This is a genomic window from Corallococcus exiguus (genome assembly GCF_009909105.1).
Taxonomy (GTDB): domain Bacteria; phylum Myxococcota; class Myxococcia; order Myxococcales; family Myxococcaceae; genus Corallococcus; species Corallococcus exiguus.
Genome location: NZ_JAAAPK010000003.1, coordinates 226370 through 339631, shown reverse-complemented (window position 1 = coordinate 339631; position 113262 = coordinate 226370). Strand labels below are relative to the sequence as shown.

Genomic DNA, 113262 nt, shown 5'->3' with positions numbered 1-113262 from the left:
TGTTGCGGCCCAGGCCCTTGAGGCCCTCCATGAACGGCAGCTTCACCGCCGCGTCCGGCCCGTCCATGGCGCCGCGCTGGGGCTCCGGCATGAAGAACGCCATGGTGCCCAGCACGAGCCCCGGCACGCCGCCCGCGAAGAACGCCGCGTGCCACGAATACGTCTGCGTCAGCCACCCGCCCAGGCCGTAGCCCATGGCGGAGCCCACCGGGATGGCGATGTAGAAGTACGACAGCATCCGCGTGCGCTGCTCGCGCGGATACAGGTCGGAGATGATGGACGGCGCCACCGCGCCATAGCCCGCCTCGCCAATGCCAATCACCGCGCGAGCCAGCAGCAGCGCCGTGAAGCTGGACGCCAGGCCACTGGCCCCCGTGGCCAGGCTCCACAGGATGACGCCGCCCGCCACCAGCAGCCGGCGGGGGATGCGGTCTCCCAGGAAGCCGCCCAGGGGCGACGCCAGCATGAAGACGATGATGAAGACGGTGCCCAGCAGGCCGGACTGCGCGTCGTTGATGCCGAAGTCCTTCTGAATCTCCGGCAGCGCGACGGCGATGATGTACCGGTCGAGGTAGTTGACCAGGTTGATCAGCGTGAGGATGAACAGCGCGTAGCCCGCGCGCACGGACTGCGTGGCGTGCGAGCTGGACGGAGCGACGGGGGAGGAGGCGTTCATGAGCGAGAGGAGCCGGAGCCGAAGCGGTGTGCCAGCAGGCCCCAGCGCAGGCCGCGGTCGCTCACGCGGCACGCATCCAGGCCCAGCGCCTTCACCGCTTCACGCAGGATGAGGGCACCCGCGGGGATGACGTCCGCGCGCTTGGGCTGGAGGCCGGGCAGAGTCCGCCGCGCGTCCAGGGGCATGGCGCACAGCTGGTCCGTGAGCGCGTCCAGCTCGCCCCGGGACAGCGTGCCGCCATGGACCGCTTCCGCGTCGTAGGTCGCCATCTGGTGCTGCACGGCGTAGAGCGTCGTCACCGTGCCGGCCACGCCCACCAGCATCGCGCCGGGGGGAGGCGGGGGCAGGGCGGAGAAGGTGTCGCGCAGGTGCGCCTCGATGGCGCCGCGCTCTTCGGGGGACAGCGGGTCGGTGCGCACGTAGCGCTCCGTGAGCCGCACGGCGCCCACGTCGAAGCTGTGGCGGAAGGCCACCGTGTCGGCGTCGCTGCCGTAGATGAACTCCGTGGACCCGCCGCCGATGTCCACCACCAGCAGCGGCCCCGCGGCCTCGCTCGCGAAGTCCTGGGCCACCGCGGCGAAGGACAGCTGCGCCTCCATCTCCCCGGGGATGATCTCCACCGTCACGTCCGCGCGGGCCTTGGCGGCGGCGATGAAGTCCGCGCCGTTCTTCGCGTCGCGCGCGGCGCTGGTGGCGGACACGGCGATGGCCTCCGCACCCAACTCCCGGGCCTCGTTGGCGAAGGACACCAGCACGGCCAGCGTGGCCTCCATGCCTTCGGAGGACAGCACGCGGCTGGTGTCCACGCCCCGGCCCAGGCGGGTGATTTCCGCGCGCTCCACCACGGCCTGGAAGCGGCCGTCCGGCTGGCGGTCCGCCACCAGCAGCAGCACGGAGTTGGTCCCGATATCGATGGATGCGAAGCGCGGCATGCCGCGCACACTACTCAACGCAGCAGCGCTTCCAAAGCGCGCACGAGGGCCTCGTAGTCCGCCACGGAGTTGTAGAGCTGCGCGGACAGTCGCAGGTGTCGCCGGGGCGCCCGGGGCCAGGCGGTGACGGGGACCTCGATGTGGTGCTCCTCGAACAGGCGCACATGGAGGGGATCCACGTAGAGCGGCGGTTCAGGGCGCTCCGGGAAGCCGTCCGGCAGGGCCACGCACGCCATGCTGCCCACCATGGACTCCGGGCACAGCGGCGTCGCGTTGCCCAGCTTCGCGTCCAGCAGTCGCCGGGCGGCCAGCACCTTCCGCCGGTTGGAGTCCATCACCTCCGGCCACCCGCCCGGAACGAGTCCCTCCATGAAGCGGATCACGGTGGGGATGCACAGGAAGGGCGTGGGGTCGACCGTGCCCACCCAGTCGAACTCCAGCCGGAAGCGCGAGCGGTCCTTGCGCGGCGAGTTGTGACCATGGCTCACCACCATGGGCTTGAAGTCCGGCTGCAGGTCGCGGCGCACGTACAGGAACGCGGCGCCCTTGGGCGCGCACAGCCACTTGTGGCAGTTGCCCGTGTAGTACGCCGCGCCCAACTCCTGGAGCGCCAGCGGCACCATGCCCGGCCCGTGCGCGCCGTCCACCAGCGTCTCCACACCCCGCTCGCGCAGTCTGCGCACCAGCTCCGCCAGCGGCATGATCAGCGCCGTCTGGCTGGTGATGTGGTCCACGAGGAGCAGGCGCGTGCGAGGCGTCACCTGCGCCATCACCGCGTCCACCACCGACTCCGGCGAGCTCACCGGCCAGGGCAGCTTCGCCACCACCACCTTCACGCCCTTCTCCGCGGCGGCCACGTCCAGCGCGTTCTTGGACGCGTTGTATTCGTTGTCGGTGGTGAGCAGCTCGTCGCCGGGCTGGAAGCGCAGGTTGCGCAGCACGGTGTTCACGCCCGTGGTGGCGTTGGGTACGAACGCCAGGTCATCCGCGCTGGCGCCCACGAAGGCCGCGAGCACCGCGCGCGCTTCGTCCAGCAGCGGCTCCGCCTCGCGGGCGAGGAAGCGCACGGGCTCCGCTTCCAGCCGGGCCCGCAGCTCCGACTGGTGCTGGAGCACCGGCTTGGGGCAGGCGCCGAACGAGCCGTGGTTGAGGAAGACGACCTGGGGGTCCAACCCCCAGTGGGTCTTGTGGGCGGGGAGGGGAGCGCTCATGGGGTGCGCAATGCACCCCGGCGCGTCCCCCCTGTCAACGTCACCCGCCGTGACGGACTACTTCGCCGCCGGAGCGGTGCCCCAGTCCGGGGTCAGCCAGTTGCCCTTCTCCATGGGCAGCGGCACCTGGTTGTTGCCTTCGGAGGTCATCACCCACAGGTGCGCGCCGCCGTTGCGGTTGGTGCTGAAGATGATCAGCCGGCCGTTGGGGGAGAAGGTGGGCTCCTCGTTGTTGCCCTGGTCCTGCGTGAGGCGCGTCACCTTGCCCGTGTCCACGTTGACGGTGAAGAGGTCGAACGCGTTGCGCTCGTCGCGAGCGGTGAAGGCGATGAGGTCCCCGCGCGGCGACCAGTCCGGCGTCTGGTTGTAGTTGCCCTGGAAGGTGAGCCGCTTCACGCCGGAGCCGTCCGCGCCCATCACGTACACCTGCGGGCTGCCGCCCCGGTTGGACACGAACGCGATGCGCTTGCCGTCCGGCGACCAGGTGGGGCTGGTGTTGAGGCCGTAGGGCGTGTCCGTGATGGCCTTGGCGCCGGAGCCGTCCGCCGCGGCGACGTAGATTTGCGCGCTCTCACCCTCCGCCAGCGCGTAGGCGATGCGCTTGCCGTCCGGCGAGTACGCGATGCCCGTGGCCATCTGGCCGTCGGTCACCAGCGGCTTCGCCTCGCCGCCGGGGGACTGCACGTAGATGTCCGGCCGGTTCTTCCGGTAGGACGTGTAGGCCACCTGGCCGGACGGGCTGAGCGTGGGGAGGATGTGCGTGCCGCCCTTGGTGAGCGCCTGCGCGTTCATGCCGTCCCAGTCCGCCACGTACACGTCGCGGTTGGCGGCCGCCTTGCGCACGTAGGTGATGCGCGACAGGAAGGGGCTCGCCTCGCGGGTGAAGTGCCGGTAGAGCGCGTCCGCCAGCGTGTGCGCCAGCTGCCGGGGCTCACCGGCGGGCGCGTCCTTGGACACCTTCAGCTCCTCCTTGCCCGTGGCCACGCTGAACAGGCGCAGCTCGCCGCGCAGCGCGCCGCCGTCCTGCGCCAGCGACACCTTCACCAGCGACTCCGCGCCCACGTCCGCCCAGCGGCTGAAGTTGATGCTGCCCGCCGTCATGCCTTCCTTGGCGTCCGCGGTGAAGCCCGCGCGGTCCAGCACCTGGAAGATGCCAGAGGCGGTGAGGTCGTACGTGAAGGCGGTGTCGAAGGACTGCGCGGCCTTCTTGTCCGCGCCCTCCTGCACCACGGGCGCGGGGGCCGCGAGCGGCAGCGGGCGGAAGTTCGCGCCGGAGATTTCGATGACGGGCGCCTGCGCCAGCACCAGCGCGGGGACCAGGAGGAGCGACAGCAGGAGGGCTTTCATGGGCTGAACACCAGGACGACGCCGTTCTTCTGGAGCGCGTCGCGAAGCGCATCGGGGGGAGGAGAGAAGGGTGATGCCTTGCGCACGGCGGCCACCACCGCCGCGTCGAACAGCTCGTTGCCGCTGGCCTTGGCCAGGCTCACGTCCAGCACTTCGCCCGCGCGGCCCAGCTTCATGGCCACCTGCGCCTTCAGGTACAGGCGCTCCGCGTCGGGGATGGTGTCCGCCACGTTGTAGTGACGGCGCACCTGGGACTTCAAAAGGCCGTAGTACCGCTCGCCCTCCGCCACCGCGGAGTCACCGTCCGGGTCGCCGTCCTCGGCGCCTTCCAGCTCCTCCGGCTCCGTGGGCTTCGCGGACTTGTCGAACGCGCCGAAGAGCTTCTTGCGCCGGTCCTCCGCGGTCGCTTCCCCCTTCTGGGGCGCGGGGGCCGGGGCGGGCTTCACGCCGGGCACCGCCACGGCGGCGGGGGAGGGCGCGGGCGTTTCCGCGGGCGGCGTGGGCGTGGGCTTCGCGACGACCTCCTTGGGCGGCGGCTGCGCCACTTCCTTGCGCGGCAGGAGCTTGGGGTCGCGCGGCTTGCCCAGCCGCACCAGCGACGCGTTGATGGGCTTCTGGTCCAGGTTCACCTTCGGCGCGGACGAGAAGCTCGCGTAGAGCAGCGCCGCGGCGACCACCGCCACGTGCCCGACCACGGAGACGACGAGGAAGCGAGACAGCCGCGTGGGCCGTGAAACCAGCAGGCTGTGGGTCACCGCGGAACTCATGGGCTAGCGCTTCGCCTCCTTGGGCTTGCCCTTGGCGCCGGACGGGGCGGGGGCGGCCTTGCCGGAGTTGGACGCCTTGGAGCCCGTGGCCGGTTCCGTGATCATCCCCACGTTGGCGATGCCCGCGCGCTGGGCCGCGGCCATCACCTCCACCACCACGCCGTACGGCACGTCGCGGTCCGCGTGGAGATACACTTCCTTGTCCGCCTGCGCCTTGGCGTTGGCGGCGAGCTTCGTCTCCAGCTCCTCCAGCGGAACTTCCGCATCCCCGATGTAGACCTTGCGCCCCGCGTCGATGGAGAGGACGACCTTCTTCTCCGTCGCCTCCACCGGGGCCGCCTTGGTCTCCGGGAGGTTCACCTTCACGCCCTGCTGGATGAGGGGCGCCGTCACCATGAAGATGATGAGCAGCACCAGCATCACGTCCACCATGGGCGTGACGTTGATCTCGCTCATCGTGGTGCGGCCACCACCGCCCTTGCCTCCGCCCATGCCCATGTGACGGGTCCCCTAGCGGAAGAAGTGCCGCTTGATGATGTTGAGGAAGTCCGCGGAGAAGTTGGACATCTCCGTGTCGAACACCTTGATGCGGCTGACGAATGAGTTGTACGCGACCACCGCCGGGATGGCCGCGAACAGCCCCGCCGCCGTGGCGAACAGCGCGTTGCCCACTGGCGCCGCCACCGTGGCCAGCGTCGCGTTGCCCTGCTCCGCGATGTTGTTGAACGCGCCCAGGATGCCAATCACCGTGCCGAACAGCCCCACGAACGGAGACGCTGCGCCCACCGTGCCCAGGAAGGACACGCGGTTCTCCAGCTCCGTGATCTGCGCCGTGGCCGCGCGGTTGAGCGCGCGCTCCACGTTTTCAATGCCGCCCAGCTTGGCGCTCATCGCGTCCTCGGTGCCGCCACCCTCCTTGTTGCCCGTCTGAGCCAGCTTGCTCAGCTCCTCGTAGCCCGCGCAGAACACCTTCGACAGCGGCGAGCCCTCCAGCTTCTGGGCGGACTGGTAGATGGCCTCCAGCCGGGACGCCTTCCAGAACGTGTCAAGAAAGGTAAGCGACTGAGCGCGGGCACGCGACAGCTGGGTGGCCTTCATGGCGATGAGGGCCCAGGAGGCGACCGAGACGCCCATCAGGAGGAGAAGCACCGCGAGTTCGATGAACGACGCGTCGCGGATGATCTCCACGTAGTTCATGGCGCCAAAGGCCAGTGGCAGGTGGGGTATCATGGGGTCCAGCGCGTAACATTCCGTCCTCGGGTGGGTCAAACCCGCTCTCAACGCCCGGTTGCTTTGGACGGCACTGAATAATTCCCGGGGCTGGTCGTCTGGAGGGTTGTTACGGGCCGACGACCTCAACTTCCCGAAACCGAACCACGGATGCCCACCATGAACGCGAGAACGCTCGCCGCATTCCTCTGCCTCTCCTCAGGACTCTCTGGCTGCATCATCGAAGACAACCGCTACCCCGGCGACGTCCGGATGTCGTGGAGCTTCGATGGCGCCACCTGCGGCCAGATGCGGAACATCGATGGCGTGGACATCTACATCGACGGCGAGATCCTCGAGGGTGACGGCAAGTATCCCTGCTCGGCGAACGGCTTCGACGGCATCATCCTGCACGACTTCGCGCCCGGCACTTACTCGTTCACGGCGGAGGCGGTCGACTATGACGGCGTGGCGGTCTACTCGTACCGCGGCACGTTCTCCGTGGACGGCAACACGGCGGTGCCCATCAACTTCAACACGGGCCGCACGGGCGCCACGTCCTACGCCTATGTGAACTGGCTGTTCCCCACAGAGGCGGGCTCGTACTACCCCTCCTGTCAGCAGGCGGGCGTCGCCTACGTGGACGCCCGGGTGGATGACGGCGCGTGGGCGCGCTTCAACTGCAACCAGGGCAGCCAGGGCCGTTCGGTGGAGACGCCGGAGATTGCTCCCGGGCAGCACTACCTGGAGATCGTGGGCGTCGACGCGTACGAGCGGCCCCTCTACTACTACGGCGGTGGCTTCACGTCGCAGGCGGGCATCCCGGCCTCCATCACGGCGAACACCTGGGCCATTGGCGGCGCCGCGGTGGGCTGGCAGCTCTATGAAGGCGCCACGCGGCTCAACTGCAACCAGGCCGGCGTGAGCGAGGTGGGCATCAACTTCCAGGACATCCACACCAACGAGTGGGTCTACGGCGAAGCGGGGCAGTGGTTCGCCTGCAACGAGTCCCCGGCCGTCTTCGAGTTCCTGCGCCCCGGTGAGTACTTCGTGTCGCTGCAGGCGAACGGCACGAACGGCCGGCGCTACATCTCGCCCCGGGGAGCGGACATGCTGAGCCTGCGTGTCTACGCCCACGACTTCCCGAGCGCGGCGGAGGCCGCCATCGCTCCGCTCGACCGCGTGCAGTAGTCGCTAAGGCCCACCCGGGCCGGGCGGCATGAAAGGGTCGGAGGCCTTCCAGGCTTCCGGCCCTTCGTGCGTTCTGGGGGACACGCGGGCGGTGCGGGGGGCGTTGGCATCAAACGTGATAGGGACTCACCCCATGCGGCAAGACAGCCACGGTCCCATCGGCGTGTTCGACTCCGGCATCGGAGGGCTCACGGTCCTCAAGGCGCTCATGGCGCGGCTCCCCCACGAGCGCACGCTCTACCTGGGAGACACCGCGCGGGTGCCCTACGGCACCAAGTCCGGCGAGGTGGTGACGCGCTACTCGCTGAAGAACGCGGAGTTCCTGCTGGAGCGCGGCATCAAGCTGCTGGTGGTGGCGTGCAACACGGCCTCCGCCGCGGCGCTGCCCGCCCTCCAGGCCGCGCTGCCCGTGCCGGTGCTGGGCGTGATTGAGCCCGGGGCCCGCACGGCGCTCCAGCGCACCCGGGGCGGCGGGGTGGGCGTCATCGGGACGCCGGGCACCATCCGTTCCGGCGCGTACCAGCGGGCGCTGGAGGCGGGCAACCCGAAGATCGCGGTGAAGGCGACGGCGTGCCCGCTCTTCGTTCCCCTGGCGGAAGAGGGGTGGACGAACGGCGACGTGCCGCTGCTCGTGGCCCGCGAGTACCTGGCCGGCTTCGCGCGCGACGGGGTGGACACGCTGGTGCTGGGCTGCACCCACTACCCGCTGCTCAAGGGCGTCATCGCCGAGGTCGTGGGGCCGCACGTGTCGCTGGTGGACTCGGCGGAGGCCACGGCGGAGGCGGTGGCCCAACTGCTGGAGGAGAAGGGGCTGCTGGCGCCAGCGTCCGTGGGCGCGCCGGAGCACGCCTTCTTCGTCACTGACGTGCCGGAGCGCTTCGTGGAGGTGGGGGCCCGCTTCCTGGGGCGCCCCATTCCTTCCGCGGAGCAGGTGGACCTGCGCTTCTAGGCGGCCTTGCCGCCTGGGCCCTGCTTCTCAGCGCACGGGGGGCGTGGAGACGCTCGCCGTGGGCTCCTCGGCGGAGGACTTGAGCAGCTCCTTGGCCGCCTGGATGACCGGCACCTCCTGGGCGCCGTCCACGGCGACGAGCGCCTGGGCGGCCTCCGTGCCGATGTCGTCCTGGCGCGGCAGCTGACCGGTGACCCAGGTGATGAGCCGCTCCATCAGCGGGAAGAAGTGGATCATCTTCAGCGGCCGGTTCATCCAGCCCACGGTGATGCAGTAGTACTGGTTGAAGGGCGCGGTGTGGTGGATGCGGTGGTGGTCCGGCGGCAGGATGAGGTGCACGCGCTGCAGGAAGTTGATGATCGCGGGCGGCTCATCCAGGTGCGACCACTTGTGGAACTGGTTGGTCGCCATCACCCAGAAGATCATCGCGCCCAGGAACGCGGCCAGGAACACCCAGCCCGGGCCAGCGAGCGGCACGGCGACCGCGAGCGCCGCCACCGGCAGCGACACGAGGCAGTTGTTGCCGTTGGTCTCCACGAAGTCGTGGCGGGTGATGGCCTTCTCGTCCACGTGGTGCTCGCGGAAGGGGCGGATGAACGCCTTGCCCAGGACGGGCATCTCCGTGGAGCCCCACGTGTCGCCCATCCAGTGGACGAAGCCGGACACGAAGTCCGCGGCCAGGTAGCCCAGCACCACCGCCAGGATCAGCATCCACGGGCCGGTGTGGTGGGTGCTCCAGAGCTTGTAGACGAGCACGCTCTCCAGGCCCACGAACGCGATGATGGAGGCAATCTCCATGGCGCGGATGGCGGGCGAGTAGCCCTGCGCGAGCGCCTGGGCATCCTGCAGGCGGACCTTTTCCGCGATGGTGTCCGGCTTTTTCATCGGTGGTGTTCCGGCCGCGGCAGGGAGGGAGGGACTGACGGCGCGATCGTCAGAGGGGTTTACGTACCCCAGGGCGTTTCAGCTTTTCAACAGAGCCGCCCGTGCCCGCCAGGCTGGTGTCCACGTGTGGATCCGTACACGGAGGGTGACAGAAGGTGGCGGACGCACACCGGCGGGAAGCGGGCAGGCACGCACAAAAAAGAGGTGCGGAGCGCGTGACGCTTACCTTGTGAAGCCTGGACCCCGCTGCTACGGTGCCCGACCTCGGCAATGGCGAAAACCTTCGAAAAAGCCGTCACTGGCTTCAATCACAACATCAAGCACAAGGGGAAGGTCTACCACGTCCAGACCGAGGACTCGGGCGTCAACAACCCCCACATCATCACCCACCTGTTCGTGGGCGGGAACATCCTCGCGTCCAAGAAGACGTCCTACGCGGACATCCTCAACGCGGAGAACCTGGCGGAGGTTGTGCGCGAGTTGATGGAGGAGCAGCACAAGGAGATGCTGCGCAACCTCATCAACGGCGTGTACGACAACTACGAGTCCACGGTCCGTTCGTATCAGCCCGGCCAGCTCGCGACGGATGCGGAGATGGCCGCGCAGCCGAAGCTGCCGCCGCAAGCGCCCGCGCAGCCGCGCCCCCCCACGCCGCCGCCTCCTCCCGTCGTGGCCCCCGCCTCACATCTGCCTCCGGAAGTGGCCGCCGCGCGCGCCCTCAAGGAGAAGCCGCGGATCAACGAGGTAGGCGTGGAGACGCTCTTCGGCGAGGACCTCATCTCCGAGAAGAGCCTGGACGAGGTCATCCTCAGCTACCTGGCGAGCGAGGGCGAGCCCTCCTAAGGCCGCTCGCGCGGTGCTGCCCTCCGGCGACGCCCGGCCCGTTCCTGGGCGGGCTCCGGGGGCGTGGTACGCTGCCCGGAGGGCCTCGCGCTTCTCCGGACATGATCCAGTTCTTCCACGTCTACAAGGCGTATCCCGGCGATCCGCCGGTGTTGCAGGACATCAACCTGAACGTGGAGAAGGGCGAGTTCGTCTTCCTCACCGGCCCGTCCGGCGCCGGGAAGACGACGCTGCTCAAGCTCATCTTCTGCGGGGAGAAGGCCACCAAGGGTCAAATCCTGGTGGGCGGGAAGAACATCGCGCGCATCCGCGAGTCGGCGGTGCCGTACCTGCGGCGCAACATCGGCGTGGTGTTCCAGGACTTCAAGCTGCTGCCCCACCGCAGCGTCGCGGACAACGTGGGCTTCACGCTGGACGTGCTGGGCGTGCCCCGCTCGGAGGCGCGCGAGAAGGTGCACCGGATGCTCAAGCTGGTGGGGCTGGAGCACAAGGCGAACTCGCTGCCCCTGCGGCTGTCGGGTGGAGAGCAGCAGCGCGTGGTGATTGCGCGCGCGCTGGTGAACGACCCCACCATCCTCCTGGCGGACGAGCCCACGGGCAACCTGGACCCGGCGCTCACCGTTGAAATCATGGACCTGCTCACGGACATCAACATCCGGGGCACCACGGTGATGGTGGCCACGCACGACGCCACGCTCCTGTCGCGCTACCAGAAGCGCACGGTGCGCCTGGAGCGCGGGCTCATCGTCTCCGACGAGGACGGCGTCAAGGCGGCGCGGCGGATGCTGGTATGAGCGTGCTGTCGAAGGTGGCCTACTTCTGGCGCTCGGCGGCCGGGGGGCTGAAGCACGCGCCCTTCGTGCACTTCATCGCCGTGTCCACCATCGCCATCGCGCTGTTCGCGGCGGGGCTGGCGCGGGGCGCGTCGCACGTGGTGGACAACCTGCTCGCTTCGCTGGGCGGCGAGGTGGAGGTGACGCTCTACCTGGCGCCGCAGCTGGGTGAAGACGAGGTGCACGGCGTCCACACGCGCGTGGTGGAGCTGAGCCACGGCGAGGTGACGGTGGTGCCGCCGGAAGCGGCGCTGAAGCGGCTCAAGCAGGAGCTGGGCGACCTGGGCGAGGCGCTGTCGGAGCTGCCGGAGAACCCGCTGCCCGCGACGCTGGAGCTGCGCGTGCCGGAGGCGCGTCGTTCCCCCGCGGCGCTGTCGGCCCTGGCCAAGGAGCTGCGCGCGCTGCCCGGCGTCACCGGCGTGGACTACGGGGAGGCCGCGGTGGAGCGGCTGTCCGCCATCGCCCGCGCGCTGAGCTTCGGGGCGCTGGTGGCGCTGGTGGTGGTGCTGGGGACGACCATCGTCATCGTCGCGGCCACGCTCCAGCTGGCCATCTATTCGCGGCGCGAGGAGATTGAAATCCAGAAGCTGGTGGGCGCCACCGACCGCTTCGTGAAGGCGCCGTTCCTCCTGGAGGGACTGCTTCAGGGGCTGTTGGGCGCGCTGGTGGCGGTGGGCGGGCTGTGGCTGTTCGGCCGGCTCCTGGGGCCCACGCTGGGCTCGCTCTTCGCGTTCCTCCTGGGGCCGGGCGTGGCCGCGCCGTGGGTGGAGACGCGCACCGCGCTGGAGTTGCTCGCGGCCGGCTGCGCGCTGGGCCTGGGCGGCAGCTTCGTCGCGGTGGGGCGCTTCCTGCGCGTATGAGACGGCTCGTCTGGCTCATGGCGCTGTTGGGCGCGAGCGCCGCGTTCGCCCAGCCGGACGAGGAGTCGGAGCGCGCGGCCATCCGCGAGAAGCTGACCGCGCAGCGCGCCACGCTGGCCCTGGTGGAGGCGAAGAAGCTCTCCGTGCTGGAGGGCATGGAGCTGATGGAGGACATGGCCGCCTTCTCCCGCCGCCGCGTGCGCGCGCTGGAGGGCGACCTGAACCTCTTCCGCCGCCGCGTCGCGCTGGCCGAGCGTGAGGAGGCCGTGCTGCGCGAAGCCCTGCGCGCCCAGCTGCGCCGGCTGTCCCCGCGTCTGCGCACCCTGTACCGGCTCCAGCGCCGCCGCCCGCTGGAGGTGCTCCTGTCCGCGGACGACTTCGCCGCGCTCATGTGGCGCGCCCGCGCGCTGGAGGCCAGCATGGCGGGCGACCTGGAGCTGCTGCGCACCGTGCAGCACGTGGCGACCCTCCAGCGGCAGGCGACGCTGGAGCTGAAGCGGCTGCACACCTCGCTGTCGCAGCGCGTGGCCTTCCTCCAGCAACAGTCGAAGCAGGCCCAGGCGCAGCAGGAGGCGCTGGAGGAGGTGGTGGGGAAGCTGGCCGGCGAAGCGGAGCTGGCGAAGCGCGCCGTGCGCGAGTTGGAAGGCGCGGACGCGGAGCTCACCCGCATGCTGGTGGACCTGCACGAGGCCCCCGCGACGAGCGGCTTCGGCGCCCTGAAGGGCAAGCTGCCCCGGCCCGTGACGGGCATCGTGGAGGTGGGCTTTGGCCGCGTGGTGAACCCGCGCTTCAACACCGTCACCGTGCAGAAGGGCGTGGACATCCGCGCCGCGGCGGGCACCCCCGTGCACGCGGTGGCCGAGGGCACCGTCGTCTACGCGGGCTGGCTGCGCGGCTACGGCAACCTGCTCATCGTCGACCACGGCGACGACTTCCACACCCTGGTCGCCCACCTCTCCACCATCGCCGTCGCCGTGGGCGCGCGGGTGACCCCGGGCGACGTGGTGGGGGAGGTGGGAGACACCGGCTCCCTCAAGGGCGCCTACCTGTACTTCGAGGTCCGCCGCGCCGGGCAGGCCGTCGACCCCGCCCCCTGGCTCGCCCCCGCGACCGCCGCCGCCGGGACGCCCTGACATTGTCTGTTTGATGCGCTGCGTCCAAGACGCGGAGGCGTTAGAAGGTGCGGGGCAGCGGCCGTTGGTGAGGAAGGAGGCCTTCGCGTGGACCTGATGGGTGGGATGCAGGAAGCGATGCGCCGCGTGCTGGTGGCGCGGGGTGTGGAGTCGGAGACGGTGAACGTGGGTGGGCAGGCGGTGCACCACTACGCGCTGGAGGGGCAGGGCAAGGGTCCGCCGGTGGTGCTGGTGCACGGGCTGGGCGGGTCCGCCAACGGCTTCGGGCGCACGTTCTTCGGGCTGGCGAAGCGCTTCTCCCGCGTGCTCGCGCCGGACCTGCCGGGCCACGGCTTCTCTGGCGAGTACTGCGGCGGCCCCACCTGCGTGCAGGGCCAGTTCGACGTGCTGCGCGCCTACTTCGAACAGGTGGTGAAGGCGCCCGCCCTCGTGGTGGGCAACTCGCTGGGCGGGGCCATGGCCGTCAACCTGGCCTCCGAGCATTCCGCCTGGGTGAAGGCGCTGGCGCTGGTGGCCCCCGCGGGCGCGGAGCTGACGCCGCAGGCGCTGGCGGCGCTGCTGGGGCACTTCGCGGTGAAGTCGAGCGCGGATGTCCGCGCCCTGACGCGCAAGCTCTTCCACCGGCCGCCCCTGGGCGCGCTGCTGCTCGCGCCGGCGCTGAGCAGGCTCTACACGACGCCCACGGTGCAGGCGCTGGCGGCGGATGCGCTCGCGACGCAGGCGAGCATCGCGCCCCAGGCGGTGCGGGATTTGAAGATGCCGGTGCTTTTCCTCTGGGGCGGCAGCGAGCGGCTCCTGCCCCCGGAAATCCTCGCCTGGTACCGGCAGCACCTGCCCGCCCAGGCGGAGGTGCACGTGGTGGAGGGCTTCGGCCACGTGCCGCAGATGGAGCGGCCGGACGCGTTCGTGTCCCACCTGGTGGGCTTCGCGGACCGGGCTCGCCTCTAAGGGCGGGAATCGTCCGGCGGGCCGGGTGTAGACTCGGGGGCCTTGCGACGGCCCCTTCCACCCGACCCCCGAGGACGCGCTCCCGTGACCCGTTTCCCGAAGCCGTGGTGCATGGGATTCGCCGCGCTCCTGCTGTGGGGCGCGCCCGTGCTCGCGCAGAAGCCAGGGGACGCGGCCGGCCGGGAGGAGTCCGCGTACCGCCAGCTGGAGTTGTTCGCGCGAGTGCTCTCCTACGTGGAGAACAACTACGTGGAGAGCGTGGACCGGAAGACGCTCGTCCAGGGCGCCATCCAGGGGATGCTAGACACGTTGGATCCGCACACGCTCTTCATGCCCCCGGAGGTGTTCCGGGAGATGAAGATCGACACGTCCGGTGAGTTCGGCGGCCTGGGCATCGAAATCGCGCGCAAGGGCGACCGGCTGGTGGTGGTGGCGCCCATCGACGACACGCCCGCGGCGCGCGCGGGCATCAAGGCCGGGGACGAGCTGCTCGCCATCGACGGGGAGAGCACCCAGGGCATGGACCTGGGCCGCGCGCTCCAGAAGATGCGCGGGCCGGCGGGTGGCCGGGTGCTGCTCACGCTCATGCGCGCGGGCTTCAACGCGCCCCGGGAGCTGGCCATCCTGCGTGACCACATCCGCATCGTGTCCGTGGAGAGCGCGCTCTACGACGGCATCGGTCACGTGAAGGTGAAGAACTTCCAGGACCGCACGGACCAGTCGCTGAAGAAGGAACTGGACCGGCTGCGCGCGCTCAACGGCGGCAAGGAGCTGGACGGCCTGGTGCTGGACCTGCGCAACAACCCCGGTGGCCTGTTGGACCAGGCCGTGGCCATGAGCGACCGCTTCCTGCCGGGCAACCTGCCCATCGTGTCCACGCGCGGGCGGGACGGCCGTAACGCCTCCGAGGAGAAAAGCCGCGACCGCGACACGGAGAAGGACTACCCGCTGGTGGTGCTGGTCAACGCGGGCAGCGCCTCCGCGTCGGAGATTGTCGCGGGCGCGCTCCAGGACCACGGCCGCGCGGTCATCATGGGCACGCAGACCTTCGGCAAGGGCAGCGTGCAGACCATCATCGAACTGGAGGACGGCTCCGGCCTGAAGCTCACCATCGCGCGCTACTACACGCCCAAGGGCCGCAGCATCCAGGAGAAGGGCATCACCCCGGACTTCCTGGTGCCGGAGGATTCCACAGGGAAGCCGGGGAGTGACGCACCCCGGGAGAAGGACCTGCGGGGCCACTTCAAGGCGGAGCCGTCCCAGACGACGTCGGAGGTCGCCGCCCATCCCCGGACCCTGCCCGCGAACCTGAAGGACTGGGCGGTGACGGCGAAGCTCGCGGATCCACAGCTGAAGGTCGCGCTCAACTACCTCCATGGGTTGGCGCCAGGGCCCGCGTCCCGGGCCACCGGGAGCACCGCGGGTCGCTGAAACCCCTTTCGAGGCTGGCGTTCCGCCTCGCAGTGCGTGTAATGCGCACAGCAACGAGGGAGACCGGATGCGACGTCCTTTCAATCGCGCGCTGCACGCGACGCTCAGTGGCTGGCTGGTGGGAATGCTGGCCGTGGGCCCCGCGGCCGCGCAGCAACAACACGTACCGCTGCGGCTGATGCCGCGAACGCTGCCGACGGCGGCGGGCCCCCGCGTGGCGGTGGTGGCCATTCCCGTGGATGCCTCGCTGGAGGGTGAGGCGCTGGCGCTGGCGCACTGGGCGGAGCAGGCCGTGGCCCGCTCCGGCCGGCTGGAGCTGGTCCGTCTGTCGGACGCGCTGGACGCCCAGGGCGCGACCGCGCGCCAGACGAAGGCGGTGGAGGGCAACGCAGCGTTCAAGGACGGCGCCAAGGCCTACGACGAACTGGACACCGTGAAGGCGCTCCAGAGCTTCGACAGGGCGGTGAAGGCCTACGAGCAGGCGGACCTGTCGCGCGCGTTCCCGCTGCTCAGCCGCGCGCGGGTGATGAAGGCCGCGACGCAGGTGGCCAACGGGGAGAACAAGGCCGCGGAGCTGGAGATGCGCGGCGTGCTCGCGGTGGATCCGCGCGCCACCTTCAACCCCAACTTCTTCCCGCCCGAGGAAGTCGCCTTCGTGGAGAAGGAGCGCAAGTCGCAGCTGGAGGGCGCGCAGGCCACGCTGAACGTGAGCTCGCAGCCCGCCGCCGCGCAGGTGTTCGTGGACGGCACCTACCGGGGCGTGTCCCCGCTGGCGCTCACCGGCCTGACGCGCGCGGACCACTACGTGACGCTGGTGGCGCCGGGCTATGCCGTGACGGAAGGCCGGGCGCGCGAGGGCGAGTCCTCCTTCACGCTCGCGAAGCTGCCGGTGCAGCAGCGCTACGCGGCGCTCGTGGAGCGCATCGCGAAGAACGCCGACGACGAGGATCGGGACCAGGCGCTGCAGGAACTGGGCGTGCTCGCGGACGTGCCGCAGGTGCTGGCGCTGCTGGTGCGCGGCGGTCCGGGCAACGCGCCCCTGACCGTCACCGGCCTGCGCATGGACGTGGCGGACGGCCACAACCTGGCGTACGCGATGGGCCAGGTGCCGCGCGGTGACGCGATGGCCACGGGCTCCGAGGCGCTGCTGACGGGGCTCGTCGGCCAGGACGCGGCGCGCGTCGACGGCAAGCCGGTGAAGCACTTCGCTGGCGGTGGAGGCGTGAGCCGCAAGACCGCGGGCTACGTGCTGCTGGCCACGGGCGTGGCGCTCCTGGCGGGCGGCATCTACTTCGGCCTGGAGGCCTCCTCCAAGTCGGACGCGTTCAAGACCGCGCCGCAGGGCAGCACGCGCGCGGAGGACCTGAAGAGCACCGGCAAGACGTACGCGCTGGTGGCGGACATCGGCGTGCTGGCGGGTCTGGTGTCCGCGGGCGCCGGCAGCTACCTGGCGTTCTACAAGAAGGGTGGGGGTTCGTCGTCCAGCGCCCCCGCGAGCCCCCCGGTGGAGAAGGCCGCGCCGGCTCGCGACGAGAAGCCCATGAAGGAGGCGCTGCCCATGCCGCCGCCTCCGCCCGCCGCCAAGACGGAGCCCGCCCCCAAGGTGAACGCCACGTCCACGCCCACGCCCGCCACCGAGCCGGCTCCGGCGAACAACCCCCCGCCGCCCGTCTTCGAGCCGCCCCCGACGCCGCCGCCCGCGCCGCCCGCGAAGAAGCTGACGCGCAAGGAGCGTGAGGCCGAGGCGAAGCGCCAGCGCGCGGAGGAGGCCCGCCTCAAGCGCGAGGAGGAACAGCGCAAGAAGGACGAGGAGGAGCAGCGCAAGAAGGACGAAGAGGCGAAGCGCAAGGCGGACGAAGAGGCGAAGCGCAAGGCGGACGAAGAGGCCCGGCGCAAGCGCGAGGAAGAGAAGAAGCGCCCCAAGCTCGACGAAGACGATCTCCGGAACTACTAGCCATGCGCCGCCTTTCATCGCTCATCGTTCCCTCGGCCCTCGCCCTGGGCCTGTCCGCCTGCAGCCTGCTCGTCAGCTTCGACCCCGAAGGGCAGCCCTGCGACCGCGGTCAGTGCCTGGAGGGCTACGTCTGCCGCAACGAGGTCTGCACCTCCGAGGACGGCACCCCCACCGACGCCGGCACGTCCGACGCCGGCACGACCGACGCCGGTACCAGTGACGCCGGCACCACCGACGCCGGTGACGGCACGGACGCCGGCCTCACGGATGGCGGTCTGCTGACCGACGGCGGCGTCCGCGACGGGGGCTGAAGTCCCGCGCCGCGCCCGGCGTCACCGGTCGCCAGTCACGGCGCCGGTGACGGGGCCCTGATGCCGTTGTTCCGCCGCGCCTTTGAGTCCCTGTCTCCAGGGTCCCAGGGCGCGGCGCCCTGTAAACACTCCCGCACGTGGCCACCGGGCCGCGCCGTGTCCCGCCGGACACGGCTGCCTGCCGCTCGGCACCACCGCGAAACCCCTGTCGCTCCAGCCACTTGAACGCGACGTCCGCGCCGGGAAGCACTTCCGGTGCGTGGCATCATCCGTGCTCTGACGCAGGCCCAAGGAGGCATCATCGACATGGGCAAGCGCGTGGGAGTGCTGATGGGCGGGTGGGGCGAGGAGCGGGAGATTTCGCTCAAGACGGGGGAGGCCGTGGTGGCGGCCCTGGAGACCCTGGGGCACACCGTCACCCGCGTCTTCGCGGGCCCGGGCCTGGACCGGGCGCTGCGCGCGGCGGACATCGACGTGGCCTTCCTCGCGCTGCACGGCCGCATGGGCGAGGACGGCCGCGTGCAGGGCCTGCTGGAGCTGCTGGAGATTCCGTACACCGGCTCCGGCGTGCTGGCCTCCGCGCTGGCCATGGACAAGCCCATGGCGAAGAAGCTCTTCCAACTGCACAACCTGGCCTCGCCCCAGGGCTACCGGGTGGCCCGCGAGGACGCGGAGCGAGCGCTGGAGCTGCACGGCGACAGCGGCTTTCCCTGCGTGGTGAAGCCCGCCAAGGGCGGCTCGTCCGTGGGCCTGTCCGTGGTGCACGACGCCGGGGCGCTGGTGCCCGCGGTGGTCCAGGCGTGCCGCTTCGGCGGTGAGGCCCTGGTGGAGCGCTTCGTCCAGGGCCAGGAGGTGACGGTGGGCATCCTCGGCGACAGCGTGCTGGGCAGCTGCGAGGTGTCCTACCCGCGCGAGGGCTTCGACTACGAGGCCAAGTACAAGGGCGGCGGCGCCCAGTACTTCCTCCCGCCCCGCCTGTCCGACACCCGCCGCGTCAACGTGGAGTCGCTCGCGCTCGCCGCGTACCGCGCCCTGGGCTGCCGGGGCTACGGCCGCGTGGACCTGATGTGCTCCGACACGGAGAACGACGTGGTGCTGGAGGTGAACACCCTGCCGGGCTTCACGCCTACCAGCCTCCTGCCGAAGATCGCCGCCCGCGCCGGCCTGGACTTCCCCGCGCTGGTGCAGGGCGTGCTGGACCGAGCCACCCGCGACGAGTCGCATGTCGCCGAGGCCGCGCCCCTCGCGCCCACCGCTCCCGTGCCCCTGCGCGTCGCGCGCTAGGTCCTCTGGCGCGCGGAGCACCTGGGACGTCGTCTCGGCATCGCCCCGACGCAGGGAAGCAGAGGGTGACAACCTGCGTTAAAACCGCCGTTCAGAGCCTCTCGAATCCGGGGAATAGTTTGACACGACCCGGGTGGCTCCCTATTGTCCGCCGGCGATCAGTAGCCGGAAGGTCAAAGCCCAGTCTTTACGGGCACATACGGGGCGGGGCTCAGCAGACCCACAGGCGGCGGTCAGCGTGAGCAGTCGGTCGGCATGCCGCCACGTCTGGTAGGACCGCTGGCGCCAGTGCCAGCGGGAGGGGCTGAGCGTCACCGATGACCACCGTTGAGATCATCTTCCTGGCAGTCTACTTCAGCTTGCTGAGCGTGCTGGGAGTCTACGGCTCCCACCGCTACCGCATGGCGTTTTTGTATTACCGCCACAAGTTCAAGCTGCCGACGCCCAACGGCACGCTGAAGGTGCTGCCCAAGGTCACCATCCAGCTGCCCATCTTCAACGAGATGTACGTGGTGGAGCGCCTGGTGGAGTCGGTGTGTCGCATCGACTACCCGCGCGAGCTGCTGGAGATTCAGCTGCTGGACGACTCCACGGACGAGACGTGCGGCATCGCGCGCGCGTGCGTGGAGCGCCACCGTCAGAAGGGCCACGACATCGTCTACATCCACCGCGTCAACCGCCAGGGCTTCAAGGCGGGCGCGCTGGAGAACGGCCTCAAGCTGGCCTCGGGCGAGTACGTGGCGGTGTTCGACGCGGATTTCGTCCCCAGCCCCGACTTCCTGATGCGCACGGTGCCCTTCTTCGCGGACGCGAAGGTGGGCATGGTGCAGGTGCGCTGGGGCCACCTGAACCGTGAGTTCTCCATCCTCACGCAGGCGCAGAGCATCTTCCTGGACGGCCACTTCATCATCGAGCACACCGCGCGCAACCGCGCCGGCTGCTTCTTCAACTTCAACGGCACCGCGGGCATCTGGCGCCGCACGACCATTGGCGACGCGGGCGGCTGGCAGCACGACACGCTCACGGAAGACCTGGACCTGTCCTACCGCGCCCAGCTGAAGGGCTGGCAGTTCATCTTCCTGCCGGAGGTCATCTCCCCCGCGGAGGTGCCGGTGGACATGAACGCCTTCAAGAGCCAGCAGCACCGCTGGGCCAAGGGCTCCATCCAGACGGCGAAGAAGCTGCTGCCCACCATCCTCAAGAGCGACCTGCCGCTCCTGGTGAAGCGCGAGGCCTTCTTCCACCTCACCAACAACATGGCCTACCTGTTGATGGTGCTCCTGTCCGTGCTGATGCCCATCAGCATGGTGGTGCGCTTCCAGCACGGCCTGTACGGCACGCTGTTCCTGGACCTGCCGTTCTTCATCACCGCGACGGCCAGCGTCTGCGTCTTCTACGTGGCCGCGCAGCGCGAGCGCGGCGTGAAGGGCTGGGAGCGCTTCAAGTACCTGCCCTTCCTGATGAGCCTGGGCATTGGCCTGGCCATCAACAACGCGAAGGCCGTGGGCGAGGCGCTGCTCAACCAGCAGTCGGGGTTCGCGCGCACGCCGAAGACGGGCGCCGAGGGCAAGAACGTCAAGGCCGTGAAGAAGAGCTACCGGGGCAGCAAGACGCTGATGCCGGTGGTGGAGCTGCTCTTCGCCGCCTACTTCACCGGGGCGCTGTGGTTCGCCATCGACTCGCGCATCTACACGTCGGTGCCCTTCATCATCCTGTTCCTGGCGGGCTTCCTCTACGTGGGCATGTCCAGCCTGATGCAGGGCCTGGCGGGCCGCCGGACGAAGGTGCCGGACGCCGCCCCCGCGGTGACGTCCTCCGAGGAACAGCCGCGTCAGGCGGCCTGAGCCGTTCGCACCGCTTCCGCTGTTCACCTCGCGCCGCCGCTTCCCTCCTGGACTCCAGGCGGGGAGGGCGGCGCGGTGCTTTTCCGGCTTGTGGCTCGGGGCCTACAGGCCCGCGTCGGGCGCGCCGCGCAGCAGCACCTGCTCCTGGCGCACGGGCGCGGGGCCGGAGGTCGCGGGGCGGCAGCCCTCGTCGATGGCGGTGCTGGACGCGGCCCTCAGCGTGAGGCCGGCGTTGGTGCAGGCCACGGCCTCCGTGGGGAAGGCGACGGGGCAGGGCGTTCCGGAGGCGCTGAAGCCGGAGGCGCGCGTCTCTCCCACGAAGCCCTCGGGTGTTCGGGTGAGGACGATTCCCACGGAGCCCGCGTCCGGGGACTCCACGCCGCCGTCCGCCCACGCGCGCACCACCGCGAGTGAAAGGGTGCGGCCGTCGTCCTGGCCCAGGTAGCGGAAGGCCGGGTTCTGCGCGTGGTGGTAGTCGCCGGACAGGTCCTTCTCACAGCCGGGCGGCACGTGGATGGGAGGCGGCACGGAGGCCGTGGCGGTTTCCACCCGGGGTGGGGCCTTGCCCGGACAGGCCGCGAGCGAGAGGACACAGAGGCCAAGGGGGAGGGTGACGAGGGCGCGGTGCATGGGGCGCGGATATTCTCCCAACGGACGTCCCGGTGGGACGGTGTTTGCTTCCCCTGGGATGACTCTCTAACCTTCGGCCCGACATGAGTCTTCGCCGCTTCGCCATCCTGTCGCTCGTCGCCACCCTGGCCCTGCCGTCCGCGGCGTTCGCCCAGGACATTGATGATCTCCTGGGCCCCTCGGAGACGAAGCCCACGAAGCCCAAGGGCACCAAGGCCAAGCCCGCGAAGCCGCCGAAGCCGACGGCCAAGCGCAAGACGCCGCCCAAGAAGGAGAAGCTGGGCGCGCGCAAGGGCAAGACGGGCAAGAACGCCGCCACTGCCACCGTCGAGGACCCGGTCCCCGCGAAGGCCACGCTCGCGCTCAAGCTGGGCAGCAACGCGCGCGGCGCGAAGGTGACGGTGGACGGCGAGGAGGTGAACCCTCAGACGCCGCTGGAGCTGACGCCGGGGGAGCACACCGTCATCGCCCGCCGTCAGAACTATTCGGAATTCAACCAGCAGGTGACGCTGGCGCCGGGGCTGACCACGGAGCTGATCATCTCGCTGGACGCGGCCACGGGCTTCGCCACCCTGCGCGCGGACGTGCCCCGCGTGGGGGTGTACGTGGACGGGACGCGCGTGGGCACCACCAACATGGAGAACTACCCCCTGTCGCAGGGGCCGCACGTCATCGAGTTCCGCGCGCCGGGGCTCAAGGACGTGAAGAACATCACCGTGCGCGCCGGCCAGCTCTACGTCGTGGAGGGGCGGCTGCGTCCCTCCTCGGACGTCCCGACGGCGGTGGCGCAGGCGGACGATGCGCCGCGCTCGACGGTGCTGGAGCCCTCGAAGCCCGCGGAGCCGCTGGTGGACCAGCCGGGCCTGGCGCTGGGCGCCGAGCAGCCGCCGGAGGTGAAGGAGAGCACCAGCAAGTCCTGGTACCAGAAGTGGTACGTCTGGGTGGGCGTGGGCGTGGTGGCCGCGGCGGCGGGCGCTGGCGCCTACGCGGTGACTCGGGGCCCCGCGGAGCTCACCCCGAACGAAGTGTGCGGCAGGACGTGTGACGGCGACATCGGGTTCTCGGGCCTGCGCCCGGCGATGCCCGCGAACGGCGTGCGCTTCTGACGACGCGCGGGGCGGACGTCCGCGTCCGCCCCTGCTTCCGGAGCTTCGGGGCCGCTCAGTGGCCCCGCAGGTCGTCCTCGGCGCGGCCCGCGCCGGGTTCCAGCCGCAAGAAGACGTTCGTCACGCGGCCCACGCCCCAGTAGTCCAGCGCGGTGGCTCGGAGGCGGAAGGGCTCGGACTCCGGCAGCAGGCCGCTGAGGTCCACTTCGTTGGCCTCGAAGCTGAAGGCGCGGCGGCCCACGTTGTCCACCTGCTCGTTGCCGATGAAGACGCTGTCCGCGAAGCCCACGGCGGCGCGGCGCGACACCTTCCCCTTCGTGTCCAGCACCTCCAGCAGGAGGAAGTTGTCCACGGCGAAGCCCTGCTTGCAGGCCGCGTCCCCACACAGGGTCGCCTTGGCACCGTCCAGCAGCAGCTGCGGCGTCTCGCCGGTGGCGACGACGCGCGGCGTGCGCTCGCCCTCGCGGGTGTCCACCTCCACGTCCTCGCGCCGCTGCTCCAGGCGGGCCGTCTCGCGCTCCGGCGTGGCGGTCAGCAGCTGGTCCGAGCGCGGTTCGGGCGGCGCGGCGGCGGTGGACGGGGGAACCTGCTTCGCGCAGGCCAGGAGGCTCAGCGCGGCGGCGGAGAGGGTCAACGTTCGCGAGTGGCGCACCCGGAGGCTTGTAGCGAGCGGCCCTGGACGGGGTCAATTAGCATGCCCCCCATGCGGACCCTCCCCGGATGGTGGCTGCTGTGCGCGCTGGCCGCGGGCCCCGTGGTTGCGGCGACACCTCCCGCCCCCGCCGCTCCCGCCATTCCGGGCGCGGGCAGCGTGGCGCCAGAGGTGCAGCTGTGCCTCCAGCACCTGAGGCCGGAGGAGCGGGACCGGGCCGCGCGGGCGCTGGGGCCGCTGGAGTCCGTGCCGCTCTACCGCGTGCAACTGGAGGTGGAGCCGAAGGAGCGGCGCGTCTGGGGCAAGGTGCAGGTGGAGCTGGTGGCCAAGGGCCCCAAGCCGGTGACGGAGCTGTACCTGCGGCTGACGCCCAACACCCGCTCGCGCCAGGTGACGCTCTCCGGCGCGAAGCTCAACGGGAAGGCCGTGGCGCTGGAACTGGGGCCGGAGCCCACGTTGCAGCGCATCACGGTCGAGCCGCCGGTGCCCCCGGGCGGCACGGTGTCGCTGGAGGTCTCGCTGAAGGGCACGGTGCCCAAGGCGGCGCCGGGCGCGGAGTCGCTGCTGGGCTCGGGCGGGCTCCTGGGCGGCGGCGCGAAGGGGGGCTCGGACGACCACGGAGCCTTCTCCGCCACGGCGGACGTGATGAGCCTGGTGGGCGTGGTGCCGCAGGTGCCTCCCATGGATGACCAGGGCCAGCCGTGGGCCGGCCCGCAGGGCACGGGGGACCTGGCGCTGTACGAGCCCGCGCACGTGCTGGCCACGCTCACGGTGCCGTCAGGCTGGGCGGCGCACACCACCGGGACGCCCATGGGCGCGGTGCCCGAGCGCGACGGCCGGGTGCGCTACAGCTTCGCGGCGGCGGCGGTGCGCGACTTCCCGGTGCTGGTGACGCGCGGCTACCAGTCCGCCACCGCCACGGTGAATGGCGTCACGGTGGAGAGCCACTTCGCGGCGCGGGACGCGGCGGTGGGCAAGCGCGTGCTCAAGTACGCGTCACAGGCCCTGACGGAGTTCGAGAAGCGGCTGGGCCCGCTGCCCTACACCCACTTCCGCGTGGTGCAGGCGCCCTTGAGCGGCGGCGCGGGCGGCATGGAGTTCCCGGGGCTGGTGACGGTGGGCACGTCCCTCTACCGCGCCAAGCAGGACCCGCTGTCCATGCTGGTGGGCATGCCCGGCATGGAGGCCTTCCAGGAGATGCTGAACGCCCAGGGCGGCGCGGGGATGCTGGCGCAGGTGGGCTCGCAAGTGGGGGCGTCCCTGGAGCGCACGCTGGAGTTCACCGTGGCGCATGAGGTGGCGCACCAGTACTTCGCGGGGCTCGTGGGCTCGGACCCCATCCACGACCCGGTGGTGGACGAGTCCCTGGCGCAGTACGCGGCGCTCCTCTACATGGAATGGGCCCACGGCCCGGAGGCCGCCGAGTCCCTGCGCAACGAGGCCCTGGTGATGCCCTACCAGTTCTTCCGGCTGACGGGCGGCAGCGACGGCCGCGCGGACCGGCCCACGGGCGACTTCGACGGCGGCGAGCTGGAGTACGGCGCGCTCGTGTACGGCAAGGCGCCGCTGCTGCACCACGCGTCCCGCAAGCTGGTGGGGGACAGCGCCTTCCTCAAGGCCCTGCGCGCGTACGTGGACACGTACCGCTTCAAGTGGGCGTGCAAGGCGTGCTTCACGCAGGAGCTGGCGAAGGCGAGCCCCGCGAACGCGAAGGCGCTGACGCAGCTGCGCACGCGCTGGTGGGAAGAGGCCCACGGCGACGAGGACCTGGGAGCGGCGGACCTCCAGGGGCTGATGGAGGCCATGGGCGGCGACATGGGCGGCGTGAAGCTGGACGCCCAGACGCAGCAGCTCTTGGAGCAACTCCTGCCCCAGCTCATGGGGCAGTAGGGCGGTTCAGTCGAACAGCGCCTGCACGAACTCGCGCGGCTCGAAGCGGCGCAGGTCGGCGATCTTCTCGCCCACGCCCACCCAGACCACGGGCAGCTTCAGCTCGTCGCAGATGCCGATGATGACGCCGCCCTTGGCGGTGCCGTCCAGCTTGGTGAGCGCGATGGAGCTGATGCCCACGGCCTCGTGGAACTGCTTGGCCTGCTGGATGGCGTTCTGCCCGTTGGTGGAGTCCAGCACGAGCAGGATTTCATGGGGCGCGCCGGGCAGCGCCTTGTCCATCACGCGCTTGACCTTCTTGAGCTCCTCCATGAGCGGGGCCTTGGTGTGCAGCCGGCCCGCGGTGTCCGCGATGATGACGTCCGCGCCTTCCTCCTTCGCCTTCTTCACCGCCTCGAAGATGACGGCGCTCGGGTCGCCGCCGTCCGGGCCCTTCACCAGCTGGGCGCCCGCGCGCTCGGCCCACACGTCCAGCTGCTCCGTGGCGGCGGCGCGGAAGGTGTCACCCGCGGCGAGCACCACCTTCTTGCCCTGACCGGTGAGCTGCGCGGCCAGCTTGCCGATGGTCGTCGTCTTCCCGGCGCCGTTGACGCCCACCACCATCACCACGTGCGGCGGACCACCGCCCTCCAGCGAACGCGGCACGGGCAGGTCCACCATGCGCGCCACCTCGTCGCGGATGGCGCCCTTGATGCGCTCCGGGTCCTTCAGCTCCGCGCGCTTGAGCTTGTCGCGCGCCACCTCCACCAGGTGGTCCGCGGTGCGCACGCCGATGTCGGCGGTGAAGAGGATCTCCTCCAACTCCGACAGGACGGAGTCGTCCATGGTGCGCTGCCCGCCGAACAGGCCGTTGAGCCGCGCCATGAAGCCCTGGTTCTTCGTGCGGTCCAGCCCCTGCGCCAGGGTGCGGCCGCCCTCCGCCTCCACCTTGGCGCGCGCCACGGCGGCCTCGGCCTGACGGGCGGCCTCCGCCTGGGCGGCCTCCTGGGCGACGGCCTCATCGCGCAGGCGCACCGCTTCGACCTGCTCCCGCTTGCGGCGCTCGCGCGTCTCGTCGTCGAGCGCCTTCTTGGCGCGGTATTCGACGCGCTTGGCCTCCTCCTCACGCTCCTTGAGGGCGCGGACCTCCGCCTCCAGCCGGGCCTTCTCCGCCGAGTCCTTCGCGGCGTGGGCGGCGAACGAGGCCGTCTCTCGCTCACGGCGCAGCTCGTCCATGCGCGCGTGGGCGTCGTCCAGGTCCCGGCGCCGGGCGAGCTCCGCCTCGTTGGGCGGCAGCTCCACGCGCAGCTCGGGGCGCTCCTCGGGCAGCTGGGGCGCCTCCACCTGGGGCTTCCCGGGGGCTTCCGGCACGCGCTTCCTGCCGAAGAGCTTGCGCGCCGCCACGAGGGCCAGGACGACGAAGAGGGCCGCGCCGCCAATGCCCACCACTTCGCCGCCGGTCAGTCCGGTGTCCGGCGGGGTGCCCGTGCCCGGCTGCGTCGTCCCGCCGCCGGGGGTAGGGGCGGGGGAGGGGGCGGGGGGTGCCTGCGCCAGGAGTGCGTCGAGGGGGCTCGGGGTCTTCATCGCCGCTCCGCATACACCAACGCGCAGTTGGATGCAGCGCCCGTGGCCGGGTAGAACAGGCCTCCGTCATGCGCCTTCCGCCCCTGAACGTCCTGTTGACCGCCTCCGTCCTCCTGGGGACTTCCAGCGCCTGCATCGTGGAGGCCCCCGGAGGGGCCAGCGACCAGGAGCGCCGCGCGGCCACCGTCGCCCAGGTGCCCCCGCTGTCCATCCGCAGCGGCGCCAACCTGGGCGGCAAGGTGGAGGTGGTGGGCGCGTCCGTGCAGCCGGGCCGCATCCCCGTGGGGGACCAGGCGCGCGTCACCGTCTTCTTCAAGGTGCTCCAGCCGATTGAAGAGGACTACCTCGTCTTCGTGCACCTGGAGGACGCGGACGGGCGCATGGAGCGCATGAACGTGGACCACAAGCCCGCGGGCGGCCTGTACCCCACCACGCAGTGGAAGGTGGGCGAGACGGTGAAGGACGAGTTCGTCATCGCCCTGCCGCAGGGCGCGTCGCCGCGCGCGGTCAACGTGTGGATGGGGTTGTGGGAGCCGCGCAACGACGCACGGCTGCCCATCACCAACCCGGAGGCGGTGCGCAACGACGGCCGGGGGCGCCTGCTGTTGGCGCAGGTCCCCGTGGGCAAGTAACAGGGAAAAAACCGGAGCGGCCCTGTAAGCCGGGTTCTGTCCCCACCCCTTTCGGGATGGGCGGCGAACATTCATCTAGGGCCCTGGTTGCCCAGGGACCTCATCAGCGAGCAACCCGAACGCATGGGACGGGCCATCCCTGTCCCCTTTCGGGGACGCGCTCCTATTGGCTCTTGCTCCAGGTGGGGTTTACCGTGCCGTCCGAGTCACCCCGGACGCGGTGCGCTCTTACCGCACCGTTTCACCCTTACCCGCCCCCTTGCGGGAACGGGCGGTCTGTTTTCTGTGGCACTTTCCTGCGAGTCGCCTCGACTGGCCGTTAGCCAGCACCCTGCCCTCTGGAGCCCGGACTTTCCTCCCGCCATCCATGCCTGCGATGGCCGGCGTTCACCCGGACCGCTCCGGCACTCCGGGGGATACAACAGCCAGCCCGGGCGGGTCCACCTTCTGGAAGAGGCGCTGTCGTGTAGCCGCCGGCGGGCGGGCGTCCGGGGGCCTGTCGGGTTTCCCCGCGCCTGAGCGTCCCCAAGTCCCCGCGAGCGGCCTTCGTGGGAGGGAGGGGCGGCATGGAAGCGGTCATCTTCACGGGCATCCAGGGGGCGGGGAAGAGCAGCTTCTACCGGGAGCGCCTCTTCACCACGCACGTTCGCCTGAGCCTGGACATGCTCAAGACGCGGCACCGGGAGAAGGTGCTGCTGCGCGCGTGCCTGGAAGCGAAGCAGCCCTTCGTGGTGGACAACACCAACCCCACGGTGGCGGAGCGCTCCCGCTACATCGCGGCCGCGAAGCAGTTCGGCTTCCGCGTGGTGGGGCTCTACTTCCAGTCGAAGGTCGCGGACGCGCTCCTGCGGAATGATCAGCGCCCGGCGGAGCAGCGCGTGCCGCTGGTGGGCGTGCTGGGGACGTACAAGCGATTGCAGGTCCCCCATCCCGAGGAGGGCTTCGACGCGCTTTTCTTCGTCCGGCTGGGGCCGGACGGTTTCACCGTGGAGGAGTGGCAACGTGAAGTTCGATGAGCTGGACGAGAAGATGCGCGTGTTCGAGACCGCGCACGACCTGTGCGTGCTGCCCGGCGTGTTCATGGTGGCGCGCATCGATGGGCGCGGCTTCACGCGGCTGACGAAGGAGGTGCACGCCTTCGAGAGCCCCTTCGACGTGCGCGTGCGCGACCTGATGGTCGCGACGACCGGGCACCTGATGGACTGCGGCTTCCGCGTCGTCTACGGCTACACGCAGAGCGACGAAATCTCGCTGCTCTTCCACCCGGACGAGGACGCCTTCGGGCGCAAGACGCGCAAGCTCAACTCCGTCCTCGCGGGGGAGGCGAGCGCGAAGTTCTCGCTGCTGTTGGGGGACCTGGGCACGTTCGACTGCCGCATCTGCGAGCTGCCGAACGCGGAGCTCGTGCGCGACTACTTCCGCTGGCGCAACGAGGACGCGGTGAGGAACGCGCTGAACGCGCACTGCTATTGGAGCCTGCGCCGCGAAGGGAAGAACGTGGCGGAGGCCACGGCCATGCTCACGCGCCTGTCGGTGGCGGAGAAGAACGAGCTGCTCTTCCAGCGGGGCGTGAACTTCAACGACGTGCCGAACTGGCAGAAGCGCGGGACGGGGCTCTACCGGGAGACGTACGCGAAGGAGGCTCGCAACCCGAGGACTGGGGAGACGGTCCTCGCGGAGCGCCGCCGCATCAAGGTGGACTACGAGCTTCCGATGAAGGATGCGTACGGCGCCTTCATCCTGTCGTTGCTGGAAGGCGTGGAGCGATAGTCCCCGGGATGACTTCGACTTCCTTCCGGGTCCGTTCGGGCGCCGCCCTCCTTGTGTTCATTGCGGGCTGTGGAACAGCGAAAGAAGGTACGGCTCCACGCTCCGCTCGCGTGGAGCCCGTGCCCCCGCCTGAATCGGTGTGGCTGCCGGCCGGGCATTTCGAGATGGGCTCACCGGCGGGGGAGCCCGGTCGGGATGTGGACGAAGGGCCCCGGACGGAGGTCGCGTTCGAGCGCTTCCAGATGGACGTGACGCCCGTGACGGCGCGGGCCTTCGCGGCTCGGCGTGAGCAGGTGCGCGCGAAGGATCGGCAAGCGCGTTGGTGGAGCGACGCGGAGACCCCGGGTGCGTGGCTCGGCCGCTGCAACCTGGACTCCGAGCGCACGGAACATCCGGTGAACTGCGTGGACTGGCGCGCCGCACGGGCCTACTGCGAGCTCGTTGGCGGTGCACTGCCCACGGAGGCGGAGTGGGAGTACGCCGTGCGTGCCTCCACGGCCTCCGCCTTCTGGTGGGGCGAATCATTCGACGCGGAGCGCGTGGTCGGCTCGGTGTCGTGCACGTCGCGAGGCTGCCTTGGCGGCACGGCTCCGGTGGTCCACGCCGGGCCGCGATGCAACGGCTGGGGGCTTTGCGACATGGCCGGGAACGTGTGGCAGTGGACCGCCACCGGCTACCAGGAGCGGCTGGGCGAGGACGCGCCTTCAGAACCCTCTGGCGTGCCGGAGAAGCCCGTCCACCGTGGGGGCTCCTGGCTCAATCACATGCCTTCCCTGTTCCGGTCCGCCCATCGGGGCCTCGCCTATCCGAAGAACGGCCTGACGGGGGTGGGGTTCCGCTGCGTGCACCGGCGCTGAGCGACGCGGCGTCGGAGGGCAGGGACACTCCGGGTGCCGTGGAACCAGTCTTTCCCGCTTGGTCCGTATGTTCTGGAGGGCGGTGGCCCACGGGGTCGTGAGGCGCTGTCCTACCCGGGGCGGGGGATTGCGCGTGTTCGCCCGGGTGCCGCAGGATTCGCGCGCACGCGCCCGGGTGCCTTCGCGGCACGGCGCGACGGTTTTGAGGGGGAAGCACATGGTCATTTTCGGTTCGAGGCTCTTTGGCAAGGTTGATGAGATTCCAGGCCTGGGCTTCGTCGCGACGAAGTTCGGTCACATCAACTTCGTGCCGCTCATCCCGCTGGAGGGCTGGCTCGTCACGGCGGAGGAGGGCGATGGCTGGCGCGGGCAGGCCATCCCCATGAGCGGCAAGTCCGTGCTCGTGGCGTGGGCGCGCTTCCTGTTCATCGTCGCGGGGCTCATCTCGCTCGTCGTCGGCTTCGTCGCCTTCGGCGATCACGAGCAGACGGACGCCATCGTCCCAGGCGTGCTCGCGCTGTCCTGCATCGCGGGGCTCATCGCTTCGTACAAGTGGAAGTGGGTGACCCACGCATCGCCGGAGCGCGCGATGGAGATCGCTCGCGAGGCGGGGATCGGCGAAGAGGGGCTGGATCAGCTGCGCCGCATGTACGCGGCATCGGAAGCCGCCACCGTCGCCGTGCCCGCGCAGCCGTGGACGCCGCCGGAGTCCTAGTCCGCCGCTCGCGGTCCTTCGCCGAAAGGCCCTGGGTTCACTTCTCATGAGTCACGTCGTTGGCATTGATCTGGGCACCACGCACTCCCTGGTGGCCGCGCTCGACAGCGCGGGCCGCCCCAACCTCCTGACCAACCGGTTGGGGCAGCGCCTCACGCCGTCGGTGGTGGGGCTGGACGCGGAGGGTCGGCTCCACGTGGGCGAGTCCGCGCGGGCGCAGCTGCTCGTGCATCCGGAGCGCACCATCGCGGAGGTGAAGCGGCGCATGGGCCGCGACCTGCCGGTGATGCTCGGGGACCGGCGCTACAGCCCCACGGAGATCTCCGCGCTCATCCTGCGTGCGCTGCGCGAGGACGCGGAGCGGGCGCTGGGCGGCGCGGTGACGGAGGCCGTGGTCACGGTGCCCGCCTACTTCAGCGATGCGCAGCGACAGGCGACCAAGGACGCGGGAGAACTGGCGGGGCTCAAGGTGGAGCGGCTGCTCAACGAGCCCACCGCCGCTGCGCTCGCGTACGGCGTGAACCACCTGGACGCCGAGCAGTACGTGCTGGTGTACGACCTGGGCGGCGGCACGTTCGACGTGTCGGTGCTGGAGATGTTCCAGGGCGTGCTGGACGTGAAGGCCTCCGCGGGCAACAACCAGCTGGGAGGCAGTGACTTCGATCAGTCGCTGGCCGCGTGGTTGGGCGCGGAGTTCGAGCGCGCCCACGGCGTGTCGCTGGCCGGGAACCTGGCGGCGCAGGTGCGGCTCAAGGCGGCGGCGGAGGCCGCGAAGATCGCGCTCACGTCCGTGGAGGCCACGCCGGTCATCGTGCCGTTCCTCGCGCCGGGCCGGGGCGGCACGCCCGCGTCCCTGGAGGTGGAGGTGACGCGCGCGAGGTTCGAGGCGCTGATCACGGACCTGGTGCGCTCCACGCTCGAGCCGATGGAGAGCGCGCTGAAGGACGCGAAGCTGGCGAAGAAGTCCATCGCGGAGGTGGTGCTGGTGGGTGGCAGTTCGCGCGTACCGTTGGTGCGCCGGCTGGTCGCCGAATACTTCGGGCGCGAGCCTCGCGACGGCGTGCACCCCGACGAGGCGGTGGCGCTGGGCGCCGCGCTGCAGGCGGGGCTGAAGACGGGCGCGGTGAGCGCCGCGCACGGCATCATGATCACCGACGTGTGTCCCTTCACGCTGGGCGTTGAGGTGCAGGCGTCGGTGGGGCGCGAGCGGGTGGGCGGAGTGTTTTCGCCGCTCATTCCGCGCAACACGACGGTGCCGGTGTCGCGCACGGAGACCTTCGCGACGACGGCGGACGGGCAGCGCGCGGTGGAGATCCGCGTGTTCCAGGGCGAGGCCCGGCTGGTGAAGGACAACCTGCTGCTGGACGCGTACACGGTGGAGGGCGTGCCGCCCGGGCGCGCGGGGTCGGAGAAGGTCGCGGTCACGTTCACGTACGACATCAACGGCATCCTCGACGTGACGACGCGGGTGGTCTCCACGGGCAAGGAGGCCACGCTGGTGGTGGACAAGCGCTCGCAGCGCCTGGGGCCGGAGCAGCGGCTGGAGGCGAAGGAGCGATTGGCTCGCGAGTGGGGCGCGGCCCCTGTGCCGGCAACGCCGTCGTCCGCACCCGTGTCCGTGGCTCCGCCCGCGGTGTCTCCGGATGCCGACGCGGACGCATTGTTGAACGCGGCGACCGAACGGATCGCGACCGCGCCAGCGAGCGTACGTCCCCGGCTGGAGTCGCTGTGCAATGCCTTGCGTGAGGCCCGTGCGAAGGGGGACCGGGGTGCCGCGGCCCGCCTGGACGCAGAGCTCACGGACCTGCTGTTCGACCTGGGCTGAGCAAGCGCATGCTGCTGACCGAGCTCAAGCGTGCGGTGGTGCTGCGCCCGTCCGAACCCTCTGCTCGGTTGGCATTGGCCGAAGCGCTCTTCCAGGAGCGCGACTTTCGCGGTGCCGCGGAGCACGCGCGCAAGGCCTTGGACCTGGGTGGAGGTGGGCCCGCGCGTCGTCTCCTGTGCGGCGCATGGGCGCGGGACGGCAAGCGGACAGAGGCGCTGAAGATGTTGCAGACGTCCGTTCGCGAAGCGCCTCGCGATGCGTCCCTGCGCGCGGAGTTGATCACGCTCCTGGAGGAGGAGCGGCCGGACGACGCGCTCGTGCATGCGTTCGAGGCCACCGAAGCCGCCCCCGGTGAACTGGAGGCCTGGCGCGCCGTCATCCGTCTGTGCGAGCGCACGAACCGGCCTTCCGAAGCCATGCCCGCGCTCAAGCGGGCCCGTCTCCTTGCACCGGAGGATCCACGCCTCGCGGAGTCAGTGTTAGGGGCTCGCGCGGCGCTCGGACTTCCGGCGACCACCGCCATGCTGGACGCGCCTCCCCTGGAGCAGGCGACCCAGGCCCTCAAGTTGCCCACGGCGCGTGCCGCGCTCTCCGAGGCGAAGCTCGACGCAGCCGTCGAAGCGCTCTCCCGGGGCTCGTTCGCGGAGGTGAAGCGGCAGCTCGTCATCGCACCCGCGGCGATCCGGACCCACGCCGCCGCGGCCCTGCTGCGCGCGGAGTTGCTGTGGCTGGAGGGACGTCCCGCCGCCCAGGTCGAAGAGGCCCGTCGCGCCGTGCTCGACATGGTGGGGGCACCGGGGGCCGCGGCGCTGCGTCTGGGAGACCTTCGGCTCGAAGCCGGAGCGCTGGACGAGGCGCGCGAGCTCTATGCCCGCGCGGCCGCGAACGGAGAGTCCCTGGCGGCGGCGGGCCGCGAGGCCGAAATCGCTGAACGTCGCCGTCTGCTGGCGCGTGACCTGCCCGCGGTCGGGCGCGTGGGGGTGCTCGGCTGGCATCCGGGGGGCGGGCATGTCTCGCCGCTGGAGGCGATCGCGGTGCCCGGGCGCGGCGTGCTGCGGTGCAGTGGTCATGTGGGGCCCGAAGGCCAGGAGGCCGCGGACGTGGCCTTCAGCGTGGTGCGGGCCCGCGCTCCCGCGCTGAGCCTGGGAACGCTCACGACCCGTTACGACCTGCACCTGCACTACACCGACACGGAGGTCGGCAAGGACGGCCTGTCGTCCGGGCTCGCTCTCTCGCTGGCGGGCCTCTCCGCGTACACGCAACGCCCGTTGCCCGCGCGGCTGGCCGTGACGGGTGAATTGACGCTGAACGGTGAAGTGCGGCGGGTGGGCGGCGTGCACGAGAAGTTGGTGGCCGCGTACCTCGAAGGCATGCGCGTGGTGCTGCACCCGCGCCGCAACCTGGACGACGTGGCGGCGCTGCCGCCCGAAGTGTCGGGACGCCTGCGATTGATCGCGGTGGACAGCTTGGATGAGGCGTGGCGGCTCGTGAACGCGGCCGCGAACACGCCAGGACTGGAGCGACGGTGAACAACGAAGCCCGCCAGAACCCCTACGAGGTGCTGGGCGTCGAGAAGGACGCGGATGCCCGCGCCATCAAGAAGGCGTACTTCGAGCGCGTCCGGCAGAACCCGCCGGAGACGCATCCGGAGGAGTTCCGCCGTCTGCGCGAAGCGTACGAGCTGCTCAACGACCCCGAGGCACGCCAGGCCTTCGACGCCAGCGCCGCGCAACAGGCGGATGGCCCGGAGGCGGCGAAGAACGCCGCGCTCCAGGAAGCCATCAACCTGTTCGAGGCAGGTGACAAGGTCGGTGGCCGGAGGCTCCTCACAGAGCTTCTCAACGAACAGCCGGACTTCCACGACGCGCGGATCCTGCTGGGCCGTCACTTCCTCTACGAGGGCGACGCCAAGGAGGCGCTGGCGGAGTTCGACGCCCTGCTCGCGCGGGCACCGGACTCCTGGCAGGGGCACCTGCAACGGGGCTGGGCGTTGCTCCGGCTGGAGCAGATGAAGGAAGCCGCGGATGCCTTCTGGCGCGCGGGCAAGCACGGCCCTTCGGAAGTGGGCCCGCGCGTGGCGCTCGCGGACTGCCTGGAGGCGATGGGGCAGGTGGCGGACGCGCTCAAGGTGCTCGAGCAGGCGCAGTCGCTGCCCGCCATCTCACGGATGGACGTGCTCGCCCTCAAGGTGCGGCGCATCGCGACGATGCTGGAGTTCGGCCAGGACGCCAACGCCGCGAAGGAGTTGGAGCGGCTCGACGCCGAGCTGCCGGAGGACGCCGACGCCGAGCTGCGCCGATGGACTGGAGGCCAGCTCTCCTCGGCCGCCGCGCATCTCTTCGCTCAGCAGAAGTCCAAGGGCGCGAACCAGTTGCTCGCGTTCGGCCGGCGCTTCAACCCGGAGAGCGCCACGGAGGTCGCGTATCCGACGAGCGTCACCGTGGAGGTGGACGCACTGCCCTCCGTCACCCGTGAATGGCTGCACTCGGAGGCCGAGCGGATCGGCGGCTGGCGCGTCCTGACGACCTGGGTGATGCCGGCCCTCTTCACGTTGGTGTGCGCCACGGCCCTGTGCTTCCTGCTGGCGTTCCTCTTCCTGGGAACCAACGAGCGCGGTGTCTGGGATTGGGTGGGGTGGGCGGCCATCGCGGCGCTCGGTTCCGGCGCCATGTATTTCCAGGCCCGCTACCTCCTGCGGGTGATGGCGAGCCCCTACGGGCGCTTCAACACCATCCATCCCCTGCACCTGATCCAGGTGGCCATCGACCGCATCACCGTGTGGCCGCTCGTGCACCTGCAGGACCTGCAGTTGGTGAATCACCAGACCAACGGCGTCTACCAGCACACCAACATCCAGCTGCGCTTCAGTGACAAGCGCATGGTCCTGACCGTGCGGGGCAAGGACAAGGCGGAGTCACTGGCCCAGGAACTCATCGGTCGTCGCCGCCGTGTGCTGGAATTGCTCGGCCGGGGAATGCTGGACGCGGAGAGCGGCGTGGAGCACCTGCCTCCGGCGTTGCTGTCGAGCGCGGACAAGCAAGGCCACGTGCGAGCACCGAACACGCCTTCTCCCTGGCCCGGTGTATTCGCCGCCGCGGGGATCGGCGTGTTGCTCGTGGGCGGGGCCGTGTGGCCGCAGAATCGGTTGTCCGCGGAGCACGCCTGGATGCGAGTCGCGTCGCGTGAGGACCTGAGCCCCATGCTCGAGTACCTGCGCGAGCAGCCCGACCCTCGCTTCGTCCCCCAGCTCCAGGCCCGGGTGGACGCGGAGCTGGGCAAGGCGCGGACACGGATGGAGTCCCGATTGGATCCAGGCTGCGCCGCCGCGCCGTCCCGCGCGCTCTTCACGGCGTTGCTGGACGCCGTCTCTCGCAACCACAGCCGCCGCGTCACCGTGACGTGGGAGGCGCCCGCCGGGACGCGGACGCCGGAGCGGGATGACCCTTCGGACTTGATCGTGCACGCATGGCAACGGACGGTGGATGAAGCGCTGGGGCAGGGCGTCCTCGTCGTGGACGGAGGTCGGGGGCTGCCGGGTGACGGGCCGCCGGTGCTCACCCTGCGTGTGCGCGAGGCGTCGAAGCCCGGCCCGGGAGGCGCATCACCGCAGCGGGTCTGGTCGGTGACCCAGGAAGGGCTCGGGGCGGACGTGCCGGCTCCTCCGCTGGAACTCGTGGCCGACGCGGCGGATCCGCGTGCCTTGGAGGTCCTCTTCCATGCGTGGGTGGACCGTTGGCAGCTGCCCGGCGCGGGCGACCGCCGCCCGTTGTTGCTCACCGCTTCGACGCTCACCCAGGAGGCCCGGCCGTGAGTGCTCCTTCGACTTCTCCCCGCCAGGGCATGCTGCTGCTCGGTGGAATCGGTGTCTGTGCGCTCGCCATCGTGGGCGCGGTCCGGTCCCTCGACACGCATGAGCAGGTGCTCTTCGTCAACGCGTTGGACACCTCGGTCACGGTCACCGCGGGCGGCGAGCAGTTTTCGCTCTCGGCGAATGATCATCGGGTGCGCCCGATGCCCGTCGGGCCGTTGGACGTGGACGTGCGCAGCGGGGCGGCCACGCTGGCCCACGAGACGGTGTACGTGACCGACGAGGGTGGCCTCTTCGTCTACAACCTGCTGGGCGCCGCTCCGCTCTACATGGCGACGGTCCGCTACTCGCGGGACGACGCTCCTGGCACCACCGCGCCTGAGTCCGCGCCACTGGTCCTCGCTGGCACGCCCTTCCTGCGGGCGGGACACATCGACTACATGCTCACCGAACCTCCCAAGCGCCTCTCGATGCGCAAGGAGGATGGCCGCTCCACCACGCGGATGCATCTGGGCCAGGTGCCGGGGGGCTGGGCCACGAGCTACGGCTGGCTGATGACGAACCACCACACGGCCAAGGCCGCGCGCCTGGCGGAAGAGCTCGCGCGGGCGCTGCCGGAGACACCGGGCGCGCAGAACGCCGCCGTTGTCGCGAGGATGGTGCTCGCGCGGGACGAAGGGCTCCTCGCGTCGCTCGCCGCCACGCGGGAGCGGCGTGACGCGCAGCCGGACAGCGTGGATGCCCAGCGGGCGTGGATGTACAACATGCGTCGCGCCGGGCGGACTGACGAGGTTCGCGCGTACTACCAGGCCGAGGTGGAGCGCGATCCCGCCTCCCTGGTCATGGCCGTGATGCTCGCGCGCGTCGAGCCCGAGCCCGCGGGGACCGCGCGGCTGGAAGCGCTGGTGCGCAATCATCCCGGGGAGTTGCTTCCCCGTCGGGCGCTGGCGGTGCGGTATGCACGTCAGCAGCGCTGGGCGGATGCGCTCCCGCTGTTGGATGCGATGGAGCAGGGGGACCCGGACTATTCGCGCTACCAGGACACGCATGCCGAAGTGCTGGTGGGCCTGGGCCGCCGCGCGGAGGCGGCGCGCAGGCTGTCGGAGCGCCTGCTCCAGGCCGGTGCCGAGAAGGAGCCACCGGACCTGGATGACGTGCTGCTCTACGCGAAGCTCGCCGGACACGCGTCACAGGACGGCAAGGAGAACGCAGCGATGCGGCAACTCATCGCGTGGGCCCAGAAGGACCAGTCGGAGGGACTGGTGGCCCGGTGGCTGTCGGCCTCGCTGGGACTGCCTCCGGATGCCGAGGCGCCGCGCAGCGCGCAGGACGATTCGGTCGAGACCGCGGCGCGCTTGATGCTGGCGCTCGCCGAGGAGCCCGAGTTCGCCGCGCGGGCTTCCACGCACGTCGACTTCTTCGGCTTCCGCCATGTCGGCACCGAGGCGGGCATGTTGCTGGCGGCGGAGTTCGAAAGGCTCGGGGACGCCGCGCTCGCGGCGAGGACACTCGACATCTCCGGCGTGGACCTGGGCTACGGCGAACTGCAGGACGTGCTGCGCGGCAAGCTGCCCGTGGAGTCGCTGACGGCGACGCTGGACTGGGGAGAGAGGGCCGCGCTCCGTCTGGTCCTCGCGCGCCAGCTGGATGCGCGGGGCCAGGACTCCAAGGCGGCGTATGCACGGGTGAAGAAGGAAGTGCTGCTGCCCGGCGCGGTCAGCATCGCGCTCGAGCACTGGACACGCCCCAAGCCGTCCGGCGCGGTGGCGGGGGACACGGTGCCTTGACAGAAGGTGGGCAGTCGTCCGGGCTTACGGGGGTAGCTCGGACCCAGCATCACCTGTCCAGATCTCGGGAGGCTGTGAACATTCGATAGAGTTGTGGGGTGCCTGCTCCCCAGCCGCGCTCCGCGAATTTTGGATTCCTGTCGAACCATGACCCATTGCTCGTCGCATTGGGTGCCCAGGCCGAGCGTTACTTCGCCGAAGACCCGACCACCTGCCTGATGAAGCTCCGGCAGTTCGCGGAGGTCCTCGCACAGCGAGCCGCCGCGAACCTCGGTCTGCTCGCTTCACCGGACCAGAACCAGGTGGACCTCATCCGTGCACTGGACTCACGCGGTGCACTGACTGTCGAGGTCCGCCAGGTTCTTCATGATCTTCGCCGAGCAGGGAACGCCGCCGCGCATGAGGTCCGGGGAACGCACAGTGATGCCCTTCATGGACTGAAGATCGCCCGAGTGCTGGCCATCTGGTTCCACCGGACCTTCGGCAAGGAGCGAAACTTCAACCCCGGGCCGTTCATCCCGCCTCCTGATCCAGCGCAGGAGAGCAAGGCCCTCGCGCAGGAACTGGAAAGGCTTCGAGGCGAACTGGCGCAGACGAAGCTCGGCGCAGAGGCCTCCCAGGCCGCGGCCGCGGAGGAAGCCCGTCGGCGTCTCTCCGCTGAGGAGATGGCTCGCAAGGACGCCGAGGAGCGTGCGGTTTGGCAGTCACTTGCCGAGGAAGCAGAGGCGAAGCTCCGGGCCCGGCTCGACGCCGCACAGCTTCAGGCGGCGGCGACGCCTGCCAAGCAGCTCGACATCCTGGTCCGACAGGCACAGGCCGCTGGTGCCGACCTGGACTTGGACGAGACCGACACGCGCAAGCTTATCGACGCGCAGCTTCGTCAGGTGGGTTGGGAGGTCGACTCGCAGACCCTGACCTTCGCGGCGGGTGTTCGACCGCAGCGTGGCCGAAATCTGGCCATCGCGGAGTGGCCCACCGCGAGCGGTCCCGCGGACTACGTCCTCTTCTCGGGTCTGGAGGTCCTGGCGGTGGTCGAAGCGAAGCGCCGGAGCAAGGACGTACCGGGCGCCATCCAGCAAGCGAAGCGGTACAGCGAGGGGTATCGGGTCCAGGGTGAGGAGGTCCTCCCTGGTGGGCCGTGGGGCAAGTACCTGGTGCCCTTCCTCTTCGCGACGAACGGCAGGCCGTACCTGCGTCAGCTCGAGCTGAAGAGTGGAATCCATTTCCTTGATGCGCGTCGCCCGACCAACCATTCCCGAGCCCTCGTCGACTGGTTCTCGCCAGAGGGCCTCAAGGGGATGCTCCAGCAGGACAAGGCTGCATCCGAAGCGGCGCTGCGCGTGGAGCCGACCGAGTATCTCGGTCTGCGCGACTACCAGATCAAGGCCATCCATGCAGTCGAGTCGGCGCTGGAGGCAGGGCGCCGCGACTGCCTCATCGCCATGGCCACGGGCACAGGCAAGACGAGGACTTTCATCGGGCTCGTGTACCGGCTGGTGAAGACCCGGCGCTTCCGCCGCGTGCTATTCCTCGTGGATCGCAGTGCCTTGGGCGAGCAGGCCATCAACGCCTTCAAGCATGCACGTCTGGAGGGACTTCAGACCTTCACGGACATCTTCAACGTGAAGGGCATGGAGGACATCCGGCCGGACCCTGAAACCAAGCTTCACTTCGCCACCGTTCAGGGGATGGTGAAACGGACGCTCTACAGCGATGACGGTGAGCGGCCGAAGGTGGACGACTACGACTGCATCGTCGTGGACGAGTGTCACCGTGGCTACACCCTCGACCGGGAGATGAGCGACACGGAGCTGAGCTTCCGGAGCCAGGACGACTACATCAGCACGTATCGACGTGTCCTCGACCACTTCGATGCGGTGAAGATTGGACTGACTGCGACACCGGCCCTGCACACCACGCAGATTTTTGGCGAGCCCGTGTTCACGTACAGCTACCCGGAAGCAGTCATCGACGGCTGGCTCGTGGACCATGAGCCGCCCACCCGCATTACCACCGAGCTGTCCGAAGGTGGCATCCGCTGGGCCGTCGGCGAACAGGCCGCGACTTGGAACGCCGGGACCCAACAGCTCGACCTCATTCACATGAAGGACGAGCTGTCTTTCGACGTGGATGCGTTCAACACCCGGGTCATCACCGAGAACTTCAATCAGGTTGTCTGTGAGGAATTGGCTCGGCAGATTGATCCTGCGGCTGACGGAAAGACCCTTATCTTTTGCGTGACCGAGGACCATGCGGACCTCGTGGTCAAGGAGTTGAAAAAGGCGTTGGACGCGCAGTACGGGGGCGTGGACGACAACGCCGTGGTGAGGATCACCGGTAGCTCGGACAAGCCGCTCCAGCTCATCCGTCGCTTCAAGAACGAGAAGCAGCCGAGTTTCGCCGTCACAGTGGACCTGCTCACGACCGGCATCGACGTACCGCCCATCGTGAACCTCGTGTTCCTGCGGCGGGTGAAGAGCCGCATCCTCTACGAGCAGATGCTGGGCCGGGGAACGCGCCGATGTGACGACATCGGCAAGGAGGTCTTCCGCATCTTCGATGCCGTGGACCTCTACGCGGCCCTGGAGCGATTCACGTCGATGAAGCCGGTCGTCGTGAATCCGTCCTTCACGTTCGTGCACCTCGCCCAGGAACTCCTGAGCCTGAAGGATGCCGAGGCACAGCGGCAGGTGATTGATCAGTTCGTGGTCAAGCTCCAGCGCAAGCGGCGGTCCATCGAGCAGAAGTCCGCCGAGCACTTCGAGGCGGCCGCCGGAATGCCCGTCGGAGACCTTTTGCTCTTCCTCCGGAAGAAGTCCTCCGCCGAGGTCGCGGCATGGTTCTCAGCGCACAATCAGGTGGGCGAGGTGCTCGATACGACCACGGGGCCCGTGCCGCCCATCTACGTCAGCCATCACGAGGACTCGCTGAAGTCCGTGGAGCGGGGCTACGGCCCGGGGCGTGTCCGGCCCGGTGACTACCTGAACGACTTCGGGGCTTTCATCCGGAGCAACCAGAACGTGCTCCCGGCGCTGCTGGTGGTGTGCCAGCGGCCGCGTGAGCTGACGCGCCAGCAGCTCAAGGAGCTGAAGCTGGCGCTGGACAGGGCGGGCTACAACGAGACCTCCCTCCAGACAGCTTGGCGGGAGACGACCAACCAGGACATCGCAGCCTCCATCATCGGCTTCATCCGCCAGCGGGCACTGGGAGAGGCGCTGGTCCCGTACTCCGAGCGGGTGGACCGGGCCTTGCGCAAGGTGCTGGAAGCGAAGGCCTGGACGCCACCGCAGCGGAAGTGGCTGGAGCGGATCGCCAAGCAGCTCAAGGTCGAATCCGTCGTGGACAAGAACGCATTCGACCAGGGCCAGTTCGGAGCCAGTGGTGGCTTCACGTACTTCAACAAGGTCTTCGAGGGCCGTCTGGAGCAGGTCCTTGGTGACCTGAACGACGCTCTCTGGCAACAAGGTGGCAAGGCAACCGGATGAACACCAACGCGAACGAACTCGTACAGAAGCTCTGGAACCTCTGCTCCCTGCTCCGTGAAGACGGAGTGACCTACCACCAATACGTCGCCGAGCTGGCCTTCGTCCTGTACTTGAAGATGGCGAAGGAGACCAAGCGGGAGGATCAGCTCCCCAAGGGGTACCGCTGGGATGATTTGGTCAGGCAGGAGGGAGTAGATCAGCTTCGGTTCTACAAGGAACTGCTCCTCTATCTCGGCACAAAGGGAAGCAACCGCGTCCAGGACATCTACGCGAATGCCAATACATCGCTGAGACATCCGAAGAGCCTGAATGCGCTCGTGAAGGCCCTGGATGCGCTCGATTGGTACGGGGTGGATCGAGAAAACCTCGGCGACCTCTACGAAGGACTCCTGGAGAAGAACGCCACGGAGGTGAAGTCCGGAGCGGGGCAGTACTTCACGCCTCGGCCCCTGGTGGACGCGATCATCGCCGTGGTGAAGCCGCAGCCCGGTGAGACCGTGCAGGACCCTGCCGCGGGGACGGGCGGGTTTCTCATCGCTGCCGACCGGTACGTCCGCTCACAGACGGACAACTACTTCGACCTCACGGAGAAGCAGCAGGCGTTCCAGCGCCGGAAGGCGTTCTACGGCGTGGAGCTGGTTCCTGAGACCCGTCGTCTGGCGCTGATGAACATGGCCCTGCACGACCTGGAGGGTGAGCTGATCCTCGGCGACACGCTCTCGCCTGTCGGGCGCGACCTGCCGAAGGCGGACATCATCACCACGAACCCGCCGTTCGGGACCAAGAAGGGGGGCGGCAAGCCCGAGCGCGACGACTTCACGTTCCCAACCTCGAACAAGCAGCTCGCGTTCCTGGAGCATGTGTATCGGGGACTGAAGCCCGGTGGTCGCGCGGCCGTTGTCGTTCCGGACAATGTGCTCTTCGAGGAAAACGTCGGCCAGGAGATCCGCGCCGACCTCATGGACAAGTGCGACCTACACACGGTCCTGCGGCTGCCGACAGGTATCTTCTACGCGCAGGGGGTGAAGACGAACGTGTTGTTCTTCACCCGTGGCCAGACAGAAAAGGGCAACACGAGGGCCGTCTGGTTCTACGACATGCGGACCAACGCTCCCGCCTACGGAAAGCGAACGCCTTTCCTTCGCGAGCACTTCGCCGGCTTTGAGAAGGCGTTCGGCGATGACGCCCAAGGCAAAAGCAGGCGCAAGGACCAGGGCTCCGAAGGTCGATTCCGAAAGTTCACGCGCGAGGAGATCAAGGCTCGGGGCGACAACCTGGACGTGCTCTGGCTCAGGGACGAAGGTCTCGGCAATACCGATGACCTACCGGAGCCGGAGGTGATTGTCGGCGAGATCAGGGACCTGCTTCAGATTGCGCTGGGAGAGATCGAAGCCCTCACAGTGTTGATGGAACGTCCGGAGGCGACATGAGTTCGTCGGATTTGCCTCCCAGATGGAGCCGTGCTCGTCTTTCTGAACTAGTTCGCTCTCTCAACTACGGGTTCACCGCATCAGCAGAAGACGCAAACATTGGCCCGAGGTTCCTTCGCATCACAGACATCCATAATGAGGCAGTGGACTGGGCGTCTGTGCCAAGATGTAGGTGTCCGGACCCGGAGAAGTATCTTTTGAGGCCTGGTGACATCGTTGTTGCACGCACCGGTGCAACAACAGGCAAGAGCTTGCTTCTTTCTCATATGCCGGAGCCTGCGGTGTTTGCGTCGTATCTAATCCGCTTGTCTCCGGCTGCTGAGTCTTTGCCTGCATTCATCGCGGCGTACATGAGGAGCCCTGAGTACTGGCGCCAGATCACGCGAGTTTCGAAGGGTACAGCTCAGCCGGGAGCCAATGCCTCAATACTCGGAGAGCTGGAAGTACCCGTCCCGCCACTGAACGAGCAACACCGCATTGTCGCCAAGCTCGAAGCACTCCTGGCCCGCAGCCGTCGCGCGAAGGATGTCCTGGATACTATCCCTGCGCTGCTGGACCGTTTCCGGCAGTCGGTGCTTGCAGCCGCGTTCCGGGGCGACCTGACTCGGGATTGGCGAAAGATGAACCCCGATGTGGAGCCCGCATCGAAGTTCCTGGAGCGGATCCGCACCGAGCGCCGCCACCGCTGGGAAGAGGCAGAGTTGAAGCGGATGCGGGCCAAAGGCAAAGTGCCGAAAGACGATCAATGGAAAACGAAGTACGAGGACCCGGTACAGATCGATGAGAGCGGCTTGCATGAGCTGCCGAGCGGTTGGGCCTGGGCTTCAATCGAAGAGGTTTGCCCGCTAGCTGCACCCGTAGTCTACGGAATCATTCTCCCCGGTGATGATGTGCAAGGCGGCGTGCCGTATATCCGGCCCGTAGACATGAACTCCGACGGGACGATCGACTTCACGTCGATGAAGAGAACGTCACCGTCAATTGCGGCCCAGTACCAGCGGGCAAGCCTGCGAGGCGGTGACATCGTGCTTTCAATCGTGGGCACGATCGGAAAGGTGATTGTCGTACCGGACGAACTGGACGGCGGCAACATCACCCAGTCGTCCGCACGGCTTCGGCCTCCGGATTGGCTATCAGGCGAGTACCTGCGCCTTGCACTTCTTTCGCCCATTCTTAGGAGCCAGTACGACAAGTTCAGGTTTGGGAACGCGGTACAGCGCTTGAACATTGAGCATGTTCGCAGATTGGCCCTCCCGATCGCACCATTGGAAGAGATGAAGCTCATGGTGACACGAGCTGCTGTCGCTCTTGCCTGCGCAGACAAGGTCCAGACTGTCGAGCAACGCCAACATCTCGACAAGTTGGAGCAGTCAATCCTCGCCAAGGCCTTCCGAGGTGAGCTTGTGCCCCAGGACCCCACCGACGAGCCCGCCTCGGTCCTCCTCCAGCGGCTCCGGGCAGAACGGGACAAGCCCGCTGATAGCGCGCCAAACCCGCGCCCGAAGCGGCGTCGCGAGACCAAGGTCGCCTGAACATGCCCATCCCTGACTTCCAGAGCGCGATGCTCCCCGTCCTTCGGCTCACCCAGGATGGAAAGGACCACACGCTGGGTGAGGCCGTGGAGGCCGTTGCCGTGGAGTTCAAGGCCACCGAGGTGGAGCGCAACGAACTGCTCCCCAGTGGTCGCCAGCGGCGGATCCACAACCGGGTCGGTTGGGCGAAGACCTACCTGCAGAAGGCCGGGCTCGTGGAGGCCAACGGGCGCGGTCGCTTCCGCATCACCCCGCGTGGCCAGCAAGTGCTTCAGGGCAAGCCGACGCGCATCGACATGAAGTTCCTGGAGCAGTTCCCTGAGTACACCGCCTTCGCGGCACTCAAACACGACGCTCCAGACGCACCGCCATCCGCCCCGGAACTCCCGGTCTCCGACGAGACGCCGGAAGAGGTCCTCGAAGAGAGCTACCAGGAGCTGCGCCGTCGCCTCGCGGAAGAGCTGCTGGAGCGCATCAAGGCCTGCGACCCCCGGTTCTTCGAGAAGCTGGTCGTCGATCTCCTGGTGGCCATGGGCTACGGCGGCTCACGCAAGGACGCGGGCCAGGCCGTCGGCCAGAGCGGCGACGAGGGCATCGACGGCATCATCAAGGAAGACCGACTGGGGCTCGACGTCGTCTACCTCCAGGCGAAACGGTGGAACAGCACCGTCGGCCGCCCCACGGTCCAGGCGTTCGCTGGCAGCCTCGAAGGACAACGTGCTCGCAAGGGCGTGCTCATCACGACCTCGGACTTCAGCCGCGAGGCCCGCGACTACGTGAAGCACATCGAGAAGAAGATCGTCCTCATCGACGGCACCGAGCTTGCCCGGTTGATGATCGACAGCGGCGTCGGTGTCACCGAGGTCGCCACGTACACGGTGAAGCGGTTGGATCTGGACTACTTCGGCGACGAGGAGTGACGCCCGCGCTCCGGGCTACATCCGCTCGTCGATGGCCCGGTTGCTCATCTCGTCCGCCTCCGCGTTCTGCGCGCGGGGGACGTGGGCGAGCCTCACCTTGCCGAAGGTGGCCAGCAGCTTCTGTGCCTCCTGGAACAAGGGCTTCAGCGTGGGGCTCTTCACCTGGTAGCGCCCACCCAACTGGCGGATGAGCAGCTCGCTGTCCGCGAACACCTCCACCTCGCGGGCACCCAGGCTCTTCGCGTGCTGCAGGCCGATGAGCAGGCCCATGTACTCGGCGTAGTTGTTCGTCTGGTGCCCCAGGAACTTGCCCAGGCGCGCTACCACCGCGCCTTCGGCGTTCGTCAGCACCGCGCCCGCGCCGGCAGGGCCCGGGTTGCCTCGCGCCGCTCCGTCCGAATAGACGCGCACGCGGTTCAGCGCTCCACCCGCGGCGGGCGTCACGATTTCGATGCCTGGCGTGTTGGACTCGGGCGCCGTCCGCGGGGCGGGCTCTGAAGCAGGCGCCCCGGCGTCGCGCGGACCACCGCTCAACTGGTCGGCGGCTTCGTCCAACAGCTGACCCAGGTGTTCGCGGGTGAGCCCGCGAAAGGCGCGCACCGTCGCCGTCAACGGCTCCTCACGGGCGATGTGACGGAGGACGTCGACGAGCGAAGGGGTCGGCATGGGGAAGGGGACCGAAGTGATGCGCCGCCGCTACTTCTCGGCGGTGTCCTTCGGCTCGTTCAGCGCTTCCACGGCGAAGATGATGCGGTTGCACGAGGGGCACACGTCGGTGCCCAGCGAGGTGCGCAGCATGTTGTACATCTGCGGGGGCAGGTTCATGTTGCAGCCCTGGCAGGTGCCAGCCACCACGCCCACCATCGCGGGCAGCTTCTTCTTGCGGATGACCTCGTAGCGGCGGAGCAGGTTGGCATCCACGTTCGCGGCGACTTCCGCGCGGCGCCCCTCCAGCCCCTTCACCTGGGACTCGGATTCGCCCAGCTTCCCGCGCAGGTCCGTCATCCGGCCCGACAGGCCCTGCTGCTTGGTGGCGTATTCCGCCTCCTTGCCCTTGATGCCCTCGCGAGCCTGGCCCAGCTCCTTCACCTTCTCAGTCAGTGCCTCGGACTGGGTGAGGATGCCCTTCTTCGCGATGTCGATTTCGCGAGCGAGCGCCGAGTACTCACGCGTGGAGCGCTGGTCGGACAGGCGCGCTTCCCACTTCTTCACCTTGTCCTTCTCGTCCGTGATGTTCTGCTCGAGCAAGGCCTTCTGCTTCTCGAGGTCGGCGACGCGTGTCCGCTCGGCCTCGATGCCATTGCGCGCGACCCCCAGCTCCCGCTCCAGCTCGGAAATCTGGCGGGGATGCACGTCCGCCGCCTTTCGGAGCGAGGCGACCTCGAGGTCAACCTTCTGCAGCTCCGCCAAGGCCTTCAGTTTCTCCCGCAAGTTGCTGCCTCCCACACGGCCGCACCGACGCGCGGCTCGGCTCTTGTACCAACAAGGGTGCTGGGGTTCCAACGCGTAATTGGGGAAGCCTCCATCCCCGTGTTCGCCGCCTGCCCCTTGAGCGTTTGAATCCGCTTCACGCACCCGTTAGACCGGGCGCGTGTCCAGCCACCGCCTCCGCTCCCTCCTGACCCCCGCGCTCCTCCTCGCCGCCACGGCCTGCCGCGAATCGCCGCCCCCGCCGGCTCCCTCGGCCACGCCCCCTCCCGCCGCCGCGGCGCCGCGCCCCACCGGGCCGGTGAAGTGGGGCGAAATCGAGGGGCGGGTGGTGCTGACCGGGACGCCTCCCCAGGCCCCCAGTGCGCCGACCACCGCCACCGTCGCCAGCGTGTGTGGCGACCAGGCGGAGGACCGCTCGCTCGTGGTGGGAGGCGAAGGGGCCCTGGCCCACGCCGTGGTGTCGCTCCAGGACGGCGCCGCGCTCGCTGAACCGGAGACGCCCGCGCCGCAGCCCGTGCTGGACCAGAAGCAGTGTCACTACGAACCGCCCGCGCTCGCGGCGAAGGCCGGCGGCGAGCTGCTGCTGCGCAACTCCGACCCGCTGGTGCACAACGTGCGCGCCCAGTCCGGGACGAACCGTTCTGTCTTCAACGTGGCCATGCCCCTGGAGGGCATGACCCTGCGCCGCCCCTTGCCCACCGAACCGGGCACCGTCCAGGTGCGCTGCGACGTGCACCCCTGGATGCGCGCGGTGGTCCGCACCTTCAACCACCCGTACTTCACCACCACCACCCCGGACGGACGCTTCCGGATGCGCGTCCCGGAAGGGGCCCACACGCTCGTCTTCTGGCACGACCGGCTCCCCGAAGCGTCCCGGACCGTCACCGTCCGCGCGGGGGAGACCGTCCAGGTCGATCAGAGCTGGGGCGTGGAAGCACTGCGTCAGGCCGGCTCGGGGAAATAGGGCACCCCTGACACGGTTGTCGCGTCCGGCCCCGAGGCAACGTAATCGTGGGCCAGGGGTTCCGTATAAGTGCCGGGAAGCACGCCCCTTGTTCAGACTTCTGTCTTGGTGGCAAAATTGCTTTCTCGGAAGCCAACACTTCCGCCTGAGGGGGAGTCGCGATGCATCAGACCAGGAAGCAATCCACGGTAGCCGTGGAGGTGGAGCGCCTGCCCATGGGGGCGCGCCGCAAGGACGCCCGGCCGGTGGGCATGCAGGAGATGGGGCCCAACCTCTACGAGAAGATCGAGAGCGCGCTCACCGAGCTGTCGCTGGCGTCCTCTCATGAGCGCCTGAGCGGCAGCTGAAGCGCCTGGGCGGCACCTGAGAAATGACAACACCCCGGAGCGGTGTGGGCCCCTGGGGAGGGACCCCCGTCTCCGGTCAGGCCGTTTCCGGGTCGGTGGCCTCAGGGCCAGGAAACGACAACGGGGCCCGCCCGAACAGCTCGGGGGACCCCTGATGATGCAGGCGTGAGGGCGACCTTACAGCTCGTCGTCGTCAGCGGCCTCGGTGGTGGACTCGGACTCCTCGTCATCGCTGAAGGAGTCGAGGTTCTCCTCGTCCTCCTCGGCCGCGGGCGTCTCCTCGGGCTCGGGCTCGATGACCTTCGGAGCTGCCGCCAGACGGCCGCGCCGGCCCTCGGTGGGCTTGGCGACCACGTTTTCCCGCTGATCCGCCCCGCACTTGGGGCAGATGGGGTCCGGCTTCTTCATGTCGTAGAACTTCGTCCCGCACTTGAAGCACGAGTGCTTGGTCCCGAGATCCTTCGCCGGCATGCGCCACCCTCGTAGAAGCCTGGAGTGAAACCGAGGGCGGCTGAATAGATGGGCCGAAGAACAGAGTCAACCGTGTGTTTGCGCGGGAGATTTCTGGCGGTAGCATCCCCGCCGGTTTCCCCCGAGAGCCGGACGCCCCCTTTGAACTTCACCTGCGACAATTGCCAGAAGCGGTACTCCATTGCGGACGAGAAGGTCCGCGGCAAGACGGTCAAGGTCCGCTGCAAGAACTGCCAGAACGTCGTCACCGTGGAAGGGCCCGCCGAGGAGGAGAGCACCCGCGTGGTGTCGCTCGCCGACGTGGAGCGCATCCGGGCCCAGGAGCGTTCGCTGGCGGGAGGTGGCGCCGCCGCCGCGCCAGCCCCCGCTCCGGCACCGGTGTCCGCCGCGGCAGTTCCTGCTCCCCTGGCCAAACCTCCTGCGTCGGCCCCCCAGACGCCCTGGGACGATGAGCCCACGCGCACCGCGCCTCCCCGCCAGACGGCCGGGGCACCGTGGTTCGTGATGGTGCGCAACAAGCAGGAGGGCCCGCTGGACGAGTCGGCCGTGGCCGAGTGGATGGCCGCGGGCACCATCAGCGCGCGCAGCTTCTTCTGGCGCCAGGGCATGCCGGACTGGAAGCGCGGTTCGGACATCCCGGAGCTGGCCGCGCTGCTCGCGCCCGCCGCCGCGCCTGAGCCGCCGCCTCCGCCCCCGGAGCCGCCGCCCGCGGTCGCCGCGCCCCGTCCCCCGCCCGCCCGCCGCGAGCCGGAGCCCCAGCAGCCCTTCTACGCGGAGAGCGAGCCCGGCCCGTCCGAGGACGACAACAACGGCGACTTCGATCGCGACGGCGACGAGGAGGAGGGCACGCTCTACGGCAACAACCGCGCGGCGCCCGCCCCGGTGCCCACGCCCGCCCCGCGTCGCGCGGTGGCTCCGCCCATGGAGGATGCCCCCGCGGCGAGCGGAGCGCCCCTCAACGAGCTGTTCTCCGACCTGGACCTGCCCGGCAACCGGGGCGACGGTTCGGACGAAGAGGACCTCGGCCAGGACGAGACGCGCGAAGACCCTCGCAACGACGAGGAGGAGGAAGAGGACGCGCGCCAGGCGCAGGACTCGAAGGCCGCGCGCAAGCGTCCGGTGGTTCCTGCCCGCCGTGGCAGCCCGCTGAAGGTGGTGGCGCTGGTGCTGGTGCTGCTCATCGTCCTGCCGGCGGTGGCGCTGTTCGGCCTGTCCGCGGTGGGCATGCTGCCTCCCGCCCTCGCGGACATGGTCAACAAGGTGACCGGCAAGGCGCCTCCGCCCGCTCCGGTTCCGCGTCAGGCCGCTCCCGCTCCGGGCGCCGCCGAACCCGTGGCGCCTCCTCCGGCCGCCGCCGAACCCTCGGCGCCTTCGCAGGGCGCCCCGGCGGAGGGTGAGGCCACGGCTCCGGCGGAAGGTTCCACGCCGTAGTCCACGTGTGGGGTGGGCCTGCTTCCGCGTGACGCGGTAGGCAGGCCCTCCCGCCACGTCCTGCTCCGGCCGGGTACTCCGGCATGTCGAGCAGGACGCGCTGGTTCAGTGGGCGCCCTTCGTTCTGCTCTTGCCGGGGACTCGGCACGTCGAGCAGGACGCTTCGATTCAGCAGAGGCCGGTCGTCCCGCGAGGGCTGGCGCCTTCTGGCGCGTCACTCAAGCCGCTCGGCCTCCGCGCGCGGGTCTCAGCTCGCGGCCGGCACGTCGAGCAGGACGCTCCGGCTCAGAGGTCGAAGTCGCCCGCGGGCGGCTTCTTGCCGCGCATCGCCTGTTCCCTCGCGGCGCGGACGTCGGCGCGCAGGGATTCGGTGGCTTCGGCGTCCACCGTCCCCGTCTCCAGGTCCACGACGTCTCCTTCGCGCACGCCGGAGGGCAGGGTGTCCAGCGCGCGGGTCACCTGCTGGCCGTCCACCACCAGCACGGCGACGTCGTCCTCGATGCGGTCCACCGTGGCCCTGGACCGGGGCTTCGTCTTCTTCGTCACGGGTCGCAGTCTCCGGCGGGCTTGCGGCCCGACTTCAATGCCGCGTCACGCGTGCTCCACGTGAGCAGGTTCTCATCGTTGATGAGCCTCACGCTCCGGCAGGTGGACTTGTGGAAGATGCGCTTGTTCTTGCTCGCCATGTAGTTGCCCGTCATGGACGTGGACGTGCTGGTGGACGAGCGCACCGCCTTGGGCGGGGCCGTCTCCGTCCGCGTGCCCTTGCGCGCGATGGGCAGGTCATCCACGTCCGTCACGTTGCTGACGCGGGTCTTGCTGTCACGCGGGGTCTCGGCGACACGCGCGGGCTCCGTCCGGATGGCGGGCGGTTCGGTGGGCGTGGGCTTCACCACGGGCGCGGGCTTCGCCGTCCGCACCAGCGCCGGGCGCGGATCCAACCCCGGGAAGACGCGCCGCGTGCCGCCGGGCTCGCCCGGAGTCGGACGCTGGAGCGACAGCTCGAACTGCTTGCCGTCGCTCACCGCGTGCACCTCTCCGTTCACGTCCGTGCGGAAGGCCCGCGCATCCACGCCGCGCAGCCGCGCGAGGAGCTCCTTCACCTTCGGGTTCTTCCCCTGGCTGTCATCCCCGCTGATCACCGCCGCCTGCGGCCGCACCTCCTCCAGGTACGCCTGCGAGTTCGCCCCCTCCACGCCCGGCGAGGCGACCTTCAGCAGCGTGGCGGTGGACAAGAGCCCGCGCTCCAGCAGCCGGGCCTCCGTCTCTCCCCGCGCGCCGCCCGCGAAGACGACCGACGTGTCGGCGTACGTCAGGCGCAGCATGATGGAGTTCGCCGCGTTGCGGCCCTCCGCGTCCGAGGCCTCCTTCAAGAGCGGCTCCGCGGGCGCCCGGGGCCAGAGCACCGTGAGGTTCACCCCGTCCTCCAGCGTCAGCCGGACCAGCTCCTTGGGCGCGGACGACGGCGGCGCGGGCGACAGAATCTGGACCCCTCGCGAGCCCACCGCCGTCAGCAGCGCGTCGTAGGCCTTCGACGTGTCCGGCAGCTGGGGTTCCATCAGCCGCCGCGCGCCCACGCGCTTGAGCACCGCCTCCAGCGCGCCATGGTGCTTCGGATCCGGCTGGGTGAGGACCACCAGGTCCAGCTCCCGGCGCAGCAGCTCCGGCAACCGGTTCACCAGGTGCGACTCGGCGGACGCGGGGCCGGAGTCCACCAGCACCGTGTTGCCTCGCGGCGTGACGATGAGCGCGGCATCCCCCGCGCCCACGTCGAAGAAGTACACGTGGAGCTTCCCGTCCGGCGCGCCGCCGAAGTAGCGCGACTTCTCCGGGGGCTTCTGCGCGGGTGGCGCGGACGGCTGCTGCTGACAGGCCAGGGAGGCGAGCAGCAGCCCCACTCCCAGCGCGATGCGGGCCTTCATGGATGACAATCCTCGGCGGGGCGGCGCTCACGCAGGGCGTCGGCGCGGCTGGGGTAGACGGTGCGCTCGTTCTTCGAGCGCTTCAGGGTCTTGCAGTTCTCGCGGTGGAACACCTTGCTGCCCTTGAGCGACACGTAGCGCTCGCCCGTGGCTTCGGACGTGCCCGTGGGCGCAGTGGGCTCCACCGGCTTCCGCGTCCGGGACGCGCCGGGCTCCGGTTCCTTCGCCGTGGAGCGGCTGGAGCGGCCGTGGGGCGTGGGTTCGATGGGGCCGAGCGCCACCGGGCTCCCCGCCTGCAGCGTGCCGGACAGGCTGGTGGCCCCGGCGGAGCCCTTCGTCGAGCGCAGCGTCACGGTCGTGCCGTCGCTCACCGCCATCACCTCGCCGTCCTGGTCGGTGCGGAAGGCGCGGGCGCGCACGTCGCTCAGGCGGCCCAGGACCTCCGGGCTCGGGTGGCCGTAGTCGTTGCCCACGCCGCAGGAGATGACCGCCGCCTGCGGCTTCACGCGCTCCAGGAAGGCCGCGGTGGAGGAGTGCTTGCCGCCGTGGTGCGCCACCTTCAGCACCGTGGCGGTGAGGTCCACGGGCTTCTGCAGCAGCACCTCCTCCGTGGGTGGCTCCGAGTCCCCTGTGAAGAGGAACGCCGTCTTCCCGTAGGTGAGCTTGGTGACGATGGAGTTCGCGTTCGGGTCCGAGCGCGTGTTCGCGAGGAACGGCTCCTGGGGCACGCGCGGCCAGAGCACGGTGAGCGCCACGCCTTCGCCCAGGCCCACGGTGAGCAGCGTCTGGGGCGAGTTGGGGTTGGGCTCCGGGCTCATCACCTGGCCCACCTCGCGGCCCACGAAGTCCAGCAGGTCGCGGTACGCCTCGCTCGGGTGGTCGAAGCCGGGGTCCATGAAGCGCCTGGCGCCCACAGCCTTCACCGCCGCGCGCAGCCCGCCCAGGTGGTCCAGGTGTGGGTGGGTGAGGATGACCAGGTCCAGCGGGCCCTTCACCAGCTCGCGCAGCCGCGCCGCCAGCCGCGTGCCGGCCTCTGGAGGTCCTCCGTCGATGAGCACCGTCTTGCCCGTGGGCGACACGATGAGCGCCGCGTCCCCCTGGCCCACGTCGAGGAAGTAGACCGAGAGCCGGCCCGGGGCAGGGGAGGGCAGGGCCGCGGAGGCTGGAGCCGCCGCGTGGCCCGGCACCGCCGAGAGGAAGAGGACAAGGAGTGCGAGCAGCCGCGCGAAGACCTTCACGGGATGGAACTCTACAGCCCCGCTCCCCTTCGCGGCACCCCGTGCGTTGACCGGGCACTCCCACCTCCCGCGAGCGCTTCCCCGAGGGCCGGGAGTGGGCTAAGGGGCGCGGCATGCCGTCCGACGCCGAAGCCTTCTTCACCGTCCTGGAAGAACTGGTCGACCAGGCCCGTCATCGTCTGCACGCCTGGAAGGTCCAGCAGGAGGCGGTGCCGCCCGCACCCGCCGCCCTCCTGACCCCGGAGCCCCCGCGCCCGCCCGGCGTGAAGACCGCCACCGCGCGCGTGGACCCGGCCACCCTCGTGAAGGCCTCGGACCTGGCCCCGTACATCGACCACACGCTGCTCAAGCCGGAAGCGCGCACCGAGGACGTGGTGCGCGTGGCCGAGGAGGCCCGCCAGTACGGCTTCGCCACCGTGTGCGTGAACAGCTGCCACGTGGCCACCGCCGCGCGCGTGCTGGCCGGTTCGAACTCCGTGCCCATCGCCGTGGTGGGCTTCCCCCTGGGCGCCGCGCTGTCGTCCGCGAAGGCCTTCGAGGCGCGCGAGGCCATCCGCGCGGGCGCGCGTGAAATCGACATGGTGATCAACCTGGGCGCGCTCAAGGCGCACGACTACCAGCGCGTGCACCAGGACATCGCCGCGGTGGTGGAGGCCAGCCACCCCATCCCCGTGAAGGTCATCCTGGAGACGGGCCACCTCACGGACGAGGAGAAGGTCGTCGCGTGCGCGCTGTCCAAGGCCGCGGGCGCCGCGTTCGTGAAGACGTCCACCGGCTTCGGGCCCGGCGGCGCCACGGTGAAGGACATCGAGCTGATGCGCGCGGTGGTGGGCGACGACGTGGGCGTGAAGGCCTCCGGCGGCGTGCGCTCCGCCGAGGACGCCGTGAAGCTCATCCGCGCGGGCGCCAACCGCCTGGGTGCTTCCGCGTCCGTGGCCATCGTCACCGGGCAGATCTCCACCGCGCAGTACTGACCTTGCTGGAGCACGCACCGTGACCCCGAAGCAGCGAGAGGACTTCCTGCAGCAGTTGCTCGCGCTCCACGCGGAGCTGACCGGGAAGACGCCCATGCGCATCGAGCCCAACCGCACCGACGAGGCGCGCGTGGGCGGCGACGAGGACGAGCAGCCCCTCAACGAGATGATGCAGGCCATCGCCTCCAGCCGGAACCGCAACACCGACGGCACGCTGGCGCGCGTGGTGAAGGCCCTGGGCAAGCTGCGCGAGGACCCGGACTCCTTCGGCGACTGCGAGGAGTGCGGCGACGAGATTCCCATGGGCCGCCTCAAGGCCATGCCCTACGCGGAGTTCTGCGTCGCGTGTCAGAACAACAAGGATGGCCCCAAGGGGCCGGTGCGCCGTAAGCACCTCACCGATTACAAGGGCTGAACGCCCCTCTTCAACCACGAGGCAACGCGCGATGGACACGACCGGACTCAGGGAGCGGGCGGAGGCCTGGCGCAAGGCGGATCCGGATCCGGAGACCCAGGCGGAGCTGGCCAATGTGCTCGCGAAGTCGGACTGGGCGGACCTGGCGGACCGCTTCGCGCAGGACCTGGAGTTCGGCACCGCCGGCCTGCGCGGCGTGCTGGGCGCCGGCCCCAACCGGATGAACCGCGCCGTCGTGCGCCGCACCACCGCGGGCCTGGCGCGCTACCTCAAGGCCACCGTGCCGGACGTCACCACGCGCGGCGTGGTGGTGGGCCGTGACGCTCGCCGCTTGAGCAAGGAGCTGGCGGAGGACACCGCCGCCGTGTTCATCGCGGAGGGCATCCCCGCGCACGTCTTCCCGGAGCCGGTGCCCACGCCCGTCACCGCGTTCGCCGTGCTGCACCTCAACGCCGCCGCCGCGGTGATGGTGACCGCCAGCCACAACCCGCCCGAGTACAACGGCTACAAGGTCTACTGGGGCAACGGCGCGCAAATCGTCCCGCCGCAGGACGTGGGCATCGCGGACGCCATCGCGAAGGTGGAGCCCGCCAACGAAGTCCCCCTGCTCACGCCCGCGGAAGGGCGCGCGAAGGGGCTGTGGCGCGACCTGCCGGAGGACGTGGGCCACGCGTACCTGCGCGCCATCCTGGACCTGCGCTTGTACCGCAAGGGCAGCGACACGCTGTCCATCGTCTACACCGCCATGCACGGCGTGGGCGGCGCGTGGGCGGCGCTGGCGCTCAAGGAGGCGGGCTTCCCGCGCGTCACGCCGGTGGCCGAGCAGCAGCAGCCCGACGGCCGCTTCCCCACCGTGCGCTTCCCCAATCCCGAAGAGCCGGGCGCCATGGACCTGTCCATCGCCACCGCGGACCGCGTGAAGGCGGACGTGGTTCTGGCCAACGACCCGGACGCGGACCGGCTGGCGGTGATGGCGCGGGATGCCTCCGGGAAGCTGCGCCTGCTCACCGGCAACGAGGTGGGCGTGCTCCTGGGCCACTACGTCCTCACGCAGGGGACGAAGCGCGCGCGCCCGCACGTCGTCACCACCATCGTGTCCTCCACGCAGCTGGGCGAAATCGCGCGCGGGCTGGACGCCGCGTACGACGAGGTCCTCACCGGCTTCAAGTGGATCGCCAACCGCGCGCTGGAGCGCACGGCGAAGGAAGGCACGCAGTTCGTCTTCGGCTACGAGGAGGCGCTCGGCTACACCGTGGGCACCGCCACGCGCGACAAGGACGGCGTGGGCGCGGCCCTGGTCGTCGCTGACATGGCCGCGTGGTGCCAGGCGCGCGGCACCACCATCCTGGGCTACCTGGAAGAGATCCAGCGCCGCTTCGGCCTGCACGTGGGCGCCCAGCGCAACGTGACGCTCCCGGGCGCCGCCGGTGCGCAGACCATCCGCGCCATCATGCAGGCCTTCCGCGCGTCGCCGCCCGCGAACATCGGCGGCACCCCGGTGAGCAGCGTGCGCGACTACGAGAAGGGCGAGGGCGGCCTGCCCCCGTCCAACGTCGTCGCCTTCGTGCTGGAGGGCGGCGGCCGCGTCACCCTGCGCCCCTCCGGCACCGAGCCGAAGATCAAATACTACTTCGAGCACAAGGAGACGCCCGCCCCCGGCGAGCCGCTCCCCCAGGCCCGCCAGCGCGCGGAAGCGAAGCTGGCCGCCCTCATCGACGCCTTCCTGGCCCTGGCCCGCGAGCGCGGCCAGCCGGCCTGAGTCCTGAATCACCCTTCAACTCAACCCACAGGGTCGTGGCTCCCGTGCCGTGGCCCTTTGCTGAAAGGAACCTCGTGAAGCGCTTGATTCCTGGTTTCCTCCTGGCCGTGCTCCTGGCCGTCCCCGGCACCGCGATGGCTCGTGGTCAGGGCTGGTCCCTGCTGGCGGCGGAGACCGTCGGCTCCGGCCGCAACGTGTTCAGCGCGCAGATTGGCTACCCAGGCCTGTCGCTGGGCCTGCTGCACGGCGGCTCGGACAACGTCGATATCGGCGGCAAGTTCAGCTTCAACTGGGGCCGTGAGGGCCTGGTGGACGCGTCCGACGCGGGCCTCAAGCTCCAGGGCTGGCTGCGCGTGATGATCGCCCGGACGGACAAGGTGGCCTTCGGCATCACCTTCCAGCCGGGTCCGTTCGTCTACTTCCCCCGAGGGAACACGATGTTCGGCATGGCGCTGCCGGTAGCGTTCGTGGTGGGCATCCCGGTGGGTAGCGCGCTGATGATCAACGCCGGCATCGACGTGCCGTTCAACGTCTACTTCGGCGAGGGCATCGGGCCGGTCATCCCCATCCTCTTCGGAGGCGGCCTGGAGTACTACGTGAACAACAACCTCAACGTGAACTTCAACCTGCGGTTGGGGCCCTCCATCGTCCCGCGCTTCGACGACAGCTACTTCACGATGGAAGCGCTGGCGGGCGTGGCCTACCGCTTCTAGCCGGCGTCACGCGGGCGGGGACGTGCTTCCCCGCCCGTGTGGTGGCTTCGAGCGGCTACCAGGACGACGTCTGCTCGGGCAGCTCCACCGTGAAGGTGCTGCCCAGGTTGACGCGGCTCTTCACGGTCAGCTTGCCGCCCATGCTCTCCACCAGGGTGCGCGCCACCGTGAGGCCCAGGCCCACGCTCTTCTCCGGGGCCTTGGTCGTGTAGTACGGCGAGAAGATGGCCTGCATCTCGTCCTCGAAGATGCCGATGCCGGTGTCCTTCACGAAGAGCTGGGGGCCGAACTCGCCGAACATGTCCGGCAGCTCCACGCCCACCTGCACCACGCGCGGACGGTCCTTCACGTCCTCCACGGCGTCCACCGCGTTGCAGACCAGCTCCGTCACCACCTGCTCCACCTGACGGCGGTTGAACACGACGGCGATGGGGTCCTCCGGCAGCACCGCGCGCACGTCCGCGCGGCCCAGGCGCCCGGCGGCGCGCAGGCGCGACACCACCTCCGGCACCACCTCCCGCAGGTCGAAGCGCTGGATGTCCTTGGGGCCCGAGGGTCCCAGGGACAGCAGGTGCTGGCCGTGCAGGCGCATCTGCTCACCCGCCACGCCCAGCTTGAGCAGCTCCTCCGAGTCCGGCGGCAGCCCCTGGGACGCGCGGGCGCGCACGTGCTCCAGCGCCCGCTGCAGGCCCACGCCCAGCTGGTCCATCTGCGTGGCCAGGTCCGCGGCCAGCGTGCCCACGCGAGCCAGGCGCTCCATGCGCACCCAGCGCGTGCGCGGGTCCTGGAGCACTTCCTGGACGCCGCCCTGCTCGCGGTGCGCCTTGAGCTCCAGCAGGGTGTGGACGCGCACCTTCAGCTCCAGCGGGTCCAGCGGTTCGGTGGTCAGCAAGTCGTCCACACCTGCCTCCATCACCTCGCGGCGCGTCTGGCGGTCCGCGGAAGGCGTGAGCATGAGGATGGGGAACTGCGGCGGGGAGAGTTCCTCGCGAAGGCGCCGGTACGCGGCCAGGCCCACCGTGCGGGCCCGCTCCACGTCCAGCAGCACCAGGTCCGCGGAGTGGCGCGACACCGCCTCCAGCGCGGCCGTCGTCCCGCGCGCGGGCAGCACGTCGTAGCCCGCCGGAGTCAGGATGGAGCGCACCCGCTCGATTCCGCCGGATTCCACGTCGACCGCGATGACCCGCGGGCGCTGGGGTGACGTCGAGCCTGTTCCCGTCGTCTGCATGTTCATGCCACCCCAGCCTGGAAACCGGACCGGCCAACGCCCGCAGGCGCTGCCCTGAATCCGGGGGACCGCGTCCCGGAAACGCTCAGGCCTGGATCCTGCGCCTGCTCGCTATCCGCTACGCAATCCGACATGGTCGCACTCCCATGCCAGCGGCATGCCGGACGTCCACCCAACGGCAGATCAGCCCACACTGGAAAAACGGAAAAGCGTGATCCAATAAGGTCAGGGGGTTGGCGGCCCGCTGAAGGATGACCTGACGCATCAGGGCAGGTGAGCGCTTCAGATTTGGCAGGTCGAACCTGACCAAAAGTGAATCCCGACCCGGGTCGTGAATTACCCGTTCCCTCTCAAAATGGTCAGCGGGATTCCTGCTCGAACGGGGTGCCCAGCGCGGCGGGGGCGTGGCCCCGCTGGCCTTGGAGCGCGAGGACGAGGAGGGTCAACAGGTAGGGCAGGGCGAGCAGGAAGCCCTGGGGAACCAGGTCGAGGAGCCAGGGAGCGCTGGAGGCCAGTCCGATTCTCAACGCGTTGCCGGCGGCGAAGAAGAGCGCGGCGGCGAAAGCGCCCACCGGCGTCCAGCGGCCGAAGACCATGGCGGCCAGGGCCATGAAGCCCAGGCCGGAGGGCGTGTGCTGTTCGAAGCGGTCCAGGACGGTGGTGGACAGCACCGCGCCGCCCAGGCCCGCCATCATCCCGCCGCCCAGCACCGCGCCCCAGCGCAGGGCGGGCACGGACAGGCCCAGCGTGGCCACCGCGTGCGGCTTGTCGCCCACGGCGCGCAGGCGCAGGCCCAGCGGCGTGCGCGACAGGAGCAGGTGGAAGAGGAAGGGCAGGGTGAGCGCCAGGTACGTGGGCGCGGCGTGGCCAGACAGCGCGCCCAGCAGCGGGACCTGGGACAGGCCCGGGATGTTCCAGCGCGACAGCTGGGTGATGGAGGGCGTGCCGTTGGGGCCGAAGAACGACTCCAGCAGGTAGGTGCCGCCGGCCATGGCCACCAGGTTGAGGGCCATGCCGGAGACGACCTGATCCGACCGCCAGCGGATGCTGAGGAAGCCATGCACCGAGGCGATGCCCGCGCCCGCGGCCATGCCCACCCCCACCGCGAGCGGCGTGGGCATCACGAGCGCCGCCACGGCCGCGCAGAAGGCGCCGGTGCGCATCATGCCCTCCACGCCCACGCTCACCACGCCGGCGCGCTCGGAGAGCATGGCGCCCAGCGCGGCGAACACCAGGGCGGGGGCCGCGTCCAGGGTGGAGAAGAGGAGCGAGTGGAGCACCTCAAACACGGGGCACCTCCGCTCCAGCCTGGGCCGGGCCCTGCGCCTGGGCCCGCTTCTGGCGCCGCGCCAGCAGGGCGAGCCACACCATGCGGCCGGCGACGAAGAGCAGCGCGAAGCCCTGGATGAGCTCCGGGAAGCTCTTGTGCACGCCGAGCAGCTGCATGCGCGTGCCGCCCGCGCGCAGCACGCCGAAGACGGCCGCGGACAGCGCCGCGCCCAGCGGGTGGTTGTTGCCGATGAGCGCGATGGCGATGCCGTCGAAGCCGTACGGGGCGCCCAGCGAGCCCGGATAGCGGCCCTCCGTGCCCAGCACCAGCACCGCGCCCGCCAGGCCCGCCAGCGCGCCCGCGAGCGCCATGGCCCCGCCCGCGCGCCACAGCGTGGGGATACCGGCGGCTCGGGCCGCTTCCGGGGTGAGGCCCACGGCGCGCGTCTCGTAGCCGGAGCGCGAGCGGGTCAGCCACACCCAGACCCCGAACGCAGCGGCGAGCGCCAGCGGAAAGCCCAGGTTGAGGCGCGAGCTGTCACCCAGCAGCCGGGGCAGCTGCGCGGAGGGGAGGATTTCGGCGGTGCCGGTGATGGACGACGCGCCCTCCGCCACGGCGCGCAGCGGGCCGATGACGAGCCAGTTGTCCACCAGGCTCACCGCCACCCAGTTGAGCATGATGGTGGAGATGACCTCGTGCACGCCGCGCTTGAGCTTCAGCACGCCGGCAATGCTCGCCCACGCCGCGCCCGCCAGCGCCGCCGCGATGAGGGCCAGCGGGACGTGGAGCAGGCCGGGCAGCGACACGTGCGCGCCCACGAGCGCCGCGGCCAGCGCGCCCCAGATCATCTGTCCCTGCGCGCCGATGTTGAACAGGCCCACCTTGAAGGCCACCGCCACGGACAGGCCGGTGAGGGTGAGCAGCGCGGCCTTCATCGCGGCCTCGCCCAGGGGGCGCAGCACGGTGGTGGCGCTGCCGCCGTCCAGGAACGCGGGCCAGTTGCCCACGCCGCCCCAGAGCATCTGGAGATAGGCGCGCGTGGCGGTGTCCACGTCGCGCGTGATGGCGATGAGGAACCAGCACACCGCGAGCGCCAGCAGCACGGAGAGCACCGACGGCAGCACCTGCCGCGTCCGCTCACCCATGGCTTCCCTCCGCGCCCAGCATGCGGCGGCCCAGCTCGCGCTCGTCCAGGTCCTTGCGCGGGAAGTGCCCCGTCACGCGGCCTTCGTAGAGGACGTAGACGCGGTCGGACAGGGACAGCACCTCCTCCAGGTCCAGCGACACCATCACCACTCCCGCACCCCGCGCCTTCGCATCACGAAGGCGTTCATGCACCTGCGCCACCGCGCCGATGTCCAACCCGCGCGTGGGCTGCACGACGACGAGCAGCTTCGGATCCGCGTCCAGCTCGCGCGCCACCACGACCTTCTGCTGGTTGCCGCCGGACAGCGCCTGGAGCGCCACCACCGGGTCGTTCGGGCGCACGTCGTAGGCGGTCAGCAGCTGGTTCGTGCGCTCGCGGCGGCCCTTGAAGTCCACCCACGGCCCGCGCGCGAACGGCGGCTGGCGGTGCCGGCCCAGGGCCACGTTCTCCTCCACCGTCATCGCCTTCACCACCGCGCGGGCCAGGCGGTCCTCGGGGACGTGGCCCACGCCGCGCTCCTTCGCCAGCGCCGGGGTCAGCCCCGCGAGCGGACCGCCGAGCAGCGTGCCTTCGCCGCCGTCCAGCTTGCGCAGGCCCGTGAGCACCTCCGCCAGCTCGCGCTGTCCGTTGCCGTCCACTCCGGCGATGCCGACGATTTCGCCCGCGCGCACGGTGAGGCTCACGCCCTGGAGCGCCGGACGGCCGTTGTCGCCCGTGGTCCGCAGGTCCTTCGCTTCGAGCATGACCGGGCCTGCCGAAGCCGTGAGCGCGTCAGGTTCAACGGGCGCGGGAGGTCGCGCCTCCGCCACCCCCGTCGTTCCGGTGCCCGAAAGGCCGCTGGTCGCGACCGCCGTCGCGGGCACGCCGGTCATGACGGCACCCTTGGAACCCTCGCCCACCATCAGCGAGGCCAGCGCGGAGACGGTGGTCTCGCTGGCGCGCACCTCCGCCACGGTGCGGCCCCGGCGCATCACCGCCACGCGGTCCGCCACTCCCAGCACTTCCTTCAGCTTGTGGCTGATGAGCACCACCGTGCGGCCCTGCGCCACCAGCCCGCGCATCACCTGCGACAGCTCGTCGGACTCCTGCGGCGTGAGCACGGCGGTGGGCTCGTCCAGGATGAGCACCTGCGCGCCCCGGTGCAGCGCCTTGACGATTTCGACCTTCTGCTGCGAGCCCACCGTGAGCGTGTCCACGCGGGCCCGCGGATCCAACTGGAAGCCGAAGCGCTTCGCCGTGGCCGCCACCTCGTCACAGGCGCGGTCCAGGTCCAGCAGGCCGCGCTTCGTGGGCTCTCGGCCCAGCACCACGTTCTCCGCCACCGTCAGCGTGGGCACGAGCATGAAGTGCTGGTGCACCATGCCGATACCCTTCGCGATGGCGTCGCGTGGGCTCTTGAAGCGCACCGGCTTGCCGTCCATCAGGAACGTGCCCGCGTCCGGGTGGTAGAGCCCGTAGAGCACGTTCATCAGGCTGGACTTGCCCGCGCCGTTCTCGCCCACCACGGCGAGCAGCTCCCCCGGAACGATGTCCAGCGACGCGTCCTCCAGGGACACGCACGACCCGAAGCGCTTCGCGATGTGCTGGAGGGAGATCAGGGCTGCGCGACCTGGAAGGAGGACAGCTCCGCCTGGGTGCCCGGCACGACAATCTTCCCGGCGAGGATCTGCTGCCGCAGCTCCTCCACCTTCTGGAGCGCCTCCGCCTTGCCCGGGAACTCCACGCGCACGTCCGCCATGCCCACGCCGTTCTCCTTGAGGCCCAGCACCTGCTCACCCGCCGTGAGCTTGCCGTCCACCAGCTCCTTCGCCGCCTGGTACACGGCCAGGTCGCTGTGCTTCACCATGGACGTGAGGATGGCGTCCGGCGCCAGGTGCGACTGATCCGAGTCCACGCCGATGGCGAACACCGTCTTGCCCGCCGCGCGCGCCTCCTTCACCGCCTGGATGACGCCCAGGCCGTCCGTGCCCGCCGCGTGGAAGATGACGTCCGCGCCCTTGGCGATGAGGTCCTGCGCCACTTCCTTGCCCGCGGACACGCTGTTGAAGCTGCCCGTGTACACGGCCATCAGCGCGTCCGCCGCCTTCGCGTTCGTGGTGCGCACGCCCGCGCGGTAGCCCACGTCGAAGCGCTTGATGAGGGGCACCTCGATGCCGCCCACGAAGCCCACCTTGTTCGTCTTCGTGACGAGCCCCGCCAGCGCGCCCACGAGGAAGCTGCCCTCCTGCTCCTTGAACAGCACCGTGCGCACGTTGGGCAGCGACTTGGGCTTGCCCTGCGCGTCCAGCAGCTGGCTGTCGATGAGCAGGAACTTCGCGTCGGGGTTCTCCGTGGCCACGTCGCGCACCGCGTTGGCCAGCAGGTACCCGTTGCCGATGGTCAGCTTCGCGCCCTGTTCCACGAGCAGCTGGAGGTTGGGGGCGTAGTCCTCCTGCGCCTTGCTCTGGAGCACCAGCGGCTGCACCGGCAGCGGCTTCACTTCCGGTGCGAGCGCCGCGAGGTCGGAGGAGATGGACTGACGCACTTCGCCAGCGGGGGCGTCCACGTACTTGCCGCCCTCGTACTTCTTGCCGGCGGCCCACAGCTCCAGGCCGCGCAGGGACGCGTCGTTGAACGAGTGATCACCCCGGCCGCCCACGTCGATGACGAGCCCTACGACGACGGGCTTTCCCTCGGGGGGCTTCGTGGCGGTGGAAGTCTGGGAGGGGGCCTTGGGGGCGTCCTCGGACTTCTTGGAACAGGCGCACAGGAGCGCGGCCAGGGCGAGCACGTGGAGTCGGCGGAGCATCATGGGCCCCGCTATCTACCAGATGCCGCCGGGGCTTTCCCTTCCCGCGAGGGGTGCATGGGGAGGGGACTTCCTGCTATGGCCTTGCCCCGTGCAACCCTACGAGCTCATCAAGGCCAAGCGCGACGGCGGCAAGCTGGACCCGTCCGACATCCAGGCGTTCATCCAGGCGTACACCGCCGGCACCGTGGCCGACTACCAGATGGCCGCCATGTGCATGGCCATCTTCTTCAAGGGGCTGGACTCCCGGGAGCTGGGGGCGTGGGCCCGCGCCATGCTCCACTCCGGTGAGGTGCTGGACCTCTCCGACACGCCGGCCATCAAGGTGGACAAGCACTCCACGGGTGGCGTGGGCGACAAGGTGTCCCTGAGCCTGGCGCCCCTGGCGGCGGCCTGCGGCGTACCCGTGCCCATGATTTCCGGACGTGGCCTGGGCCACACCGGCGGCACCCTGGACAAGCTGGAGTCCATCCCCGGCTTCAACGTGAACCTGTCCACCGCGGACTACCGCCGGCTGGTGCGCGAGGTGGGGTGCTGCCTCATCGGCCAGACGGCCCAGGTGGCCCCCGCGGACAAGAAGCTCTACGCGCTGCGCGACGTGACGGCGACGGTGGACTGCATCCCACTCATCGCGTCGTCCATCATGAGCAAGAAGCTGGCGGAGGGCATCGACGCGCTGGTGCTCGACGTGAAGGTGGGCAGCGGCGCCTTCATGAAGACGGTGGACGACGCGCGCGTGCTGGCCCGCACCATGATTGGCCTGGGCGCGGAGATGAACCGCAAGGTCGTGGCCCTGCTCACGGACATGGATCAGCCCCTCGGCCGCCAGGTGGGCAACGCCCTGGAGGTCCGCGAGGCCGTGGACATGCTCCGTGGCGAAGCGCCCGACGACTACACGGAGATCACCTACGCGCTGACGGCGGAGATGCTGGTGCTGGGCAAGAAGGCCGCCACGGTGGAGGAGGCGCGCGGGATGCTGCGCCGCTCCGTGGAGGACGGCAGCGCCATCAAGAAGCTCAAGGAGATCGTCCAGTCGCAGGGCGGTGACCCGCGCTCCATCGACGACTACTCGCTCCTGCCCACGGCGAAGGCCACGGCGGACGTGGTGGCGCCGCGCGACGGCTTCGTCACCGGCATCCACACGGAAGGCGTGGGTCTGGCGGCGGTGGCGCTGGGCGCGGGGCGGCAGCGGGTGGACAGCAAGATCGACCCGGCCGTGGGCTTCACGCTGCTCAAGAAGGTGGGCGACACGGTGAAGCAGGGCGAGCCCCTGGTGCAGGTGCACTACAACGACGCCGGTCCGGTGGAGGGTGTGAAGGCGCGGCTGCTCGCGGCCTACCAGTTCGGCGACCGGGCGCCCGCGGCCCGCCCGCTGGTGCTGGAGCGTCTGGAGTAGTTACGCAATCCCCATGGCCTCCACGTTCCGCGACCTGCTGTCGGAAGTGAAGAAGGAGATCCGCGAGGTCTCCCACGAGCACGTCCACCAGCTCCTGGGGTCGGGCGCGAAGGTGAAGCTCGTGGACGTGCGCGAGGCCGACGAATACGCGGGCGGCCGGCTCCCGGGCGCGGTGCACATCCCCCGGGGCTACCTGGAGCTGCGCATCGAGGAGAAGGCGGCCCGCGACGAGGAGCTGGTCCTCTACTGCGCGGGTGGCACCCGGTCCGCGCTCGCGGCCCGCACGCTGCGGGAGATGGGCTACACGCGCGTGTCCTCGCTCGCGGGTGGCTACAACCGCTGGAGCGACGCGGCCCTCCCGGTGGAGAAGCCCGTCGTCCTCTCCGCCGAGCAGAAGGAGCGCTACCGCCGCCACCTCATCCTCCCGGAGGTGGGGGAGGAGGGACAGGCGAAGCTCCTGAAGTCGAAGGTCCTGTTGCTGGGCGCGGGCGGGCTGGGCTCACCGGCGGCGCTGTACCTGGCCGCCGCGGGCGTGGGCACGCTGGGCGTGGTGGACGCGGACGTGGTGGACCTGAGCAACCTCCAGCGCCAGGTGCTGCACACCCTGGAGCGCCGGGGGCAGCCCAAGGTCCAGAGCGCGAAGGCCGCCATCGAGGCGCTCAACCCGGACGTGAAGGTGGTGCCGTTCCAGGAGCGGCTCACCATCGCCAACGTGGAGCGCATCCTCGCGGACTTCGACCTGGTGCTGGACGGCGGGGACAACTTCCCCACGCGCTACCTGCTCAACGACGCGTGCGTGCTGATGGGCAAGCCCAACATCCACGGCTCCGTGTTCCGCTTCGAGGGGCAGGTGACCACCTTCCTCCCCGGCCAGGGGCCCTGCTACCGTTGCCTCTACCCCGCGCCGCCCCCGCCGGAGCTGGCGCCGTCGTGCGCGGAAGCCGGCGTGCTGGGCGTGCTGCCGGGGCTCATCGGGATGCTCCAGGCCACGGAGGCCCTCAAGCTCCTGCTCGGGGTGGGGGAGTCGCTGGTGGGGCGGCTGCTCACCTTCGACTCACTGGGCACCCGCTTCCAGGAGCTCAAGCTGCGCCGTGACCCGGAGTGCCCCGTGTGCGCGCCGGGGGCGAAGGTGGAGCTCATCGATTACGAGCAGTTCTGCGCCACGGGGGCCTGAGCGGCGCCTGAGCGGCGCCTGAGCCCCTGGGGGGATGCATTTTCAGGAGCAACTGGGTAGACGGGCCCGCGTATGATGCGCCGGCCTGGACCCGGGGGCGGTGGTTGAACGCGACCCGGGTCGGATACGAGAGCGGCAGCGGCAGGGAGACGACGGCGATGTCCGAGCAGAACGAGAACCAGGACTCCAGGGCAGGAGAGGACCGGCGCGATTCGCCCCGTGTCCCCATGCGTCTGAAGGTCCGGCGGGAGGGGGCGGATGCCTTCCTGGACCGCGCGGGGGATCTGTCCCTGGGCGGCGTGGGGTGGGTGGGAGAGGCGCTGGACCCGGGCCAGACCGTGGAGGTGCGCTTCGCGCTTCCCCCGTCCCTGGAAGAGGTGCAGGTGCGCGGCGAGGTGCTGCCCCCCAAGGCCGGTATGACGGGCCCGGTGGTGCGCGTGCGCTTCGTGGAGCTACCGGTGGAGCTGGAGCTCGCCATCGCCCGGCACCTGGACGACCAGAGCAAGGACGAACCCCGGGGCGCCCGCTAGGGAATCCCCGGATGGACGCGGGCGCCGGTGGACGGCGCCTTCGCGAAGGAGGGCGGCATGGCGGAGGAGATTCCCTGGGAGCGGCTGTTCGAGGAGGCCCTGCGGGTGCGTCAGCGCGCGCACGTGCCGTACTCGAAGTTTCCCGTGGGGGCCGCCGTGCTCTACGCGGACGGCTCCATCGTGGCCGGCTGCAACGTGGAGAACGCCACCTATGGCCTCACCGTCTGCGCGGAGCGCAACGCGTTCGTCGCGGGCGTGGCCCAGGGCCGCGAGAAGCCGGTGGCCGTGGCCATCGTCGTGGACACCCCGGAGCCGTGTCCCCCGTGCGGCATGTGCCGCCAGGTGATGGCGGAGTTCGCCGGGCCTGACCTTCCGGTGCGAAGCCGCACCCTCAACGGGCAGGAGGCGCGCTACCCGCTCAGCGAGCTGCTGCCCCACGCCTTCACCCGTTCCTTCTTCTAGGACCTCCCTCACGTGGACTTGCTTCTCACTGGCGCCACCGTCGTCACCATGAACCGCGACCGCGAGGTGCTGCCTCGCGCGGACGTGCTCGTGCAGGACGGGCGCATCGCCAAGGTGGGCCGGGGCCTGAAGGTGAAGGGCGCCTGCCGCGTCCTGGACCTCGCAGGGCAGGTGGTGATGCCCGGCCTCATCCATGGCCACCTGCACGCCTGCCAGACGCTGTTCCGCGGCCACGCGGACAAGCGGGAGCTCCTGGACTGGCTGAAGGAGCGCATCTGGCCCATGGAGGCGGCGCACGACGCGGCGTCCCTGCGCGCCAGCGCGGACCTCACCTTCGCGGAGCTCATCCGCTCCGGCTCCACGGCGGCGCTCGACATGGGCACCGTGCACCACTACGACGCCGTCTTCGAGTCCGCGCGCGACAGCGGCTTCCGGCTCGTCGGCGGCAAGGCGATGATGGACTCCGGCGCGGAGGTGCCCGCCGGCCTGCGTGAGACGACGGCGGACTCCCTGTCGGAGAGCCTGGCGCTGATGGAGCGCTGGCACGGCACCCACGACAACCGCCTGCGCTACGCGTTCGCGCCGCGCTTCGCCCTGTCCTGCTCGCCGGAGCTGCTGCGCGAGGTGGGCCGGCTATCGCGGGAGAAGGGCGTGCGCATCCACTCGCACGCCAGCGAGAACCGCACGGAGACGGACGTGGTCCGCCAGGTGACGGGCCAGGACAACATCGCCTTCTTCCACGGCTTGGGGCTCACGGGCCCCCAGGTCACGCTGGCCCACTGCGTCTGGGTGGAGGGCGAGGAGCAGCGGCTGTTGCGCGACTCCGGCACGGTGGTGTGCCACTGCCCGGGCTCCAACCTGAAGCTCGCGTCGGGCTACGCGCGCGTGCCGGAGCTGCTGAAGGACGGCATCCCCGTGGCGCTGGGGGCGGACGGCGCCCCGTGCAACAACACGTTGGATTTGTTCCACGAGATGCGGCTCGCGTCCGTGCTGCACAACCCGCGCGTGGGCCCGGTGGCGATGACGCCCATGCACGTCCTGGAGATGGCCACGCTGCACGGCGCGCGCGCCCTGGGCCTGGAGGACGAAGTGGGCTCCGTGGAGGTCGGCAAGCGCGCGGACCTCACCGTGGTGGACACGCGCGGCTTCCACTTCTGCCCGCTGCCGGACGACGTCACGGGGCCGCTGGTGTACTCGGCGCGCTCCACGGACGTGTCGCATGTGCTCATCGACGGCAAGCTGGTGCTGCGCGAGGGCGAGCTGACCACGTTGGACGCGAACACGGTGCTGGCCAACGCCCGCACGCAGGCGACGAAGCTCTTCGCCCGCGCGAAGCTGAAGGCGTCCTAGCGGCGCCAGGCGGCCGTCGGGTCCAGCGACGACTGCGAGGTCGGCTGTACCCGGGGCATTCGCAGCACGAAGGACGTGGCCCAGCCCTCCGCGTCCTCCACCGCCAGCCGCCCGCCGTGGGCCTCCGCCGCCAGCCGGGAGAAGTACAGCCCCAGGCCGTAGCCCCGGCGGCCCTCCTTCTCGCGGTGGCCCTGCACGTACTTGTCGAAGAGGGACTCGCGCGCCTCCGGCGGAATGGCGATGCCGTCGTTGCGCACCGCCAGCCACTGGAAGCCCTCCGCCTCACCGGCCTCCAGGCGCACCCGCCCGCCGGACGGGGCGTAGCGGAGCGCGTTGGTGGCCAGGTTCTCCACCACGCGGATGAGCAGGCCCGCGTCGCCCACCAGCTGGAAGCCCGGCGGGGACGACAGCTCCAGCTTGATCTTGCGCAGCCGGGCCGCGCCATCCAGCGAGCGGCGAACCTCGTCGAAGAGCGGCGCCACCGGGAAGGCCTGCTTGCGTGGGGACAGCCGGCCCTGCTCCAGCCGGGGCACGTCCAGCAGGTCGGAGATCATCCGGTCCAGGCGCGCGGTGACGGCCAGGCCCGTGCGCACGGACTCCACCATCGGCGTGCCGATGGGCAGCTCCTGCTCCATCCACGACAGCGACAGCGTCACGGCGGACAGCGGCGAGCGCAGGTCGTGCACCAGGAACTGCATCAACTGCTCCTGGTGTGCCTGCACCGCTTCCAGCTGGGCGTTGCGCGCGTGGGCTTCGGACAGCATCCGCTCGATGGTGCGGTGGGCGTCCTCCACCTCGTGGGTGCGGCGGGCCCCCAGCTGCCGGGCCACCTCCGCGTGCGACAGGTCCATGGCCAGCTGCCGCAGCCGCCCGGTGCCGTAGTGGCTCACCGCCGCCACCAGCACCAGCGTCACCGCCGCCACGGCCATGGCGCCCGGGCCCACGCCCGCCTGGTACATGAGGACGGCCTGGGCCAGCGACGCCAGGCCCGCCGCGCCGTAGACGAGCCAGGGCATCAGCTCCAGGCCGGACAGCGCCACCACCAGCGCGAACAGCCCCAGGCTGAAGCCCGCCACGCCCGCGGGGAAGGGCGACACCGGCAGGGCCAATTGCTGGAGGCCGAACACCAGCCCCACGTCCACCAGCGACTGCACGACGCCCAGCTGCTTCGTCAGGGGCCTGGCGCGCAGCGCGAACAGCAGCGCCACCACGCCGCCGTAGCAGAGCAGCAGGGGCGGGTAGTGGGCCCAGTCCCGGGCGCCCGTCAGCCACAGCCCCAGGCTGACGGCGAAGAACACGACCGTGCCCACCAGCCGCACCGCCGCCCCGGCGCCCAGGACGCGCCGCCGTTGGGCGGCCACCACCCGCGCGAGTTCGTCTTCAAAGGCAACGGGAGGAGTCGGGTCCATGCGACACGTTCGTTTTCCCTGCTTCCTCCCCACCCGGCAAGTTCATGGCCACAGCGTCTTTCGCGACCCCGGGTGGCCCCTTTAAGGGACAGGGAGTGGCGGATGGGGGCCGGACCGGTGGCCCTGGACCCGGCCGGGCTGGCGGGCGGTGGCTGTTCCGGAGCAATCATCCGTTCCGGGCAGGCGTAGTCACGGTGACACGCGCCTTGCGGCCGGATGCTTGTGGGCGTCGGAGTTCGTGTAAGGTGACTGGGATTAGGCACAGGCGGAGGTGAGAGCCGACATGTGGCAGCGATTCAAGAGAGCGATGCGGAGCTTCGCGGGCTTCTTCGTCTCCTCCATCGAGGATCCGGAGCTGATTCTCGAGCAGAACATCCGTGACCTGAACGATCAGGTCCCCAAGATGAACGAGTCCATCGCCATGGTCCGGGCGAATGTGACGCTGCTCGAGAAGGAGAACATGAAGTACCAGCAGGACGTGCGGGAGCTGACCGCCAAGGTCAAGGCCGCCATCCAGGCGGGCCGTGACGACCTGGCCGGCACCTACGCGACCAAGCTCCAGGGGGAGAAGGAAGCCCTCGCGCGCAACCAGCAGCAGCTGGACATCGCGAAGCAGGCCTACGAGAAGGCCCTGAACGTCAAGAAGGCGTTCATGCGCGAGAAGGACCGGAAGACGCAGGAGGCGATGAACGCCGTCCGGGACGCGCGTCGCGCCAAGTGGCAGGCGAAGGTCGCCGACACGATGGAGTCCTTCACCGTCGCGGGCGTGGACTCCACGCACGACGAGATGCTCCGCAAGGTCCAGGAGAAGACGGCCATCAACGAGGCGCGCATGCAGATGGCGCTGGAGTCGGTGGACCACCAGGCCGCGGCCATCGAGGAAGAGGCGGAGAAGATCCAGGGCGACGAGCTGGTGAAGCAGTTCAAGATGGAGATGGGCCTGATGGACAGCCCCGCGCCGGTGTCGGACGTGGGTGCCGGTCCGGAAAAGACCATCGGCAAGAAGGTGGAGATCAAGTAGGTCTCCCCCCATGAAAGGGGTCGGCGCACACGGATGAAGCTGCACCGCGGACCCGGCCTCTTTCTCTTCCTCGCGCTCTGTGTCCTGGGCGCGGGGTACGTGTTCGCCTCGCGGGCGGGTTACCTCGACCGCCTGCAGGCGCGCTTCTTTCCCTCCACCCGTGAAGCGGTGCGGCTGTCCCCGGGCGACTTCCCGGCGGGCGTCGCGGCCCCGGTGGCGGACGTGGCATCGGTGCCGCTCAGGCCCGTGCTCATTGGCTTCACCCCGCGCGGGTCCGCCTCCGCGCTGCTCGTGGCCGCCGGCGGCGCCACCACCCTGGACAACCCCGCCACGCCTCCGGGCGCCGCGCAGGGGCTGCTCAAGACGGCCTACGCGCTGGACGCCCGCGCGGTGCTCTTCGCGCGCGAGGAGGAGCTGAAGCAGGCCCTGTCCGTGGGCGCGGAGAACGGCGGCGTGGACATGGCCGCCCTGTCGGTGGACCGGCTCGCGTCCTGGGCACCGACCTTGAGGGACGCGGCGCCGCGCACGGTGCTGCTCGTGGGACGCAGCCGGGGCCAGGAGGCCATGGCGGCGGTGGGCGTGCCGGACCTGGCCAGCCTGCGAGGCAAGCGGGTGGGCGTGTATCCGGGTGGCTCGTCGCATTACTTCGCCCTGTGGATTCTGGCGCGCGCGGGGCTGCGCACCTCCGACGTGCGCTGGGTGGACCTGCCCTCCACGCTGGACGCGGGCCGGGCCCTGCGGGAGGGGCGGGCGGACGTGGTGGTGGGGCTGTGGGGCGACGTGGAGCTGGCGGCGAGAGACAGGGGCGGCAAGGTGCTGGCCACCACGGCGGACGCGCCGCACCTGTTGGCCACGGTGCTGGTGGCCCGGGGCGACTTCGCGGCGCGCTACCCGGACGCGGTGCGGCGGGTGCTCCGGGGGCTCTTGGACGCGGGGCAGGGTGTGCTCAAGTCCCCGGCGGCCGGGGCGCGGCTTTTGGGAGAGGTGGCGCCCTACCTGGGGGACCCCTCGGAGGCCATCCGCAGCGCGCCGCCCGCGACGCTGGCGGACAATCGGGCCTTCTTCGGACTTTCCGGCGAGGCGCCGGTTACCTATGACGAGCTCTTCCAGAGCGCTGCTGCGCTCTTCCAGAAGCTCAATCGCGGGACGGCGCCCCCTCCAGCGGAGGACACGCGGGACCTGGGCGCGCTGAAGTACGTCTCCGAGGCGCGGGGGCCCTGAAGCGGGCCGGAAGAGGGAAGGGGAGTCGGACGTGGCGAAGACACCGAACTACATCAAGGCCGCGTTCCTCCTGCCGGCCAACCTGGTGGGGCTGACGACGGCGGCCATGTCCAGCGCCGTGACGCAGGAGCCGCTGCCCATGATGGTGGCGCTGGGCGTGGAGGGCGTCTACCTGGCCGTCGTGTCGTCCATGAAGCGCTTCCAGCGCGCCGTGCGGGCGCAGCAGCCGGACAACCCGGAGGCCGCGCGCGCGGCGGTGGACTCGCTGCTCGCGGACCTGGCGCCGTCGCAGCGTGACCACTACCAGCAGCTGGTGGGGCTGAAGGAGAAGATCCTCGCCAACTACCGCAAGCTGCCCGGCGGGCGAGTGCTGGCGGCGGACAGCGAGCCCAAGCTGGACGCGCTGCTGACGTCCTTCCTGCGGCTCATCTCCGCGCTCAACCAGTACCGCACGTACCTCAGCGGGTCCGACCGGGAGCACCTGACCTCCGAGGTGGCGGCGCTGGAGGCGGAGGTCGCCGGGGAAGCCAACCCGCGCCTCAAGGACGTGAAGGGCAAGCGCGTGGAGATTCAGCGCAAGCGCCTGATGCGCTTCGAGCAGGCGGGCGAGAGCCGCGAGGTGGTGAGCCACCAGCTGGCCGGCATCGAGGACCTGATGCGCCTGACGCACGAGCAGTCCATCGCCATCCGCGACCCGGAGAGCGTCAACCGGCAGCTGGACGTGCTCTCCGCGGAGACGGAGGCCACGGACGAGACCGTGCGCCAGATGGAGCGCTTCCTCGACTTCACCGAGGAGACCTCCGCGCCCCTGCCGCACGGCGGCACCCGCGTGCGGTAGAGCGGGCACGGGCCCGGACGGGCACCTGTTCACCGTGGCACCTTGCGGCACCGGCGGGGGCCTGTGACGGAGCACGAATAGATTGACTCTCCGCCGCAGGCATCCTGTCCTGCCGCCCATGCTCCGCCGCGTTGGATTCCTCCCGTTGGTCCTGCTGTTGGTCGTGTTCGCCGGCTGCTCGCGCTGCGGGAAGGAGGCGGCCGGGCCCGCGGATTCGCCCCGGGGCGTGTCGCGCTACCTGCCGCGCACCGCGCAGGCGGCCGTCGTCATCGACGACCTGGGCACGCTGGGCGAGAAGCTGGCGCGCTTCCAGAACCTCAAGGTGGCCTCGTTCGTCGCGCAGCTGCAGAACTTCCCCTCCGCGGAGCGCTACGTGTCCGCGGTGATGCGTCAGGTGGGCGTGGACCTGCGCAGCCGCAAGGCGCTGGAGGACGCCGGCATCGACCCCAAGCGCGGCGCGGGCGCGGCCATCTTCGGGGGCATGCAGGCGGTGTCCGTCATTGGCGTGAAGGACGCGGACAAGCTGAAGACGACCTTCGCCACCTTCGCCCGCACGCGCCTGGGCGCTTCGGAGGAGAAGGACACGAAGGTGGATGCAGGACGGTTCGTCACCTTCAACCGTCCGGGCTCCACGACGCCCATGCTGGGCATGCTCTTTCTCCCGCACGACCTGGTGCTCCTGGGCGGAGGCGCGTCGGTGGCGCGGCTGACGGAGCTGGCGGCGCTGCCGGAGGAGCAGTCCCTCGCGAAGGAGCCGGTGCTGGAGGCGTCCCTCAAGCGCCTCTCCGGCGACCGCGACTTCCTCGTGTGGCTGCCGGGTGGCATGGGCCTGCTGCCCGCGGGCAGCGTGCAGGGCATCACCTTCACGGGCCACGTCGAGGACCGCGCGGTGACGCTGCGCGCGGACGCGCCGTGGCCGGACACGCAGACGTCGCTCGCGGCGCTGGAGCCCAAGGGCGGTGAGTCGCTCGCGGGCTGGCTGCCGCAGGACAGCTTCTTCGTGGCGCGCTTCCGCGGCGACCCGGCGCAGCTGGACGGCGTGTGGCCGTACCTGGCCGGCTCGCAGGTGACGCGCGCGGTGCAGGAGGCGGGCTTCAACGTGAAGACGGAGGTGCTGGACAACCTCAAGCCGGGCATGGTGCTCGCGCTGTCGCTGTCGCCCAACGTCAACCTGTCCTCGGGCATGCCGGACCTGGACCTGCGGCGCACCAACCCCTTCCGCTTCGTCAACCTGGTGGCGCTCGCGGAGGTGAAGGACGTGGCCAAGGGGCAGGCCACGCTGGACAAGGTGCCCGGCTTCGCGGGCGGCTTCGGCGCGAAGGTGGAGCCCACGGACGTGAGCGGCCAGAAGGCGTACCTCACGTCGTACCGCGCGGGTGAAGGCGCGCACTTCGCGCTGTCCAAGGACGGCAAGCTGCTGCTCGCGGCGCCCAAGGCGCGCCTGGAGTCCACCCTGGCCTCGTTCGCGCAGCCGGCCGGTACCGGCCCCGTGTCCGAGGACCTGAAGTCCGTGGGCAAGGACGCCGCGCTGGTGGTGCTGCTGGACCTGCGCCGGCTGGCGGACGCGGTGAAGGCGCTGCCCTCCGCCGCGTGGGGCATTGGCGGCTTCGCCATCAAGGCCACCACGGTGCGCTGGCTGGATGCCACGGATGACCTGCGCGCGGTGACGATGGCCCTGTCGCGCAAGGACAAGGCGCTGCAGGCGGAAGTCTCCCTGCGGCTCACTCCCGCGCCCGCCACCACCACGACCCCGGCCACGCCTTGATCCACGCGCGAGATGTCGTGAAGGAGTACGAGGACGGCGAGGGCTCGCGCGTACGCGTCCTGGACGGCGTGTCGCTGGACGTGGAGGCCGGGGACTTCGTCGCGGTGGTGGGCGCGTCCGGCAGCGGCAAGTCCACGCTGCTGCACCTGCTGGGCGGCCTGGACGTGCACTACCAGGGGCAGGTGGAGGTGGGCGGCGTGAAGCTCACCGGCCTGCGCGACAAGGAGCTGGCGCGCTTCCGCAACACGCACGTGGGCTTCGTCTTCCAGTCCTTCCACCTCATCTCCAACCTGTCCGCGCTGGAGAACGTGTTGTTGCCCTCGCACTTCGGTCCGGCCACGGCGGACGGGCGCCAGCGCGCGAGCCGGCTGCTGGAGCGCGTGGGTCTGGGCCCCAAGCAGGACCGCGCGCCGGTGCGGCTGTCCGGCGGCGAGCGCCAGCGCGTGGCCATTGCCCGGGCCCTCTTCGGCGGCCCGAAGCTGCTCCTGTGCGACGAGCCCACGGGCAACCTGGACGCGGCCACCGGCGCGGGCGTCATCCAGCTCTTCCAGGAGCTGCACAAGGAAGGGCTCACGGTGCTGACCGTCACCCACGAGGAGCGCATGAGCGCGGTGGCGCGGCGGGTGCTGCGGCTCAAGGACGCGCGGCTGGTGGAGGAATCCCCCGCGTCGGAAGCCCTGGCGTCGCGAGGTGCCCCGTGAGGTTCGACGCACTGTCGCGACTGGTGAGGTTATCCCTCGCGCGCGAACGCAAGGGCGCGTTCTTCTCCGCCTTCGGCGTGGCCATGGGCGTGGGCGCGCTGGTGTTCTTCGTGGGCCTGGGCCTGGGCGTGGGGCGCGTCATCCGCGAGCGCATCTTCCCCACCGACTCACGGCTGGTGGACGTGGTGCCCCCGGCGGTGTCGCTGGGCCTCCTTGGCGGCGGCAAGCTGGACACGGCCGCGGTGGAGCGCCTGGCCGCGCTGCCCGGCGTGGAGACGACGTATCGGAAGATGAACGTCCGCGTGCCGGCGGTGACGCGCTACGACGGCGTCTTCTTCGGCTCGCGCCTGCGCATGGGCATGGAGGTGCTCGCGGTGGGCGTGGACCCCGGCCTGGTGCAGAAGGACGTAGGGCTGCCGGAGGCAAAGGACTTCAAGGACCCGGGGGAGGGCAAGGCCATCCCCGCGCTCATCTCCACGCGCCTGTTGGAGCTGTACAACAAGACGTTCGCGCCCGCGCGCAAGCTGCCTCAGCTGTCCGCGGAGATGCTCATCGGCTTCGGTTTCCCGGTGGAGTTCAACCGCTCCTACGTGGCCGCCACGTCCGGCGGACCCAGCACCACGCAGCAGGCGCAGGTGGTGGGCGCGTCCGACCGGGCCATGCTCGCGGGCATCACCATCCCGCTGGACACGGCGGTGCGCATCAACCGCGCTTCCGGCGCGGACGCGGACAGCTACTCCGGCGTCACGCTGGTGGCCGCGGACCCTTCACGCGTCCCGGAACTGGTGGAGGCGGTGAAGGGGATGGGCTTTGAAATCGATGATCAGGAGCGCCGGATGGCGGAGAACGCGGGCGCGGCGGTGGCGCTCACCACGTCCGCGCTGGCGCTGCTCTCCATCCTCATCTGCGTGCTGGCGGCGGTGAACATCGCCCACGCCATGTCCTCGTCGGTGCGCGCTCGGGCGAAGGAGATTGGCGTGATGCAGGCGGTGGGGGCCTCGCGCGCGGATGTGCGCGCCATCGTGCTGGCGGAGGCCGGCGTGGTGGGCGTGCTGGGCGGCGCGGCGGGCACGGCGGCGGCGCTGCTGCTGGCCTTCATCGTGGACCGGCTCGCGAAGGGCTACCTGCCCAACTTCCCCTTCAAGCCGGAGAGCTTCTTCTCCTTCCCCGCGGCGGTGGTGCTGGGCGGGGTACTGCTGGGACTCGTGGCCGCGCTCGCCGGGGCGTACTTCCCCAGCCGCCGCGCCGCCGCCACGGATCCGGCGAGGACGTTGGCGGGATGAGCGGCCCTTCTCGCAAGTCGCTCCTGACCAACGTCCTGTGTTTGGGGGCGCTCGGGTGGATCTACGGGGGCGACCTCTCGGATGCCCTGCGCGCCCGGACCGAGGAGGTCTCCGCGCTCCTGACGCCGCCGTCCGCCGTGCGCGCGAGCATCGTGCTCGGGCTCGCGGGCGCGGGCCTGGTCGTGTTCCTCGCCGGACTGCTGCGCAAGAAGCCGGAGGGCTTCAAGGGCTACCGGCTCCTGCCCATCCTGCTCGTGGTGGCGCTCTTCGTGGACCTGGTGCTCGCGGAGAGCCGCACGCCGCTGGACCCGCCGGAGATGGCCTCGGTGGCACTGCAGCGCTTCCAGGGCGAGGCCCAGAAGCTGGCCACGGTGGAGTCCGTGCCCACGCGATCCCAGGTGCTACAGCCCCTGGTGGACGCGCTGGGCTCTCCGCCGTACCTGGAGCGCGGGGCGTCGGTGCCGGCCTATACACTCCAGGTGCGCACGGACTGCGAGGGCCCGGTCCGTGACGCGCCCGGCGCCCGGGCCGGCACGCTGCTCTACTGCGTGGCCCGGGACGGCAAACAGGCCTGGGTGACGCTGGTGGGGCTGCCCGCCGAGGTGCGTTTTGGTGCGCCCGCCGTGCTCTCCCAGCGGGGCGAGCCGCGCGTCGCCGTCGTGCGTGCACAGATCCCCGCGGATCCCGAGGAAAATGATGTCCTGCCGGGCATTGACCTGGAGATCCCCACCCTGGATGGGGGCTCGGTGACGTCCCCTTCGCCCTGAGTCGGGGTCGCCTGGGGAGCAAGCGGGCGGAAATAGGTCCGCGCGCGCGGTTGACCCTGCGGAGCCGCGATCGATAGGCTCCCTGCAAGGACTCGACCCCCACACACAGTGACGACCTCTCAACCGAAGCGGCAACCCATCCCGTTCGGGAAGTATCTCCTCCTGGACCGCGTAAACATCGGCGGCATGGCGGAGGTCTGGCGCGGCAAACAGTTCGGCGCCAGTGGCTTCGAGCGACTTGTCGCCATCAAGCGCATCCTGCCGAACATCGCCGAAGATGAAGAATTCATCTCGATGTTCATCGATGAGGCGAAGATCAGCGTCCAGCTGACCCACGCCAACATCGCGCAGATCTACGAGCTGGGGCAGATCGCCAGCAGCTACTTCATTTCGATGGAGTACATCCCCGGCAAGGACATGCGGGCCATCTTCGACCGCTGTCGGAAGAAGGGTGAGCCCGCGCCGGTGCCGCTGGTCGCCTTCTGCGTGGCGAAGATGTGCGAGGGCCTGGACTACGCCCACCGCAAGAAGGACGGGATGGGGCGCGAGCTCAACATCGTCCACCGCGACATCTCGCCGCAGAACGTGCTCGTGTCCTTCGAGGGCGAGGTCAAGGTCATCGACTTCGGCATCGCGAAGGCGGCGGGCAAGGCGACCAAGACGCAGGCCGGCATTCTCAAGGGCAAGTTCGGCTACATGAGCCCGGAGCAGATCCGCGGCCTGCCGTTGGATCGCCGCTCGGACGTGTTCGCCATCGGCGTGTGCCTCTACGAGATGCTCACCGGCGAGCGCCTCTTCGTGGGCGACAGCGACTTCTCCGTGCTGGAGAAGGTGCGCAAGGCGGAGGTGCCGTCGCCGTCCACGTACAACCGGCGCATCCCGGAGGCGCTGGAGCGCATCGTCCTCAAGTCGCTCGCGAAGGACGTGGAGGAGCGCTACCAGTACGCCAGCGAGCTGGGCGACGACCTGCAGCGCTTCCTGCTGACGAGCGACTCCATCTTCGGCCGCAAGGACCTCATGCAGTACATGAAGTCCACGTTCGCCGAAGAGGTGGAGCGCGAGAAGCAGCGCCTGGCCGAGTACGCGGACATCCGCGCGCCGGACGGCATGCTCGCGGCCATCGAGGCGGGCTACAGCGGCCCGTCCCCGGTGCCCACGCAGAGCATGACCAACATCCCCGCGGTGGCGCCCTCCGCGCCCGCCGTGGAGCCCGTGTCCGCGCCGCCGCCGCGCGCCTCCAACTCCGGCGCCAACCCGCAGGGGGCGCGCCGTTCGCCCACGCTCGCGGCGCTGCCCAAGCTGACCGCCGCGCCCGCCGCGCCCTCGCCCAAGGAGGACGAGGAGCTGGCGACGCAGATGGTGGACCGCGACGCTGTCTTCAACGACTCGCCGGAGCCCACCACCCAGCCGGGCGCCGCCATTGGCCGCGCCGTCACGCCGCTGGAGTCCCCGGCCGCGCCCGACGACGACGACGGAGAGGACGTGGCGGGCCGCACCGCCGTCATCCCGCCGCTCTCGTCGCTGCCCCAGCCGCCGGCGCCGCCGCGCCTGTCGCAGAACAGCGCGCCGGTGCTGAGCGCCGCGCCGCCGCGTCCGTCGCTGACCAACGTGCCCACGCTGATGGCCAACGACGGGCCCATGCCCCGTCCGACGCCGAACCGGGGCAACGACGGTCCGCCGCAGCGACTCCACCGGCCGGACCCGCTGCCGGAACCGTTGCCGCGTTCGCCCGCGCCCCCCGTCCTCAACAACGGGAACGCGCCGCGTCCGCCCGCGAAGGAAGGCCGCCAGAGGAACGCGCCCGAGCAGGAGGCTCCTGCCCGGGGTCTGGGCATCAAGGGCATGGACAAGCGCCTGCTCTACGGCGCAGTGGGTCTGGCGTCGCTGTTCCTGCTGGTGGGCGTGGCCCTGGTCTTCTCCCCGAGCAAGCCCGCGCAGGGCTACGTGATGGTGGAGCTCAAGACGCTGGAGGCGAAGGACATCGCGATGGTGTCCATCAACGCGGGGCCTCCGGAGAAGTTCCCCCCCAACGGCTTCGCCCTCAAGCCCATGTCCGTGGGCAACGTGCTGGTGGTGGTGACCGCTCCGGGCTACGAGGCCTTCAACCAGTCCGCCATGGTGTCCGAGGGCACCAACGCCACGCAGGTGCCGGTGGTCCTCAAGAAGCAGGCGCGCTCGGTGGTCGTGGTCTTCAAGACCCAGCCGGAAGACGCCGAGGTGAAGATCGACAACCAGGTCGCCCGGAAGCAGGGCGTTCGCGAGCAGGTGCTCCGGGACTTCTCGCTCAGCAACGACGCCCCGCTGGTGGAGGTCACCGCCGCCGGCTACGTGCCCTTCGTCAAGAAGATGGCCGTGAACAACAACGGCCTGGACGTGGTGGCGAACCTGGAGCGCGCGCCCGTGGAGGTTCGGGTCGAGTCCACGCCCGAGGGCGCGGCCATCTTCCAAGGCAAGCAGGACCTGGGCTTCGTCACGCCGGCCACCATCCGGGTGCCGTGGGGCACGCGTGAGCTCACGCTGAAGGCGAAATGCCACTCGGATGAGGACGTATCCGTGGGCACGCCGTCCCCGGCGGGTTCCACGGTCAAGGTGGATGCAACCCTGAAGAAGCAGGCGCGCTGCCGCGATTAGCGGCACCGCGGTCCTGACACTTAAGAGGTAGCCTGGGGGTCCTCCCCCCGGATGTCCCTGGGGGGAGCGGCGCCGGAGGGATGTCCGTGACGAAGGTGCGTAAGGTGAACAAGGCGGATCCGCTGGCGGATCTGCCCCGGTGGGCGCAGCAGCTTGCGCGCAAGTACTACACGAAGACGGTCAGCACCTTCCTGCTGTACGGGGCCGTGCGCGACCTGCAGCCGCTGCAGCTGGAGGACGGCGGGCGCGGCTTCGGGACGCTCAAGACGTTCCTGTCGGAAGAGCTGTTCGGCGGGCGCGACCACGTCCTCTTCTACGACCGCTCGTCGGGCATCCGCTCGGCGACGCCGGAGACGCAGAAGGACCTGGCGCGGGCCATGACGGGTTACGACGCCATGTACGGCACGGACTACGCCAAGGTCATGCCGCGCGACCCGGGTCGGGCGCTGCAGATCCTGGAGAACTTCCTGCGCATGCGCCTGAGCGAGGGCCGCTCAATGGCGCTCATCATCGACTACGCGGAGACGCTGGTGCCCGGCGGGGAGATGAGCCACCTGTCCGCGGAGGACCGCTTCGTGGTGGCCACGCTGGACAAGTGGGCGCACGACCCGCAGTTCCTGGCCGGCGACGTGTCCGTGGTGCTGCTGGCGGAGAACCTGTCGGACGTGTCGCCGCGCATCAGCCGCAATCCGTACGTGGCGCCCATCGAGCTGCCGCTGCCCACGGAGGAGGAGCGCCTGGAGTACGTGCGCTCCAAGCTAGAGGGCAAGAAGCTCCAGTCGGTGTCGGAGGTGCCGGTCGCGGGCCTGGCGAAGATGACGGCGGGCCTATCGCGCATCAACCTGGACCGCGTGCTGACGGAGGCGCTGGAGCGGGAGGTGCGCATCACTCCGGAGCTGCTCAAGGAGAAGAAGAAGGAGCTCATCCAGGCGGAGTGCCACGGCCTGCTGGAGTTCATCGAGCCCGCGCACACGCTGGACGCGGTGGCGGGGCACGCGCCCGCCAAGCAGATGCTGCGGCAGGCGGCGTCCGCGCTGAAGAAGGGCCGCATCGAGGTCATGCCCATGGGCTACCTGGTGAGCGGGCCGGTGGGCACGGGCAAGACGTTCATGGTGAGCTGCTTCGCCGGGGAGATTGGCATCCCGGTGGTGAAGTTCCTGAACTTCCGCAGCCAGTGGCAGGGCGTGACGGAATCGAACCTGGAGAAGATCTTCAACCTGCTGAAGGCCCTGTGGCCGGTGGCGGTGATGGTCGACGAGGCGGACACCTTCCTCGGCAACCGCGACTCCGGCGGGGACTCCGGCACGAGCAGCCGCATCTTCGGCTCCATCGCGTCCTTCATGGGCAACACGCAGTACCGAGGCAAGATTGTCTGGTTCCTGCTGACGGCGCGGCCGGACCTGCTGCCCATCGACTTGAAGCGCCAGGGCCGCGCGGAAGAGCACCTCGCGCTCTTCTATCCGCAGACGGATGAAGAGCGGAACGAGCTGTTCCAGGCGATGAGCAAGAAGACCGGCGTGTCCGTGGAGGGCGTGGAGTCCTTCGCCGCGCTCATCCCCGGCGGCGTGCGCGCCTTCAGCGGCGCGGACATCGAGGCGGTGATGGTGCGTTCGAAGTTCCGCGCGCTGGCGGATGGACGTGACCAGGTGACGAAGGACGACCTGGCCGCGGTGCTGGCGGACTTCGTGCCGCCCAGCTACCCGCTGGAGATTGAAATGCAGAACCTGGTGGCGGTGCAGGAGTGCACCAGCCGGGCGCTGCTGCCGGAGAACTTCCGCAAACTGGACCGCGACTTCATCAGCAAGCGCGTGCGGGAGCTGAAGATGCTCCTCGAAGAGCAGTAGACGTCGTCAGCCCACGGTGACGGGGACGCCCAGGTGCGGGTCCTGGAGCGTCTCCACCACCGCGATGCGGTCGCCCACGGCGAGCGCGTCATGCAGGACGAGGATGTCCTCGTTCGCGTGACGGATGCAGCCGTGGGACACATCGCCCCCGAGCAGGGCAGGGGCGCTGGTGCCATGCAGCTCCTCGCCGCTGCGACGGCCATCCGCCCAGGACAGGTCCAGCAGCCGCGCGCCGAACACGTGCCGGTCGTTCCACAACCGCGCGCCCGCGTTCTCGGTGGCCACCTGATCCAACTTCGCGCGGACGACCTTGAGTCCAGGGTGCGTGGGCGTGGCGGCGGTGCCCACCGCGTTGGGGAAGATGTCCACGAGCTTCCCCTCCGGGTCGAAGAGGAACGTACGGTGCTCGCGCAGCGCGATGACCACGCGCACGGGCTGGCCCGCGTAGAACGAAGAGGGCAGGGCGCGCGACTGTCCCCGTGAGCCCGGAGCCGGAGCGAGCGCATCCAGGGCCTTCAGCGTGGCGGTGTCGAGCACGCCGCTGGAGCGCAGGCCCGCGTGCACCTGGAAGTTGCGGAGCGCACGGGCCGTGTCCGGGCCGTAGCGTCCGTCCGCGCCGCCGTACAGCGCGAACCCCATGTCCATGAGCGCGCCCTGCACCGCGCGCAGCCCGTCTCCTTTCGAGCCCGTGCCGAGCACCGTCACGCCGGACGCCACCTCCGTGAGCTGAGGCGACCCTGCGAAGCGCGGATGCTCCAGTCCGCCTGCCACCGGAACCGCCGCGCCCGCGAAGTCGACCGGAGGCTCCATGACGCCCAGGCCCCCAGCCGTCACCGCACGCGTCGCCTCTTCGGCTCGCGCGACGAGGGTTGCCGCCGTTCCTGCCACGATGTCGCGTGCGCGCTTCTCAGGGCCGTACACTCCGTCGGACGGTGGGGCGAGGGAAAGCCCTCGCGGTACCGGACCGGGCCCGCTGAAGCGCGTCAGCGAGTTGCCTCCGGAGACCGTCCTGTCCCCCGGACGTTCGACTCCACGGGGCAGGACGGACAGGGCCGGCGCGGATTCGCTCGCGCCAGGCGTTTCAGAGGGAAGAAGCGGTGACTCTCGAAGCAGTGCGGATGCGAGCATGGCGCCGGGGACTGCAAGGTCCCGGCCGTCGCGCCATGCCCCTGTGCCGCTACGGCGCGCTCAGCGACAGCAGCTTGCCGGTGGGGACCGTGCGGTGGTCCTTGATGTGGTTCCACTTCATGATGTCCTCGACGGACACGTTGTAGCGCTGCGACACCGACCAGAGCGTCTCGCCCTCGGCCAGCGTGTGCACCTTGCCCTTGGGGCCCACGGGCGCCTGGCTCGCCACGGCGGTGGCCACCACGATGGTGCCGCCGCGCTCCTCCACCTTCGCTGGCGCCGCGCCCTTGGACTCCGGCGGCCACACCGCGAGCAGCGTGCCCAGCGACAGCGTGCGGTTGCGCTTGGGCAGGTTGTTCCACTTCTTCAGGTCGTCCACCGACACTTGGAAGCGGTTGGCGATGAGCCACAGGCTGTCGCCCTCCTGCACGCCGTATGTGATGCGCGTCTTGCCATCCACCTTCTCCGTCTTCACCGGGCCCGCCGCCACCGGGCCACGCGGCGTGCCCGCCGGGACCTCGTCCTCCGGCCGCGTCGCCACCACGCCGCTGCGCCGCGCCTGCGCCACCTTCGACGCCAGCGCGCCGCTGATGCCCGCGTCACCGCTGCCACCCCGGCCGCTCGCCGGCACCGGAATCACCAGCTCCGAGCGCACCTTCAGCACCCGCGCGGTCTTCAGCCGGTTCATCTGGAGGATGGCCTCCGGCGCCGTGCCGTACTTCTGGGCAATCTGCGACAGCGTGTCGCCCTTCTTCACCGTGTGCACCCGGAACGTCAGCCGGTCCGCTGGCGACAGCTTCTTGAAGTTCTCCGCGAAGAGCGTCGTGGTGCCGCGCGGCAGCTTCAGGGTGTAGGGCTTCGAGGCCGTCGCCGGAGGCGTGCACCAGCGCTTGAGCTCCGGGTTCAGCTCCTGCACGTCCGCCACGCTCACCCCGGCCGAGCGCGCCACCACGTCCAGGTCGGTCGCGTCCGTGAGCTTCACCTCGTCATATTCCAGCGTGGACTCGTACTGGAACTCCTCCTCGGAGAAGCCGAACGCGGTGGGGTTCTTCGCCACCAGCGCCGCGGCGATGAGCTTGGGCACGTAGTGCTTCGTCTCCTTCGCCAGCCCGGGCTCCTCCGCCAGCACCCAGAAGTCGTTCGTCCCGTAGCGCGTCACCATCTTGCGCACCCGGTACGAGCCCGTGTTGTAGCCCGCCCACGCCAGGTACCAGTGGCCCAGCTCGCCGTAGAGGTCCTTCAGGTACGCCGCCGCCGCGTGCGTGGCCTTGATGGGGTCACGCCGCTCGTCCACCCAGAAGTCCTGCTTGAGGCCGTACTGCTTGCCCGTGCTGGAGATGAACTGCCACGGCCCGGCCGCGTGCGCCCACGAGTACGCGTTCGCGGAGAAGCCGCTCTCAATCATTGCCAGGTACACCGTGTCCCGGGGCAGGCCCTTCGACTCCAGGATCGGCTGCATTACCGGCAGGTAGCGCGTGGAGCGCGCCATCCACTTGCGGAACCACTTGCGGCCGGGGCCCTGGAAGAACTGAATGTACTCGGCCACCCGCGGCTGCATGTCGACCGGGATGTCGTAGCGGTCCTTCACCTGCGAAATATCGAAGCTCGCCAGGTCGGTGATGCGCGCCAGCGGCGGGGCGGTGTCGTCCTCGCGGAAGGTAGGCTCTTCCAGCGCGTCCAACATTCGCAGCCGCAACGGGTTCGTCAGGCCCAGCCGGCGCAGCGACTGCATCATCTCCGCGTTCGGCTTCGACTCTGGGTCCAGCGTCGCGCCTTCCAACGCACGCAGTTCCTCCAGCTCGGCGGACTCGTTCTCCACCTCCTCCGTCTCCTCGCCTTCCTCCATGGGAGCGGGGGGCGTGGCCAGGCTGCCGTCCGCCGTCAGAGAGGGGGCCTGCGAGGGGGGCACCGCACGCACGCCGGGCGGCGGCACCGGTGACGGCGCCACGCCCTGCGAGGAGGGAACCGAGGCCAGGGCAAGCAGGAGCAGAGAAAGCGGCATGGGAACGCCAGGCGAGGTCGCCCAGAAGCAGGCGAAGCTCGCAGTATTCGCCAGCTTTCTTGACAGTCAAACAACAAGTCGCTCGGTACGCCCTCGGGAATCACCCACCGTAGGAGCGAGCGACCCTATTTCGCCGGTGGCTCGCCTGCCTGCCCGCTCTTTCCCGTTCCGCCATGGCCGGGACCGAGGATGCGAGGCAGGTACGTGGCGAAGTCGAAGTGCGGCGAGTTCTCCGTGTTGTGGCAGGTGACGCACACGGCCTGTCCCGGCTTGCCCACGATGGTCGCGGGGCTCGGCGAGTCCACGTGCTTGGAGCCCGGACCGTGGCAGCTCTCGCAGCCCACGTCCTCGCGGCCCTCCACCTTGTCCAGCCGGCACACGCCGCCGGGCTTCTGCCAGCCGGTGACGTGACAGCCCACGCAGTTGAGGTGGTGCTGCTTGCCCACCTCTTCCAGCGTCTCCCACGCGTGGTGGTGCTTCGTGCGCTCCCACACTCCGGTCGCGTCCGGGTGGCAGTCCGCGCACACCGCACTGCCGACGAAGCCCGCCTGGCCCTTCTCCGGAAGAGGGCAGTCCTGGCCGTGCGCCTTCGCCCACGCGAGGTTCAGCTGGCCCACGTCCGCGTCGTACGCCTTCACCAGCGCCTGCGTGTCCGGCGCGCTGGGCAGGTTCGACTCCAGCGGCAGGAAGCGCAGCGCGAAGCCGTTGACGTCCGCGGCCGGCGCGGGCGGCGCGGAGAGGAAGCCCTGCTTGCGCGCCGCGAGCTCGTCGCGCTTGCCCTGCTTCAGCGCCTTCAACTTCGGGTCGATGCCGGGCAGGGCTATTTCCTTATCCAGGAGCGCGATGCGCTGCTCCAGCGCCGTCACTTCCCGCTCCACGTCCCCCTGCGAACGCTGCGGCGTGAAGGGACCCTTCGCCGGCGCGTACGTCAGGTCCACGCGCAAGAGCGAGCGCCCCTTGCTCTGCACCGCCACCACCGGCACGTCGGAGCGCACCAGCCGGTTCTCCTCCGCGGAGAACTCACTGGCGCTGTGCGTGGCGACCACCAGGTTCGCGGCCAGGCCCGGCAACGCGGCGGCGGCCTGCGCGGCCTCCAGCGGCTGGTCCAACAGGCCCACCACGAAGTCCGCGCCCTGCTCGCGCGCCTGCTGGCTGGCCTTCACCAGCGCTTCGCCGGAAGCCGCCGCCACCACGCCCACCTTGCGCGTCCCCGCGTCCAGCACCTTCACGCCGCCCGTCGGAATCTCCGGCAGGCCCAGGCCCTGACGGAAGGCCGCGCCTCGCGTGTCGTCCAGCTCGCCCGTGGCTCGCACGGCGATGCCCATGGTGCGGAACGCGTCCGCGAGCGCCTTCGCCTTGCGCTCCTCCTGCGGCACCTGATCCGCCTTGAGGTGCGTCTCCCCGAAGAGGCTGTTGCCGCCGTCGATGTACAGCACCGGCTGGCCGCCCTGACGCGCCTGCTGCACCTGGAACGCCGCCCGGCCGATGCCTCCGCGCATGTTCTCGCTGCAGCCGCATGGGCCCAGGTATCCACGCGTGTCCGCGGAGATGAACAGCACGGCGCCCGGAGGCGCGGCGGGAGTAGGGGAGGCGGCTTGCTGCTGCCCGGGAGCACTGCCCGCGCCGCTCTCCGGGGCGCGCGGCTCCTGGCGTCTGCATCCGGTGAGAAGCGCGCTTACGAGCACCGCGAGGACGGCCGCGCGCATCGTCATCACCAGAGGATGCTCTGCACCAGTTCGTCGATCTTCTCGCCCATCGCCTCCAGGCCATTCACCTTGGAGAGCGAGCCATCCGCGCCCACCTGCTCGGCCAGCTTCGACAGCTCGTCGTCCGGCAGGCTGGAGAACAACACGATGGGGATGTCCTGCGTGTTGTACTCGTTCTTCAGCGTGCGGCAGATGTCCGTGCCCTTCGCTTCGGGCATGTGGATGTCCGTGAGGATGAGATCCGGCCGCCAGCTCTGAAGCGTTTTCTCAAACTCCATGAGCGTGGAGGTGGCCACGACCTCATAGCCCCGTGCCTCCAGGACGGCCTTCTCCATGGCGAGGGTGATCTCGCTGTCGTCAATGAGGAGGATTCTTCGCTTCTCTTCGGACACGGCGACCTTCCTTGGGGGTCGGTTCTAGCCCACCACCCAGCGGCGCACCAATGCTTTCCCGTGTTGCGTTCCAGCACGGGTTTTCTGTCCCCGACCCCGGGCTTCCCAGCGGCCGGGCGGGCTCGGAAACACCCACCGTCTTTCCCGGACAACCGACCGCACACGGAGTATGGAGGCGCCCATGAAGCGCCATGCCTCCCGGGTCCTGGTGGCCCTCCTCCTCCTGGGGTGCGTCCTCGGGGGCCTCCCTGTCCTGGCCCTCAACAACGGCCTGGGGCAGGTCCCCCAGGACCTGGACCGCACGTCGCCGCGCGCCACGGCCCAGGGCTTCCTGGACGCGGTGCATCGTGGGGAGTACGCCCGCGCCGCCCACTACCTGTACCTGGACCATCTTCCGGCGGCCGAGCAGCCCGCGCAGGGCGCCCAACTGGCGCGGAAGCTGAAGTTCGTCCTGGACCGGGAGCTGTCGGTGGACACGTCCGCCCTGCCGAAGACGCCGGAGGGCGAGCCCCCCAACTCACGCTTCGCGTCGCTGGGGGCCATCCCGCTCAAGGGCGAGAGCGTGCCCATCCGGCTGCAGCGCTTCACCGTGGATGGCACGCCCATCTGGGTGGTGGCGGAGTCCACCGTGAAGATGGTGGACCCGCTCTTCGAGGAGTACGGCCCGCTGCTCACCGAAACGCTCCCTGCCGTCTTCTTCGACCGCACGGTGCTGGGGCTGGAGCCGTGGCAGTGGCTGGGGCTCGTGGTGACGCTCCTGAGCGCGTGGATCCTCTCCTATCTCCTGGAGAAGCTCCTGCTGGCCGCCGCGCTGCGGGTGGCGCGCTGGACGCGCATCACCTGGGATGACCAGATTGTCAGCGCGGGCCGGGGGCCCCTGCGGCTGCCCTTCTTCGCCATCCTCCTGGCGCTGGGCACCTCGTTCCTGCTCCTGCCTCCCAAGCTGAAGCTGCTGAGCGACCGGGTGAGCTACTCGCTCACCATCGTCGCGGTGGCGTGGTTCATCCTGCGCTTCCTCCGCGTGTCGGAGGCCTACGTCCAGAGCCGCGTCACCTCCGAGTCCAGCCCCCACCGCCGCGCGCGCTCGCTGCGCACGCAGTTGGCCGTGCTGCGCGCCGTCTTCGAGGTCGCCACCTACGTCATCGCCGCCGCGCTGCTGCTCATGCAGTTCGAGGTGGTGCGCAACGTGGGCGTGTCGCTGCTGGCCTCCGCCGGTATCGCCGGCCTCGCCATCGGTCTCGCCGCGCAGAAGTCGCTGTCCTCGCTGCTCGCCGGCATCCAGCTGTCCATCACCCAGCCCGTCAGCATTGGCGACAACGTGCTGGTGGAGGGCGAGTTCGGCACGGTGGAGGAGATCACCCTCACGTACGTCGTGCTGCGCATCTGGGACCAGCGGCGCATGGTCATCCCCATCACCCAGTTCCTGGACAAGCCGTTCCAGAACTGGAGCAAGGGGAGCCCGGAGATCATGGGCACCGTCATCCTCCAGGTGGACTACATGGCGGACATCGACGCGCTGCGCGCGGAGCTGGACCGCATCCTCGCCAACGAGGGCAAGGCCCTGTGGGATGGCCGGGTGAAGACGCTGGTCGTCTTCGACGTGATGGACAAGACCCTCACCGTGCGCGCCCTGGTGAGCGCGGCGAACTCCAGCAAGCTGGGCGACCTGCGCTTCCTCGTGCGCGAGCGGCTGGTCGTCTTCCTGCGCTCGAAGCCCCAGTGGCTGCCCATGGTGCGCAGCGAATCCCGCCCCGCGCAGCCCCCGCCCTCCCGGGATGACCAGGAGGAAGCCACCCAGGGCGCTCCAGAGCCCCGGTCCTGAAGAAGAGCGCCTGTGAGAGCCCCAGGGAAAACGGGCGCTTGCACGGACGCTCGCCGCGCGATGAATATGTCGGCCCACGCGGCGTAAGACGCCCGTAAGAGCATTCGCACCCAAGCTGGGGAGTCCAACAGATGAAGCGTCCTGTCACCTTGTGCGGAGCCCTGGCGCTCCTGGCCGTCGCCGCGCCGCTCACCGCGAGCGCCCAGGAGCGGGGCCGCACCGACGGGCCTGAAGAGTCGGAGTACGGCACCGGGGGCTACGGCGACAACCGCCGGGGCGTGTCGCTCCAGTTCGACTGGGGCGCGGCCATCAACTCCGGTGAGAACCCCCCGGGCGCGCCGGAAGGTCCGCCGCTGTTCGTGGGCGCCACCGTGTCCCTCTGGGGTGATGACTGGTACCGCCTGGACGTCAGCGGCGGCTACGTCTTCGACGGTGGGCGCTTCATCGGCAACGTGGGCCCCACCTTCCGCAGCTGGGGCTGGCCGGTGTCCTTCACCCTCGGCCTCAAGGCGGGCGCCATCGTCATCCCGGAGGGCGAGGGCCTGCGCTTCGCCATCTCGCCGCAGGTGGGCGCGGAGATCTTCCTGGACCGCCGCGACCGCGTGCTCATGGGACTGCACTACTCGCCGGACATCCCCATCGGGGGAGGAGGAGTCACGAACCGGTTGTTCATGAACGTCGGATACCGGTTCTGACGGAAACGCCATGATCGCTCAACTGCTCGCCGCCGCTGTCGCGTTGACCACGGCCCAGGCGCCTCGCGCCGCCTCGCCGTCCGTGGCACTGCCGTTCCCGTCGGGGGACGTGCAGACCTACAACATCATCCAGTGGGACCCGAACCAGCTGCCGCGCATCTATGAGCGGTCGGACCAGCTCCCGCTCACCGACGAGGAGCTGACCAAGCTGTCGCAGGCCGGCTTCGAGCCCGCGCAGCTGGTGAAGATGATTGAAGAGCGCCGCTGCGCCTGCGACGCGAGCGCGGACGGCCTCATCCGCCTGAAGAAGGCGGGCGTGGACAAGACGGTGCTGGCGGCGGTGTCGCGCCACGGCCTGGCGCCCAACCGGCAGCTGGACATCCTGGTGACGCTGGACTTCACCGGGGAGAGCCGCACCGCGCGCGAGGCGTTCCTCTACTTCTTCGTGGACGACGGGGACATCACCCGCGTGTTCTCCGCGAACCTCCCGGAGCTGCTGCAGCGCCGCAACAGCCACGAGACCATGGTGGACCGCAGCGACATCATGGTGGCGCGCACGGTGCGCCGCATCCAGCTCGCGGGCCACGTGCCGCTCAAGACGTACGGCGCGCACCGCGTGATGGTGGCGGCGAGCGCCAGCCCCACGCTCACGCACCCCTCTCAGCTCACCCCGCAGGAGCGCGCGAAGGCGCAGACGTACACCTTCGACTATCCGCGCGCGTCCTTGCAGAGCCTCTGCCGCCTGACGGCCGGCTACCGCCGCGACGCGGTGCTTGCCTACAAGTGGAACTTCGAAGGCAGCCGCTTCGAATGCGAATGGAACTAGGAGTCGACCCGACCATGAACACCCGCCGCCTGTTGCTGTCCGCCCTCGTCGCCGTGTCGCTCGCCGGCTGTGGAGGCTCCCGCGCCTTCACGCGCGGCACCTACGAGGACCCCAACACCATCGAGATGCTGGGCGACCGCTTCAACGAGAACGACCTGCAGCTCATCGCGAAGAAGATGGCCGAGTCGCTCGCCAACGCCCCGCGCTTCGCTCAAGCCCCGCCGCAGGGCGCGGCCCTGCCCATCGTCCTCGTGGGCAAGCTGCGCAACAGCACCAGTGAGCACATCGACATGCGCTCGCTGGGGGACAAGATCCAGACGGCGCTCGCGCAGACGGGCCGCTTCGCGCTGGTGGACCAGCAGGCGCGCCAGGACATCGCGGAGGAGTACGAGTACCAGCAGTCCGGCTACGTGAACCCGAACGCCGCCAAGGCCCCGGGCCAGCAGGCGTCGGTGGACTTCCTGATGACGGGCGACCTCGCCTCCATCATCCAGGAGGTCGGCCGCGACAAGCTCGTCTATTACAAGATGACGGCGAAGCTGAACGACGTGCGCACCGGCACCATCGCGTGGACGGACGAGAAGCAGATCCGCAAGAAGTTCGAGAAGCAGGGCGTGAGCTGGTAGCCGTCCGCCGTGGCCAACCTCCTCGACATCGCATCCCAGGCCCCGCGCGTCCCCGCCGCTTCCCCGGCGGGGGGGCGTTGGGGCCTGTTGTTCATCGTGGCCATGAGCGCCCTGAGTGTCCTGGGCACGGGCTGCGCCAGCGACTACGTGGCGCGCACGGCCTCCGCGCGCTCCGCGTACCAATCCTCCGACTATCAGCGCGCCCTGAGTGAGCTGGACGGCGAGCAGAAGGAGGCCCCCGAGCGCGACCAGCTCCTGTTGCTCCTGGACAAGGGCATGGTGCTGCACGCGGCCGGGCAGTGGGAGGAGAGCACGAAGGTGCTGGCCCAGGCAGACGAGCTCAGCTCGCAGCTGGACATCACCTCCGTGAGTGAAGAGGCCGGCATCCTGCTCAGCAACGAGCGGCGCCGCGCCTACCGCGGGGAGGACTTCGAGAAGCTGATGATCTCCGTCCTCCAGGCGCTCAACTACGCGGAGCTGAACCGCGACGAGGACGCGCTCGTGGAGGTCCGTCGCGTCAACGAGCGCATCGAGAAGATGATCACCGAGGAGAAGAAGCCGTACGAGCAGCTCGCCATCGCGCGCTACCTGGGCGGCGTGCTGTACGAGGACCAGCGCGAGTGGGACTCGGCCTTCATCGACTACATGAAGGCGTACGAGCTGGAGCCCCGGCTGGGCGGGCTGGTGGAGCCCCTCTTGCGGCTGGCGAAGAAGACGGGCCGTGACGACGCCTACGCGACGCTCTCCCAGAAGTTCCCGAACGTGGCGCACGACGCGGTGGGGCCCGGAGAAGGGCAGCTCGTCGTGGTGGTGGAGGCGGGCCTGTCGCCGCAGAAGGAGCGCGTGTCGCGCGACTACGGTGACTCCGGGGACCTGATTGAAGTGCCCGTGTACCGGGACCGCGGCGGTACACCGCCGGTGCGCGTGTCGGTGGAGAGCCAGGCGGAGCAGGCGGTGACGGTGACGTCGCTGTCGCGTGTGGCCCAGGTGCACCTGAACGACCGCATTGGCCGCATGCTGGCGAAGCAGCTCGCGGGCGCGGTGGCGAAGGCGGGCGTGGCCGCGGGCGTGGGCGCGCTCACGAAGAGCAAGGAGCTGGGCGTGCTCACCTTCCTGATTCTCAACGCGGGCAACCAGGCGGACCTGCGCTCCTGGCTTTCACTGCCGGCGGAGTTCCAGGTGGCGCGCTTCCGGCTTCCTCCGGGAAAGCACACCGTCCAGGTGGATGCACCGGGCCGGCCCACCACACACCTGGTGGAGGTGAAGCCGGGACGGGTGGAGGTGCTGGTGGTGCGAAGCTACTGACGGCGTCGTTTTGGGAGTAGGGTGCGCGCCCCATGTCGCCGGTCGTAGCCGAAGTCCTCCTGTACTCCTTCATCGTCGTGGCGAGCGCTCTGGCCGGGGCGGGCGTGGTCATCTTCAATGACCGCTCCACGCGGCTCGTGACGTTCCTGGCCTTCGCGGCGGGCGTGATGTTCGGCGCGGCCTTCTTCCACATGCTCCCGGAGGCGTACGAGGGCGGCGGCTGGTGGGCCTTCGCGCTCGTGCCCATGGGCTTCCTCTTCGTGCTGGTGCTGGAGCGCTACCTCGTAGCCCACGCCTGCGAGGAGCCGCCAGACTGCGCGGAGCACGTGCATGGCCACGCGCTGGGCCTCAGCGCGTTCCTGGGCCTGTCCACGCACACGCTCTTCGACGGCATCGCGCTGGGCTCCTCGGTGAAGGAGGGCGTGGGCGCCATGGCGCTGCTGGCCATCACCGCGCACAAGATTCCCTCGTCGCTGTCGCTCGCGTCCATCCTCCAGGCTGAGGGCAAGAAGCGCGGCACCATCCTGGCGTACACCGCGCTGTATGGCCTGATGGTGCCGGTGGGCGCGGTGCTCTACTTCGGCTTCGACGCGGTGCTGAGCTTCCAGTCGCTGGCGCCCAAGGCCCTGGCCTTCTCCGCCGGCACCTTCCTCTACATCGCCGTGTCGGACCTGCTGCCGCACGTGAACAAGCACGGCAGGGACAAGCCCGGGCGCAACCTGGTGGCATTGGCAGCCGGGTTGCTGGTGATGTTCGTGCTCGCGCGCGTCCTGGGACACACGGAGCACTGACGGCACCATGGAACGACGCAAGGACTGGTACGAGCACCCGGAGTACTACGAGGCCATCTTCGGCACGGACACCGTGCGCGAGGCGGACTTCCTCCAGGAGCTGAGCCGGCGCTTCGGCACGGGAGGCAACCAGTGGCTGGAGCCCGCGTGCGGCGCGGGCCGGCTGGTGGAGGAGGCCGCGAGCCGGGGCCTGAAGGTCGCGGGCTATGACTTGTCGGAGGCCATGCTCGCGCACGCGCGCAAGCGCCTGTCCCCCACGGAGCGCCGCCGCGTGAAGCTGTCCCAGGCGCGCATGGAGGACTTCTTTGATCCGGCGCTGGAAGGCCGCGTGGACCTGGCCCACACGCTGGTCTCCACCTTCCGCTACCTGGACAGCGAGAAGGCCGCGGTGGAGCACCTCACCGGCACCCGCCGCCTGCTCAAGCCGGACGGCATCTACGTGCTGGGCTTCCACCTCACGGACTACGCGCGCTCCGGCCCTGAGCACGAGCGCTGGGTGGGGCAGGTGGGCGCGGACAAGGTCGTGTGCAACACGCACGAGGGCCTGCCGGAGCAGCGCCTGCGCCGCTCACCCATGCGCAACCGCCTGCGCGTCACCGGCCCGGACAAGGACTGGCTCATCGAGACGACGTGGTTCTTCCGCACGTACGACGAGGCCCAGGTGAAGCGCCTGTTCCGCAAGTCCGGCCTGCGCGTCGCGGCCACGTTCGACTTCGACTACGACCTGGACTCGCCCGTGGGCCGCGGCAGCCCGCGCCTGGACCGCGTCTTCGTGCTGAAGCGGGACACGCCCTCCAAGGCCTGACTGGTATGGAATGACCCGGCTGCCCGTCCGTTCAGAAGGCGCGGTCCGTCAGGCATTGGGGCTCAAACGTCAGGGTTTGCGTCCTGTCCGGACGCGCTCGCGTTCCAGCGGGACGCAGGTTGAGTGGGATGTTCATCGTGACCCCGCGAAATCATTGGATTCACCCTGTTGGCACGGCATCCGCAATGCGTCCCGCCCATACGCCGGCAACGGCGTGTACCGCATCCAGATGCACCCGGAGCGCGGAAGGAGGGGCCGCTCCTTCCGCGCTCTCCATCTGAATCCGCACCTCCCCGTCATCTCCGATAGAGTCCGCGTCTGCTTTTTGGACGGCTTCGCCGGTCGGCGGTGGCGCGGCTTCCGCACGGGAGGCGATGGGGATGCAAGACGAGTTGGCGCAGCTCATGGCTGCGCTCAGGGATTCCAGGGACTTTGAAACGGCGGCGGCGGCGGCGTTGCGCCGGATGCTGACCGTGGCGGACGCCGCGGTGGCGGCCAGCCGCTACGCGGGCCGGGCCCGGGTCCTGCGCGGCATCGTCCACCTGCGTCCTGGCGAAGCGTACCGCCGGCTGGCGGCGCTGGACGTAGGCGCGCGCGAAGTGACGGACGCAGGCGTCGAGATGCCCTTCTTCACCTCCGCCACGGCCTGGCGCGCGGTGGTGGAGCACCGGTGCGCGGTGTCCATCGACGTGAACATCGGCACGGTGCAGCCGCACGCGCCGGACGCGCCGGTGACGGGTGACCCGGGCCTCGCGGGCTTCCACAGCAACGAGAGCAAGCAGCGCTTCCTGGGGCGCCACGCGACGCACGTGTGCGTGCTGCCCCTGCGCACGCCCGCGGGCATGGAGGGCATGATTTCGCTAGAGGCGGACTGCCTGGCCGCCATGGGGCAGGAGTTCGTCTGGCGCGACGCCGGAGACCTGCTCCAACTGCTCACGGACATCGCCGCGCCGTACCTCACCGCGCTGCCGCAGCGGCCGGTGGCCACGCCGGAGGTGGACGAGTTCCTCCCCGTGGTGGGCCGCTCCATGGCGGAGCTCCTGCCCATCCTCCGGACCTTCGCGCTCCAGGACGAGACCATCCTCGTGAGCGGGGCCACGGGTGCGGGCAAGTCGCGCCTGGCGCGCTGGTGCCATGAGCGCTCCGGCCGCCGGGGCAAGCCCTTCGAGACGCTGGACCTGGTGACGGTGCCGGAGGACCTCCAGATGGCGGAGCTCTTCGGCTGGAAGAAGGGCGCCTTCACCGGCGCGGTGCGCGACGCGCCGGGCGTGGTGGCCCGCTCGGACGGCGGCACGCTGTTCATCGACGAAATCGACAAGCTGTCGCTGAAGGCGCAGGCGGGCCTGCTGCACCTCTTGGAGTCGCGCAGCTACCGGCCGCTGGGCGAGGGCACCGGAGAGAAGCTCGCGGACGTGCGCTTCATCATCGGGACCAACGCGGACCTGCACGCGCAGGTGCGCGCCGGCCGCTTCCGCGAGGACCTGTACTACCGCGTGAACGTGCTGCCGGTGCGCATGCCGCCCCTGCAGGACCGCCAGGACGAGATTCCCCTCTGGGCGCGGTACATGGTGAACCGCCGTCACCGCGAGCGGATGCCGGAGGGCTCCGCGCGGCTGGCGCAGGAGGCGGAGGTGCTGCTGACCACCAGCTCATGGCCGGGCAACCTGCGGCAGCTCGACAACATCGTGCGGCGTGCGTACACGCTGGCGATGGTGGAGCACGCGGCCGGCACGGGCGACCTGGTGCTCCACGAGAAGCACGTGGCGCGCGCGCTGGACTACGAGCAGTCCCCCAGCAGCGGCCGTCCGCTGCCGGAAGCGCTGCGGGCCGCGGCGCAGGCCTTCGTCGGTGAGGCGCGCAGGCGCAGCACGCCGCTGGACCTGGACTACGCGGACGGCTTCCGCGGGCTGGTGCTGGGCACGGCCATCCGCCAGATGGGCCGCGACGAGGCCTTCCGGATGCTGGGCCGCGAAAGCCTGGTGAAGAACCGCAACCACCACAAGGCCCTCAAGCGCGAGCTGGAGAAGGTGGACGGCCTCTACAAGGCGCTGGGCGAGGGGGGCTCCCCGTTCTCCGACCTGCTGGAGAACGAGGACGCGGACTGACGCCAGGGGCGCGCCTTCAGTGGATGGCGCTGCCCAGCGGCTGGTAGTTCTCGTCGCGCAGGCCCACGAGCACGCTGGTGCCGTTGTCCGTCACCCGCAGCTCGCCGTAGCGCGCCTTCGCGTAGCGCTCCGCGTGGCCCTCCTGGAAGAAGAAGGCCTCCGCGCCCAGGCGCATCTGCGAGTTGCGGATGCGGAAGCGAAGGCGCACCTCGCCGGGCGCGAGCGAGGTGCCCGCCTGCGTCTCGTAGCGCACGAACTCGCCCACGTCGTGCTCGTCCAGGCGCAGCACCACGTTGCCGTCCTCCTGGGGCTGCTCGCGGCCCTCGCGCCAGCCCTGGTTGATGGCGTAGTCGAGCACCATGTAGTCGCCCTGGATGAGCGAGCGTGGGTCCACCGGAGCCAGCCGCAGCAGCACGGGCTGCCCCCGCGCGAGCACGGTCTCCTTCTGCACGACGAGGAAGGCGAGCGCGACGAACACGAGCGCGAGCCCACCGAAGATGACGGTGCCGCGTTTCATCGGGCCTCCGAGAGGACGGCGGACTGCCGCCGCAGGAAGAACTGCCGCACGCCCAGCAGCACCAGTCCGCTGCCCGTGAGCGCGAGCGCCTTGGCCAGCAGCGTGATGTGCAGGTCGTAGTAGTAGTACGCGCCGAACGTCAGCAGGAACGCCACCGCCAGCCCCAGCATCACGCGGCTGCGGCGGTGGAAGCCGAGCGTCAGCATCTGCACCGCCACCAGCACGCCCGGCGTGTTCAGCGTCATCACCGTGAGCAGCACGAGCGCGCCGGCCGCGGGAATCCAGACGCGCTGCTCCTGGGCCAGCCCCAGCTCGCGCAGCACCTGCCATCCCGTCCACGCCAGGAGGAGCGCCAGCGCGATGGAGAGGTACGCGCTCGGCACGAACCCACTCTCGAAGCGGAAGACGTAGTGGAAGCCCTCCTGCGAGTTCTCGAAGCTGCGGAACAGCAGCCACCCGGGCACGGCGCACGCGAGCGCGAAGGCAATGGGCCCCACGCGAGCGCCCAGCTTCCCGCGCCGCAGCACCGGTTCGAAGAGCAGGGTGCCGGAGAGCGCGGCGGCGCCCATGAGCATCCACACGTCCACGCCCGAGCCCCCCACTGCATCGAGCGCGAACACGCCCACGGACACGCAGAGGCCCACCGTCGCCAGGAAGTAGAGGATGAGGTCCGGGTACACGGCGAGCAGCGCGACAGACGCCACCGCCCCCGCGAACGCGATGGTGAGGGTGCCCTGGTCCAGCTGCGCCAGCCCCACGAGGAACGCGCCCACGCCCGCCATGCACAGGGCCAGGGCGAGTTGCTCCAGGAAGGGGCCCTGGGAGGTCCGGCGCAGCAGCACCGCCGCCACCGTGATCAGGAGGCCCATGCCGGTGAGCGCCACCTCCTCCTTCCAGAGGCCCACGCAGGCGAAGAAGCTGAGCATGAAGGCGGCGGCCAGCCACGCGCCGCCGCCGGCCAGCGCCTTGACGAACCAGGGTGAGGCACCCAGCGTCTTCTGGCGGATCTCCAGGGCGGTGCGGGCTCGCGCGTCCACCCCCGCGTCCACGTGGCCCTCGGTCTTGAGCCCCGCCAGCACGTCTTGAATCGTCGGTCGCAGGGCCATGATCAGGTCTCCTCCGAAACGCCGGTGGCCTGCGACTCGTGGCGCAGCCAGTACACCGCCAGGCCCACCTCGCCGATGATCACCAGGGGCAGGATGAAGAGGGTGAACTCGTCGGCGCGCGTCACCTCCAGGAGGAAGTAGCCCACTGCCGTCGTGACGAGCGTGATGAGGCTCAGCGCGCCCATGGTGAGCAGGAACAGCTCTCCGTGCAGGTGCCGGTGCAGGGCGTAGATGGCGACCAGCGCTCCCAGCACCAGCGGCAGGGACAAGCCGGCCTCGAGCGACCGGTCGTGCCTGCTCACGATGAACAGGATGCCCAGGGTCACCAGCGGCAGCAGCGTCATGAGGGACAACACGCGGGGCATCCACCGCCCCTGGAGCCAGGAGACCTTCTGGTTGGCGAAGTGCTCGTAGGTCGCCCAGGCGAACCCGTTGAGCAGCCCCAGCACCAGCGCGAGTCTTGCCTCGTAGGAGCCGAAGCGCGTCATGCGCTGGCCCCAGAAGAGGATGACGCCCGTGTTGACCAGCACGAGCTGGAGCATCCACAGCGGTGTGAAGCGCGCCAGCGCCACCCACGGCAGGATGAGCAGGCCCCAGCCGATGAACAGCTCATACGGATCCGCGCCCGTCTGGTACGTCTGCCCGTACACGGCGAGCAGCGGGCCCACCAGCACCGCGGCCGCGAGCAGAGCGAACTGGCCCGCAGGCCGGTCGCCCAGCCGCCAGGCGCCCACCGCTGCTCCGGCCATGCCCAGGCAGATGAGGCCCAGCTTCGAGAAGCGCCCCAGCTCCGCCCAGTTGAAGGCGAAGAAGTACACCACGCCCGCCAGCACGAGCAGCGAGCCCAGGGCCATCAACGTCGTGGACAGGAACGCACGCCACGCGGGCCGCGACGGCGAGGCGACCGCCAGGTGCAGCGCGCGCCCGTACGCGTCCGGTCTCAGGATTCCGGCGTCCGCCAGCGCGTGCAGCCGCTCCGGCGTCGCCTCAAGGTCGAGGAAGTCTTTCGGCACGGCCGGGGACTGTACTGCCTGACGTGAGGGCCGGGGAATGTCCCGGCCCTCCGCGCCCGGAAAGGCACCTACGGGGTGACGTCGGTGATCTTGTACGTGAAGGTTTTCGGGACCTCCCACTTCCAGATGCCGCCGTCCCAGGCTCTCTCGAGCGCGAGGAAGTACCGGCCAGTGGTGGGCGCGGTGAAGGTGGCGCCCTGGTCATTGCTGACCAGCTCCGGCCACCGCGTGGTGTCCTGCGCGTTGAGCACCGTGGTCCCGATATAGAAGGGGGGATTGCCCTGCGCGCTGACCGTCAGCAACTGGTAGGCATGGCCCTCCGCCAGGTCCACGGCCAGCACGTCCACGTCCGAGCTGTAGTTGAAATGGACGCTCAGCTGCGCGGGCACCGTCACGACGGTCGCCTCGGATGGGGTGTCCCCGAAGTCGTCCACGCCCACGTCCTGGACGGTGCACGTGTAGGGCACGGAGTTGGCTTCGTAGACCCCGCTCACTCGGACGCGCAGGTCGATGGCGTCACCTCCCGTGGTCTTCGCGGCCAGGAAGCGGATGCCCAGGCTCTGGAACCACGCCGCGCGGTCCGCGGTCAGGGACGTCCCCTCCGGGCGGATGAGCTCGAAGGCCGGCGCGACGCTGTCCGTTGGACCCGTGCAGCCGACCGCCAGGGTGTGGTTGGCGGGGACGTCGAACCGCCAGCGGTCCACGTCTTCCGCGTGCTCCAGGAACCCGTCGAAGGACGTCTGCTGGTCGGTGACAGGCTGGAGGACCGCCTGGTCCAGCGCGTCACCCGCGTCATCCTGGGTCTCCCGGAGCTCGTAGGTGAAGACGCCTCCGGGCTGCTGCTCCGAAGCGGACTCGATGTCCAGCACCACGTCCCCGGCGGTGGCCTGCTTCCAGAAGAAGGTGAGGTGCTGCACCTGCGTCCCGGAGGACCAGGGCGCCCCGATGGGCTCCAGCGTCACCCCGTCGCGCAACTGCGCCTTGCAGCCCAGCATCCCGACAGGCGTGCAGTCGAAGCGGTAGAGGCGGTCTGCCCGGAGGGTGAACCGCAGCGCGTTCGGCTCCGTCTTGCTGACGGTCCCTTCGCCCTGGAAGACCTGCGGTTCCTCCCTGGGCGTCCCATCTCCGTACTGCTTGATGGCGCACGCCCCCAGCAGGAACACCCCGCTCAGCAGCGCCATGCGCTTGAGAGACTTCCATTCACGATTCATGCGGCGTCCCCTCACTCCCCCAAAGCGCTCGCGCGGCCCGAGCGGCTGCCGCTCAGTATCGCACGCCTGTTTTCACCTGGAAGCCACGCTGGGAGGTGATTGTCATTCATTGCCGAGGAAGGCCTTCAGCTCGGGGAGCACGCGCTCGGGATGCTCCAGCTGCGGACTGTGTCCGCACTCCACGCGCACCACCCGGGCCTGGGGAAGGCGGCGCGCGGCCTCGTCCGCCAGTGAGACGGGCAGCGTCTCGTCGCGCTCACCCCAGATGAGCAGCACGGGGACCTTCACCTCGCCCAGCCGCTCGCGGCGGTGGAACAGCGGACCCGTCAGCGGCACCAGCGCGTTGAAGGCCTGCGCGGCTTCGGGCCTGCCGCCGGGCACGCTCAACAGCTCGTAGCCCAGCTGTCCCAGCTTCTCCCCCAGCGGCGTGGGCGGCGGCGGCAGCATCCGGGCCATCGCCCAGGGGCCCAGGTTGCGCGCCAGCCGCTCCGGTCCCGCGCGGAAGAAGAGGCGTGAGGCGCGCGGCATCTCCGGACCCAGCCCCATCGCGTCCACCAGCACCAGCCGCTCCACCGGCACCGTGCCGCGCAGCGTGAGCTCCAGCGCCACCAGTCCGCCCAGCGAGTGGCCGACCACCGACACCGGCCCCGGCGCCAACATCCCCAGCGCCTCCTCCACGGGCGCAGTGAAGAAGCGCACCGCGTCCTCCGCGGACTTCACGTGCACGTCCGCCGGGGTGGACTGACCGAAACCGGGCAGGTCCAGGGCCAGCACCCGGTGGTGTCGGGCCAGCACCGTCAGGTACGGGAACCAGTGGGTCGCCGAGTTCCCACGTCCGTGGAGGAAGACGACCGTGGAGCGGGCGCCCTCGGGAGGCCCTCCTTCGAGGATCCGCACCGCGCCACCCCCGGGTAGCCAGTGCACCTGGGGCACCACGGCCGGGGCCAATTGGGCCAGGAGCCCCGTCTCCACCGGGCCCACGGGGGGCGTGGCGCCCGGGGCTCCGGGGCGGCCGGCGGCGTCCCAGCGAGGGGGGAGGGGAGAGCGGCGGGGCGGGGACGGGCGGGACATGGGAGGATGACCCTTTACGGGACAGGGCGGCTTGACGGAATGTCTGGCCTACAGCGGTGTTGAGCCGGACGCCCGGGAACCCTAGGCTGCCCGCCGCCCAGGCCGACAGAGGGGACATGAACACCGACATTCGCGCGCTCACTGAACGCGTGCAGCAGGAAAGCAGCTTCGTCGAGGTCCTCAACCAGGAGACCGGCAAGGTCATCGTCGGGCAGCGGTACATGCTCGAACGCATCCTCATCGGCCTCTTGTGCAACGGCCACGTCCTCCTGGAGGGCGTGCCCGGACTCGCCAAGACGCTGACCGTGCGCACCGTGGCGGACTCGCTCAGCGCCACCTTCATGCGCGTGCAGTTCACGCCCGACCTGCTGCCGGCGGACCTCGTCGGCACGATGATCTACAACCAGCAGACGGCCGCGTTCACCGTCCGCAAGGGGCCCATCTTCGCGAACATCGTCCTCGCGGACGAAATCAACCGCGCCCCCGCCAAGGTCCAGTCCGCCCTCCTGGAGGCCATGGCCGAGCGCCAGGTCACCATCGGCGACCAGACCTTCGGCCTGCCCTCGCCCTTCCTGGTGCTGGCCACCATGAACCCCATCGAGCAGGAGGGCACGTACCCCCTCCCCGAAGCGCAGGTGGACCGCTTCATGCTCAAGGTGAAGGTGGGCTACCCGACCCGTGATGAAGAAAAGGTCATCATGGACCGGATGTCCGGCGGCTCGTCGCCCAAGGTCCAGCGGGTCATCGCGCTGGAGCACCTGGTGCGCGCGAGAGAACTCGTCCACGCCATCTACATGGACGAGAAGGTGAAGGAGTACATCCTCAACGTGGTGTTCGCCACGCGTGAGCCCGCGCGCTACGGCCTCAAGGACCTGGCGGACTACATCCAGTTCGGTGCCTCGCCTCGTGCCACCATCGCGCTCGCGCAGGCGGCCCGCGCGCACGCGTTCCTGCGCCACCGCGGCTTCGTCACCCCGGAGGACGTGAAGGCCATCGCCTTCGACGTGCTCCGCCACCGCATCGCGATGACCTACGAGGCGGAAGCCGAGGAACTCACCCAGGAGAAGATCATCCAGCGCGTCTTCGACCGCGTGGAAGTCCCCTGACAGGACCCCGGTAAGAGCGCGCCCGTGCTGCCCAAGGACCTCATCCGCCGCATCCGCAAGTTGGAGATCCGCACCCGCAAGGTGGTCTCCGACATGCTGGCCGGCCAGTACCACTCGGTGTTCAAGGGCCGCGGCATGGCCTTCTCCGAGGTGCGCCAGTACCAGCCCGGCGATGAGATCCGCTTCATCGACTGGAACGTCACCGCGCGCATGAACGAGGCCTACATCAAGGTCTTCACCGAGGAGCGCGAGCTCACGGTGATGCTTCTGGTGGACGTGTCCGCCTCCAACGAGTTCGGCTCCAAGGACCGCACCAAGGCGGAGGTCGCCGCGGAGGTGGCCGCGCAGATTGCCTTCAGCGCCATCGCGAACAACGACCGCGTGGGGCTCATCCTCTTCTCGGACCGGGTGGAGAAGGTGGTCCCGCCGCGCAAGGGCCGCACGCACGTGCTGCGGCTCGTGAGCGACATCCTCACCTTCAAGCCGAAGGGCCGCGGCACGGACCTGTCCGCGGGGCTCACGTACCTGACGCAGGTGTCCAAGCGGAAGGCCGTGACGTTCCTCGTGTCGGACTTCATGGCCACGGGCTACGAGAAGCCGCTGCGTTTGGTGGGCCGCCGCCACGACCTTGTGCCGGTGGTCATCGAGGATCCGCTGGAGCAGCGCTTCCCCGCCCACGGCCTGGTGGAGATGGAGGACCCGGAGACGGGCGAGCGCTTCGTGGTGGACACCAGCTCCACCGCCGTGCGCGGGAAGTTCATGCGCGCCATGCAGGCCCAGCGCGACGAGCGCCGCAAGCTGTTCAAGAAGCTGGAGCTGGACCACGTGGAGCTGCGCGCCGGGGATGATCACGGCAAGGCGCTGGCGAACTTCTTCCGCGCGCGGGCCCGGAGGATGGCGGCATGAGACACGCGCTCGTCCTCGCGGCCGTCCTCTTCATCAGCGCGCCAGCCGCATGGGCCCAGGCCCCCGCGCCCAAGGCCCCCGTCGCCCTGGAGACGGTGACGCCCACGGGCGCGTCCGGGCGGGTGGAGCCGGAAGCGGTCCACATCGGCGAGCCCTTCACCTACCAGGTGACGCTCACGCACCCGAAGGATCAGCGCTACGAGCTGGTGGCGCCTACGGGTGAGGGCGCGGTGGAGCTGCTCCAGCAGACGCGCCAGCGCCAGGACAACGCGAACGACGCGACCACGACGTTCGGCCTGCGCTTCTCCGCGTTCGAGCTGGGTGACGTGCAGCTGCCCGACCTCTCCTTCGACGTGGCGACGCCGGAGGGACCGCGCCGCTTCGTGCTCAAGGGCAAGACGGTGGAGGTGACCTCCACGCTGCCGCCGGACGCGCAGGGGCAGGGCGCGGAGCTGTTCGACTACCAGCCCCCGCAGGAAGTGCCCATCCGCTCCTGGACGCTGCTCTACGCGCTGGCGGTGGCGCTGGCGGTGGCCGTCGCGGCCTGGATGCTGGTGCGCTGGTGGCAGCGCCGGCCAAAGCGCGAGAAGGTGGTTCCGGTGTTGCCGCTGGACGTGCGCGTGCGCCAGTCCCTGGACGCGCTCAAGCGCGAGGACCTGCCCGGCCGCGGCCACGTGAAGGACTTCTACTTCCGCCTCTCCGAAATCGTTCGCGGCTACCTGGGCGAGCGCTACGGCTTCGAGGCCCTGGAGTGCACGTCGTCCGAATTGATGGCGTCCCTGCGCAAGCTGCCCACGCCGGGCCTGCCGGAGGACGCGCTGATGCGCTTCGTCTCCGAGTCGGACATGGTGAAGTACGCCCGCGCCGACGCGTCCCCCGAGTCCTGCAATCAGGCGCTGGCCTTCGGCTACGACCTGCTCTCGAAAACGTACGTTCCTCCCGCTCCCCCCAAGCCCGATGCTGCCCCCGGACCTCGCGTTCAATAACCCGGAGGCGCTCTGGGCCCTGCTGTTGGCGCCGCTGCTGCTGGCGCTCGCGTTCTGGGAACGCAAGCGTCGCGCCACGCTGCGCTTCTCCGCCGCGCACGTCTTCGCGAAGGGCGGCCGAGGCTTCCGCACGTATCTGCTGCCGCTCTTGCCCATCCTGCGCGTAGCGGCGCTGGTGGCGGCGGTGGTGGCCATCGCCCGGCCGCAGTCGCGCGACTCGCGCGTGCGCGACCTGTCGGTGGAGGGCATCGACATCGTGGTGGCGCTGGACCTGTCCACGTCCATGGAGGCCGGTGACTTCCGTCCGCAGAACCGCCTCAACGTGGCGAAGGAAGTGCTGACCGAGTTCATCTCCGGCCGCGTGAACGACCGCCTGGGCCTGGTGGTGTTCTCCGGCGCTGCGTACACGCAGTCCCCGCTGACGCTGGACTACGGCGTGCTGAAGGAAGTGCTCAAGCAGCTGCGCACCCGCGTGCTGGAGGATGGCACCGCCATTGGTGACGCCATCGCCACGTCGCTCAACCGCCTGCGCGACTCCGACGCGAAGAGCCGCGTGGTGGTGCTGATCACCGACGGCGACAACAACGCCGGGAAAATCTCCCCGCTGGACGCGGCGAACATGGCCGCGTCGCTCCACATCCCCATCTACACCATCCTCGTGGGCAAGGGCGGCAAGGTGCCCTTCCCGCAGGGCACGGACCTGTTCGGCAACACCGTGTGGCGCGAGACGGAGATCCCCATCAACCCGGAGCTGATGCAGGACATCGCGGACCGCACCGGCGGCGAGTACTACCGCGCCACCGACCCTGAAGGCCTCAAGCGGGGTCTGCAGAAGGTGCTGGACGCGCTGGAGCGCTCGAAGCTGATGGAGGGCGGCGCCAGCGCCACCTACAAGGAGAACTTCCACCCGTTCCTGCTGGTGGCCTTCGGGCTCGCCGCGCTGGAGTTGTTGCTGCGCGCCACCGTCCTGCGGGTGTTCCCATGATGCCCACGCTGGAGGCCTGGCGCTTCACGCTCCTGGGTTACCAGGTGGGCCTGGCGCAGCCGCTGTACCTGGGGCTGCTGCTAGTGGGTCTGCTGTTGGGGTTGCTCGCGCTGCTCAAGGCGTTGGGCCGCAGGACGCGGCTGTCGACGCTCATCGCGGAGCGCCACGTGACGGCGCTCGCGCCCGGCGTGTCCGTGTGGCGGCCGGCGGTGCAGGGCGGCCTGTACGGGCTGGGGCTGATGCTGTTCGGGCTCGCGCTCGCGCAGCCCCAGTGCGGCACGAAGAGCGAATTGACGAAGCGCCGGGGCATCGACGTGGTGGTGGCGTTGGATGCGTCCAAGTCCATGCTCGCGCGTGACGTGCAGCCCAGCCGGTTGGACCGCGCGCGGCTGGAGCTCAACACGCTGCTGGATGAACTGAAGGGCGACCGAGCGGGCCTGGTGGTGTTCGCGGGAGATGCGTTCGTGCAGTCGCCGCTCACGTCGGACTACTCGGCGGTGAAGCTGTTCCTGCGCGCGGTGGATCCGGACGCGATGCCCCAGGGCGGCACGAACGTGGGCGCGGCGCTGCGGCTGGCCAAGCAGGTGTTGGACAACGCGGACCGGGGCTCCAAGGAGCGCGTGGTGGTGCTGCTGTCGGACGGCGAGGACCTCACGGGCGACGTGCGCGAGGCCACGGAGGCGCTCAAGGACGCGCGCGTCCAGGTGCTCGCGGTGGGCGTGGGTTCGGACTCCGGTGAGCCCATCCCCGTCTACGACCGGCGCGGCGAGTTCGTGGACTACAAGAAGGACTCCAACGGCGACACGGTCATCACGCGCCTGGACCGCGCGGGCCTCACGGCCATCGCGGACGCCACGGGCGGCGCCTTCTTCTACCAGCCCAACGGCGTGGCCATGGGACAGGTGGTGGAGCGCATCGACCAGTTGCAGAAGAGCGAGCTGGAGAGCCGCGTGACGGTCCGCTACGACGAGCGCTTCCAGTGGTTCGCCGTCCCCGGCCTGGTGTTGCTGGTGCTGGGCATGGCGCTCATCCCTTCGCGCCGGAGGGCCGCATGAGCACGCAACCGATTCGGCGGCGCGCGGCGCGCGCGATGGCGGTGGGCCTGGCGGGACTGCTGGCGCTGCCGGCGCCCGCGTGGGCGGTGGGGCCGCTGGAGAAGGACCACCCGCTGGTGCAGCGCGGGCGCGATGCCTACGCGGCCGGACGCTACGAGGACGCGCTCCGGGACTTCGATGCCGCGAAGAAGGAGCGGCCCAATGATCCGACGGTGGAGTTCAACCGCGCGGACGCGCTGGCGAAGCTGGGGCGTTCAGCGGAAGCGCGCGAGGCCTTCAAGCAGGTGGCGGAGTCCTCGCGCCAGCCCGACCTGACGCAGAAGAGCTGGTACAACCTGGGCAACCTCGCGGCCACGGCGGGTGACCGCTCGGAGGCGCTCAAGTCCTACCGCAAGGCGCTCACGTTGGATCCCACGGATCCGCAGGCCCGGCACAACTACGAGGTGGTGCTGCGCGACCTGCCTCCGCCCCAGAACGGCCCGGATGGAGGCACCGACGGAGGCCAGGACGGCGGCAACGACGGTGGACGTCCGGACGCGGGCGAGGACGGCGGCCAGAAGGGTGACGGCGGCACGCCGCAGGACGGAGGCCAGGACGGCGGTTCGGATGGCGGCGCGGACGGCGGGGCCGACGGAGGCCAGGACGGCGGCGGGCAGGATGGTGGCCAGGACGGCGGCGCGGACGGAGGCGGCGGCGATGCCGGGCCTGGTGACGGTGGTTCGGATGGGGGGCAGGACGGCGGCGGCGATGGGGGGCCCACCGACGGTGGCGGGGACGGAGGTCAGGGCGACGGAGGCCAGGACGAGGGCGAAGGCGACTCTCGCGATGGCGGCGCGGACGGCGGCAGCGAGGGCGAGGAGGAGACGGAATCCAACCCGCGCGACGGTGGAAGTTCGCCGGGCGACGTCGACCGGCAGGAGGCCGAGCGCCTGCTGGATGCGATGAAGCAGAACGAGAAGAATCTCCAGCTCTGGCGTTTCCAGCAGAAGAAGAAGCAGAGGAAGCCCAATGAGAAGGACTGGTAGCGGACGCACGGCGCTGCTCGCCGTGCTCGCCCTCCTGGCCACGGCGCCGGCGTGGGCGGCGGACATCGAGTTCTACCAGACGGTGGACCGCACCGAGGTGGGCACCGACGACACCTTCAAGCTCACCGTGGTGATGGTGGACGCGCCGTCCAACGCCCAGGTGCGCCTGCCCGCGTCCAACGACTTCGAGGTGCTCTCCTCGTCGCGCGGCAGCCAGCGCTCCATCTCGTTGTCCGGAGGCGGCCCCGCCGTCATCCAGGACATCACCCGCCACGAGTTGCTGATGCGCCCGCTGCGCGCGGGCAAGCTCACCATTCCGCCCTCCACGCTCACCGCGGGAGGCCGCACGTACCGCACGGACGCCGTGCCGTTGACCGTGCGCGAAGGCCGCGTGGGCAACGCGCCCCAGGCGCAGCAGGGCGGCAGGCAGCAGCTACCGGATCCGTTCCGCAACTTCCGCAACATGCCGGACCCGTTCGGGGACGACGACTCGGACACTCGGGACGATGAACCGGTGATTCCGCGTGGGGACTCGGACCTGTTCCTGCGCGCGAGCCTGGACCGCGACGACCTCTACGTGGGCGAGCAGGCCACGCTGTCGCTCTACATCTACTCGCGCGTGGACCTGTCCAGCGTGGACGCGGTGACGATGCCCAAGCTGGAGGGCTTCTGGACCGAAGAGGTGGAGAGCCCCACGCAGCTCACGGGCGAGCAGAAGGTGGTGGACGGCATCCCGTACCGCGCCTACCTGCTGCGCCGCCGCGCGCTGTTCCCGGTGAAGTCCGGCACGCTGCTCATCACCCCGGCGGAGGCGGACATCACCACGGGCTTCCTCTTCGCGGGCCACCGCGTGCACCGCGTCTCCAACGGCCTGAAGGTGAAGGTGCGGCCCCTGCCGAACGGCGCGCCGCCGAACATGTCCAACGCGAACGTGGGCTCGTGGCGCATGTCGCTGGACGTGTCGCAGACGCGCGTGGAGCTGGGGCAGCCCATCACGGTGAAGGTCATCCTGGAGGGGCAGGGCAACGTGAAGAACGTCACCCCGCCGAAGCTCACCGGCCCGGCCTCGCTGAAAATCTATGAGCCCACGACGACGGACCGGCTCACGCCCAACCGCAACCGCATCCAGGGCCGCCGCGTGGTGGAGTACCTGGTGATGCCGCAGCGCACGGGCACCTTCACGCTGCCGGAGCTGCGCTTCCCGTACTTCGACCCGTCGCGGCGCCAGTACGAGACGGCGCGCACGGACCCCGTGACCATCACCGTGGAGGCGGGAGCGGGCGGGGTGTCCTCGCTGCCGTCGACGATGACGCCCTCGCAGGTGGCGGACGCGGCCAACGAGCAGAAGAACGTGCTCACCACCGGAGGCCTGCGTCCGGTGCGCGCTCGGGCCCACTTCGTGGAACCGTCGCAGCCCGTGTGGACGCGGCCCTTCTTCGTCGCGGGTGTGCTGGCTCCGTTGGGCCTGCTGGCGGGCGTGGCGTTCATGGGCGGCATGCGCGGCCGGCTGGCCACGCGTTCCGAGAGGGGCCGGGGCCGTCAGCAGGCGAAGGCCGCGCGCAAGAGGCTGGCGGAGGCGGAGAAGCTCAAGGCGGGCTCGGACTCGGGCGCGTTCTACGTGGAGGTGGAGCGGGCGATGGTGGGCTTCCTGGAGGCCCAGCTGGGCTTCCCCGTGGGCGGGCTGACGCGCGAGGCGCTTGGAGAGAAGCTGGCGGCGGCGGGCGTGGACGCGGAGCGGCGCGCGCGAGTGCACTTCGTGCTGGAGGCCTGCGACCTGGGACGCTACGGCGGCGGGGTGGACCCGGGTGAGCGGCGCAAGGTGCTGGCGACCGCGGCGGCGGTGATGGAAGGCTGGGCGTGATGAGCGACGCGGCGACGCAGGGCTACTACACCGCCGAGGAAGCGGAGGCCGTCTTCCAGCAGGCCAACGACGCGTATGGCCGCGAGGACTACGCCAACGCGCAGGCCCAGTACGAGAAGCTCATCGCCCACGGCTTCGGCGGACCGGACGTGCTCTACAACCTGGGCACCACGCACCTGGCCCGCGGCGACCTGGGCCGCGCGGTGCTGTCGCTGGAGCAGGCCCGGAAGCAGGGCGGACGCGCCGAGGACCTGGAGGCCAACCTGGCCCTGGCGAGGGCGCGGCAGGTGGACAAGGTCGTGGGCGCCTCCGCGGACGAGGCCTTCCTCCCCCGGCTGGTGGCGGCGACGGATGGCGCGGCCGTGGCATGGGTCTTCTTCGTCGCGTGGCTGGTGGGCTTCGCGCTGCTGCTCTTCCGGCGCGCCTTCCCCTCGATGCGGCGCACGGCGGTGGCGGTGGTGGCGGGGCTCTGCCTCACGGCGGCGGTGCCGGCGGCGCTGCTGTTGGGGGCACACATCTGGGTCCACCAGAACGTGCACGAGGCCGTGGTGCTGGCGCCCACGCTGGTGGCGCGGGAGCTGCCTCGCTCGGAAGGGCGCTCCCTCTTCGAGGTGCACGCCGGCCTGAAGGTGCAGCTCCTGGATGAGACGGGGAAGTACGTCCGCATCCGCCTGCCCAACGGCCTGGAGGGCTGGGCCGAGCGCGACGGCGTGGCCGAAATCTAGGCGGGGCCGGAGCGACCCCGCCCGCGTGGAAAACCGACGGGGGACCGCTTTCGTACAGAGGGGCTACCGGGAGGTGTCGCTTCGCTGGACGTCGCCAGGGCAATGGCCTACGAGGGGCCCCGAGGAAACATGGCTGGCAACGCGCAAGCGCCCTTCCACATCCTGCTCGTTGAGGACGAGCCCGTCATCCGCGAGCTGGTTCGCTCCATGTTGAGCGACGGCGCGGTGGACGTGGTTTGCGCGGCCAATGGCATCGAAGGCCTGAAGCTGGCCCGCGACCGCGACTTCCACCTCATCCTGATGGACGTGGTGCTGCCGCAGCTGGACGGCGTCTCCGTGTGCCGCATCCTGAAGAGCGACCCGGCCACGGCGAAGGTGCCGCTCTACATGCTCACCGCGAAGGCGAAGAAGGCGGACGTGGCGAGCGCGACGCAGGCGGGCGCGGACGGCTACATCCACAAGCCCTTCCGCGGCGCGGAGCTGATGGACCTGGTGGAGCGTCTGCGCACGGCCCGTTCGGCCGCGGACTGACGCTCCTCCGCAAGGCCCTTACGGCAGGTGAGGGTGGAGGAAGCGGGCCAGGGCGATGAGGTCGTCCCAGTCCAGCTCACCAAATTCCAGCGCGACGCCGTCCACTTCCCGGCGGCGGATGGTGCACATGGTGACGAGCTCCCGGTCGCCCGGCAGCGGCAGGGCGATGGTGAGCGCGCGCTGCGAGTCCGCCGGGTGGGCCTGGAGGAACAGGCCGTTCATGGAGATGTCGCGCGCCTGAGCCGTCACGGTGCGACCCGACAGGAGCACCTTCACCTGGAGCCGGGCTTCGACGCGCGGGTGGTAGCGCTCGCGCTCGTTCGGACGGGGACCGTTGGAGGGGTTCATCATCGGGTGCTCACCTTCGGGTGCGACAGGACGCGACAACTGTGATGCAGGTTGGCGCGGTGGCAAGTTTTCGGGTTTTCGCCCGCCGTCCCGCGCCGTGGACCTGCCGCCCTCGAACGGGAGACGCCTGACGCGGAGGTGACGGAGCGCGCCCCTGTCGTTTCAAGGGGTTGGCCCCTGGCACGGACGGTGGAAGGCAGCCCTGGCGAATCCCTGCCGGAGGCACCCCTTGGAAGACCGTCGCATCCCGTCGTTGAGCATCGCCCCATCCATCGCGCGCCAGACGCCGAAGACGGAGTTCGGCCCCTCGTTGGCGCGAGCGGCGCGCGAAGTGGTGCGCACGGGCGCGGGGCTCGTGGGCGGCATGTTGCCGTCAGGTCCCATCTCCAGCGCGGTGGTGGCCACGCTGGGCGGCACGGTGTCCGCGGCGGTGCCGGCTGAAGCGGTGTCGTCGGTGCCGGCGGCGGGCGGTGCCTCCGCGATGTCGGCGCGCGCGAGCACGGCGGGGACGACGGCTTCGACGGGGAGCGCGGCGACGGGGCAGGGGGACGCGTGGGACCTGCTGGAGGCGCAGAAGCTGATGGCCTCGGACGGCCAGAAGTTCAACATGGCCTATGTGGCTCTCCAGAACGAGATGCAGAAGGAGAGCCGCGAGCACAACGCCATCTCCAACATCATGAAGGTCCGCCACGACTCGGCGAAGGCCGCCATCAACAACATCCGCTGAGGCGCGTTCGCGATGGCCATCGACAAGTTGGGAGCCGTGGGCGGTGCGGGCCCTTCGCCCGCGGTGGAGTCCAGCAGGGAGACGTTCGGCAAGGTGCTGGAGGGCGCGCGTACGCCCCAGTCGCGCCCCGTGCCGGTGACGACGGAGGGGCCGCCGAAGCCGGTGCGCACACCCTCTGAGGCCACCGCCGGCGCGTCGCGTGCGGACGGCGTGGAGCGGGCGAAGGCAGGCTGCGCGGAGGTGAAGCCGGGGGCCCGAGTGGATTCGGCCCAGGCCGCGCGCAGTCAGCAGGCGGTGGAGGTGTTGGACCGCGTGGGGCAGGCGCAGCAGCGGCTGGACCACATCCTGAAGCTCGCCGAGTCCGGCCGCACGTTCAGTCCCTCGGAGTTGCTCGCGCTCCAGGCCCACGTCTACCGCGCCAGTCAGGAGCTCGATCTCGCCGGCAAGGTCGTCGAGAAGGCCACCGGCGGCGTCAAACAGGTCCTCCAGACCCAGGTTTGAGGAGTCCTTCCTTCCATGCGTTCCGCTCCCCTTCGTTGTCTCTGTTTCCTCCTGCTCCTGGGCGCCTCGGCGTGCCGGGAGCGCATCCAGCACGGCCTCGACGAGCGTCAGGCCAACGAACTGCAGACAGTGCTCGTCGAGCGGGGGCTCGACGCGCGCAAGGTGCCCGAGCCGGGCAAGAAACCCACCTGGGCCATCGAGGTGACGGACGCGCAGTCGTCGAATGCGGTGCGCATCCTGGCGGAGCTGGGGTTGCCCCGGCTCGCGGCAGAGACGGGCTGCGACGTTTTTGGCGGAAGCGGGCTCGTGCGCTCGCCGCTGGAGGAGCAGGTCTGCCGCGTCCGGGGAATGGAGCGGGAGTTGGAGAGGACGCTCCAGACGGTGGACGGAGTGCTGCTGGCGCGAGTGCACCTGGTGGTCCCGCCGCCGCCGAGGCCAGGACAGGCTCCCGCGCCCTCGAAGGCGTCGGCCATGCTGCGCACGGCGCCCGGTGGGGCGACGCGCGTGCGCAAGTCGGCGGACATGCTGCGTGAGCTCATCGCGGGAGGTGTGGAGGGGCTGTCACCGGAGGCGGTATCGCTGCTGGTGGACGAGGTGACGACGCACGTGGAGGCGCCGGCCCCGAAGGGAGGGCCTGTCCCGCTGCGGCTGCGCGTGGTGCTCGCCCTGCTGGGCGTGCTGGTGACGGGCCTGTCCGGAGCGCTCGTCTGGACGACGCTGCGCTGGAAGCACTACCGGGCCCTTGCGGAGCAGCCCCCCGCGGCGCCTCCTGTACCGCCCACGCCCGCGCGGCCGGTGGTGACCCCGGGCTCCACGCGCAAGCTGGCCTGAGCACGCCATGGACGTCACACGCGTGGGGCGGGTGCTACGAAAGGCCCGGAAGCTCCTGCCCGCGAGGAAGGAAGCACCGCGGGCCCCGGTGGCGGAGGTCACGCTGCCCGCGTTGTCCCTGCCCCTGGAACGCATCGCGCTGGTCGTCTGCGTCCTGGCGCGGGAGCGTGCCGCGGAGCTGCTGGGGGGACTGGTGGATGCCGAAGCGGGCAGGGCGCTGCGCCACCTGGAGCGCTTCGCCGCCATGCCTTCCGCCCAGCGGCAGGCGAAAGTGGCGGTGGAGTTCGGCGAGCGAGCAGACGGCGCGAACCGGTTGGCCCTCTTCCTGGAGACAGCTCCCGAAGCCCTGCGCCAGGAAGCCTTGCGCGGGCTTCCGCCGTACCACCGCAGCCGGTTTCCCCAGTGGGAGGGGACCGCACCGCGAGCGGATGCCGCTCCGGCCCTGACCACCCTGGCGGAGCGGCGCATCCGCGAAGCCCTGCGCTGAGCGTCCTCGGGCGCGGAGGGCCATCCCGAAGAAGGACCTCCACCCCTCTGCCAACACCCTGATTCCACGAGCCGGCCCCCTGGCCATGGCCGTGCACAGGGGACGTGTGTCCCATCGCCGTCCCGGAGTTCCGGATGCAAACGAATCCAGTCAGGTCCCCCAGCGCATCGAAGAAGCCCATGCGGCCGTTCCGCCCGGGGGCACGCCGGCTGACGCGCGCCCACCTGGTGCTGGGACAGCGGCCCCAGGTGGGACGGTGGGGCGCGGAGCTCCTGCGTGACGTGGGCCTGACGCTGTCGCGGGACCTGGGCGCGGCGGTCAATGTGGAGGGGCACCTGGTGCCGGCGGCGGTCCATCCGGAGCGCGA

At 70.1% G+C, this 113262-nt stretch carries 103 protein-coding genes and 1 other RNA gene (2 of these 104 only partly in view); 70 read left to right on the top strand and 34 right to left on the bottom strand.

From position 1 onward, the window contains the following. The 7 genes in view from GTZ93_RS12940 to GTZ93_RS12910 are tightly spaced (at most 57 nt apart) and all read right to left on the bottom strand, a layout consistent with a single transcriptional unit that may run on beyond the window. Positions 1–676, bottom strand: partial view of a spinster family MFS transporter gene (locus tag GTZ93_RS12940; protein ID WP_139923828.1) — the 5' portion only. It extends 605 nt beyond the left edge of the window; only the first 676 of its 1281 coding nucleotides appear in the window; it begins with the start codon at positions 674–676; the stop codon falls past the left edge of the window. Then, positions 673–1608, bottom strand: a complete 936-nt coding sequence (locus GTZ93_RS12935; protein ID WP_126936327.1) for a Ppx/GppA phosphatase family protein — start codon at positions 1606–1608, stop codon at positions 673–675. The genes GTZ93_RS12940 and GTZ93_RS12935 overlap by 4 nt, the downstream gene beginning before the upstream one ends. A 14-nt stretch (positions 1609–1622) precedes the next feature. Next, on the bottom strand, positions 1623–2819 hold the full coding sequence (locus GTZ93_RS12930) for an aminotransferase class V-fold PLP-dependent enzyme (RefSeq protein ID WP_139923883.1): 1197 nt from the start codon (positions 2817–2819) through the stop codon (positions 1623–1625). 57 nt (positions 2820–2876) lie between these two features. Beyond that, positions 2877–4166, bottom strand: a complete 1290-nt coding sequence (locus GTZ93_RS12925) for a PD40 domain-containing protein (protein WP_120599831.1) — start codon at positions 4164–4166, stop codon at positions 2877–2879. Beyond that, positions 4163–4933 carry a cell envelope integrity protein TolA gene (locus tag GTZ93_RS12920; protein ID WP_120566352.1) on the bottom strand — a complete coding sequence of 257 codons (771 nt, stop codon included), beginning with the start codon at positions 4931–4933 and terminating at the stop codon, positions 4163–4165. The genes GTZ93_RS12925 and GTZ93_RS12920 overlap by 4 nt, the downstream gene beginning before the upstream one ends. 3 nt (positions 4934–4936) lie before the next feature. Further along, positions 4937–5431 (bottom strand): protein TolR, encoded by a 495-nt coding sequence (gene tolR / locus GTZ93_RS12915; RefSeq protein ID WP_120580673.1) that lies wholly within the window; start codon positions 5429–5431, stop codon positions 4937–4939. Between the two features lie 12 nt (positions 5432–5443). Then, a complete protein-coding gene (locus tag GTZ93_RS12910) occupies positions 5444–6163 on the bottom strand; it encodes a MotA/TolQ/ExbB proton channel family protein (protein ID WP_139921694.1) in 720 nt (239 codons plus the stop codon). A 159-nt stretch (positions 6164–6322) separates the two neighbouring features. Between GTZ93_RS12910 and GTZ93_RS12905 the strand changes: the two genes are divergently transcribed. Next, complete coding sequence (locus GTZ93_RS12905; protein ID WP_139921692.1) at positions 6323–7333, top strand: Ig-like domain-containing protein; 1011 nt, start codon at positions 6323–6325, stop codon at positions 7331–7333. A gap of 133 nt (positions 7334–7466) precedes the next feature. Beyond that, positions 7467–8282: a glutamate racemase gene (gene murI, locus GTZ93_RS12900; protein ID WP_121755684.1), complete on the top strand. Its 816-nt coding sequence runs from the start codon at positions 7467–7469 to the stop codon at positions 8280–8282. 27 nt (positions 8283–8309) lie between these two features. Here the strand turns inward: murI and carF are convergent, their stop codons facing one another. Beyond that, entirely contained in the window at positions 8310–9167 is an 858-nt protein-coding gene (gene carF / locus GTZ93_RS12895; protein WP_120580669.1) for a plasmanylethanolamine desaturase, read from the bottom strand. A 270-nt stretch (positions 9168–9437) separates the two neighbouring features. Here carF and GTZ93_RS12890 point away from each other — a divergent pair, with 270 nt between their 5' ends. From GTZ93_RS12890 to GTZ93_RS12845, 10 genes are all read left to right on the top strand, one after another. Then, positions 9438–10010, top strand: a complete 573-nt coding sequence (locus GTZ93_RS12890) for a hypothetical protein (protein WP_121755685.1) — start codon at positions 9438–9440, stop codon at positions 10008–10010. Between the two features lie 101 nt (positions 10011–10111). Beyond that, entirely contained in the window at positions 10112–10804 is a 693-nt protein-coding gene (ftsE, locus tag GTZ93_RS12885) for a cell division ATP-binding protein FtsE (RefSeq protein WP_120566358.1), read from the top strand. Then, a complete protein-coding gene (locus tag GTZ93_RS12880; RefSeq protein WP_120580666.1) occupies positions 10801–11703 on the top strand; it encodes a cell division protein FtsX in 903 nt (300 codons plus the stop codon). The genes ftsE and GTZ93_RS12880 overlap by 4 nt, the downstream gene beginning before the upstream one ends. Next, complete coding sequence (locus tag GTZ93_RS12875) at positions 11700–12836, top strand: murein hydrolase activator EnvC family protein (RefSeq protein WP_180946149.1); 1137 nt, start codon at positions 11700–11702, stop codon at positions 12834–12836. Before GTZ93_RS12880 ends, GTZ93_RS12875 begins: the two co-directional genes overlap by 4 nt. An 87-nt stretch (positions 12837–12923) precedes the next feature. Continuing rightward, the gene (locus GTZ93_RS12870; protein ID WP_139921690.1) at positions 12924–13784 is read left to right on the top strand and encodes an alpha/beta fold hydrolase; all 861 of its coding nucleotides are present in this window, start codon (positions 12924–12926) and stop codon (positions 13782–13784) included. 84 nt (positions 13785–13868) lie between these two features. Beyond that, a complete protein-coding gene (locus GTZ93_RS12865; protein ID WP_139921688.1) occupies positions 13869–15215 on the top strand; it encodes a S41 family peptidase in 1347 nt (448 codons plus the stop codon). A gap of 67 nt (positions 15216–15282) precedes the next feature. Further along, complete coding sequence (locus GTZ93_RS12860) at positions 15283–17169, top strand: PEGA domain-containing protein (protein ID WP_161662791.1); 1887 nt, start codon at positions 15283–15285, stop codon at positions 17167–17169. A 2-nt stretch (positions 17170–17171) separates the two neighbouring features. Continuing rightward, positions 17172–17480, top strand: a complete 309-nt coding sequence (locus tag GTZ93_RS12855) for a hypothetical protein (protein WP_139924304.1) — start codon at positions 17172–17174, stop codon at positions 17478–17480. A gap of 306 nt (positions 17481–17786) precedes the next feature. Then, on the top strand, positions 17787–18764 hold the full coding sequence (locus GTZ93_RS12850) for a D-alanine--D-alanine ligase family protein (RefSeq protein WP_161662857.1): 978 nt from the start codon (positions 17787–17789) through the stop codon (positions 18762–18764). A 317-nt stretch (positions 18765–19081) separates the two neighbouring features. Beyond that, a complete protein-coding gene (locus GTZ93_RS12845; protein WP_139922729.1) occupies positions 19082–20608 on the top strand; it encodes a cellulose synthase family protein in 1527 nt (508 codons plus the stop codon). 102 nt (positions 20609–20710) lie between these two features. On the opposite strand, the gene GTZ93_RS12840 is transcribed toward GTZ93_RS12845, so the two are convergent. Continuing rightward, the gene (locus GTZ93_RS12840) at positions 20711–21238 is read right to left on the bottom strand and encodes a hypothetical protein (protein ID WP_139922732.1); all 528 of its coding nucleotides are present in this window, start codon (positions 21236–21238) and stop codon (positions 20711–20713) included. An 83-nt stretch (positions 21239–21321) separates the two neighbouring features. Between GTZ93_RS12840 and GTZ93_RS12835 the strand changes: the two genes are divergently transcribed. Further along, a complete protein-coding gene (locus GTZ93_RS12835) occupies positions 21322–22344 on the top strand; it encodes a PEGA domain-containing protein (protein ID WP_139922734.1) in 1023 nt (340 codons plus the stop codon). Between the two features lie 55 nt (positions 22345–22399). Here GTZ93_RS12835 and GTZ93_RS12830 read toward each other — a convergent pair whose 3' ends face one another. After that, positions 22400–22996 (bottom strand): hypothetical protein, encoded by a 597-nt coding sequence (locus tag GTZ93_RS12830; RefSeq protein ID WP_139922737.1) that lies wholly within the window; start codon positions 22994–22996, stop codon positions 22400–22402. 51 nt (positions 22997–23047) lie between these two features. Here GTZ93_RS12830 and GTZ93_RS12825 point away from each other — a divergent pair, with 51 nt between their 5' ends. Then, positions 23048–24886, top strand: coding sequence for a M1 family metallopeptidase (locus tag GTZ93_RS12825; RefSeq protein WP_139922739.1), 1839 nt, complete (start codon positions 23048–23050; stop codon positions 24884–24886). Positions 24887–24892: 6 nt separating this feature from the next. Here the strand turns inward: GTZ93_RS12825 and ftsY are convergent, their stop codons facing one another. Next, the gene (gene ftsY, locus GTZ93_RS12820; RefSeq protein WP_161662790.1) at positions 24893–26449 is read right to left on the bottom strand and encodes a signal recognition particle-docking protein FtsY; all 1557 of its coding nucleotides are present in this window, start codon (positions 26447–26449) and stop codon (positions 24893–24895) included. Positions 26450–26517: 68 nt separating this feature from the next. On the opposite strand from ftsY, the gene GTZ93_RS12815 reads away from it, so the two are divergent. Continuing rightward, the gene (locus tag GTZ93_RS12815; RefSeq protein ID WP_139919604.1) at positions 26518–27081 is read left to right on the top strand and encodes a hypothetical protein; all 564 of its coding nucleotides are present in this window, start codon (positions 26518–26520) and stop codon (positions 27079–27081) included. Between the two features lie 9 nt (positions 27082–27090). On the opposite strand, the gene rnpB is transcribed toward GTZ93_RS12815, so the two are convergent. Beyond that, positions 27091–27484: RNase P RNA component class A (rnpB, locus tag GTZ93_RS12810), an RNA gene on the bottom strand. Positions 27485–27647: 163 nt separating this feature from the next. Here rnpB and GTZ93_RS12805 point away from each other — a divergent pair. The 12 genes from GTZ93_RS12805 (at position 27648) to GTZ93_RS12750 (ending at position 45210) form a co-directional block, all read left to right on the top strand. Beyond that, positions 27648–28097 carry an AAA family ATPase gene (locus tag GTZ93_RS12805; RefSeq protein ID WP_139919603.1) on the top strand — a complete coding sequence of 150 codons (450 nt, stop codon included), beginning with the start codon at positions 27648–27650 and terminating at the stop codon, positions 28095–28097. Beyond that, positions 28084–28851 carry a tRNA(His) guanylyltransferase Thg1 family protein gene (locus GTZ93_RS12800; protein ID WP_139919602.1) on the top strand — a complete coding sequence of 256 codons (768 nt, stop codon included), beginning with the start codon at positions 28084–28086 and terminating at the stop codon, positions 28849–28851. Before GTZ93_RS12805 ends, GTZ93_RS12800 begins: the two co-directional genes overlap by 14 nt. A gap of 119 nt (positions 28852–28970) precedes the next feature. Next, entirely contained in the window at positions 28971–29708 is a 738-nt protein-coding gene (locus GTZ93_RS12795) for a formylglycine-generating enzyme family protein (protein WP_161662789.1), read from the top strand. Positions 29709–29925: 217 nt separating this feature from the next. Next, on the top strand, positions 29926–30423 hold the full coding sequence (locus GTZ93_RS12790; protein ID WP_121760703.1) for a hypothetical protein: 498 nt from the start codon (positions 29926–29928) through the stop codon (positions 30421–30423). Between the two features lie 46 nt (positions 30424–30469). Continuing rightward, a complete protein-coding gene (locus GTZ93_RS12785; protein ID WP_139919600.1) occupies positions 30470–32248 on the top strand; it encodes an Hsp70 family protein in 1779 nt (592 codons plus the stop codon). 8 nt (positions 32249–32256) lie between these two features. Beyond that, a complete protein-coding gene (locus GTZ93_RS12780; RefSeq protein WP_139919599.1) occupies positions 32257–33777 on the top strand; it encodes a S16 family serine protease in 1521 nt (506 codons plus the stop codon). Continuing rightward, complete coding sequence (locus GTZ93_RS12775; protein WP_139919598.1) at positions 33774–36059, top strand: J domain-containing protein; 2286 nt, start codon at positions 33774–33776, stop codon at positions 36057–36059. Before GTZ93_RS12780 ends, GTZ93_RS12775 begins: the two co-directional genes overlap by 4 nt. Then, positions 36056–37843, top strand: a complete 1788-nt coding sequence (locus tag GTZ93_RS12770) for a tetratricopeptide repeat protein (protein ID WP_139919597.1) — start codon at positions 36056–36058, stop codon at positions 37841–37843. Before GTZ93_RS12775 ends, GTZ93_RS12770 begins: the two co-directional genes overlap by 4 nt. A gap of 98 nt (positions 37844–37941) precedes the next feature. After that, positions 37942–41328: a type I restriction-modification system endonuclease gene (hsdR, locus tag GTZ93_RS12765; RefSeq protein ID WP_139919596.1), complete on the top strand. Its 3387-nt coding sequence runs from the start codon at positions 37942–37944 to the stop codon at positions 41326–41328. After that, positions 41325–42758 carry a class I SAM-dependent DNA methyltransferase gene (locus GTZ93_RS12760; RefSeq protein WP_139919595.1) on the top strand — a complete coding sequence of 478 codons (1434 nt, stop codon included), beginning with the start codon at positions 41325–41327 and terminating at the stop codon, positions 42756–42758. Before hsdR ends, GTZ93_RS12760 begins: the two co-directional genes overlap by 4 nt. Before the next feature lie 197 nt (positions 42759–42955). Continuing rightward, entirely contained in the window at positions 42956–44290 is a 1335-nt protein-coding gene (locus GTZ93_RS12755; RefSeq protein ID WP_161662788.1) for a restriction endonuclease subunit S, read from the top strand. Positions 44291–44292: 2 nt separating this feature from the next. Then, a complete protein-coding gene (locus GTZ93_RS12750) occupies positions 44293–45210 on the top strand; it encodes a restriction endonuclease (protein ID WP_139919593.1) in 918 nt (305 codons plus the stop codon). 15 nt (positions 45211–45225) lie between these two features. Here the strand turns inward: GTZ93_RS12750 and GTZ93_RS12745 are convergent, their stop codons facing one another. Next, the gene (locus tag GTZ93_RS12745; RefSeq protein ID WP_139919592.1) at positions 45226–45876 is read right to left on the bottom strand and encodes a ribonuclease HI family protein; all 651 of its coding nucleotides are present in this window, start codon (positions 45874–45876) and stop codon (positions 45226–45228) included. A gap of 30 nt (positions 45877–45906) precedes the next feature. Further along, positions 45907–46641: a zinc ribbon domain-containing protein gene (locus GTZ93_RS12740; protein ID WP_120581532.1), complete on the bottom strand. Its 735-nt coding sequence runs from the start codon at positions 46639–46641 to the stop codon at positions 45907–45909. Between the two features lie 160 nt (positions 46642–46801). On the opposite strand from GTZ93_RS12740, the gene GTZ93_RS12735 reads away from it, so the two are divergent. Further along, on the top strand, positions 46802–47605 hold the full coding sequence (locus GTZ93_RS12735; RefSeq protein WP_186820050.1) for a carboxypeptidase regulatory-like domain-containing protein: 804 nt from the start codon (positions 46802–46804) through the stop codon (positions 47603–47605). A 161-nt stretch (positions 47606–47766) separates the two neighbouring features. Then, a complete protein-coding gene (locus tag GTZ93_RS12730; RefSeq protein ID WP_121780343.1) occupies positions 47767–47952 on the top strand; it encodes a hypothetical protein in 186 nt (61 codons plus the stop codon). Between the two features lie 177 nt (positions 47953–48129). On the opposite strand, the gene GTZ93_RS12725 is transcribed toward GTZ93_RS12730, so the two are convergent. Beyond that, a complete protein-coding gene (locus GTZ93_RS12725) occupies positions 48130–48423 on the bottom strand; it encodes an FYDLN acid domain-containing protein (RefSeq protein WP_120581691.1) in 294 nt (97 codons plus the stop codon). A 141-nt stretch (positions 48424–48564) separates the two neighbouring features. Between GTZ93_RS12725 and GTZ93_RS12720 the strand changes: the two genes are divergently transcribed. Further along, entirely contained in the window at positions 48565–49854 is a 1290-nt protein-coding gene (locus GTZ93_RS12720) for a GYF domain-containing protein (protein WP_167548056.1), read from the top strand. A 285-nt stretch (positions 49855–50139) separates the two neighbouring features. Here GTZ93_RS12720 and GTZ93_RS12715 read toward each other — a convergent pair whose 3' ends face one another. From GTZ93_RS12715 to GTZ93_RS12705, 3 genes are read right to left on the bottom strand one after another with little or no spacing between them, the layout of a single operon-like run. After that, the gene (locus GTZ93_RS12715) at positions 50140–50400 is read right to left on the bottom strand and encodes a DUF3006 domain-containing protein (protein WP_139923816.1); all 261 of its coding nucleotides are present in this window, start codon (positions 50398–50400) and stop codon (positions 50140–50142) included. Next, positions 50397–51776, bottom strand: a complete 1380-nt coding sequence (locus GTZ93_RS12710; protein WP_139923814.1) for a ComEC/Rec2 family competence protein — start codon at positions 51774–51776, stop codon at positions 50397–50399. Before GTZ93_RS12710 ends, GTZ93_RS12715 begins: the two co-directional genes overlap by 4 nt. Further along, positions 51773–53014, bottom strand: coding sequence for a ComEC/Rec2 family competence protein (locus GTZ93_RS12705; RefSeq protein WP_139923812.1), 1242 nt, complete (start codon positions 53012–53014; stop codon positions 51773–51775). The genes GTZ93_RS12710 and GTZ93_RS12705 overlap by 4 nt, the downstream gene beginning before the upstream one ends. Before the next feature lie 113 nt (positions 53015–53127). Here GTZ93_RS12705 and deoC point away from each other — a divergent pair, with 113 nt between their 5' ends. The 4 genes from deoC to GTZ93_RS12685 all read left to right on the top strand — a co-directional run bounded on the left by deoC (position 53128) and on the right by GTZ93_RS12685 (position 56875). Then, positions 53128–53988, top strand: coding sequence for a deoxyribose-phosphate aldolase (gene deoC / locus GTZ93_RS12700; protein ID WP_161662786.1), 861 nt, complete (start codon positions 53128–53130; stop codon positions 53986–53988). A gap of 19 nt (positions 53989–54007) precedes the next feature. Then, positions 54008–54403 (top strand): TraR/DksA family transcriptional regulator, encoded by a 396-nt coding sequence (locus tag GTZ93_RS12695; protein WP_120579945.1) that lies wholly within the window; start codon positions 54008–54010, stop codon positions 54401–54403. Between the two features lie 31 nt (positions 54404–54434). Beyond that, entirely contained in the window at positions 54435–56162 is a 1728-nt protein-coding gene (locus tag GTZ93_RS12690; RefSeq protein WP_139922300.1) for a phospho-sugar mutase, read from the top strand. Between the two features lie 74 nt (positions 56163–56236). Continuing rightward, entirely contained in the window at positions 56237–56875 is a 639-nt protein-coding gene (locus GTZ93_RS12685) for a hypothetical protein (RefSeq protein ID WP_180946162.1), read from the top strand. A 55-nt stretch (positions 56876–56930) separates the two neighbouring features. On the opposite strand, the gene GTZ93_RS12680 is transcribed toward GTZ93_RS12685, so the two are convergent. The 5 genes from GTZ93_RS12680 to GTZ93_RS12660 form a co-directional block, all read right to left on the bottom strand. Further along, complete coding sequence (locus tag GTZ93_RS12680) at positions 56931–58109, bottom strand: sensor histidine kinase (RefSeq protein WP_139922301.1); 1179 nt, start codon at positions 58107–58109, stop codon at positions 56931–56933. 353 nt (positions 58110–58462) lie between these two features. Continuing rightward, positions 58463–59392, bottom strand: a complete 930-nt coding sequence (locus GTZ93_RS12675; protein ID WP_120598341.1) for an ABC transporter permease — start codon at positions 59390–59392, stop codon at positions 58463–58465. Beyond that, positions 59385–60518 carry an ABC transporter permease gene (locus GTZ93_RS12670; protein ID WP_126935840.1) on the bottom strand — a complete coding sequence of 378 codons (1134 nt, stop codon included), beginning with the start codon at positions 60516–60518 and terminating at the stop codon, positions 59385–59387. The genes GTZ93_RS12675 and GTZ93_RS12670 overlap by 8 nt, the downstream gene beginning before the upstream one ends. Continuing rightward, positions 60511–62076 (bottom strand): ABC transporter ATP-binding protein, encoded by a 1566-nt coding sequence (locus tag GTZ93_RS12665; protein WP_139922303.1) that lies wholly within the window; start codon positions 62074–62076, stop codon positions 60511–60513. The genes GTZ93_RS12670 and GTZ93_RS12665 overlap by 8 nt, the downstream gene beginning before the upstream one ends. A 38-nt stretch (positions 62077–62114) precedes the next feature. After that, positions 62115–63308: a BMP family lipoprotein gene (locus tag GTZ93_RS12660; RefSeq protein WP_161662855.1), complete on the bottom strand. Its 1194-nt coding sequence runs from the start codon at positions 63306–63308 to the stop codon at positions 62115–62117. 91 nt (positions 63309–63399) lie between these two features. On the opposite strand from GTZ93_RS12660, the gene GTZ93_RS12655 reads away from it, so the two are divergent. From GTZ93_RS12655 to GTZ93_RS12635, 5 genes are all read left to right on the top strand, one after another. Continuing rightward, positions 63400–64704 carry a thymidine phosphorylase gene (locus GTZ93_RS12655; RefSeq protein WP_139923992.1) on the top strand — a complete coding sequence of 435 codons (1305 nt, stop codon included), beginning with the start codon at positions 63400–63402 and terminating at the stop codon, positions 64702–64704. A 13-nt stretch (positions 64705–64717) separates the two neighbouring features. Then, entirely contained in the window at positions 64718–65878 is a 1161-nt protein-coding gene (gene moeB / locus GTZ93_RS12650) for a molybdopterin-synthase adenylyltransferase MoeB (protein WP_139923989.1), read from the top strand. A gap of 104 nt (positions 65879–65982) precedes the next feature. Next, positions 65983–66408, top strand: a complete 426-nt coding sequence (locus GTZ93_RS12645; RefSeq protein WP_261778322.1) for a PilZ domain-containing protein — start codon at positions 65983–65985, stop codon at positions 66406–66408. 57 nt (positions 66409–66465) lie between these two features. Beyond that, the gene (locus GTZ93_RS12640; RefSeq protein WP_120581430.1) at positions 66466–66870 is read left to right on the top strand and encodes a cytidine deaminase; all 405 of its coding nucleotides are present in this window, start codon (positions 66466–66468) and stop codon (positions 66868–66870) included. A gap of 12 nt (positions 66871–66882) precedes the next feature. Then, complete coding sequence (locus tag GTZ93_RS12635; protein ID WP_139923560.1) at positions 66883–68220, top strand: 5'-deoxyadenosine deaminase; 1338 nt, start codon at positions 66883–66885, stop codon at positions 68218–68220. On the opposite strand, the gene GTZ93_RS12630 is transcribed toward GTZ93_RS12635, so the two are convergent. Beyond that, positions 68217–69629, bottom strand: a complete 1413-nt coding sequence (locus GTZ93_RS12630) for a sensor histidine kinase (RefSeq protein WP_139923562.1) — start codon at positions 69627–69629, stop codon at positions 68217–68219. The genes GTZ93_RS12635 and GTZ93_RS12630 overlap by 4 nt on opposite strands. Positions 69630–69912: 283 nt before the next feature. Between GTZ93_RS12630 and GTZ93_RS12625 the strand changes: the two genes are divergently transcribed. The 9 genes from GTZ93_RS12625 to GTZ93_RS12585 all read left to right on the top strand — a co-directional run bounded on the left by GTZ93_RS12625 (position 69913) and on the right by GTZ93_RS12585 (position 81700). Then, the gene (locus tag GTZ93_RS12625; protein WP_120581429.1) at positions 69913–70650 is read left to right on the top strand and encodes a PspA/IM30 family protein; all 738 of its coding nucleotides are present in this window, start codon (positions 69913–69915) and stop codon (positions 70648–70650) included. Between the two features lie 33 nt (positions 70651–70683). Beyond that, positions 70684–71871, top strand: a complete 1188-nt coding sequence (locus tag GTZ93_RS12620; RefSeq protein WP_121780357.1) for an ABC transporter substrate-binding protein — start codon at positions 70684–70686, stop codon at positions 71869–71871. 31 nt (positions 71872–71902) lie between these two features. After that, positions 71903–72709: a hypothetical protein gene (locus tag GTZ93_RS12615; protein ID WP_120578191.1), complete on the top strand. Its 807-nt coding sequence runs from the start codon at positions 71903–71905 to the stop codon at positions 72707–72709. A gap of 118 nt (positions 72710–72827) precedes the next feature. Then, on the top strand, positions 72828–74474 hold the full coding sequence (locus GTZ93_RS12610) for a hypothetical protein (RefSeq protein ID WP_139920007.1): 1647 nt from the start codon (positions 72828–72830) through the stop codon (positions 74472–74474). Further along, on the top strand, positions 74471–75175 hold the full coding sequence (locus GTZ93_RS12605; protein WP_139920005.1) for an ABC transporter ATP-binding protein: 705 nt from the start codon (positions 74471–74473) through the stop codon (positions 75173–75175). Before GTZ93_RS12610 ends, GTZ93_RS12605 begins: the two co-directional genes overlap by 4 nt. After that, positions 75172–76458 (top strand): ABC transporter permease, encoded by a 1287-nt coding sequence (locus GTZ93_RS12600; RefSeq protein ID WP_139920003.1) that lies wholly within the window; start codon positions 75172–75174, stop codon positions 76456–76458. Before GTZ93_RS12605 ends, GTZ93_RS12600 begins: the two co-directional genes overlap by 4 nt. After that, positions 76455–77225, top strand: coding sequence for a hypothetical protein (locus GTZ93_RS12595; RefSeq protein WP_139920001.1), 771 nt, complete (start codon positions 76455–76457; stop codon positions 77223–77225). The genes GTZ93_RS12600 and GTZ93_RS12595 overlap by 4 nt, the downstream gene beginning before the upstream one ends. Before the next feature lie 108 nt (positions 77226–77333). Then, the gene (locus GTZ93_RS12590; RefSeq protein ID WP_139919999.1) at positions 77334–79856 is read left to right on the top strand and encodes a serine/threonine protein kinase; all 2523 of its coding nucleotides are present in this window, start codon (positions 77334–77336) and stop codon (positions 79854–79856) included. A gap of 86 nt (positions 79857–79942) precedes the next feature. After that, positions 79943–81700, top strand: a complete 1758-nt coding sequence (locus GTZ93_RS12585; protein WP_169821693.1) for an ATP-binding protein — start codon at positions 79943–79945, stop codon at positions 81698–81700. 6 nt (positions 81701–81706) lie between these two features. Here GTZ93_RS12585 and GTZ93_RS12580 read toward each other — a convergent pair whose 3' ends face one another. From GTZ93_RS12580 to GTZ93_RS12565, 4 genes are all read right to left on the bottom strand, one after another. Then, a complete protein-coding gene (locus tag GTZ93_RS12580) occupies positions 81707–82510 on the bottom strand; it encodes a L,D-transpeptidase family protein (protein ID WP_139919997.1) in 804 nt (267 codons plus the stop codon). A 367-nt stretch (positions 82511–82877) separates the two neighbouring features. Next, on the bottom strand, positions 82878–84830 hold the full coding sequence (locus tag GTZ93_RS12575) for a LysM peptidoglycan-binding domain-containing protein (RefSeq protein WP_139919995.1): 1953 nt from the start codon (positions 84828–84830) through the stop codon (positions 82878–82880). A gap of 125 nt (positions 84831–84955) precedes the next feature. Then, positions 84956–86542: a multiheme c-type cytochrome gene (locus GTZ93_RS12570; RefSeq protein WP_390624865.1), complete on the bottom strand. Its 1587-nt coding sequence runs from the start codon at positions 86540–86542 to the stop codon at positions 84956–84958. After that, positions 86542–86928, bottom strand: coding sequence for a response regulator (locus GTZ93_RS12565; protein ID WP_014398957.1), 387 nt, complete (start codon positions 86926–86928; stop codon positions 86542–86544). Before GTZ93_RS12565 ends, GTZ93_RS12570 begins: the two co-directional genes overlap by 1 nt. 181 nt (positions 86929–87109) lie before the next feature. On the opposite strand from GTZ93_RS12565, the gene GTZ93_RS12560 reads away from it, so the two are divergent. From GTZ93_RS12560 to GTZ93_RS12525, 8 genes are all read left to right on the top strand, one after another. Next, positions 87110–88750: a mechanosensitive ion channel family protein gene (locus tag GTZ93_RS12560; RefSeq protein ID WP_161662785.1), complete on the top strand. Its 1641-nt coding sequence runs from the start codon at positions 87110–87112 to the stop codon at positions 88748–88750. A gap of 131 nt (positions 88751–88881) precedes the next feature. Then, positions 88882–89445, top strand: a complete 564-nt coding sequence (locus tag GTZ93_RS12555; protein ID WP_120578182.1) for a hypothetical protein — start codon at positions 88882–88884, stop codon at positions 89443–89445. Positions 89446–89455: 10 nt separating this feature from the next. Next, complete coding sequence (locus GTZ93_RS12550; RefSeq protein WP_120578181.1) at positions 89456–90271, top strand: hypothetical protein; 816 nt, start codon at positions 89456–89458, stop codon at positions 90269–90271. Between the two features lie 14 nt (positions 90272–90285). Next, positions 90286–90897 (top strand): penicillin-binding protein activator LpoB, encoded by a 612-nt coding sequence (gene lpoB / locus GTZ93_RS12545; protein WP_120578180.1) that lies wholly within the window; start codon positions 90286–90288, stop codon positions 90895–90897. Positions 90898–90906: 9 nt separating this feature from the next. Then, entirely contained in the window at positions 90907–92202 is a 1296-nt protein-coding gene (locus GTZ93_RS12540) for a COG3014 family protein (RefSeq protein WP_257979429.1), read from the top strand. Positions 92203–92234: 32 nt separating this feature from the next. Then, the gene (locus GTZ93_RS12535; RefSeq protein ID WP_120578179.1) at positions 92235–92993 is read left to right on the top strand and encodes a ZIP family metal transporter; all 759 of its coding nucleotides are present in this window, start codon (positions 92235–92237) and stop codon (positions 92991–92993) included. Between the two features lie 7 nt (positions 92994–93000). Then, the gene (locus tag GTZ93_RS12530) at positions 93001–93798 is read left to right on the top strand and encodes a class I SAM-dependent methyltransferase (protein ID WP_139921752.1); all 798 of its coding nucleotides are present in this window, start codon (positions 93001–93003) and stop codon (positions 93796–93798) included. Positions 93799–94178: 380 nt separating this feature from the next. Then, positions 94179–95903: a sigma-54-dependent transcriptional regulator gene (locus GTZ93_RS12525; RefSeq protein ID WP_139921750.1), complete on the top strand. Its 1725-nt coding sequence runs from the start codon at positions 94179–94181 to the stop codon at positions 95901–95903. Between the two features lie 16 nt (positions 95904–95919). Here the strand turns inward: GTZ93_RS12525 and GTZ93_RS12520 are convergent, their stop codons facing one another. The 5 genes from GTZ93_RS12520 to GTZ93_RS12500 all read right to left on the bottom strand — a co-directional run bounded on the left by GTZ93_RS12520 (position 95920) and on the right by GTZ93_RS12500 (position 100821). Continuing rightward, positions 95920–96420, bottom strand: coding sequence for a GDYXXLXY domain-containing protein (locus tag GTZ93_RS12520; protein WP_139921748.1), 501 nt, complete (start codon positions 96418–96420; stop codon positions 95920–95922). After that, positions 96417–97526 carry a DUF4401 domain-containing protein gene (locus GTZ93_RS12515; protein ID WP_139921746.1) on the bottom strand — a complete coding sequence of 370 codons (1110 nt, stop codon included), beginning with the start codon at positions 97524–97526 and terminating at the stop codon, positions 96417–96419. Before GTZ93_RS12515 ends, GTZ93_RS12520 begins: the two co-directional genes overlap by 4 nt. Before the next feature lie 2 nt (positions 97527–97528). After that, a complete protein-coding gene (locus tag GTZ93_RS12510; RefSeq protein ID WP_139921744.1) occupies positions 97529–98539 on the bottom strand; it encodes a DUF2157 domain-containing protein in 1011 nt (336 codons plus the stop codon). 68 nt (positions 98540–98607) lie between these two features. Next, positions 98608–99750, bottom strand: a complete 1143-nt coding sequence (locus tag GTZ93_RS12505) for a hypothetical protein (protein ID WP_139921742.1) — start codon at positions 99748–99750, stop codon at positions 98608–98610. Positions 99751–99852: 102 nt separating this feature from the next. Further along, complete coding sequence (locus tag GTZ93_RS12500) at positions 99853–100821, bottom strand: alpha/beta fold hydrolase (protein ID WP_261778313.1); 969 nt, start codon at positions 100819–100821, stop codon at positions 99853–99855. 116 nt (positions 100822–100937) lie between these two features. Here GTZ93_RS12500 and GTZ93_RS12495 point away from each other — a divergent pair, with 116 nt between their 5' ends. From GTZ93_RS12495 to GTZ93_RS12455, 9 genes are all read left to right on the top strand, one after another. Continuing rightward, complete coding sequence (locus tag GTZ93_RS12495) at positions 100938–101927, top strand: AAA family ATPase (RefSeq protein WP_120579511.1); 990 nt, start codon at positions 100938–100940, stop codon at positions 101925–101927. Between the two features lie 24 nt (positions 101928–101951). After that, a complete protein-coding gene (locus tag GTZ93_RS12490) occupies positions 101952–102833 on the top strand; it encodes a DUF58 domain-containing protein (RefSeq protein WP_120579512.1) in 882 nt (293 codons plus the stop codon). Further along, positions 102830–103819, top strand: a complete 990-nt coding sequence (locus GTZ93_RS12485; RefSeq protein WP_139919712.1) for a hypothetical protein — start codon at positions 102830–102832, stop codon at positions 103817–103819. The genes GTZ93_RS12490 and GTZ93_RS12485 overlap by 4 nt, the downstream gene beginning before the upstream one ends. Further along, entirely contained in the window at positions 103791–104804 is a 1014-nt protein-coding gene (locus GTZ93_RS12480; RefSeq protein WP_233601542.1) for a vWA domain-containing protein, read from the top strand. The genes GTZ93_RS12485 and GTZ93_RS12480 overlap by 29 nt, the downstream gene beginning before the upstream one ends. Then, complete coding sequence (locus GTZ93_RS12475) at positions 104804–105859, top strand: VWA domain-containing protein (protein ID WP_139919714.1); 1056 nt, start codon at positions 104804–104806, stop codon at positions 105857–105859. Before GTZ93_RS12480 ends, GTZ93_RS12475 begins: the two co-directional genes overlap by 1 nt. Then, on the top strand, positions 105856–106884 hold the full coding sequence (locus tag GTZ93_RS12470) for a tetratricopeptide repeat protein (RefSeq protein WP_139919711.1): 1029 nt from the start codon (positions 105856–105858) through the stop codon (positions 106882–106884). Before GTZ93_RS12475 ends, GTZ93_RS12470 begins: the two co-directional genes overlap by 4 nt. After that, on the top strand, positions 106868–108745 hold the full coding sequence (locus tag GTZ93_RS12465; protein WP_139919710.1) for a BatD family protein: 1878 nt from the start codon (positions 106868–106870) through the stop codon (positions 108743–108745). Before GTZ93_RS12470 ends, GTZ93_RS12465 begins: the two co-directional genes overlap by 17 nt. Beyond that, positions 108745–109470 carry an SH3 domain-containing protein gene (locus GTZ93_RS12460; RefSeq protein WP_139919709.1) on the top strand — a complete coding sequence of 242 codons (726 nt, stop codon included), beginning with the start codon at positions 108745–108747 and terminating at the stop codon, positions 109468–109470. The genes GTZ93_RS12465 and GTZ93_RS12460 overlap by 1 nt, the downstream gene beginning before the upstream one ends. Before the next feature lie 129 nt (positions 109471–109599). Beyond that, a complete protein-coding gene (locus GTZ93_RS12455; protein ID WP_120566860.1) occupies positions 109600–110001 on the top strand; it encodes a response regulator in 402 nt (133 codons plus the stop codon). 18 nt (positions 110002–110019) lie between these two features. On the opposite strand, the gene GTZ93_RS12450 is transcribed toward GTZ93_RS12455, so the two are convergent. Continuing rightward, positions 110020–110352, bottom strand: coding sequence for a PilZ domain-containing protein (locus GTZ93_RS12450; protein ID WP_014398934.1), 333 nt, complete (start codon positions 110350–110352; stop codon positions 110020–110022). Between the two features lie 226 nt (positions 110353–110578). Between GTZ93_RS12450 and GTZ93_RS12445 the strand changes: the two genes are divergently transcribed. The 5 genes from GTZ93_RS12445 to sctQ all read left to right on the top strand — a co-directional run. After that, the gene (locus GTZ93_RS12445; protein ID WP_139919708.1) at positions 110579–111076 is read left to right on the top strand and encodes a hypothetical protein; all 498 of its coding nucleotides are present in this window, start codon (positions 110579–110581) and stop codon (positions 111074–111076) included. Positions 111077–111088: 12 nt separating this feature from the next. Beyond that, complete coding sequence (locus tag GTZ93_RS12440) at positions 111089–111577, top strand: ATP-dependent helicase HrpB (RefSeq protein ID WP_120579519.1); 489 nt, start codon at positions 111089–111091, stop codon at positions 111575–111577. 15 nt (positions 111578–111592) lie between these two features. Continuing rightward, the gene (locus GTZ93_RS12435) at positions 111593–112408 is read left to right on the top strand and encodes a flagellar M-ring protein FliF (protein WP_139919707.1); all 816 of its coding nucleotides are present in this window, start codon (positions 111593–111595) and stop codon (positions 112406–112408) included. A 7-nt stretch (positions 112409–112415) separates the two neighbouring features. Then, positions 112416–112895 (top strand): hypothetical protein, encoded by a 480-nt coding sequence (locus GTZ93_RS12430; RefSeq protein ID WP_139919706.1) that lies wholly within the window; start codon positions 112416–112418, stop codon positions 112893–112895. A 179-nt stretch (positions 112896–113074) separates the two neighbouring features. Beyond that, on the top strand, positions 113075–113262 hold the beginning of the coding sequence (gene sctQ, locus GTZ93_RS12425) for a type III secretion system cytoplasmic ring protein SctQ (RefSeq protein ID WP_261778308.1). 919 nt of this gene lie beyond the right edge of the window; 188 of the gene's 1107 nt are visible here — the first part of the coding sequence; its start codon is at positions 113075–113077; the stop codon falls past the right edge of the window.

What these genes read in the sequence shown, in the direction of transcription:
- GTZ93_RS12935 (WP_126936327.1), bottom strand. Translation starts at nt 1,608, where the DNA reads ATGCCGCGCTTCGCATCCATCGATATCGGGACCAACTCCGTGCTGCTG.
- GTZ93_RS12930 (WP_139923883.1), bottom strand. Translation starts at nt 2,819, where the DNA reads ATGAGCGCTCCCCTCCCCGCCCACAAGACCCACTGGGGGTTGGACCCC.
- GTZ93_RS12925 (WP_120599831.1), bottom strand. Translation starts at nt 4,166, where the DNA reads ATGAAAGCCCTCCTGCTGTCGCTCCTCCTGGTCCCCGCGCTGGTGCTG.
- GTZ93_RS12920 (WP_120566352.1), bottom strand. Translation starts at nt 4,933, where the DNA reads ATGAGTTCCGCGGTGACCCACAGCCTGCTGGTTTCACGGCCCACGCGG.
- tolR (WP_120580673.1), bottom strand. Translation starts at nt 5,431, where the DNA reads ATGGGCATGGGCGGAGGCAAGGGCGGTGGTGGCCGCACCACGATGAGC.
- GTZ93_RS12910 (WP_139921694.1), bottom strand. Translation starts at nt 6,163, where the DNA reads ATGATACCCCACCTGCCACTGGCCTTTGGCGCCATGAACTACGTGGAG.
- GTZ93_RS12905 (WP_139921692.1), top strand. Translation starts at nt 6,323, where the DNA reads ATGAACGCGAGAACGCTCGCCGCATTCCTCTGCCTCTCCTCAGGACTC.
- murI (WP_121755684.1), top strand. Translation starts at nt 7,467, where the DNA reads ATGCGGCAAGACAGCCACGGTCCCATCGGCGTGTTCGACTCCGGCATC.
- carF (WP_120580669.1), bottom strand. Translation starts at nt 9,167, where the DNA reads ATGAAAAAGCCGGACACCATCGCGGAAAAGGTCCGCCTGCAGGATGCC.
- GTZ93_RS12890 (WP_121755685.1), top strand. Translation starts at nt 9,438, where the DNA reads ATGGCGAAAACCTTCGAAAAAGCCGTCACTGGCTTCAATCACAACATC.
- ftsE (WP_120566358.1), top strand. Translation starts at nt 10,112, where the DNA reads ATGATCCAGTTCTTCCACGTCTACAAGGCGTATCCCGGCGATCCGCCG.
- GTZ93_RS12880 (WP_120580666.1), top strand. Translation starts at nt 10,801, where the DNA reads ATGAGCGTGCTGTCGAAGGTGGCCTACTTCTGGCGCTCGGCGGCCGGG.
- GTZ93_RS12875 (WP_180946149.1), top strand. Translation starts at nt 11,700, where the DNA reads ATGAGACGGCTCGTCTGGCTCATGGCGCTGTTGGGCGCGAGCGCCGCG.
- GTZ93_RS12860 (WP_161662791.1), top strand. Translation starts at nt 15,283, where the DNA reads ATGCGACGTCCTTTCAATCGCGCGCTGCACGCGACGCTCAGTGGCTGG.
- GTZ93_RS12855 (WP_139924304.1), top strand. Translation starts at nt 17,172, where the DNA reads ATGCGCCGCCTTTCATCGCTCATCGTTCCCTCGGCCCTCGCCCTGGGC.
- GTZ93_RS12850 (WP_161662857.1), top strand. Translation starts at nt 17,787, where the DNA reads ATGGGCAAGCGCGTGGGAGTGCTGATGGGCGGGTGGGGCGAGGAGCGG.
- GTZ93_RS12845 (WP_139922729.1), top strand. Translation starts at nt 19,082, where the DNA reads ATGACCACCGTTGAGATCATCTTCCTGGCAGTCTACTTCAGCTTGCTG.
- GTZ93_RS12840 (WP_139922732.1), bottom strand. Translation starts at nt 21,238, where the DNA reads ATGCACCGCGCCCTCGTCACCCTCCCCCTTGGCCTCTGTGTCCTCTCG.
- GTZ93_RS12835 (WP_139922734.1), top strand. Translation starts at nt 21,322, where the DNA reads ATGAGTCTTCGCCGCTTCGCCATCCTGTCGCTCGTCGCCACCCTGGCC.
- GTZ93_RS12825 (WP_139922739.1), top strand. Translation starts at nt 23,048, where the DNA reads ATGCGGACCCTCCCCGGATGGTGGCTGCTGTGCGCGCTGGCCGCGGGC.
- ftsY (WP_161662790.1), bottom strand. Translation starts at nt 26,449, where the DNA reads ATGAAGACCCCGAGCCCCCTCGACGCACTCCTGGCGCAGGCACCCCCC.
- GTZ93_RS12815 (WP_139919604.1), top strand. Translation starts at nt 26,518, where the DNA reads ATGCGCCTTCCGCCCCTGAACGTCCTGTTGACCGCCTCCGTCCTCCTG.
- GTZ93_RS12805 (WP_139919603.1), top strand. Translation starts at nt 27,648, where the DNA reads ATGGAAGCGGTCATCTTCACGGGCATCCAGGGGGCGGGGAAGAGCAGC.
- GTZ93_RS12790 (WP_121760703.1), top strand. Translation starts at nt 29,926, where the DNA reads ATGGTCATTTTCGGTTCGAGGCTCTTTGGCAAGGTTGATGAGATTCCA.
- GTZ93_RS12785 (WP_139919600.1), top strand. Translation starts at nt 30,470, where the DNA reads ATGAGTCACGTCGTTGGCATTGATCTGGGCACCACGCACTCCCTGGTG.
- GTZ93_RS12780 (WP_139919599.1), top strand. Translation starts at nt 32,257, where the DNA reads ATGCTGCTGACCGAGCTCAAGCGTGCGGTGGTGCTGCGCCCGTCCGAA.
- GTZ93_RS12760 (WP_139919595.1), top strand. Translation starts at nt 41,325, where the DNA reads ATGAACACCAACGCGAACGAACTCGTACAGAAGCTCTGGAACCTCTGC.
- GTZ93_RS12750 (WP_139919593.1), top strand. Translation starts at nt 44,293, where the DNA reads ATGCCCATCCCTGACTTCCAGAGCGCGATGCTCCCCGTCCTTCGGCTC.
- GTZ93_RS12745 (WP_139919592.1), bottom strand. Translation starts at nt 45,876, where the DNA reads ATGCCGACCCCTTCGCTCGTCGACGTCCTCCGTCACATCGCCCGTGAG.
- GTZ93_RS12730 (WP_121780343.1), top strand. Translation starts at nt 47,767, where the DNA reads ATGCATCAGACCAGGAAGCAATCCACGGTAGCCGTGGAGGTGGAGCGC.
- GTZ93_RS12725 (WP_120581691.1), bottom strand. Translation starts at nt 48,423, where the DNA reads ATGCCGGCGAAGGATCTCGGGACCAAGCACTCGTGCTTCAAGTGCGGG.
- GTZ93_RS12710 (WP_139923814.1), bottom strand. Translation starts at nt 51,776, where the DNA reads ATGAAGGCCCGCATCGCGCTGGGAGTGGGGCTGCTGCTCGCCTCCCTG.
- deoC (WP_161662786.1), top strand. Translation starts at nt 53,128, where the DNA reads ATGCCGTCCGACGCCGAAGCCTTCTTCACCGTCCTGGAAGAACTGGTC.
- GTZ93_RS12690 (WP_139922300.1), top strand. Translation starts at nt 54,435, where the DNA reads ATGGACACGACCGGACTCAGGGAGCGGGCGGAGGCCTGGCGCAAGGCG.
- GTZ93_RS12680 (WP_139922301.1), bottom strand. Translation starts at nt 58,109, where the DNA reads ATGAACATGCAGACGACGGGAACAGGCTCGACGTCACCCCAGCGCCCG.
- GTZ93_RS12670 (WP_126935840.1), bottom strand. Translation starts at nt 60,518, where the DNA reads ATGGGTGAGCGGACGCGGCAGGTGCTGCCGTCGGTGCTCTCCGTGCTG.
- GTZ93_RS12660 (WP_161662855.1), bottom strand. Translation starts at nt 63,308, where the DNA reads ATGCTCCGCCGACTCCACGTGCTCGCCCTGGCCGCGCTCCTGTGCGCC.
- moeB (WP_139923989.1), top strand. Translation starts at nt 64,718, where the DNA reads ATGGCCTCCACGTTCCGCGACCTGCTGTCGGAAGTGAAGAAGGAGATC.
- GTZ93_RS12640 (WP_120581430.1), top strand. Translation starts at nt 66,466, where the DNA reads ATGGCGGAGGAGATTCCCTGGGAGCGGCTGTTCGAGGAGGCCCTGCGG.
- GTZ93_RS12630 (WP_139923562.1), bottom strand. Translation starts at nt 69,629, where the DNA reads ATGGACCCGACTCCTCCCGTTGCCTTTGAAGACGAACTCGCGCGGGTG.
- GTZ93_RS12625 (WP_120581429.1), top strand. Translation starts at nt 69,913, where the DNA reads ATGTGGCAGCGATTCAAGAGAGCGATGCGGAGCTTCGCGGGCTTCTTC.
- GTZ93_RS12620 (WP_121780357.1), top strand. Translation starts at nt 70,684, where the DNA reads ATGAAGCTGCACCGCGGACCCGGCCTCTTTCTCTTCCTCGCGCTCTGT.
- GTZ93_RS12610 (WP_139920007.1), top strand. Translation starts at nt 72,828, where the DNA reads ATGCTCCGCCGCGTTGGATTCCTCCCGTTGGTCCTGCTGTTGGTCGTG.
- GTZ93_RS12595 (WP_139920001.1), top strand. Translation starts at nt 76,455, where the DNA reads ATGAGCGGCCCTTCTCGCAAGTCGCTCCTGACCAACGTCCTGTGTTTG.
- GTZ93_RS12580 (WP_139919997.1), bottom strand. Translation starts at nt 82,510, where the DNA reads ATGGAGCCTCCGGTCGACTTCGCGGGCGCGGCGGTTCCGGTGGCAGGC.
- GTZ93_RS12575 (WP_139919995.1), bottom strand. Translation starts at nt 84,830, where the DNA reads ATGCCGCTTTCTCTGCTCCTGCTTGCCCTGGCCTCGGTTCCCTCCTCG.
- GTZ93_RS12570 (WP_390624865.1), bottom strand. Translation starts at nt 86,542, where the DNA reads ATGACGATGCGCGCGGCCGTCCTCGCGGTGCTCGTAAGCGCGCTTCTC.
- GTZ93_RS12560 (WP_161662785.1), top strand. Translation starts at nt 87,110, where the DNA reads ATGAAGCGCCATGCCTCCCGGGTCCTGGTGGCCCTCCTCCTCCTGGGG.
- GTZ93_RS12555 (WP_120578182.1), top strand. Translation starts at nt 88,882, where the DNA reads ATGAAGCGTCCTGTCACCTTGTGCGGAGCCCTGGCGCTCCTGGCCGTC.
- GTZ93_RS12550 (WP_120578181.1), top strand. Translation starts at nt 89,456, where the DNA reads ATGATCGCTCAACTGCTCGCCGCCGCTGTCGCGTTGACCACGGCCCAG.
- lpoB (WP_120578180.1), top strand. Translation starts at nt 90,286, where the DNA reads ATGAACACCCGCCGCCTGTTGCTGTCCGCCCTCGTCGCCGTGTCGCTC.
- GTZ93_RS12535 (WP_120578179.1), top strand. Translation starts at nt 92,235, where the DNA reads ATGTCGCCGGTCGTAGCCGAAGTCCTCCTGTACTCCTTCATCGTCGTG.
- GTZ93_RS12530 (WP_139921752.1), top strand. Translation starts at nt 93,001, where the DNA reads ATGGAACGACGCAAGGACTGGTACGAGCACCCGGAGTACTACGAGGCC.
- GTZ93_RS12525 (WP_139921750.1), top strand. Translation starts at nt 94,179, where the DNA reads ATGCAAGACGAGTTGGCGCAGCTCATGGCTGCGCTCAGGGATTCCAGG.
- GTZ93_RS12520 (WP_139921748.1), bottom strand. Translation starts at nt 96,420, where the DNA reads ATGAAACGCGGCACCGTCATCTTCGGTGGGCTCGCGCTCGTGTTCGTC.
- GTZ93_RS12515 (WP_139921746.1), bottom strand. Translation starts at nt 97,526, where the DNA reads ATGGCCCTGCGACCGACGATTCAAGACGTGCTGGCGGGGCTCAAGACC.
- GTZ93_RS12505 (WP_139921742.1), bottom strand. Translation starts at nt 99,750, where the DNA reads ATGAATCGTGAATGGAAGTCTCTCAAGCGCATGGCGCTGCTGAGCGGG.
- GTZ93_RS12500 (WP_261778313.1), bottom strand. Translation starts at nt 100,821, where the DNA reads ATGTCCCGCCCGTCCCCGCCCCGCCGCTCTCCCCTCCCCCCTCGCTGG.
- GTZ93_RS12495 (WP_120579511.1), top strand. Translation starts at nt 100,938, where the DNA reads ATGAACACCGACATTCGCGCGCTCACTGAACGCGTGCAGCAGGAAAGC.
- GTZ93_RS12485 (WP_139919712.1), top strand. Translation starts at nt 102,830, where the DNA reads ATGAGACACGCGCTCGTCCTCGCGGCCGTCCTCTTCATCAGCGCGCCA.
- GTZ93_RS12480 (WP_233601542.1), top strand. Translation starts at nt 103,791, where the DNA reads ATGCTGCCCCCGGACCTCGCGTTCAATAACCCGGAGGCGCTCTGGGCC.
- GTZ93_RS12475 (WP_139919714.1), top strand. Translation starts at nt 104,804, where the DNA reads ATGCCCACGCTGGAGGCCTGGCGCTTCACGCTCCTGGGTTACCAGGTG.
- GTZ93_RS12470 (WP_139919711.1), top strand. Translation starts at nt 105,856, where the DNA reads ATGAGCACGCAACCGATTCGGCGGCGCGCGGCGCGCGCGATGGCGGTG.
- GTZ93_RS12465 (WP_139919710.1), top strand. Translation starts at nt 106,868, where the DNA reads ATGAGAAGGACTGGTAGCGGACGCACGGCGCTGCTCGCCGTGCTCGCC.
- GTZ93_RS12460 (WP_139919709.1), top strand. Translation starts at nt 108,745, where the DNA reads ATGAGCGACGCGGCGACGCAGGGCTACTACACCGCCGAGGAAGCGGAG.
- GTZ93_RS12455 (WP_120566860.1), top strand. Translation starts at nt 109,600, where the DNA reads ATGGCTGGCAACGCGCAAGCGCCCTTCCACATCCTGCTCGTTGAGGAC.
- GTZ93_RS12450 (WP_014398934.1), bottom strand. Translation starts at nt 110,352, where the DNA reads ATGATGAACCCCTCCAACGGTCCCCGTCCGAACGAGCGCGAGCGCTAC.
- GTZ93_RS12440 (WP_120579519.1), top strand. Translation starts at nt 111,089, where the DNA reads ATGGCCATCGACAAGTTGGGAGCCGTGGGCGGTGCGGGCCCTTCGCCC.
- GTZ93_RS12435 (WP_139919707.1), top strand. Translation starts at nt 111,593, where the DNA reads ATGCGTTCCGCTCCCCTTCGTTGTCTCTGTTTCCTCCTGCTCCTGGGC.
- GTZ93_RS12430 (WP_139919706.1), top strand. Translation starts at nt 112,416, where the DNA reads ATGGACGTCACACGCGTGGGGCGGGTGCTACGAAAGGCCCGGAAGCTC.